The organism is Mangrovimonas sp. ST2L15 (genome assembly GCF_001280515.1).
GTDB classification, from domain to species: domain Bacteria; phylum Bacteroidota; class Bacteroidia; order Flavobacteriales; family Flavobacteriaceae; genus Mangrovimonas; species Mangrovimonas futianensis.
Window position 1 is genome coordinate 1,094,595 of sequence record NZ_LBIQ01000030.1, and the last position, 115,343, is coordinate 1,209,937.

Annotated in this window: 98 protein-coding genes and 1 tRNA gene (1 of these 99 only partly in view); 70 read left to right on the forward strand and 29 right to left on the reverse strand. The window is 34.9% G+C overall.

Annotation, left to right across the window (positions count from 1 at the left end; all coding sequences use genetic code 11):
* The 3 genes from lptC to ZA07_RS08650 form a co-directional block, all read left to right on the forward strand.
* Positions 1-419: the 3' portion of an LPS export ABC transporter periplasmic protein LptC gene (lptC, locus tag ZA07_RS08635; protein ID WP_053971297.1), read on the forward strand. 136 nt of this gene lie to the left of the window's left edge; only the last 419 of its 555 coding nucleotides appear in the window; its start codon lies off the left edge, out of view; the stop codon is at positions 417-419.
* A gap of 241 nt (positions 420-660) precedes the next feature.
* Complete coding sequence (locus ZA07_RS08645; RefSeq protein WP_053971299.1) at positions 661-1,947, forward strand: hemolysin family protein; 1,287 nt, start codon at positions 661-663, stop codon at positions 1,945-1,947.
* 101 nt (positions 1,948-2,048) lie between these two features.
* Positions 2,049-4,175, forward strand: coding sequence for a peptidylprolyl isomerase (locus tag ZA07_RS08650; RefSeq protein ID WP_053971300.1), 2,127 nt, complete (start codon positions 2,049-2,051; stop codon positions 4,173-4,175).
* A 53-nt stretch (positions 4,176-4,228) separates the two neighbouring features.
* Here ZA07_RS08650 and ZA07_RS08655 read toward each other — a convergent pair whose 3' ends face one another.
* Positions 4,229-5,122: a GYDIA family GHMP kinase gene (locus ZA07_RS08655; protein ID WP_053971301.1), complete on the reverse strand. Its 894-nt coding sequence runs from the start codon at positions 5,120-5,122 to the stop codon at positions 4,229-4,231.
* Positions 5,119-6,465, reverse strand: a complete 1,347-nt coding sequence (locus ZA07_RS08660; RefSeq protein WP_082316592.1) for a hydroxymethylglutaryl-CoA reductase, degradative — start codon at positions 6,463-6,465, stop codon at positions 5,119-5,121. Before ZA07_RS08660 ends, ZA07_RS08655 begins: the two co-directional genes overlap by 4 nt.
* A gap of 127 nt (positions 6,466-6,592) precedes the next feature.
* Here ZA07_RS08660 and ZA07_RS08665 point away from each other — a divergent pair, with 127 nt between their 5' ends.
* From ZA07_RS08665 to ZA07_RS08680, 4 genes are all read left to right on the forward strand, one after another.
* Positions 6,593-8,815: a S9 family peptidase gene (locus tag ZA07_RS08665; RefSeq protein WP_053971303.1), complete on the forward strand. Its 2,223-nt coding sequence runs from the start codon at positions 6,593-6,595 to the stop codon at positions 8,813-8,815.
* Between the two features lie 18 nt (positions 8,816-8,833).
* The gene (locus tag ZA07_RS08670; RefSeq protein WP_053971304.1) at positions 8,834-10,231 is read left to right on the forward strand and encodes a peptide MFS transporter; all 1,398 of its coding nucleotides are present in this window, start codon (positions 8,834-8,836) and stop codon (positions 10,229-10,231) included.
* A gap of 11 nt (positions 10,232-10,242) precedes the next feature.
* Positions 10,243-12,015: a peptide MFS transporter gene (locus ZA07_RS08675; protein WP_053971305.1), complete on the forward strand. Its 1,773-nt coding sequence runs from the start codon at positions 10,243-10,245 to the stop codon at positions 12,013-12,015.
* A gap of 84 nt (positions 12,016-12,099) precedes the next feature.
* Entirely contained in the window at positions 12,100-12,648 is a 549-nt protein-coding gene (locus ZA07_RS08680) for a thioredoxin fold domain-containing protein (protein WP_197276717.1), read from the forward strand.
* A gap of 3 nt (positions 12,649-12,651) precedes the next feature.
* Here the strand turns inward: ZA07_RS08680 and ZA07_RS08685 are convergent, their stop codons facing one another.
* The 5 genes from ZA07_RS08685 to surE all read right to left on the reverse strand — a co-directional run bounded on the left by ZA07_RS08685 (position 12,652) and on the right by surE (position 17,508).
* Positions 12,652-14,685, reverse strand: a complete 2,034-nt coding sequence (locus ZA07_RS08685) for a ComEC/Rec2 family competence protein (protein ID WP_082316552.1) — start codon at positions 14,683-14,685, stop codon at positions 12,652-12,654.
* A gap of 21 nt (positions 14,686-14,706) precedes the next feature.
* The gene (locus tag ZA07_RS08690) at positions 14,707-15,261 is read right to left on the reverse strand and encodes a C40 family peptidase (RefSeq protein ID WP_053971307.1); all 555 of its coding nucleotides are present in this window, start codon (positions 15,259-15,261) and stop codon (positions 14,707-14,709) included.
* Between the two features lie 63 nt (positions 15,262-15,324).
* Positions 15,325-16,440: a lipid-A-disaccharide synthase gene (lpxB, locus tag ZA07_RS08695; protein WP_053971308.1), complete on the reverse strand. Its 1,116-nt coding sequence runs from the start codon at positions 16,438-16,440 to the stop codon at positions 15,325-15,327.
* An 11-nt stretch (positions 16,441-16,451) separates the two neighbouring features.
* A complete protein-coding gene (locus tag ZA07_RS08700) occupies positions 16,452-16,733 on the reverse strand; it encodes a hypothetical protein (protein ID WP_053971309.1) in 282 nt (93 codons plus the stop codon).
* Positions 16,726-17,508: a 5'/3'-nucleotidase SurE gene (surE, locus tag ZA07_RS08705; RefSeq protein ID WP_053971310.1), complete on the reverse strand. Its 783-nt coding sequence runs from the start codon at positions 17,506-17,508 to the stop codon at positions 16,726-16,728. The genes ZA07_RS08700 and surE overlap by 8 nt, the downstream gene beginning before the upstream one ends.
* Positions 17,509-17,737: 229 nt before the next feature.
* Here surE and ZA07_RS08710 point away from each other — a divergent pair, with 229 nt between their 5' ends.
* Both ZA07_RS08710 and ZA07_RS08715 read left to right on the forward strand, forming a co-directional pair.
* The gene (locus ZA07_RS08710; RefSeq protein WP_053971311.1) at positions 17,738-19,864 is read left to right on the forward strand and encodes a carboxy terminal-processing peptidase; all 2,127 of its coding nucleotides are present in this window, start codon (positions 17,738-17,740) and stop codon (positions 19,862-19,864) included.
* A 7-nt stretch (positions 19,865-19,871) separates the two neighbouring features.
* Positions 19,872-20,960: an ABC transporter permease gene (locus ZA07_RS08715; protein ID WP_053971312.1), complete on the forward strand. Its 1,089-nt coding sequence runs from the start codon at positions 19,872-19,874 to the stop codon at positions 20,958-20,960.
* 28 nt (positions 20,961-20,988) lie between these two features.
* Here ZA07_RS08715 and ZA07_RS08720 read toward each other — a convergent pair whose 3' ends face one another.
* Genes ZA07_RS08720 through ZA07_RS08730 form a run of 3 tightly spaced genes read right to left on the reverse strand, consistent with a single transcriptional unit; the run spans position 20,989 to position 23,021 of the window.
* A complete protein-coding gene (locus ZA07_RS08720) occupies positions 20,989-21,648 on the reverse strand; it encodes a hypothetical protein (RefSeq protein WP_053971313.1) in 660 nt (219 codons plus the stop codon).
* Positions 21,645-22,247, reverse strand: coding sequence for a ribosome biogenesis GTP-binding protein YihA/YsxC (yihA, locus tag ZA07_RS08725; RefSeq protein WP_053971314.1), 603 nt, complete (start codon positions 22,245-22,247; stop codon positions 21,645-21,647). Before yihA ends, ZA07_RS08720 begins: the two co-directional genes overlap by 4 nt.
* Before the next feature lie 6 nt (positions 22,248-22,253).
* On the reverse strand, positions 22,254-23,021 hold the full coding sequence (locus tag ZA07_RS08730; protein ID WP_053971315.1) for an alpha/beta fold hydrolase: 768 nt from the start codon (positions 23,019-23,021) through the stop codon (positions 22,254-22,256).
* 285 nt (positions 23,022-23,306) lie between these two features.
* Between ZA07_RS08730 and mraZ the strand changes: the two genes are divergently transcribed.
* The 15 genes from mraZ to ZA07_RS08805 all read left to right on the forward strand — a co-directional run bounded on the left by mraZ (position 23,307) and on the right by ZA07_RS08805 (position 39,359).
* Positions 23,307-23,774 carry a division/cell wall cluster transcriptional repressor MraZ gene (gene mraZ / locus ZA07_RS08735; RefSeq protein WP_053972102.1) on the forward strand — a complete coding sequence of 156 codons (468 nt, stop codon included), beginning with the start codon at positions 23,307-23,309 and terminating at the stop codon, positions 23,772-23,774.
* On the forward strand, positions 23,761-24,657 hold the full coding sequence (gene rsmH, locus ZA07_RS08740) for a 16S rRNA (cytosine(1402)-N(4))-methyltransferase RsmH (protein ID WP_053972103.1): 897 nt from the start codon (positions 23,761-23,763) through the stop codon (positions 24,655-24,657). Before mraZ ends, rsmH begins: the two co-directional genes overlap by 14 nt.
* Before the next feature lie 4 nt (positions 24,658-24,661).
* Positions 24,662-24,979 (forward strand): FtsL-like putative cell division protein, encoded by a 318-nt coding sequence (locus ZA07_RS08745; protein WP_053971316.1) that lies wholly within the window; start codon positions 24,662-24,664, stop codon positions 24,977-24,979.
* A 61-nt stretch (positions 24,980-25,040) separates the two neighbouring features.
* A complete protein-coding gene (locus ZA07_RS08750; RefSeq protein WP_053971317.1) occupies positions 25,041-26,999 on the forward strand; it encodes a penicillin-binding protein in 1,959 nt (652 codons plus the stop codon).
* On the forward strand, positions 26,996-28,459 hold the full coding sequence (locus ZA07_RS08755) for a UDP-N-acetylmuramoyl-L-alanyl-D-glutamate--2,6-diaminopimelate ligase (protein ID WP_053971318.1): 1,464 nt from the start codon (positions 26,996-26,998) through the stop codon (positions 28,457-28,459). Before ZA07_RS08750 ends, ZA07_RS08755 begins: the two co-directional genes overlap by 4 nt.
* Complete coding sequence (gene mraY, locus ZA07_RS08760; protein WP_053971319.1) at positions 28,460-29,701, forward strand: phospho-N-acetylmuramoyl-pentapeptide-transferase; 1,242 nt, start codon at positions 28,460-28,462, stop codon at positions 29,699-29,701.
* A gap of 6 nt (positions 29,702-29,707) precedes the next feature.
* On the forward strand, positions 29,708-31,042 hold the full coding sequence (gene murD / locus ZA07_RS08765) for a UDP-N-acetylmuramoyl-L-alanine--D-glutamate ligase (RefSeq protein WP_053971320.1): 1,335 nt from the start codon (positions 29,708-29,710) through the stop codon (positions 31,040-31,042).
* 8 nt (positions 31,043-31,050) lie between these two features.
* The gene (locus tag ZA07_RS08770; protein WP_053971321.1) at positions 31,051-32,244 is read left to right on the forward strand and encodes an FtsW/RodA/SpoVE family cell cycle protein; all 1,194 of its coding nucleotides are present in this window, start codon (positions 31,051-31,053) and stop codon (positions 32,242-32,244) included.
* Positions 32,245-33,339 carry an undecaprenyldiphospho-muramoylpentapeptide beta-N-acetylglucosaminyltransferase gene (murG, locus tag ZA07_RS08775; RefSeq protein WP_053971322.1) on the forward strand — a complete coding sequence of 365 codons (1,095 nt, stop codon included), beginning with the start codon at positions 32,245-32,247 and terminating at the stop codon, positions 33,337-33,339. It abuts the gene before it with no gap.
* Position 33,340: 1 nt separating this feature from the next.
* Positions 33,341-34,693 (forward strand): UDP-N-acetylmuramate--L-alanine ligase, encoded by a 1,353-nt coding sequence (murC, locus tag ZA07_RS08780; RefSeq protein WP_053971323.1) that lies wholly within the window; start codon positions 33,341-33,343, stop codon positions 34,691-34,693.
* Positions 34,680-35,402 (forward strand): cell division protein FtsQ/DivIB, encoded by a 723-nt coding sequence (locus ZA07_RS08785; protein WP_231628661.1) that lies wholly within the window; start codon positions 34,680-34,682, stop codon positions 35,400-35,402. Before murC ends, ZA07_RS08785 begins: the two co-directional genes overlap by 14 nt.
* A 3-nt stretch (positions 35,403-35,405) precedes the next feature.
* On the forward strand, positions 35,406-36,737 hold the full coding sequence (gene ftsA, locus ZA07_RS08790) for a cell division protein FtsA (protein ID WP_053971325.1): 1,332 nt from the start codon (positions 35,406-35,408) through the stop codon (positions 36,735-36,737).
* 15 nt (positions 36,738-36,752) lie between these two features.
* Entirely contained in the window at positions 36,753-38,720 is a 1,968-nt protein-coding gene (ftsZ, locus tag ZA07_RS08795) for a cell division protein FtsZ (protein WP_053971326.1), read from the forward strand.
* Between the two features lie 102 nt (positions 38,721-38,822).
* The gene (locus ZA07_RS08800; RefSeq protein WP_053971327.1) at positions 38,823-39,272 is read left to right on the forward strand and encodes a GatB/YqeY domain-containing protein; all 450 of its coding nucleotides are present in this window, start codon (positions 38,823-38,825) and stop codon (positions 39,270-39,272) included.
* A gap of 13 nt (positions 39,273-39,285) precedes the next feature.
* Positions 39,286-39,359: transfer RNA gene (locus ZA07_RS08805), tRNA-Arg, on the forward strand.
* A gap of 219 nt (positions 39,360-39,578) precedes the next feature.
* Here ZA07_RS08805 and ZA07_RS08810 read toward each other — a convergent pair.
* The 5 genes from ZA07_RS08810 to ZA07_RS08830 all read right to left on the reverse strand — a co-directional run bounded on the left by ZA07_RS08810 (position 39,579) and on the right by ZA07_RS08830 (position 45,935).
* Positions 39,579-40,151 (reverse strand): hypothetical protein, encoded by a 573-nt coding sequence (locus ZA07_RS08810; protein WP_053971328.1) that lies wholly within the window; start codon positions 40,149-40,151, stop codon positions 39,579-39,581.
* A gap of 72 nt (positions 40,152-40,223) precedes the next feature.
* A complete protein-coding gene (locus ZA07_RS08815) occupies positions 40,224-41,252 on the reverse strand; it encodes a nucleotidyltransferase family protein (protein WP_053971329.1) in 1,029 nt (342 codons plus the stop codon).
* 15 nt (positions 41,253-41,267) lie between these two features.
* Positions 41,268-41,912, reverse strand: a complete 645-nt coding sequence (locus ZA07_RS16020; RefSeq protein WP_197276719.1) for a hypothetical protein — start codon at positions 41,910-41,912, stop codon at positions 41,268-41,270.
* A 513-nt stretch (positions 41,913-42,425) separates the two neighbouring features.
* Complete coding sequence (locus ZA07_RS08825; protein WP_053971331.1) at positions 42,426-42,623, reverse strand: hypothetical protein; 198 nt, start codon at positions 42,621-42,623, stop codon at positions 42,426-42,428.
* A 156-nt stretch (positions 42,624-42,779) separates the two neighbouring features.
* A complete protein-coding gene (locus tag ZA07_RS08830) occupies positions 42,780-45,935 on the reverse strand; it encodes a T9SS type A sorting domain-containing protein (protein ID WP_053971332.1) in 3,156 nt (1,051 codons plus the stop codon).
* 514 nt (positions 45,936-46,449) lie between these two features.
* On the opposite strand from ZA07_RS08830, the gene ZA07_RS08835 reads away from it, so the two are divergent.
* From ZA07_RS08835 to ZA07_RS09025, 39 genes are all read left to right on the forward strand, one after another.
* Positions 46,450-47,841 (forward strand): UDP-glucose 6-dehydrogenase, encoded by a 1,392-nt coding sequence (locus tag ZA07_RS08835; protein ID WP_053971333.1) that lies wholly within the window; start codon positions 46,450-46,452, stop codon positions 47,839-47,841.
* A 20-nt stretch (positions 47,842-47,861) separates the two neighbouring features.
* The gene (locus ZA07_RS08840) at positions 47,862-48,704 is read left to right on the forward strand and encodes an ABC transporter permease (RefSeq protein WP_231628662.1); all 843 of its coding nucleotides are present in this window, start codon (positions 47,862-47,864) and stop codon (positions 48,702-48,704) included.
* 14 nt (positions 48,705-48,718) lie between these two features.
* On the forward strand, positions 48,719-49,939 hold the full coding sequence (locus ZA07_RS08845) for an ABC transporter ATP-binding protein (RefSeq protein WP_053972105.1): 1,221 nt from the start codon (positions 48,719-48,721) through the stop codon (positions 49,937-49,939).
* An 8-nt stretch (positions 49,940-49,947) separates the two neighbouring features.
* Positions 49,948-52,035 carry a PQQ-binding-like beta-propeller repeat protein gene (locus tag ZA07_RS08850; RefSeq protein WP_053971334.1) on the forward strand — a complete coding sequence of 696 codons (2,088 nt, stop codon included), beginning with the start codon at positions 49,948-49,950 and terminating at the stop codon, positions 52,033-52,035.
* A 66-nt stretch (positions 52,036-52,101) separates the two neighbouring features.
* The gene (locus ZA07_RS08855; protein ID WP_082316554.1) at positions 52,102-53,016 is read left to right on the forward strand and encodes a sulfotransferase; all 915 of its coding nucleotides are present in this window, start codon (positions 52,102-52,104) and stop codon (positions 53,014-53,016) included.
* Positions 53,016-54,176 (forward strand): glycosyltransferase family 4 protein, encoded by a 1,161-nt coding sequence (locus tag ZA07_RS08860; RefSeq protein WP_053971336.1) that lies wholly within the window; start codon positions 53,016-53,018, stop codon positions 54,174-54,176. Before ZA07_RS08855 ends, ZA07_RS08860 begins: the two co-directional genes overlap by 1 nt.
* Positions 54,173-55,459 carry a glycosyltransferase family 4 protein gene (locus tag ZA07_RS08865; RefSeq protein WP_053971337.1) on the forward strand — a complete coding sequence of 429 codons (1,287 nt, stop codon included), beginning with the start codon at positions 54,173-54,175 and terminating at the stop codon, positions 55,457-55,459. Before ZA07_RS08860 ends, ZA07_RS08865 begins: the two co-directional genes overlap by 4 nt.
* Positions 55,449-56,594 (forward strand): glycosyltransferase, encoded by a 1,146-nt coding sequence (locus ZA07_RS08870; protein WP_053971338.1) that lies wholly within the window; start codon positions 55,449-55,451, stop codon positions 56,592-56,594. The genes ZA07_RS08865 and ZA07_RS08870 overlap by 11 nt, the downstream gene beginning before the upstream one ends.
* 5 nt (positions 56,595-56,599) lie before the next feature.
* Complete coding sequence (locus ZA07_RS08875; RefSeq protein WP_053971339.1) at positions 56,600-57,490, forward strand: sulfotransferase; 891 nt, start codon at positions 56,600-56,602, stop codon at positions 57,488-57,490.
* A 5-nt stretch (positions 57,491-57,495) separates the two neighbouring features.
* Positions 57,496-58,491 carry a glycosyltransferase family 2 protein gene (locus ZA07_RS08880; protein WP_053971340.1) on the forward strand — a complete coding sequence of 332 codons (996 nt, stop codon included), beginning with the start codon at positions 57,496-57,498 and terminating at the stop codon, positions 58,489-58,491.
* A 34-nt stretch (positions 58,492-58,525) separates the two neighbouring features.
* Positions 58,526-59,581 carry an NAD-dependent epimerase/dehydratase family protein gene (locus ZA07_RS08885; protein ID WP_053971341.1) on the forward strand — a complete coding sequence of 352 codons (1,056 nt, stop codon included), beginning with the start codon at positions 58,526-58,528 and terminating at the stop codon, positions 59,579-59,581.
* A gap of 10 nt (positions 59,582-59,591) precedes the next feature.
* Positions 59,592-60,662, forward strand: coding sequence for a glycosyltransferase (locus ZA07_RS08890; RefSeq protein ID WP_053971342.1), 1,071 nt, complete (start codon positions 59,592-59,594; stop codon positions 60,660-60,662).
* A 42-nt stretch (positions 60,663-60,704) separates the two neighbouring features.
* Entirely contained in the window at positions 60,705-61,622 is a 918-nt protein-coding gene (locus tag ZA07_RS08895; protein ID WP_053971343.1) for a sulfotransferase domain-containing protein, read from the forward strand.
* 152 nt (positions 61,623-61,774) lie between these two features.
* Positions 61,775-62,551, forward strand: coding sequence for a sulfotransferase family 2 domain-containing protein (locus ZA07_RS08900; protein WP_082316555.1), 777 nt, complete (start codon positions 61,775-61,777; stop codon positions 62,549-62,551).
* A 33-nt stretch (positions 62,552-62,584) separates the two neighbouring features.
* Positions 62,585-63,526, forward strand: coding sequence for a glycosyltransferase (locus tag ZA07_RS08905; protein ID WP_053971345.1), 942 nt, complete (start codon positions 62,585-62,587; stop codon positions 63,524-63,526).
* A complete protein-coding gene (locus ZA07_RS08910; RefSeq protein WP_053971346.1) occupies positions 63,523-64,773 on the forward strand; it encodes a glycosyltransferase in 1,251 nt (416 codons plus the stop codon). Before ZA07_RS08905 ends, ZA07_RS08910 begins: the two co-directional genes overlap by 4 nt.
* Positions 64,774-64,775: 2 nt before the next feature.
* A complete protein-coding gene (locus tag ZA07_RS08915; protein WP_053971347.1) occupies positions 64,776-65,570 on the forward strand; it encodes a hypothetical protein in 795 nt (264 codons plus the stop codon).
* A gap of 13 nt (positions 65,571-65,583) precedes the next feature.
* Positions 65,584-66,243 (forward strand): sulfotransferase family 2 domain-containing protein, encoded by a 660-nt coding sequence (locus tag ZA07_RS08920; RefSeq protein ID WP_053971348.1) that lies wholly within the window; start codon positions 65,584-65,586, stop codon positions 66,241-66,243.
* 6 nt (positions 66,244-66,249) lie between these two features.
* Positions 66,250-67,206, forward strand: coding sequence for a glycosyltransferase (locus ZA07_RS08925; protein ID WP_053971349.1), 957 nt, complete (start codon positions 66,250-66,252; stop codon positions 67,204-67,206).
* Between the two features lie 113 nt (positions 67,207-67,319).
* The gene (locus ZA07_RS08930) at positions 67,320-68,768 is read left to right on the forward strand and encodes an MBOAT family protein (RefSeq protein ID WP_053971350.1); all 1,449 of its coding nucleotides are present in this window, start codon (positions 67,320-67,322) and stop codon (positions 68,766-68,768) included.
* 89 nt (positions 68,769-68,857) lie between these two features.
* The gene (locus ZA07_RS08935; protein WP_157492102.1) at positions 68,858-69,670 is read left to right on the forward strand and encodes a hypothetical protein; all 813 of its coding nucleotides are present in this window, start codon (positions 68,858-68,860) and stop codon (positions 69,668-69,670) included.
* A gap of 3 nt (positions 69,671-69,673) precedes the next feature.
* Complete coding sequence (locus ZA07_RS08940) at positions 69,674-70,570, forward strand: hypothetical protein (RefSeq protein WP_157492103.1); 897 nt, start codon at positions 69,674-69,676, stop codon at positions 70,568-70,570.
* Between the two features lie 132 nt (positions 70,571-70,702).
* Complete coding sequence (gene rfbF, locus ZA07_RS08945) at positions 70,703-71,479, forward strand: glucose-1-phosphate cytidylyltransferase (protein ID WP_053971353.1); 777 nt, start codon at positions 70,703-70,705, stop codon at positions 71,477-71,479.
* Complete coding sequence (gene rfbG / locus ZA07_RS08950) at positions 71,476-72,555, forward strand: CDP-glucose 4,6-dehydratase (RefSeq protein ID WP_053972106.1); 1,080 nt, start codon at positions 71,476-71,478, stop codon at positions 72,553-72,555. Before rfbF ends, rfbG begins: the two co-directional genes overlap by 4 nt.
* Positions 72,543-73,457, forward strand: a complete 915-nt coding sequence (locus tag ZA07_RS08955; protein WP_053971354.1) for an NAD(P)-dependent oxidoreductase — start codon at positions 72,543-72,545, stop codon at positions 73,455-73,457. Before rfbG ends, ZA07_RS08955 begins: the two co-directional genes overlap by 13 nt.
* Positions 73,458-73,491: 34 nt before the next feature.
* Positions 73,492-74,361, forward strand: a complete 870-nt coding sequence (locus ZA07_RS08960) for a glycosyltransferase family A protein (RefSeq protein WP_053971355.1) — start codon at positions 73,492-73,494, stop codon at positions 74,359-74,361.
* Positions 74,362-74,394: 33 nt separating this feature from the next.
* Positions 74,395-75,414 carry a glycosyltransferase family 2 protein gene (locus ZA07_RS08965; RefSeq protein ID WP_053971356.1) on the forward strand — a complete coding sequence of 340 codons (1,020 nt, stop codon included), beginning with the start codon at positions 74,395-74,397 and terminating at the stop codon, positions 75,412-75,414.
* 5 nt (positions 75,415-75,419) lie between these two features.
* On the forward strand, positions 75,420-76,445 hold the full coding sequence (locus ZA07_RS08970) for a glycosyltransferase (RefSeq protein WP_053971357.1): 1,026 nt from the start codon (positions 75,420-75,422) through the stop codon (positions 76,443-76,445).
* On the forward strand, positions 76,435-77,619 hold the full coding sequence (locus ZA07_RS08975; RefSeq protein ID WP_053971358.1) for a glycosyltransferase: 1,185 nt from the start codon (positions 76,435-76,437) through the stop codon (positions 77,617-77,619). The genes ZA07_RS08970 and ZA07_RS08975 overlap by 11 nt, the downstream gene beginning before the upstream one ends.
* Before the next feature lie 9 nt (positions 77,620-77,628).
* The gene (locus tag ZA07_RS08980; protein ID WP_053971359.1) at positions 77,629-78,792 is read left to right on the forward strand and encodes a glycosyltransferase family 4 protein; all 1,164 of its coding nucleotides are present in this window, start codon (positions 77,629-77,631) and stop codon (positions 78,790-78,792) included.
* Positions 78,793-78,794: 2 nt separating this feature from the next.
* Entirely contained in the window at positions 78,795-80,054 is a 1,260-nt protein-coding gene (locus ZA07_RS08985) for an O-antigen polysaccharide polymerase Wzy (RefSeq protein ID WP_053971360.1), read from the forward strand.
* The gene (locus ZA07_RS08990; protein WP_053971361.1) at positions 80,030-81,037 is read left to right on the forward strand and encodes a glycosyltransferase family 1 protein; all 1,008 of its coding nucleotides are present in this window, start codon (positions 80,030-80,032) and stop codon (positions 81,035-81,037) included. The genes ZA07_RS08985 and ZA07_RS08990 overlap by 25 nt, the downstream gene beginning before the upstream one ends.
* The gene (locus tag ZA07_RS08995; protein ID WP_082316556.1) at positions 81,015-82,169 is read left to right on the forward strand and encodes a glycosyltransferase; all 1,155 of its coding nucleotides are present in this window, start codon (positions 81,015-81,017) and stop codon (positions 82,167-82,169) included. The genes ZA07_RS08990 and ZA07_RS08995 overlap by 23 nt, the downstream gene beginning before the upstream one ends.
* Before the next feature lies 1 nt (position 82,170).
* On the forward strand, positions 82,171-83,118 hold the full coding sequence (locus ZA07_RS09000) for a UDP-glucuronic acid decarboxylase family protein (RefSeq protein ID WP_053971363.1): 948 nt from the start codon (positions 82,171-82,173) through the stop codon (positions 83,116-83,118).
* Positions 83,119-83,122: 4 nt separating this feature from the next.
* Positions 83,123-83,680 (forward strand): WcaF family extracellular polysaccharide biosynthesis acetyltransferase, encoded by a 558-nt coding sequence (locus ZA07_RS09005; protein ID WP_053971364.1) that lies wholly within the window; start codon positions 83,123-83,125, stop codon positions 83,678-83,680.
* The gene (locus ZA07_RS09010) at positions 83,677-84,435 is read left to right on the forward strand and encodes a glycosyltransferase family 2 protein (RefSeq protein WP_053971365.1); all 759 of its coding nucleotides are present in this window, start codon (positions 83,677-83,679) and stop codon (positions 84,433-84,435) included. The genes ZA07_RS09005 and ZA07_RS09010 overlap by 4 nt, the downstream gene beginning before the upstream one ends.
* Before the next feature lie 202 nt (positions 84,436-84,637).
* Positions 84,638-85,789 carry an MraY family glycosyltransferase gene (locus ZA07_RS09015; RefSeq protein WP_053971366.1) on the forward strand — a complete coding sequence of 384 codons (1,152 nt, stop codon included), beginning with the start codon at positions 84,638-84,640 and terminating at the stop codon, positions 85,787-85,789.
* 67 nt (positions 85,790-85,856) lie between these two features.
* Positions 85,857-86,642 (forward strand): polysaccharide biosynthesis/export family protein, encoded by a 786-nt coding sequence (locus ZA07_RS09020; RefSeq protein WP_053971367.1) that lies wholly within the window; start codon positions 85,857-85,859, stop codon positions 86,640-86,642.
* Complete coding sequence (locus tag ZA07_RS09025) at positions 86,639-88,984, forward strand: tyrosine-protein kinase domain-containing protein (protein WP_082316557.1); 2,346 nt, start codon at positions 86,639-86,641, stop codon at positions 88,982-88,984. Before ZA07_RS09020 ends, ZA07_RS09025 begins: the two co-directional genes overlap by 4 nt.
* A gap of 15 nt (positions 88,985-88,999) precedes the next feature.
* Here the strand turns inward: ZA07_RS09025 and rpe are convergent, their stop codons facing one another.
* Entirely contained in the window at positions 89,000-89,662 is a 663-nt protein-coding gene (rpe, locus tag ZA07_RS09030; protein ID WP_053971369.1) for a ribulose-phosphate 3-epimerase, read from the reverse strand.
* Positions 89,663-89,801: 139 nt separating this feature from the next.
* Positions 89,802-90,665, reverse strand: a complete 864-nt coding sequence (locus tag ZA07_RS09035; RefSeq protein ID WP_053971370.1) for an RNA polymerase sigma factor RpoD/SigA — start codon at positions 90,663-90,665, stop codon at positions 89,802-89,804.
* A gap of 274 nt (positions 90,666-90,939) precedes the next feature.
* Here ZA07_RS09035 and ZA07_RS09040 point away from each other — a divergent pair, with 274 nt between their 5' ends.
* From ZA07_RS09040 to ZA07_RS09050, 3 genes are all read left to right on the forward strand, one after another.
* Positions 90,940-92,067 (forward strand): helix-turn-helix transcriptional regulator, encoded by a 1,128-nt coding sequence (locus ZA07_RS09040; protein WP_053971371.1) that lies wholly within the window; start codon positions 90,940-90,942, stop codon positions 92,065-92,067.
* Positions 92,068-92,519: 452 nt separating this feature from the next.
* Positions 92,520-94,205 (forward strand): hypothetical protein, encoded by a 1,686-nt coding sequence (locus tag ZA07_RS09045; protein WP_157492104.1) that lies wholly within the window; start codon positions 92,520-92,522, stop codon positions 94,203-94,205.
* On the forward strand, positions 94,198-95,415 hold the full coding sequence (locus ZA07_RS09050; protein WP_053971373.1) for a radical SAM protein: 1,218 nt from the start codon (positions 94,198-94,200) through the stop codon (positions 95,413-95,415). The genes ZA07_RS09045 and ZA07_RS09050 overlap by 8 nt, the downstream gene beginning before the upstream one ends.
* 87 nt (positions 95,416-95,502) lie before the next feature.
* On the opposite strand, the gene ZA07_RS09055 is transcribed toward ZA07_RS09050, so the two are convergent.
* The 5 genes from ZA07_RS09055 to rpsO all read right to left on the reverse strand — a co-directional run bounded on the left by ZA07_RS09055 (position 95,503) and on the right by rpsO (position 101,270).
* Positions 95,503-96,702, reverse strand: a complete 1,200-nt coding sequence (locus ZA07_RS09055) for a glutamate-5-semialdehyde dehydrogenase (protein ID WP_053971374.1) — start codon at positions 96,700-96,702, stop codon at positions 95,503-95,505.
* A 4-nt stretch (positions 96,703-96,706) separates the two neighbouring features.
* Positions 96,707-97,483, reverse strand: a complete 777-nt coding sequence (gene proB / locus ZA07_RS09060; RefSeq protein ID WP_053971375.1) for a glutamate 5-kinase — start codon at positions 97,481-97,483, stop codon at positions 96,707-96,709.
* Between the two features lie 2 nt (positions 97,484-97,485).
* Positions 97,486-98,292: a pyrroline-5-carboxylate reductase gene (gene proC, locus ZA07_RS09065; RefSeq protein ID WP_053971376.1), complete on the reverse strand. Its 807-nt coding sequence runs from the start codon at positions 98,290-98,292 to the stop codon at positions 97,486-97,488.
* Positions 98,293-98,555: 263 nt separating this feature from the next.
* Positions 98,556-100,823: a polyribonucleotide nucleotidyltransferase gene (locus ZA07_RS09070; RefSeq protein ID WP_053971377.1), complete on the reverse strand. Its 2,268-nt coding sequence runs from the start codon at positions 100,821-100,823 to the stop codon at positions 98,556-98,558.
* 177 nt (positions 100,824-101,000) lie between these two features.
* Complete coding sequence (gene rpsO, locus ZA07_RS09075; RefSeq protein ID WP_053971378.1) at positions 101,001-101,270, reverse strand: 30S ribosomal protein S15; 270 nt, start codon at positions 101,268-101,270, stop codon at positions 101,001-101,003.
* A 187-nt stretch (positions 101,271-101,457) separates the two neighbouring features.
* Between rpsO and ZA07_RS09080 the strand changes: the two genes are divergently transcribed.
* A complete protein-coding gene (locus tag ZA07_RS09080; RefSeq protein ID WP_157492105.1) occupies positions 101,458-102,279 on the forward strand; it encodes a hypothetical protein in 822 nt (273 codons plus the stop codon).
* A 39-nt stretch (positions 102,280-102,318) separates the two neighbouring features.
* Here ZA07_RS09080 and ZA07_RS09085 read toward each other — a convergent pair whose 3' ends face one another.
* The 4 genes from ZA07_RS09085 to ZA07_RS09100 all read right to left on the reverse strand — a co-directional run bounded on the left by ZA07_RS09085 (position 102,319) and on the right by ZA07_RS09100 (position 109,610).
* The gene (locus ZA07_RS09085; RefSeq protein WP_053971380.1) at positions 102,319-104,835 is read right to left on the reverse strand and encodes a LamG-like jellyroll fold domain-containing protein; all 2,517 of its coding nucleotides are present in this window, start codon (positions 104,833-104,835) and stop codon (positions 102,319-102,321) included.
* Between the two features lie 181 nt (positions 104,836-105,016).
* The gene (gene accD / locus ZA07_RS09090) at positions 105,017-105,874 is read right to left on the reverse strand and encodes an acetyl-CoA carboxylase, carboxyltransferase subunit beta (protein WP_053971381.1); all 858 of its coding nucleotides are present in this window, start codon (positions 105,872-105,874) and stop codon (positions 105,017-105,019) included.
* Between the two features lie 96 nt (positions 105,875-105,970).
* Entirely contained in the window at positions 105,971-107,038 is a 1,068-nt protein-coding gene (fbaA, locus tag ZA07_RS09095; RefSeq protein ID WP_053971382.1) for a class II fructose-bisphosphate aldolase, read from the reverse strand.
* A gap of 49 nt (positions 107,039-107,087) precedes the next feature.
* Positions 107,088-109,610, reverse strand: a complete 2,523-nt coding sequence (locus ZA07_RS09100) for a BamA/TamA family outer membrane protein (protein WP_053971383.1) — start codon at positions 109,608-109,610, stop codon at positions 107,088-107,090.
* Between the two features lie 104 nt (positions 109,611-109,714).
* Between ZA07_RS09100 and ZA07_RS09105 the strand changes: the two genes are divergently transcribed.
* Positions 109,715-110,437 (forward strand): RNA methyltransferase, encoded by a 723-nt coding sequence (locus ZA07_RS09105; RefSeq protein ID WP_053971384.1) that lies wholly within the window; start codon positions 109,715-109,717, stop codon positions 110,435-110,437.
* 3 nt (positions 110,438-110,440) lie between these two features.
* On the opposite strand, the gene ZA07_RS09110 is transcribed toward ZA07_RS09105, so the two are convergent.
* Genes ZA07_RS09110 through ubiE form a run of 3 tightly spaced genes read right to left on the reverse strand, consistent with a single transcriptional unit; the run spans position 110,441 to position 112,307 of the window.
* Entirely contained in the window at positions 110,441-110,827 is a 387-nt protein-coding gene (locus ZA07_RS09110) for an RDD family protein (protein WP_053971385.1), read from the reverse strand.
* A gap of 26 nt (positions 110,828-110,853) precedes the next feature.
* Positions 110,854-111,570 (reverse strand): porin family protein, encoded by a 717-nt coding sequence (locus ZA07_RS09115; protein ID WP_053971386.1) that lies wholly within the window; start codon positions 111,568-111,570, stop codon positions 110,854-110,856.
* A gap of 5 nt (positions 111,571-111,575) precedes the next feature.
* A complete protein-coding gene (gene ubiE / locus ZA07_RS09120; protein WP_157492137.1) occupies positions 111,576-112,307 on the reverse strand; it encodes a bifunctional demethylmenaquinone methyltransferase/2-methoxy-6-polyprenyl-1,4-benzoquinol methylase UbiE in 732 nt (243 codons plus the stop codon).
* A 132-nt stretch (positions 112,308-112,439) separates the two neighbouring features.
* On the opposite strand from ubiE, the gene trkA reads away from it, so the two are divergent.
* Both trkA and ZA07_RS09130 read left to right on the forward strand, forming a co-directional pair.
* Complete coding sequence (gene trkA, locus ZA07_RS09125) at positions 112,440-113,789, forward strand: Trk system potassium transporter TrkA (protein ID WP_053971387.1); 1,350 nt, start codon at positions 112,440-112,442, stop codon at positions 113,787-113,789.
* 9 nt (positions 113,790-113,798) lie between these two features.
* The gene (locus tag ZA07_RS09130) at positions 113,799-115,292 is read left to right on the forward strand and encodes a TrkH family potassium uptake protein (protein ID WP_053971388.1); all 1,494 of its coding nucleotides are present in this window, start codon (positions 113,799-113,801) and stop codon (positions 115,290-115,292) included.
* The last annotated feature ends 51 nt before the right edge of the window (positions 115,293-115,343 follow it).

A 115,343-nucleotide genomic window follows, 5' to 3' on the forward strand; every position in this document is an offset into this window, starting at 1 on the left:
AAAATATCAATTTAAAATACACCGATTCGGGTAGAGTGACGGCCAACTTAAAGAGTCCTAAAATGCTGGATTATTCCAATAGATCGTTTTCTTACATGGAATTCCCAGAAACCGTTGATTTGGATCTTTTTGATGAAAAGAATCAAAAGAGCAACATCAAAGCAGATTATGGTATTTATTACCAAAGTACAGGCCTGATTGATCTTCGCGGGCATGTAGTTATTTCAACCGCTAGTAATGACACATTATTTGCAGAACAACTCTATTATGACGATGAGAGGGAGTGGTTATTTACTAATAAACCTGTGACCTTTAGACAAGGACAAAGTATCATTAATGGGAAGGGTTTTGATTCTGACTCTAAGTTTAAAAAGGCTTTAGTGTTAGAGATTGATGGAATTTTACCTGTAGAAGATTAATCACCTCCATTACTTTTTTTAATTATCTTTACTTTATAGAATTATTGACCATGAAATTTTTCAAGTTTTTCCAATACGCCTATTTATTATTCGCTATTATTTTTATTTATGATGTGATTAAAACGTATATGGAATCTAATACTATTAATTATATTTCCTTGTTTTTAGCTGTGCTCGCTTTGTTTATGTTCTTTTTTAGACGCAGGTATTTTAAGAAATTTGATAATAAAGACAATCCTAAATGAGTTCTGAGATAATTATTATTGTTATCTCTTTATTGCTTTCAGCTTTTTTCTCAGGCATGGAAATTGCTTACGTTTCCGCAAATAAAATTCACATTGAAATAGAGAAAAAACAGGAAGGTCTATTGGCCAAACTGCTAACCAAATTAACAGCAAAGCCTTCCAAATTTATTGCAACCATGTTGATAGGTAATAATATTGCCTTGGTTGTCTATGGGTTTTTTATGGGTGATTTATTGGTACGGTGGTTTCAAAGTATGTTGCCGGCTTCTGATGTGGTTACTTATTTATTAACGGATTTAAGTTTGTTGACTCAAACCATCATTTCTACCTTAGTTATTTTAATAACAGCAGAGTTTCTTCCAAAAGTATTTTTTCAAGTTTATGCCAATACCCTGTTGAAAGTTTTTGCTTTTCCAGCCTATGTTTTTTATTGGTTGTTTACCTTCATTTCAACCTTTGTTATTTGGATCTCTGATGTCATTTTAAAGAAATTTTTTAAAACGGAAGGGGATCAGGTTCAATTGGCTTTTACTAAGGTAGAACTAGGGAATTATATTAGTGAACAAATGGAGAATGTTGAGGAGCATGATGAGGTAGATTCTGAAATTCAAATTTTTCAAAATGCTCTGGAGTTTTCAGAAGTAAAAGCTAGAGAGGTCATGGTTCCCAGAACTGAAATTACAGCTGTTGAACTGCATGAATCTCCTAAAAATTTGACCCAACTTTTTGTAGACACGGGGTATTCCAAAATCTTGGTTTTTAAAAATTCAATCGATGATATTTTGGGATATGTCCATTCCTTTGAATTGTTCAAAAAACCTAAAACTATTCAGTCTATATTAATGCCTGTTGAGTTTGTACCAGAAACGATGTTAATCAAAGACATCTTGAATGTCTTAATCAAGAAGCGTAAAAGTATGGCCGTAGTATTAGACGAGTATGGTGGAACATCGGGAATAATGACAGTTGAAGATATTGTTGAGGAATTATTTGGGGAAATCGAAGATGAGCATGACACAGTGGAGCTAATTGAGGAAATTGTAGAGGAAGATATATATCGATTTTCAGCCAGGTTGGAGGTCGATTACTTAAATGAATCCTATAAGCTTAACTTGCCTGAGGAAGAAAATTATGAAACGCTCGGGGGGCTTATCGTGGCGCATACTGAGGAAATCCCACAAAAGGATGAAATTGTTCAAATAAATCACTTTCTATTCACTATCCTAGAAGTTTCAAACACTAAGATTGACTTGGTGGAACTCAAAATTGTAGAGACCGACTAGTTAAAAAAAACTTTCTTTATTATTGACACTTAGTCCTTTTATTATTTAATATAAAATGGTATTTTCGCGCACAATAATTTTAAATCAACTTAGAAAAGAAGATGGCAGTTTTAAATAAAATTAGAAAACAAGGACTTTTCTTGATCATCATCATCGCATTAGCATTATTCTCTTTTGTGATTGGTGATTTGTTTAGAAGTGGTAGCTCCCTATGGAATAGAAATCAGGATGTTGTTGCTACAATCAATGGAAAAGAAATCAACCGTGTAGATTTCATGCAAAAAGTGGAAGCTGCCCAAAGACAGCTAGGACCAAACGGTACTACCACACAAGCTATGAACCGCGTTTTTGATCAAGAGGTAAGACAGGCAGTTCTTGAAACCCAGTTTGAAGAGCTAGGATTTACTGTGGAGAAAGATCAAATGCGTGACATTTTAAAGTCCAACTTGGCTAATAATCCAAACTTTCAAAATGAAGCTGGTTTATTTGATGAAAATAAGTTGAACGAGTATATAGCTAACTTAAAAGAGACTTCTGCTGCTGCTTACCAACAATGGGTAGACTATGAAAATAGTATGGCAACAAGTGCTCTTCAACAAGATTACTTCAATATGGTAAAAGCTGGAATGAGCGGAACCCTTGCTGAAGGAAAATTGGAGCATTTAATGGAAGGTGAAAAAGTAGATTTGAAATTTGTTCAAATTCCATACACTTCTATAGCAGATAGTACAATTACCGTTTCTAATTCTGAAATTTCAGATTATATCAAAAAGCATAAAAAGCAATACGAAGTAGATGCCACTCGTGATATTCGTTATGTAGAGTTTAGAGAAACTCCAACCGCTGCTGATGAAGAAGCTATCAAAGGTGACTTAAAAGCTATGTTGAATGACAAAGTGGAGTACAGTGAGGTAACTAAAACGACAGATACGATAAGAGGTTTCTTACATGCTGCCAATATTGAAGCATTTGTAAACTCAAATTCAGATTTGAAATACAATGATCAATTCGTATTTAGAAATAGTATGTTAGAAAGTACAGCTGACAGTTTATTTAAATTAAATGTTGGTGAAGTTTACGGTCCTTACAAGGATGGAAACTATTACAAGCTTTCTAAAATTGTAGCTGAGAAGAACCTTCCAGATTCTGCTCAAGCAAGACACATTTTGATTCCATTTGTAGGTGCAGCAAGCACGCAACCAGATGTTACGCAAACAGAAGAAGAAGCTAAGGCTACTGCAGATAGTTTGTTAACAGTATTAAAAGGAGATCGTTCTAAGTTTGAAACCTTTGTAACTGAATTTTCTTCAGATCAAGGAAGTGTTGCTAATGGAGGTCGTTATGAGTACTTCCCTTACAACAGAATGGTTCCTGAATTCCGTGATTTTGTTTTTGAAAACGAAACTGGATCTATGGGAGTTGTTAAGTCAGCTTATGGTTTCCACTTAATTGAAGTAGAAGGCCATAAAAATGTTCAAAGAGTTGTTAAAGTGGCTACTATAGCTAGAGAGATTGAAGCATCAGAAGAAACTATTGATCAAGTTTTTAGAAACGCTTCCAATTTTGAAATAGCTCTTGAAAAAGGTGAGTTTACTCAAGTGGCTAAGGAAAGCGATTATGCTGTTAAGCCAGTTAATGGTATCAAGATTTTAGATGAAAACATTCCTGGTTTAGGAAGCCAAAGAGCTATTGTTCGTTGGGCATTTGAAGAAACTACTGAAGTTGGAAAGTCTAAGAGATTTAGTATCCCTAACGGATTTGCCATTGTGCAGTTAACTGCAAAGCATGCTGAAGGGTTAATGAATGTAGAGCAAGCATCTGTTACTGCATTACCGGCAATTAGAAAAGAGAAGAAAGCAAAACAAATCAAGGAAAGAATTTCTGCTTCTACACTTCAAGATGTAGCTTCTGCAGAGAACACTTCTGTTCGTTCAGCTATGGCAGTGAGTATGAGTAATCCTACTATCACTGGTGCTGGTAGAGAGCCTTTGGTTGTTGGTACAGCTTTTGGATTGAACGAAGGTGAAACTTCTGGTTTAATTGAAGGAGAAAAGGGTGTTTTCATGGTGGAAGTAACCAAGAAAACTCCAGCAGTCGAATTAGAGAACTACCAAAGCTATGCTAATAGAGTTGGAGCTTCTAAAGTAAATACTGTAAACTCTAAATTGTATGAAGCATTAAAGGAAGTTTCAACGATTGAGGATAACAGAGCTGAAACTGTACAATAGTTTTAGTCCAAACATAAAATCAAAAACCTCGCTAAGTGCGAGGTTTTTTTATGCTATAAAATCATGTCCTTAAATGGGATGATAATTTCAAATCCCTTTTGCTTAAAGTAAGTTGTTGGATTTTTTGGACTTGCTACCAGAATAAAATCGCCCCCCCAAGCACCTAAGCTTTTAATTGAGCCTTCAAAATCTGGAAAGGATTTCATCTTTATGGTAGGCATTTGAATGACTTTAGAAATGAGATTCTCATGAGCGTTCATCAGATGGCTAAAGGATTCTAAATCTTGAGATGAAACCATTTGTTGTGTGATTTCATTGATTTCTGAAATGGTCTGTTGGGTGTTCTCCTTGCTTTGATGGTATTTTTTGATGCCCTCTCTGCTATTTTGTTTTTGGTTTAAAAAAACAAAATAAAGATGCTCTTTAAACGAAGGGTTAAATGACACCGGTTCAAAAGAGGGTTGTTCATCCTTTATTTGATATAGTATAGGTGAATTGATTTGCGCACATGCAATATCATAACCGCTACCTCCAAATGTAGAATTCAATAGCTTAAATGGGTTTATTTCTGCCCATTGAGCTATGTTATTGATTAAAGTCGAAGATGTTCCTAAACCCCAATTACGAGGAAAGTCTAGCTTGGTTTCTATCAAGGCTCCTTGACTAAGAAAATCCGGATTCAAGGTTCTTGTAGCTTTTAAAATTTGAATCAACCGTTCTTCTAGGGGTGAGCTTTCATCTGCTTTTAAATGAAGAGGCAGTTGAACTTCCAGCCAGCATAAATTGTTTTCATCAAAACTTCGCCAAGTAATAAAATTTCTGTCTAAAGGACTTACGGTAAGGGATTGACCATATTTTGTGGGAATGGCTAAAGATAAAGCACCATCCAATACTACATATTCTCCCGACAGGAGTAATTTCCCGTTACTATAGAATTCTTGCTTCAAGACCTCAGTTTTTCAATAGCTTCTACTACGGCACTATGTGTTACTACCTGATCTTTAAATTGCTCCAAAAGTTTTGTTTTTTCTTCTTCAGTAGCTTGAAACTGATTTAAGATATTCTTGAGGTGCATCTTCATGTGGCCCTTCTGTATCCCAGTAGTTGTCAAGGACCTTAAAGCTGCAAAATTTTGAGCCAAACCGGCAACTGCTACAATTTTCATTAAATCTTGGGCTGTAGGTTTGTGGAGCAATTCCAAGGACAACTTAACCAATGGATGTAAACTTGTGAGTCCGCCAACTGTTCCAAGAGCCAAAGGAATTTCAATCCAAAATTTGAATTGATCGTTTTCTACAGAAGCATGCGTTAAACTGGAATAGGAGCCATTTCTTGAAGCATAGGCATGCACACATGCTTCAATAGCTCTAAAATCATTCCCAGTCGCTAAAACAACGGCATCAATACCATTCATGACGCCTTTGTTATGGGTTACGGCGCGATAAGGTTCTACTTCTGCGATTTGCACTGCTTGAACAAATTTATCTGCAAATTCATAAGGGTCAATATCCGTGCCTTCTGCTAATTCTGAAATTGGGCAACTTACTTCAGCTTTTACCAAACATTCAGGAACATAGTTAGAAAGGATGCTCATGATAACATCAATATCTTTTTCTTCTTCATCAAATGCGACATAGTTTTGCGCTTTTTCCTTCAACGTTTTTGAGAACTGTTCCAGACAGGAATTGATGAAATTGGCGCCCATAGCATCTAGCGTTTCAAAAGTGGCGTGCAATTGAAAGTAGCCTTCAATTTTGTGAGTTTTGTCTTTAAGCTCAATGTCCTTGATACCTCCGCCACGTTTCACCATGTTTTGGGTGATGTTTTCGGTCTCTTTAAAAAGGGCTGGTTTTAACTCATTGAAAAAGGAGATTAGTTTTTCCTTGTTTCCGAAATATTTGAAGTGAACTTGACCTATTTTGGTGGTTGAAATGACGTCTGCCTTAAATCCGCCACGATCCAGCCAAAACTTAGCCGCCTTACTAGCTGCAGCAACTACCGAACTTTCTTCTATGGCCATGGGAATGGTATGTAAAGTTCCATTAATAAGAAAGTTTGGGGCTACTCCCAATGGCAGGTAATAATTGGTAATGGTATTCTCTATAAACTCATCATGAAGCGATTGCAGCTGCTCATCGGTATTCCAATACTGCTTGATTATTTTTTTGGCATTTTTATTGTTGGTAAAGTAGGTGTCTACAATCCAATCAATCTTTTTGGATTTGGATAGTCTTGAAAAACCAGAGATGGATTTTGTCATGGAATGATAGTTGAAATTACAAAGATACATTCTTCCTGTAAATTGCATTTAACTTAGCATTTAAAAGCCTATTAAACTGTTAATAAATACGGTTTTTTGTATAATTTTTAGTAAACTTGACAACATTTTGAAAAAACCATTTTTTTATTCAAATTCAATGAGAAAATTCTTCCTTTTTTATTTTTTAGCAACCTTTTTAATATCAGCCCAAAATAAAGAAATAACCTTAGAAGACATATGGACCGGAACTTTCAGAACTGAAAGAATGGACGCTCTGCATTCTATGGCCAATGGGCAACAATATTCAGTTTTAAACTTCAATAGAAATACGGCCTCAACTTCCATAGAGGTCTATGACTATCAAACCTTGGAGAAGGTCAAAACTTTGGTGGATTCAAAAGATTTGGATCAGGTGAGGTATTTTACAGATTACACTTTTAGTGAAGATGAAAGTCAAATTCTTTTGGCTACAGAAATGAAGGCCATTTACAGGCATTCGGCACTGGGGAAATACTATGTTTATAATGTAGAGACCGGTGCTTTAACTTTGGTTTCTGAAGATAAGATTCAAGAACCTACCTTTTCTCCTTCAGGTGACAAAATAGCCTACGGAAAAGGGAATAATCTCTTTGTTAAAGACTTGAAAACAGAGGAGACCACCCAATTCACTTTTGATGGTGAAAAGAATAAAATTATCAACGGTATTACCGATTGGGTATATGAAGAGGAATTTGCATTTGTGAGAGCCTTTGATTGGAATGCCGATGGTGATAAAATTGCGTTTATCAAGTTTGATGAAACTGAGGTTCCAGAATTCACTATGGATGTTTATGGAATGGATTTATATCCTCATGAAGATACATTCAAGTACCCAAAAGCGGGAGAAGCTAACTCTCAAGTTTCACTACATCTATATGATTTGAACGCTGATAAAGTATCAGAAATTGAAGTGAATAAATCGTACACAGATTTTTATATTCCAAGAATCAAATGGAGCCAAGATGTAGATGTTTTAAGCGCTCAATATCTAAATCGTCACCAAAATGAATTGGATCTTTGGATGATTGACACCAAAAAAGGAAATCCTGAATTGGTATTGGAGGAAAGAGATGGGGCTTATGTAGATGTTACTGATAACTTAACCTTTTTAAAGGACAATAGTTTTATTTGGACTAGTGAAAAAGATGGGTTCAATCACATTTACCACTATGACAAACATGGTAAGCTCGTGAATCAAGTAACTAAAGGAGATTGGGAGGTAACCAACTATTACGGTTATGATGAAAAGGAAAAGAAAATATTCTATCAATCTGTTGAAAATGGATCCATTAATAGAGATGTTTACTCGGTTAAATTAAATGGAAGGGATAAAGAACGTTTAACAAAGAGTGAAGGAACAAATAATGCGTCCTTTAGCGCAGATTTTTCATTTTTCATTAATACCTTCTCTAGTGCTACAACACCTCCAGAATATACTTTAAATGACGCTAAAAATGGAAATGTCATCAAGAGTATCAAAGACAATGATAAATTGGCGGAGAAAATACAAGATTATACTACTTCACAAAAGGAATTCAGCACCATTCAAGTGAATGGAGAGGAACTAAATATGTGGATGATCAAGCCTGCAAACTTTGATGAAAATAAGCAATATCCTTTATTCATGTATCAATATTCCGGTCCAGGTTCACAAACGGTAAGCAATAGCTGGAATAGTAGTAATGATTATTGGTTTCAATACTTGGCCCAAAAGGGGTATATCATTGCCTGTGTAGATGGGAGAGGGACCGGATTCAAAGGAGCTGAATTTAAGAAAGTCACCCAAAAGCAATTAGGGAAGTATGAAGTCGAAGATCAAATTGCCGCTGCCAAAAAATTGGGAGAACGTTCTTATATTGATCAATCACGAATTGGAATTTGGGGATGGAGCTATGGAGGCTTTATGAGTAGTAATGCCCTTTTTAAAGGGAATGATGTGTTTAAAATGGCTATAGCAGTCGCGCCGGTAACGAGCTGGAGGTTTTATGATTCGGTATATACCGAACGTTATATGACTACACCTTCGGAAAATCCTACGGGTTATGATGAGAATTCGCCATTAAGTCATGTAGATAAATTAAAGGGGGACTTCTTGTTAATTCACGGTTCTGCAGATGATAATGTGCATTTACAAAATACCATGAGAATGGTGGAAGCCTTAATTCAGGCAGATAAACAGTTTGAGTGGATGATTTACCCTGATAAAAATCATGGTATTTATGGCGGAAATACGAGACTTCATCTTTATAAAAAAATGTCCCATTTTATTGATGAAACCTTAGGGGACAAAATCCAAAAAGAAGATTTGGAACAAGAAGAAAAATCAGAAATCAAAGGATAAACTAACTAACTTTATATTATGACTCATTCAACAACTGTTAAACAAAAAGAACTTTTTGGGCATCCTATTGGGCTTTATGTCTTATTTTTTACTGAAATGTGGGAGCGTTTTTCTTACTATGGAATGCGTGCCATTTTGGTACTTTATTTAGTAGCACAATCTACTGGAGATAATCCTGGTTTAGGATGGACTAATGACAATGCACTAGCACTTTATGGATGGTATACCATGTTGGTTTATGTGGCGTCCATTCCTGGAGGATGGATTGCAGATAAGCTTCTTGGACAGAAAAAGTCAGTTCTTTATGGTGGTATTTTGTTGGTTGCTGGACATAGTATATTGGCTATTGAGCAAATGTGGGCCTTTTATACAGGTTTGGGATTGATTATTGCAGGAGTTGGTATGTTGAAGCCTAATATTTCAACTATGGTTGGAGGTCTTTATAAACAAGGAGATATCCGAAGAGATAAAGGTTTTACCATTTTTTATATCGGAATTAATGTTGGTGCTTTTTTAGCAAGTTTGATTGTTGGGTATGTTGGTGAAGTTCATGGATGGCACTATGGATTCGGATTAGCAGGTATTGGAATGGCCCTTGGTTTAATTCAATATTTAGCAGGACAAAAATATTTGAAACACGTAGGGAATTTCCTTGGAGATTCAGGAAACGATTTAGATAAAGAGGCGATGAATAAGCCTTTGACCAAAATTGAAAAGGATAGAATAGTTGTTTTGTTTATTTCCTTTTTGCTAGTGATAGTTTTTTGGGGTGCCTTTGAACAAGCAGGAGGTCTCATGAATATCTATGCAATGGATAACACCAATAGAAACTTAATGGGTTGGGAGGTTCCTGCTTCATGGTTTCAGTCTCTTAATGCTATGTTTATCATTTTTCTTGGTACAACTGTGGCTGGTTTTTGGGCACACAGAAAACTCAAAGGGAAAGTATCAACATCTTTATTCAAAATGATAGTAGGGTTGATTATCATGGGTACAGGATTCTTCTTTATGTCTGCTGCTGCATCGCAATTTGAGAGTACAGGGTCTTCTGCAATGTATTGGTTAGTTTTGGCATATTTGTTCCATACAGTTGGGGAGTTATGTATTTCTCCAGTAGCGCTTTCATATATTACGAAGTTAGCACCTTTAAAATACGCCTCTCTAATGATGGGTGTGTATTTTGCCATGACAGGGTTTGGAAATAAACTGGCTGGTTTATTAGGGGAATCCGCTTCAAAATTTGGAGAGTTCACCATTTTTACCGGTATTGCTATTTTTTGTGTGATATTTGGAGCCATCGTTATGATGTTTAGAAAGAAACTAGAAGTTTTGACTCATGGGGTTGAAGACAATGAAAGAGAAATGAACGATGAATTAACAGAGGGCTTTGAACTTGCAGAAGAGAAAATTAACTAACTAATTATACTATGAATACTGACATCGAAAATCTGTTTAAGGATAAAGTTCTAGGGCATCCTGCAGGACTTTTTGTTTTGTTTTTTACTGAAATGTGGGAGCGTTTTTCATATTATGGAATGCGAGCACTTTTAATCCTATTTTTCACAGCTTCTATTATGGATGAAGGATGGGGTTGGCCACCAGAATGGGCATACGCCATATTTGGAACTTATACATCTTTAGTGTATCTCTCCACTATGTTGGGAGGATATTTTGCAGATAACGTAATAGGTATTAGAAAGGCCGTAGTAATTGGAGCTTTATTAATGACACTTGGCCACGCTTGTATGGCTTTGGAAACAACATTCTTTATTTACTTGGGATTAACATTCTTGGTATTTGGAAGTGGATTTTTCAAACCAAACATGACTTCTATTATTTCTGAAATGTACAAAGAGAAACCCGAAAAGAAAGATGGAGCTTATACCATTTTCTATATGGGAGTAAATGCTGGAGCCTTTTTAGGAATCTTACTTTGTGGATATCTTGGAGAAAAGGTAGGTTGGTCTTGGGGCTTTGGAGTAGCCGGTATTTTTATGTTGTTTGGCTTGTTGCAATTTTGGTTTGCTCAAGGAATATTTGGTAATATCGCCTTAAAACCAAAAAATAAGAATGAAGATGTTATAGATATAGTGGCGGGAACTTCTCCCATTGACTCTGAATCTGAAGATAAACTTAATCCTTTTACACCATTACAGAGAGTTATGATTTTGGTTTCTGCTGTATTAGGTTTAGCATGGATTCTAAATGACCCAATTTCAAAGATATCAGAAGGCCGTATCAATTTGTTTAGTTTTGAGGCTTTCGGTTTGACAGGGCCAACGATAATCATTTTGATGGCTTTGTTAATTTTTATTCTACTATTATTTATTAGGATTCCTAAGTATGTGAAAACAACAAGGGAAAAAATGATTGCCATCATTTTCTTTGCTTTCGTGACCATGTTCTTTTGGGCCATTTTTGAGCAGTCTCCAAGTTCCCTTACCGTTTTTGCTAGGGATTATACCCAAAGAACTTTAGAGGGTGGTGCTGGATTGACTTTTAAAATTGTCAACTCATTAATAACGATTGTCCCGCTTGGATTAATTACTTGGGTTTTAGGAATGCTATTTAGAAAGACTTTTTCTAAGTATTCTTTATCCAATATTTTTCTTGGTTTAAGTTTCTTGATAGTATGGGCAATTGCTATTTGGATGTTGATATCTGAATTCCAAAAAGACCAAGCGGAAGTCCCAGCTTCTTGGTTCTCTGTATTAAACTCTTTATTTATCATTACGCTGGCTCCTTTATTTTCAAAATGGTGGGAAAGCAAATACAATCCCAATGCTAACATGAAATGGGCAATTGGGATGATGTTATTGGGTGTGGGAATGGCGTGTGTGGCCTTTGGAGCAAATGGAATTGCACCTGGACAGGAAACGGCTTCTGTGAGCATGATTTGGTTGATCCTTGTTTATCTATTCCATACCATGGGAGAACTTTGTATTTCGCCAGTAGGTTTATCCTATGTAAGTAAATTGGTTCCTGCTAGAATGATTGCGACCATGTTTGGTATATGGTATTTAGCCATAGCTATTGGTATGAAATTGGCAGGGATGTTTGCTGAATCTTCTGAGGGTATAGCAGATGAACATGGAATTAGCTATTTCTTCTGGATTTTAACGGGTGTATCATTTGCCTTAGCAGTATTGTCCATGGTTCTTTATCCTTGGATTAAGAAACTTATGCATGGTGTTCGCTAGTGGAAAACGTTAAATTGGGTCGGAAATTGGTTTAGTTTCTAGCTCTTTTGTAAGTTATTGTCCACTTTTACTACTTTAAATATTATGAGAAAAATATATGTTGTTTTAATAGCTGTCTTAGGGATGACCTTGAGCAGTGTTGCACAAGAAATTAATTGGTTGACACTTGAAGAGGCAGTAGCACTTCAGAAAAAGAACCCAAAAAAAATAATTATGGATGCCTATACCAATTGGTGTGGTCCCTGTAAAATGTTGGATAAAAATACCTTTCACAACAAAGATGTAGTAGCATATGTGAATGAGCATTACTATGCAGTAAAGTTCAATGCTGAAGGTGATGAAACCATCAATTTCAAAGGGAAAACATTTTCCAATCCTAATTATGATCCGGCTAAGGCAAATCGAAGAAATTCTCAACACCAGTTGTCTCAGTATTTTTCGATTCGTTCTTATCCCACGTTAGTATTTATGGATGAAAATGCTGAATATCTTTCACCTATAATTGGTTATAAAACGCCACAACAATTGGAATTGTATTTGAAGTTATTTAAGGATAACGCTCATGAAAATATGAAAACTCAAGAAGATTTTAATGCTTATTTTCAAGCATTCAAACCAGAGTTTTCAAACTAAGGACTATTTCAAATTAATGATGAAGGCTCCCTTTTCATTTGTAGAATGAAAGGGGAGTTTTTCTATTTTACAGGTTTCCTTCCAACGCTCTATATAGCTTTTATAATTGCTGCCATCTGCAATGATTTGTTTTGGTTTAAGAGAGTCGATCATTCTTTTTAAATTAATTTTAGGTGATTGTCGTAATAGGATAATATCTGCCTTTTTAGCCTTTAAACCGTAAATCCCCAAGCTATCGACCACTATAATTCGTGTATTATTAAGACTATAATATGGATGAATGCTATCGTATGCAATTTGATTAATAAATCTTTCTGTTTTAAAGTCTTTTAAAAAGTAGAGCTTTTCACTAGAATCTTTTGATTGAATGTGAAGTTTCCTACCATGTTTTATGCCTAGAATGGTCTGTCTGCTTTTATGAAATATGATTAATTGATTGCTCTGTTGGTTTTGGAATTTGACACATAGGAAACTTAGTTGTAAAAGGATAATTACAACCGTAATCCAAATAAGGTTTTTAAATCTGGGATTGTTTTTAAGCCTATATATGTAAACGATTATGATGTAGGATAGCAGAACCATCGTTATATTGAAATAGATGTTTTTTAAAAGAAAAGGTTCCTGCTTTGAAACCCATCCAAAGAAGCGATTCATAGTTTCAATGGATGTGCCAAACAAATCAAAAATGGGATTCTGAGGTATGTTGAGTAATGCCATTAAAATGGAAACAATCCCCAAGCCTAGAATGAATCCTAGTAAAGGAATGACAACGAGGTTTGAAAGGAGAAATAATCCTGGAATTTGATGAAAATAATAGAGCGTTAATGGAAAAATGCCAAATTGAGCAGACAAGGATACTGTGGCCGCTTGCCAGAATTTTTTAAGAATGATGTTTTTCGGGTTCCACATTCTGTCAAAAAAGGGTTGAAACAATACAATGCCCAATACGGCCAAATAGCTTAACTGAAAACCAACTTCAAATAGGAAGGAGGGTTTTAGAACGAGAAGAACAAAAGCAGAAATAGCCAAACTATTAATGGTGTTTGTAGGTCTGTTTAAATTTAAGCCAATGGCAATCGCTGTAAACATAGTTGCTGCTCTAGTAACTGAAGCTGAAAGGCCTGCAATGACTGCAAAACTCCAAATGAGAAAAATGATCAAAACCATTTTATAGCGTTTACCATATCTAAAATGTTCCAAGGGTTTTAAAAGCCATTGAAGTATGAGCAAAATAATACCCACATGCAATCCAGAAATTGCCAAAAGGTGTATGGCCCCAGCATTAGTATAGTCATTGTAAAGTTCACTGTTTATATCATTTCTTTGACCAAGTAAAAGTGCTTGGATTACCGCCAATTCATCTTTTGAAAAATTATACTTAGACAGTTTTTTATAAATAGTATTTCTTACTTGATCAGCTAAACCTAGTAGGCTTCTCTGTTCTCCAATTTTTAGGATTTGGGTGTTAGTAGCATATATTTGACTATAGATTTGCTTGTTGCTTAAATAGGCTGAATAATCAAATTGTCCCGGATTAAATGGGGTTTTAAGAGCTTCCAATTTGGTTTTGCCAAAAACTAAATCATCTATTTTGAGTTTTCTTGAGGTGGAATCTTTTTTAACTAGTAAAAGTGCGTCTCCCATGGATTTTTTGTAATCTAATTCTAAAATGGAGACAACATAGCGATCGCTAAATGAATTGGACTTTAATGTTTCCTTGATTTTGAAGGTGAGTATAGTAGGGGATTGATTCTGAAAAGCTTCGGAATGTAAGTAATGATTCTGGTCATTCAAATCTTTATGAATGTTTTCAATCAAGCATCCAATCAAAATCATTGTTGCTAGACCTAGAAAACCGAACCAAATAAAGTTTTTTGTTGAATTTCTCTGATAGAAATAAGCAATTGTCAATGCTAGTATAAAAATGCTACATAGAAGAGCCGAAATGGATAAAGAAATTTGCCATGTTCTGCTTAGCCAAATGCCCAAAACAAGACACGATGTAAGTTTAATGAGGATGAAATTCAAGGCTTTCATCCTATTAAGATAGTAAAAAACTTACATAACTCGACGCGCCTGAACGAAGGCGAAATACCAGTAACGTTCTGAAAGTTGGGAAGTTATGACTCCTGCGCTTGTTGTGGAGTGAATAAATTGCACAAAACCTGGTCTGGCATCTACAACCAATCCCACGTGGTTCACCTTGCGGCTATTTTTTGATGTGGCAAAAAACAGGAGGTCACCTTCTTTTACTTCTTTCAAATCAATCCAATCTCCGTATGAAGACATTTCACCTGTAGATCGCGGAAGAGCAATATTTTCACTCTTAAAAGCCGTGGTAACCAATCCAGAGCAATCCATGCCCTTTTTTGTCGTTCCGCCATATTTGTATCTTGTTCCTCTGTAGGATTCTGCTTCTTTAATAATTTTTTTAATGGTGGAATAGTCTGCAGTGGAGGTACTCTCTGCATTAGTAGACCAATTATCACTTTTGGCAGAAGAGGTTGACGAGCTGGTTTGCTTATCTCTTTTAGTAACTACTTTTGCTTTCTTGGAAGAACCACAAGAAGCAAGTAACATAAAGGCAAAAAGGAAGGTTAAGATTCGTTGCATTCTGCCAAAATAAAAAATATCCTATAGAAATTCTTGGTTTGGATTCAAAAAAGATGTGTAACGCTATTGTATGTTATGATAAATGAGTTGTGCTGTCTTCTCACTAGCGCCTTTGCCTCCTAATTTTTTCTCCAAATCATAATAGTTAATGAAGAATTTGGTTCGCTCGTAATCATCCAAAATGATATCCAATTCCTTTTTTAATCGGGTCTTATTAAAATCGGACTGTATCAATTCAGTAACAACTTCTTTGTCCATAATGAGGTTTACCAAAGAAATGTATTTGATGTTTTTTACCAAACGTTTTCCTATCTGATATGAAACCCAACTACCCTTATAGCATACTACTTCAGGCACCTTAAAAAGGGCTGTTTCCAAAGTTGCAGTTCCCGAGGTTACCAAGGCAGCTGTGGAAACGCTTAAAAGGTCGTAAGTTTTATTTGAAATAAAATGCACATTGCTATTCTTGATAAAGGGCTCATAAAAGCTATACTCTTGACTTGGTGCGCCGGCTATAACAAATTCATAATCGGGATAATCTTCAACCAAGGACAACATTACAGAAAGCATTTTGGTAATTTCTTGTTTTCTGCTCCCTGGTAATAAGGCTATAATGGGTTTGTCGCCCAACTGATGCGTTTCCCTAAATTCAAACTCGTCTACTTGGGTTCGGCTTGAAATGGCATCAATAAGTGGATGGCCAACAAATTCTACAGGGTAGCCGTGTTTCTTTTCGTAAAAGTCTTTCTCAAATGGCAGAATCACATACATGTGGTCAATATCCCGTTTGATATCTTTAATGCGACCTTCTTTCCAAGCCCAAATTTGTGGGGAAATATAATAATGAGTTTTTATATTTTTTTCCTTAGCCCATTTAGCAATTCTAAGATTGAAGCCTGGGTAGTCAATGAAGACAAGTACATCGGGATTGAATTTGGAAATATCTTCCTTACAAAATGCTAGATTTTTGGTAATGGTTCTAAGGTTCATAACAACTTCGGCAAAACCCATAAAAGCCAAATCCCTATAGTGTTTTACCAATTCGCCTCCAACCGAAGCCATTAAGTCGCCACCCCAAAATCTGAAATCTGCCTGAGGGTCTTCCTTAAGCAATGCTTTCATGAGGTTGGAGCCATGTAAGTCTCCTGAGGCTTCTCCAGCTATGATGTAATATTTCATCGGATTGAAAATTATATAAATTTAAAAACTATCATGATAAGAGCTATCAAAATAGTGGCAAAAATCACTCCCTTAGCACGATTATCTTTTCTTTTTCGTATGAAATAAAAAAACGGACCGATATTAATGATGCTTGCAAAACTGATAAGTTTTCCTAAATAACCTTCCTTGATGGCTGCTTCAATAACTTCTGTGACGCTTACTTGGGAACTGAACACTAATAGAATTAAAATAAAGCCTAAAAGGGTGAATGCAAACCCATTGAGCATTCCTAAAATAACTTGTTTATTCATGATTAAAGTCCCAAGTATTTAAATTTTGTATAGCATGGTGAGCCGTTAAATCAAATTGTATGGGGACCACAGAGACATAATTGTTTTCTAGAGCCCACTCGTCGGTATCTTCACCTTGATCAAGATTTACAAATTTACCAGTCAGCCAATAGTAATCTTTGCCTTGTGGTGTTTTTCGTTTGTCAAATTCTTCTTCCCAATTGGCTCTGGCTTGCCTGCATATTTTAATGCCTTTAATTTCATTTTTTGTTGCCTTAGGAATGTTCACATTCAAAACTACATCAGTAGGAATGCCGTGTTTTAAGGCTGATTGGGTTATTGTTTTAGCTATTTCTTTTGCGGCAGAAAAATCGGCATTGTAATCATAATCTAATAATGAGAAACCTATGGCAGGTATGCCTTCAACTCCTGCCTCAACTGCGGCACTCATGGTTCCAGAGTATATAACATTAATGGATGAGTTCGAACCATGGTTAATACCCGAGACACAGATGTCTGGTTTTCTTTTTAAAATCTCCTTTATAGCCATTTTCACACAATCGGCTGGAGTACCAGAACAGCTATATTCTTCTTGGTTTCCTTGGTCTATGACCACTTTCTCTAAGTAAAGCGTGGAGTTTAATGTAACCGCATGTCCCATGCCGCTTTGAGGGCTATCTGGAGCCACTACTACAACATCGCCTATTTGATTCATAACTTCAATTAAAGATCTAATACCTGGGGCTGAAATCCCATCATCATTGGTTACCAAAATCAAGGGCTTTTTAGTTGTCATAAGCAAATTTTATTGAGTTTCGCTAAAATACATAAATTCCAACGGAAAGCCCACGCTATTCTGTTTAACAAAAAATTATCAGCGGCAGATTTTATTGGCATAGTTTTTTCTTTATTTTAGTAGAATTAAGATTTAAACCCTAAGAGAATTAGCCGATTTCTTACAGGTGCTATGATATTTCCAAAAAACACCTATATTGGGCTAATTTTATATTAATATGATAAGATTTATGAAAAGGAATTATAAAGTGTTGATGTTGGTGTTGTTGTTGGCATTTGCATCTTGTAGTTTTACCACCAAAACTTTTGATGATCCAGATAAAGACAAACTTTTAGTTCAAGTTATTACCTATGTCCTTCAAAGGGGGCATTTCTCTCCAAGGGATTTTAATGATGACTTTTCAGAGGAGGTGTATAACAACTATTTAGATCAAATAGATCCGTTAAAGAGGTACTTCTACAAGTCGGATATCGATGAGTTTGAAAAGTATAAATATGAACTGGATGACCAGTTGAAAGCTTATGATATTTCATTTTTCAGCTTAACTCATGAAAGATTGATTAAAAGAATCGAGGAAGCTAAGGCTATTTATAAGGATGTTTTAGATAAGCCTTTCGATTATACAGTGAATGAGACTTATAGCTCAGACTATGAGAATGAGGCCTATGTGTCGTCTAAAAAAGAAATGCGTGACCGTTGGAGAAAGCAGTTGAAATTTACCAATCTTGCCAATTATGATGATTTAATTGTTTTACAGGAAAATGATTCTACTTCAACAGCTAAGAAGTCTATGTCTGAGTTGGAATCAAAGTCTAGAGAAGAGACTTTGAAGTCGATCAATATGTATTACACAGATTATGTGGACGATTTAGCGAGAAAGGATTGGTTTGCCATGTATGTGAACGCCATTGTCAGTGAATTTGATCCCCATACTTTTTATTTTGCTCCAGAGGACAAAGAGCGATTTGACCAACAAATGTCTGGGAAATTAGAAGGTATCGGAGCTAGACTTCAGAAAAGAATGGATAACACCAAAATCGTAGAGTTGATTTCAGGTGGGCCAGCATGGAAAGGTAAAGAATTGGAAGTGGGAGATATCATAATGAAGGTTCGTCAGGAAGATGAAGTCCAAGCAGTAAATATTGTTGGGATGCGCTTAGATGATGCGATTAAGTTAATTAAGGGACCTAAAGGAACCAAAGTGACATTGACCATCAAGAAAGTGGACGGAACAATCAAGGATATAAACATAACCAGAGACATTGTGGAGTTGGAAGAAACTTATGCCAAGTCTGCAATGGTAGGAAAAGACGATAAGAAATTCGGAGTTATTAATTTGCCAAAATTCTATGTTGACTTCGAAGATTACAAAAACAGAAATGCCGCTTCAGACTTAAAGAAGGAAATTGAAAGATTAAAGGCAGAAGGTATGGAAGGTCTCGTCTTGGATTTGAGAAATAATGGAGGAGGGTCGCTTCAAACCGTAGTGGATATTGCTGGTTTGTTTATCAAAGACGGTCCTGTAGTTCAAGTTAGATCTAACGAGGAAAAAGAAGTGTTGAAAGATGATGATCGCAGCATTGTTTGGGATGGTCCGTTAGTGATTTTGGTAAATGAATTATCGGCATCAGCTTCAGAGATTTTAGCAGCAGCAATGCAAGATTATAAAAGAGCAATCATAATAGGTAGCAAGCAGACCTTTGGAAAGGGGACCGTGCAAAATCTTTATGATCTAAACCGAATGGTGAGAAACAATCAAGAAGGTGATTTGGGAGCTCTTAAGATAACCACTCAAAAGTTCTACAGAATTAATGGTGGCTCTACACAATTGGAAGGTGTTAAGAGTGATGTAGTTGTTCCTGATAGATATAGTTTTATAAATATTGGTGAGAAAGATCAGCAAAATCCGCTTCCTTGGGATAAGATTGATGCCGTTGATTATGATTTATGGGATAGCTATTTTGATTATGATACTACTATAAGCAATAGTAAGAAGAGAATGGCAGATAATGAGCAGTTGAAATTAATTGAGGAGAATGCTAAATGGGTGAAAGCTAGAATGGATGAAACCCAACACTCTTTAAATTATGAGGCTTATAAAGCAATGTTGGAGAAGAATGAGGAGGAAGCCAAAAAGTTTGATAAGATTTCCAAATATGAAACCAATCTTGTTTTTGAATCTTTACCTTATGAACAAAAGTTATTTGCTAATGATACGGTTCTCAAAGACAGAAGAGATAGTTGGCATAAATCTTTAAGTCAAGATGTTTACATTGAGGAAGCCTTAAATGTTTTGGAAGATCTAAAAATGACTTATTCTATCAAAAAAGTGGCAGCTTCTTCAGTAAAGGAATAAATAAAGAATGGGTGAAGCTAATAACAACTCATTGTGGCAATTAGCGCTCCAAAAATTCAAACAGAATTTTTGGGGCGTTTTTAGTTTTATTTTTATTGTTTTGGTAGGATTGGTTGCTGTTTTCGCTTATCCATTGGCGCCTGATAATTCTCAAAATGCCAATCAGATGCATTTGGCAATCCATTCTAAAAAACCAGGATTTCAGGTTCAAATGATTTCCATTCCTTCTGAGTTGAATTCGAATCAAGGTTTTTTTAGTAAACTTTTTTTTGGTGATAGGAACACGGGAACCGAAGTTCCAATTTCCAGTTTTACAGTTAAAAAGGACACTCTTTTTTATTCAGAGTATGCTGCAGATGGGCTAGAAGGGCAGGAGAAATACTTGGCTCTTAATGGTATTTCAGAAAAGGAATTATTGGAAGAAAAGACTTTCTATTTTGGAACGGATAAATACGGTCGCGATTTGTTGAGCCGAGTGTTGGTAGGAGCTAGAATTTCATTTTTTATAGGTTTTGTGGCTGTTTTTATCTCCTTAATTATTGGGATTTTCATGGGGAGTTTAGCCGGTTATTTTGGAGGGAAAATTGATGCTGTTATCATGTGGGTCATCAATGTGACTTGGTCTATCCCTACATTACTTCTTGTAATTGCAATAACATTGGCATTGGGCAAAGGGTTTTGGCAAGTTTTTATTGCTGTTGGTTTGACTATGTGGGTGGAAGTGGCTAGAGTGGTAAGAGGTCAAATTATGAGTGTGAAGGAAATGCAGTATGTAACGGCAGCTCGGGCTTTGGGTTACAATGATTTTAGGATTATTACAAAACATATCCTGCCTAATATTATGGCTCCCGTTATTGTTATTTCGGCAGCTAATTTTGCATCAGCTATTTTGATTGAGAGTGGTTTGAGTTTTCTAGGAATTGGAGCTCAACCGCCCATGGCTAGTTGGGGCGCCATGATTAAAGATCACTATAACTACATCATTTTAGGAAAACCCTATTTAGCAATTATTCCTGGATTGTGCATTATGAGTTTGGTAATGGCCTTTATGCTCATGGGGAATGCCTTAAGAGATGCTTTGGATGTTAAGGCTTAATGTTCTCTAAGGATTTAGCTTTCCTTTTTTAATCATGAAAAAATTGACTCCAATTGACAGGGAGAAGATGATCGGCCATTTGGTCGGCCCGATATTCGCCATTTCTTATTAAGGTTTCCCCTTCGGGGTTTATGGCAATAAAGGTTCCGCAAAGTGTAGGAGTTAATTGTAGTTTGTTCTTAAAGAAATTGTCCGGGTCATTAAAAAAGTATTCTGATTTAAATGATTTTCTATTTTTTAATTTGATTCCCTCTTCAAATAAGACGATAAAATAAATTTCATTTTCGTTTAGTAATTCCTGGATGTCATTTAGAAACATTTTTCGGTCGGTTATTTCTGTGCTATCCCAAATGTTATCTCTGTTATTTGTACAAAGGTCATCTTTGTATCTGTATTCTATAACTATTGACCAGTTAGGGGGGATTTTATGTGGCGTAATAATTTCTAATTGATTCCGTATTTGGTTGTAATCAAACAAACCTTTTAAATATAAATTTTTGGAAAGTTGGAAGTACTGGGTATCATTTTTAAAATAACTCCATGTTGAATTAAGGGAATCCGCTCCCCATTTTGCTCTATATTTTTCCCAATTAATTTCTTGTCCTGTGGTATCAAGGTAAATTTTATCTTGAGAAAATGTGGGAAAACTTAATATCGAAATGATTATAACGACTAGGATTTGTTTCATTTAAACAAATTCTGATTAAGATCTTGAATATAATTCAACAGCTCATCCTTTCCTACGTTTTTGGATGAGGAGGTTATAAAATAATTGGGCATATCCTCCCAAAATTGAAGCATATCACTTTTATAGTCTTCAATATGCTTATCAATAGCACCCGGTTTTAGTTTGTCGGCTTTGGTGAAAATGATGGAAAAAGGGATCATGTTCTCGCCTAACCACTGCATGAATTCTAAATCTATAGGTTGGGGTTTGTGTCTAATATCTACAAGAACAAAGGCACACACCAGTTGTTTTCTTTTGCTGAAATATTCAGTAATAAATTTCTGAAATGTTTTTTTGGCGCTTTTAGAAACTCTCGCGTAACCATACCCAGGAAGATCCACCAAATACCAATTGCCATTTATTATAAAATGGTTGATTAACTGTGTTTTACCTGGTCTTCCAGAGGTTTTTGCTAAACTCTTTCTGTTGGTCAGCATGTTAATTAAGGAAGATTTACCAACATTGCTTCGTCCTATAAATGCGTATTCTGGTAAGTTGTTTTTAGGACATTTTGCAACGTCAGAATTGCTCATCACAAATTCCGCTGACTTTATTTCCATGTTATCTTATTTGTAGCCTTTTTTGGTAAGCCAATTATCCAATATCTCATTGAATTCATCAGGATGTTCCATCATAGCCGCATGACCACATTTATCAATCCAGAAGAGGTCAGAATCGGGTAGAAGTTCGTGAAATTCTTCAGCAACCTCAGGAGGTGTTACCGTGTCATTTTTTCCCCAAATAATACAAATTGGGATCTCCATATTGGGGAGGTCTTTTGCCATATTATGTCTAATGGCGCTTTTAGCAATTGCAAGTGTTTTTATTAGTTTATTTCGGTCATTGACCGTTGCAAAAACCTCGTCAACAATTTCTTTAGTAGCTACTTTAGGGTCATAAAAAACTTCTTCAGCCTTTTTCTTGATCACGTCATAGTCACTTCTTTTTGTATATCCACTTCCCATTGCACTTTCATAAAGACCAGAGCTGCCTGTTATGATTAAAGCCTTAACCTTATCAGGATAAAGTTTAGTGTGATAAAGTCCGATATGTCCTCCTAACGAATTTCCAAGCAGGATAACTTCTTTAAAGCCTTTATATTCAATGAAATCGTAAAGGTATTTAGCAAAACTTTTTACGTTCGTTTTTAAAAGGGACATGGTGTAAATGGGGAGTTCCGGAATTACAATCTTAAAACCTTTTTTACTGAAATAATCAGTAACGGAATCAAAGTTACTCAACCCACCCATCAAACCGTGTAAAACAATGATTGGGGTTCCTTCTCCTACTTCAATATAGCTGTAACTCTTCTCTTTTTTAAGTCTATGAGCCATTAATAATTTGGTCTATTCATCAAAAACAAATATAGGTAAATCATAATTAATATGTTCTAAATCTTTAACCTGAATTTAAATGTGGGCTGACAGATATTAACAATTTAGGGCGTGTATTTCTCCCACTTTTTTCCAAACTATGAACCTCTTTGAATTAGGGCATTGGCAAGTGTTCATGTCGAATTAAAGATTTGTTTGGTCGAAAAATTATCAACAAAGTGGGAGATTGTGGTAAAAAGTGGTATATTTTTCAATATATTTGGTTTTTATAGATCTATACGGCTTTTGAACTCATTAATAGGAACATACGAATGCAAAGTTGACTCGAAAGGGAGGCTGATGTTGCCTGCTCCGCTTAAAAAGCAGCTAATGCCTGTTTTGGAGAAGGGGTTTGTTTTAAAGAGAGCTGTTTTTCAACCTTGCCTTGAATTATATCCTATGGATGAATGGGAGGCCTTGATGCAAAAGGTGAATAAGCTTAATAGATTCAAGAAAAAGAATAACGATTTTATCAGGAGGTTTACAGCGGGAGTGAAAATTATTGAAGTGGATAATTCAGGTAGGTTGTTAATTCCCAAGGATTTGGTGGTCTTTGCAAATATCTCGAAAGAGATTGTGTTGTCATCGGCAATCAATATTGTTGAGGTGTGGGATAAAGATCGCTATGAAAAGGCGATTGATGATGCTGCGCTTGATTTTGCAGATTTAGCTGAAGAGGTAATGGGACAAGATGATGAAGATGGAATATCATAATCCAGTTTTGCTAAAGGAGACCGTTGATGGTCTAAACATTAAAGAGAATGGTGTTTATGTAGATGTCACTTTTGGAGGTGGTGGACATAGCAGGGAAATTCTTAATAGACTTGGAGAGAATGGCAGATTGTATGCCTTTGACCAGGATCCAGATGCTCTTAAAAATACAATTGACGATCCGAGATTTCAACTTATCCATGAGAATTTCAGATATCTGAAAAGATTTTTACGGTTTCATGGTGTGAAGGAGGTGGATGGTGTGCTAGGTGATTTTGGAGTGTCTTCACATCAATTTGATGTCGCTGAAAGAGGATTTTCTACTCGCTTTGACGCCGATTTGGATATGCGGATGAATCAACAAAGTAGATTGTCTGCTTATCATGTGGTGAATGAATATGATGAGAGTGACCTAAGAAGGGTACTTAAAGATTATGGCGAGTTGCGACAAGCTCCGATTATGGCCAGAGAAATAGTACATCAAAGAAATCAAAAAGAAATTAAGACTTCTAGTGATTTAAAAGACGTGTTGAAACGTTTTTTGAATCATAAGAAGGAGAATAAGGTATTGGCTCAGATTTATCAAGCTATCCGTATAGAAGTAAATCAGGAAATAGAAGTGCTGAAAGAGTTTTTGGAGCAGGTTCCTGAAGTTTTAAAAAAAGGAGGTCGGCTGAGCGTCATATCGTATCACTCGTTGGAGGATAGATTAGTAAAACGCTTTATAAGGAACGGTATGTTTGAAGGAGAGCCTGAGAGGGATATGTTTGGGAATTTTGAGGTGCCGATGAAAAAAATAGGAGGGTTGATTGTGCCTTCTCGAGAAGAGATAGAAATGAACAGTAGGGCTAGGAGTGCAAAATTGAGAATAGCTGAAAAATTATAAAGTAGTGAGCGGTAAAATTTCAGGCATATTAAAAGGAACGTTTTTGGTCAGTGATGATTCGTTTAAGAATTGGAGAATGATCTTGTTCTTGTCTGTTTTGGCGATGGTTATGATTGCTAGTTCTCATAGCGCAGATGCCAAAGTTCATGAAATAGCTCGTTTGGGTAATGAGGTGAAAGAACTTCATTCGGCTTTTGTGGAGGGGAGGAGTAAATTGATGAGGTTGAAAAATGAGACTACTGTGGAGGTCTTGATGAAAGAGAAGGGTATCATGATTTCAGAAATACCGCCGACAAAAATAAAAGTAAATTCTAAAAATTAGGTTCAACTTGGCAATAAGCGAGAAGAACATATTAAACCGATTGTATTTTTTAGCAGGATGTATGTTCATCTTCGCTCTTCTAGTTGTGTTTAAGCTTTTCAGTATTCAATTTATCAATGGTGAAAAGTATCGAGCGTTAGCTGAGAGTCGATTGGTGAAACAAGTTGTTATTCCGGCAAATCGTGGTAATGTGTATTCAGTAGGGGGGAATTTGTTAGCAACGAGTATTCCAAAATATGATATTCGGATCGACGCTGTGACCCCTTCTGCCAAAACCTTTGAGAAATACTTGAAGCCATTATGTGATTCCCTTTCAAAATATTCAGGGAAGCCATCTTCATACTATCAGAAAAACATTAGAAATGCTAGGGCTAATAAAAACCGCTATTATCTATTAGCCAGAAATATTGGCTATTCAGATTATTTGCGTTTAAGAAATTTTCCTATGCTGAATCTTGGAGCATACAAAGGGGGATTGATTGTTGAGCAGACAACTAAAAGGGAATATCCTATGGGTGGAATTGCTCATAGATCAATTGGGTATGAGCGTTTTGATGAAAAAGGTAATGTTACAAGAGCTGGAATAGATGGGGCTTTTGGGGCTAAATATTTAAGAGGCACAGACGGTAAGCGGCTAAAGCAGAAAATAGGAAAAGGAGAATGGAAGCCAATGACTGACTATAATCAAGTGGAACCTAAAGATGGATATGATATTTATACCACAATAAGTACCAATATTCAGGATATAGCACATCATTCCTTATTGCAGCAGTTGGAGTATTATGAAGCAGATCACGGATGTGTGATTGTCATGGAAGTAAAAACTGGTGAGATAAGAGCTATTTCCAATTTAGCAAAAACAAGTGAGGGGACTTACTATGAAAAACGCAATTATGCTGTTTGGGAGGCATTGGAGCCCGGGTCTACGTTTAAGACCATGGCTTTAATGGCGGCTTTGGAAGATAAGTTGATAGATACTTCGACTGTTGTGGATACTAAAAAGGGTAAGAAATTTTTCTATGGGCGCCCAATCAATGATTCCCATCACGGTGGTTTTGGTAAAATTTCAGCAGCTCGAGCTTTGGAGGTGTCCTCAAATATTGGTTTGGCAACCATTTTGGATGAAGGCTATAAAGACAATCCGGAAAAGTTTATTAATCGATTAAAAGACTGGAAGCTCAATGAACCATTAGGTTTGCCAATAAATGGAGAGGGAACGCCAGATATCCCAGAGCCTGGAAGTAAAAAATGGAGTAGAAATGCGTTGCCTTCTATGGCTTATGGTTACAATTTGGAATTAACGCCACTTCACACGCTAACTTTCTATAATGCCATAGCTAATGATGGGATTATGGTGAAGCCCAGATTTATTAGGGAAGTTAAAGAGCTGAATAAATCTATGGAGTCCTTTGAAAGGGAAATAATCAACGATAAGATTTGTTCCGATAAGACCTTAAAAGAGGTTCAAGATATATTAAAGCATGTAGTTGAGAGAGGTACGGGGAGTTCATTGTATTCGCCCTATTTCTCTATGGCCGGAAAAACGGGTACAGCGCAGTCTGAGTATTGGATGGAAGGCTGGAAGGAAAATAAGCGATACGTGTCTTCTTTTGCAGGATATTTCCCAGCTGAAAATCCTAAGTATTCATGCATTGTTGTGATTCATAAACCAAGTATAAAAAAAGGGTATTATGGGGCAGATGTTTCCGGGCCTGTGTTTAAAAGAATTGCCCAAAAAATATTTACCGATACACCTATTATTGATCGCATGGGAACCCTTGAAGTCAATGACCCTAAAGTAGGGAGTGAATATGAGTCCTTTTTCAAATTGGCTCAAAACCATAAAACAATTATGCCAGATGTGACTGGACTACCTCTTATGGATGCCATTTCCTTGTTGGAAAATATGGATATAGGCGTTAAGGTTCAAGTTGAAGGAAATGGAGTAGTAAAATCCCAGTCCATAGGTAAGGGTGAAAAATTAAAACAGAATCAAACAATAATTATAAAAGCATCTTGAAGCAATTAAAGGACATACTATATAAGGTTTCTCTCAATTCTGTTGTGGGCAATACTTCTTTGTCTGTAAACAAAATTGAGTTTGATTCAAGGGCTATTTCTGAGAACGACATATTTGTAGCAATTCGAGGTACTGTTGCAGACGGCCATGATTACATTAATAAGGCTATTGGTCAAGGCGCTTCAGCTATTATTTGTGAAAAATTACCCATTGAGTTAGTCAATGGGGTGGTTTACATAGTAGTTGAAAATGCATCAAGCGCCTTGGCTATCATGGCATCTAATTATTATTCCATGCCATCCGAAAATTTGAAATTAGTAGGAGTGACAGGTACCAATGGTAAAACTACCATAGCTTCTTTACTGTATCAGTTGTTTAAGAACGCAGGCTATAAAGTTGGTTTGCTTTCTACAGTGAAAATTATGGTCGATTCAAAGAAGTATAAAGCAACTCACACAACACCAGATTCCTTGACGATTAATAAATATCTCAAGATGATGAATGATGAAGGGGTGGAGTATTGCTTTATGGAAGTGAGTTCCCATGGTATTCATCAGAATAGAACTTTGGGTCTTCATTTTGCAGGAGGGATTTTTACAAATTTGACTCACGACCATTTAGATTACCATAAAACCTTTGCCGAATACAGAGATGTCAAAAAGCGCTTATTTGATGAACTACCGGAATCGGCTTTTGCTTTGGTTAATGTAGATGATAAGAATGGGTCATTTATGTTGCAAAATACCAAGGCAAAAAAATTCACCTATGCCTTAAAAAGTTATGCCGATTACAAAGCGCTGATTCTAGAAAATCAATTTAGTGGCTTGTTGCTCAAGATAAATGACAATGAAGTATGGACGAAATTGATTGGCAATTTCAATGCATATAACATCTTAGCTATTTATGCAGTTGCGGATTTGCTGGGACTTGAGAAGGTTGAAATCCTAAGATTGATAAGTGATTTGGAAAGTGTTTCAGGTAGGTTTCAGTATCTCATGTCGTCAAGTAAGATTACGGCTATTGTAGACTATGCACACACGCCAGATGCTTTAAAAAATGTATTGGAAACCATAAACAGTATCCGGACTAAAAATGAAGAATTGATAACGGTTGTAGGGTGTGGTGGCGATAGAGATAAAACCAAGAGACCAAAAATGGGACATATTGCTTCTCAGTTAAGCACCAAAGTCATTTTTACAAGTGATAATCCCAGAAGTGAAAATCCTGAGACCATTATTTCTGAGGTTGAAGCTGGAGTAGAACCTCAAAATTTCAAAAAAACCATGTCCATAACTGATAGGAAACAAGCCATTAAAACGGCTTGTCAACTGGCTAATGAAAGAGACATCATTCTAATCGCTGGTAAAGGGCATGAGACTTATCAAGAAATCAAAGGAGAACGATTTGATTTTGATGATTTTAAAATAGTAAAGGAATTTTTAAAGCAATTACAAAAATAGATGTTGTACTACTTATTTGACTATTTAGAAAAGCATTATCAACTACCTGGGGCTGCCTTGTTTGGTTACATCACTTTTAGGGCGGCGGTTGCGATGATTTTGTCTTTGCTTATTTCCATGATTTTTGGAAAGCGAATCATCAAATTCCTTCAAAAAAAGCAAGTCGGGGAAACGATTCGCGATTTAGGTTTGGAAGGACAGGTTGAGAAAGCAGGAACGCCTACCATGGGTGGTATCATCATCATTATGGCTACCGTGATTCCTGTTCTTTTAATATCCAAATTGGAGAACATCTACATCATTTTATTACTGGTTACCACCTTATGGATGGGAACTATTGGATTTATTGACGACTATATCAAAAAATTCAAAAATGATAAAGAAGGTTTGAAAGGGAAATTTAAGGTTTTGGGCCAAGTTGGCTTGGGTATTATTGTGGGAACCACTTTATACTTCAATGACTATGTAACTATCAAGGAAAAGTTGCCAGTTGAGCAACAAAAGGAGATTTTGGCCGAAAACCCTAATGCAGAACCTTCCAAATTGTTTAAAGCGGAAGAAAAATCGACCAAAACAACCATTCCTTTTGTTAAGAAAAACGAATTTGATTATGCCAGCTTGATTACTTGGATAAGTCCGCAGTTTAAGAAGTATGCTTGGGTGATTTTTATTTTGGTGTCTATTTTTATTATCACGGCAGTATCAAATGGTGCTAATCTTACTGATGGTATTGACGGTCTGGCGGCAGGTTCTTCTGCCATCATAGCTCTGACCTTGGGGATTTTTGCCTGGGTGTCTGGTAATATCATCTTTTCAGAATACTTAAATATCATGTACATACCTCGAGTTGAGGAAATCACCATTTACATAACGGCCTTTGTGGGAGCCTTAATAGGTTTTCTATGGTACAATACCTATCCAGCTCAGGTGTTCATGGGCGATACGGGTAGTTTGACTATAGGTGGAATTATTGCAGTTATTGCTATTGCTGTTAGAAAAGAATGGCTAATACCTGTTTTATGCGGCATCTTTTTGGCTGAAAATTTATCTGTGGTTATGCAGGTGAGCTATTTCAAATACACTAAGAAAAAATATGGAGAAGGAAGACGAATTTTTAAAATGTCGCCCTTGCATCACCATTATCAAAAATCAGGTTACCACGAAAGCAAGATAGTGACTCGGTTTTGGATCATCGGAATCATGCTCGCGATTGTATCCATTGTGACCTTGAAAATTAGATAGAGAAGAATGACTCAAAGACTAGTGATACTAGGTGGAGGTGAAAGTGGTGTAGGAACAGCACTTTTAGGAAGGCAAAAGGGGTTTGAAGTTTTTGTTTCAGATAAGGGGAGCATAAAAGATAAGTATAAAGAAGTTCTTATAAATAATGAGATTGAATGGGAGGATGAAAAACATACTGAGTCAGAGATTTTCAATGCTGATTTGGTAATGAAGAGTCCCGGTATTCCAGAAAAGGCACCTTTGGTGAAAATGATAAGGGAGAAGGGAATCCAAATTGTTTCAGAAATCGAGTTTGCATCTCGATATACCTCGGCAACGATTGTAGGTATTACTGGTAGTAATGGTAAAACAACTACTGCAAGCTTGACGCATCATATTTTGAAACAAGAACTGCAAGTAGGTTTGGCAGGGAATATTGGAGACAGTTTTGCTAAGCAAATATTGGAGCATGATTATGAAAATTATGTCCTTGAAATAAGCAGTTTTCAATTGGATGATATTTTGGACTTCAAGCCTCATATCGCTGTTTTGACCAATGTTACTCCAGATCATTTGGATCGATATAATTATCAATTTGAAAATTATATCGCTTCAAAGTTTAGGATAATTATGAATCAGACTCCAGAAGATTATTTCATTTATGATGCCGATGATGAGGTAATTCAGGAATGGTTGGAAAACAACCCAGTTCAATCAAGATTATTGCCATTTTCACTGAAGAAAACTTTTGAAAATGGTGCATTTATAGAAAACGAAAACATAAAAGTAATTATAGATAACAACCAGTTTATTATGCCAACAAAAGATTTAGCATTAGAAGGAAAACACAATATTAAAAATGCCATGGCTGCTTCAACCGTAGCGCATTTATTGAAAATCAGAAAGCAAACCATAAGAGAAAGTCTTGAAAATTTTCATGGTGTAGAACACCGATTGGAGCAAGTTTTAAAAATTAATAAAGTAAACTACATCAATGATTCCAAGGCAACGAATGTTAATGCGACCTATTATGCATTAGAAAGCATGGATGCCCCTACAGTGTGGATTGTTGGAGGTGAAGATAAAGGGAATAATTATCAAGAGCTTTTTCCTTTTGTAAATGAAAAGGTAAAGGCGGTTATCTGTTTGGGGATAGATAATGAAAAGTTGATTGAGAATTTTGCTCCTATGGTAGACGTTATTGTAGAGACACAATTTATGAGTGAGGCCGTAAAGATTGCTTACAAGATTGCTGAACCTGGTGACAATGTTTTATTGTCTCCAGCTTGTGCCAGCTTTGACTTGTTTCAAAATTATGAGGATAGAGGACGTCAATTTAAAGAGGCGGTTAGGAATTTATAAAAGATAGAATGAAGAGTTTATTAAAGAATCTAAAAGGAGATAGGTTGATTTGGTCCATTGCGGCCTTACTGGCTATATTTTCATTTTTGCCCGTTTATAGTGCTGCAAGTAATTTGGCTTATGTGAGTGGCAATGGAAATACTTTTGGGTTTTTTATAAAGCATTTGGTACATCTTTTTTTAGGGTTCTCTATCATGTATGGGATTCATAAAATTCCGTATCGTTATTTTCGAGGTTTGTCTATGGTTATGTTGCCTGTTGTTGTTGTATTGTTGGTTGTTACTATGCTTCAAGGGACTACTATTGATGGAGCCAATGCGAGCAGATGGATACAAATCCCCATTGTAAACATGTCGTTTCAAACCTCGACTCTGGCTATGGTGGTACTCATGGTTTATGTGGCTAGGTACATGTCAAAAATTAACGATAAAAAAATAACATTTAAGGAGTCAATTTTACCACTTTGGATGCCTGTTTTCTTAATACTTATTTTAATTTTGCCGGCCAACTTTTCTACAGCAGCCATCATGTTTGTGATGGTTATGATGTTGGTGTTCTTAGGTGGGTATCCTCTTAGGTATTTAGCGGTGATTATTGGGGCTGGTATGCTATCCTTGACCATATTTATTTTGGTTGCAAAGGCATTTCCAGATGCAATGCCAAATAGGGTAGACACATGGATGAGTAGGATAGAGAGTTTTGCAAATGAGGAGGTGACCGAAGAGGATTATCAAATTGAAAAGGCAAAAATAGCTATCGCATCTGGAGGAATTAGAGGTGTTGGGCCAGGTAAAAGTTTACAGAAGAATTTTCTGCCGCAATCTTCTTCAGATTTTATCTATGCCATTATTGTGGAAGAATATGGATTGATAGGGGGGCTTGTTTTGATGGTATCTTATTTGTGGCTATTGTTTAGAATCGTGATTGTGGCACAAAAGTCTGAAACCATCTTTGGGAAATTATTGGTGTTAGGAGTTGGTTTACCTATAGTGTTTCAAGCCTTGATTAATATGGCGGTAGCGGTACAGCTGTTCCCGGTAACGGGTCAAACATTACCATTGATAAGTAGTGGTGGAACCTCTATTTGGATGACATGTTTATCTGTAGGGATTATACTGAGTGTCAGTGTAAAAAGAGAAGAAATAAAAGAAAAAGAAAATACTGAGGAGAATCCTTTGGAGATTCTTTCAGAAACGATATAAATGAGCGCAATTAAAGTCATATTATCTGGTGGAGGAACGGGAGGTCATATCTATCCGGCCATTGCCATTGCCAATGAAATAAAATTGAGGTATCCAGATGCTCAAATTTTGTTTGTTGGTGCCAAGGATAAAATGGAGATGGATAAAGTGCCTCAAGCCGGTTATGACATCAAAGGATTGTGGATTTCTGGAATTCAGAGAGAATTGACTTTGAAAAATCTAAGCTTCCCATTTAAGCTAATAAGCAGTTTATTGAAGGCAAGGAAAATTGTGAATCAATTCAAGCCAGATATTGCCATTGGTACAGGCGGATTTGCCAGTGGACCCTTGTTGCAAATGGCAGTTTCTAAAGGGGTTCCAAGTCTTATCCAAGAACAGAATTCATTTCCTGGAATTACCAATAAGTTATTAGGCAAAAAGGCGGATAAAATATGTGTGGCTTATGATGGATTGGAACGTTTCTTTCCAGCTAAAAAAATGGTTAAAACAGGAAATCCCGTAAGGCAGGATTTATTGAAAATTGACAATAAAAAAGAGGCTGCAGATGAGCTATTTTCTCTTAAGCCCGATAAGAAAACATTATTGGTTTTAGGAGGGAGTTTGGGGGCTAGACGAATCAATCAACTTATTGAAAAGGAATTGGATTTTTTACAAATCCATAACATACAAGTCATTTGGCAATGTGGAAAATTATACTACGAAAAGTATAAAATTTATAACCATACCAAGGATGTGCAAGTTCATGCATTTATCAACGACATGGCTATGGCATATGCCGCGGCAGATATTATTATTTCAAGGGCTGGAGCAAGCTCGGTGTCAGAATTATGTATTGTGGGAAAGCCGGTCATTTTCATTCCTTCTCCCAATGTAGCTGAGGACCATCAAACCAAAAATGCAATGGCTGTTGTGAATAGGCAGGCTGCTCTTTTAATTAAAGAGGAAGATTTGGATGTTGATTTTGAAAATAAATTCTCCCAACTTATGGCTTCGCCTGAAAAGCAGGAGGAGTTGGGTAAGAATATTAAGGATCTGGCATTAGTAAATGCTACCAAGGATATAGTAAATGAAGTAGAAAAATTACTTAAAAACTAAATTGGATTTAAAAAACATACATAGCGTTTATTTCATCGGAATAGGAGGTATTGGTATGAGTGCATTAGCTAGGTACTTTCATGCCAAAGGGCTAACTGTGGGAGGTTATGACAAAACCCAAACCACATTGACTGATGAGTTAATAAACCTAGGTATGGATATTCATTTTGCTGATGATATAAGTTTGGTGAATCCTGTTTTTCTCAAAAGTAAGCAGGTGCTTGTAATTTATACACCAGCTATTCCTTCTGATCATAAGGAATTAAATTATTTCAAAACAGAGGGGTTTTGTGTGATGAAGCGATCTCAAGTTTTGGGGCTTATCACTGAAAACACTTTTTGTTTAGCGGTTGCTGGAACACATGGAAAAACAACAACGACCAGCATTTTGGGGCACTTGTTGAATGTTTGTGATGTCCCTGTGACAGCATTTTTAGGAGGAATAAGCGAAAATTATCAATCCAACTTGATACTAAACGGTACCGAGGTATCTGTTGTGGAGGCCGATGAGTTTGATAGATCCTTTTTAACGCTTTCCCCAGATTTGGCCTGTATAACCTCTATGGATGCGGACCATTTGGATATTTATGGAGATAAATTTGAATTGATAAAATCTTTTGAGGCCTTTGCCAAAAAAGTAAAAGATACAGGGAAGTTATTTGTTAAAAATGGCTTACCTCTTAAAGGGATAACATATGGGATTGAAGATGATTCAGACTATGCAATTATCCATTTAAGAATAGAAAATGGGAGTTATTTGTTTGATGTGCGAACGCCAAATGGAATAATAAACAATTTTAAATTTAACCTACCCGGTAGACATAATTTGTCGAATGCATTAATTGCCTTGGCGATGGCTGTGGAATTTGGTTGCCCTCACCAACAGCTCGCCAAGGCTTTAATTTCCTATCAAGGTGTGAAAAGAAGATTTTCTTATCACATTAAAACAGAGGAGCTTGTTTATATTGATGATTATGCCCACCATCCTGAGGAAATTAAGGCGGTTCATCAAGCGGTGAGTGAAATGTATCCTGATAAAAAAGTATTGGTTGTGTTTCAACCGCATTTGTTTAGTCGTACCAAAGATTTTGCTGAAGAGTTTGCATCCAGTTTAGGACTCTTTGATGAAGTGCGATTGCTGGACATATATCCAGCTAGGGAGCTACCTGTGGCCGGTGTGACATCTGAATGGCTTTTGTCAAAAATTCAGAATTCTAATAAGAGGCTCATCCAAAAGCATGAGATAATATCGGAAATTAAAAAGAGTGATGCTCCCGTAGTTTTAACCCTAGGAGCAGGAGATATTGGAGAGGAAGTTCAACGTATTAAAGAAAGCTTGAGTGTTGCGAGTTGATTGGAACATAGTAAAATTGGTGGTTTTAGGTTGCCTGGTGGTTTTTTTGTTCGCTTTTTCAGCAGATAGACAAATGAATCGGGAAATATCTCGTGTGGATATAAGTTTCATAGGCGATAACAACATGTATATCACACAGGAAACTGTTAGTAAATTGTTAATACAAAATCCGCAAAGGTCTCAAAAGGAGTTTAAAGAAATTATAGATTTGAATGGATTGGAACATGCCCTGAATTCCAATCCGATGATTAAAACTGCAGATGTCTATGTGACTGTAGATGGCGTGTTAAAGGCAGATGTAGTCCAAAAGAAACCTATAGCAAGAGTGCGTACAAATGCATCGTATTACATCGATGATCAGGGTAGTTATATGCCTTTGTCGTCCAATTATTCTGCCAGAGTACCACTTGTAACCGGAAGTATCGACAAAAATAATTTGTCAAATGTATTTGAAGTTGCCAGAAAAATTCAAAATGATGAGTTTTTAAAAAAACACGTTTTTGAAATAAGGCAAGACAAAAAGAATCATATATATCTCAGGTTGAGACAATATGATTTTATAGTAGAAATAGGAAAACCAACTAGCTTAGATAAAAAAATAAACAATCTCAAGGCATTTTATAAAAAGGCTTATAAAGAAAATAGGCTAAACAGTTACAGCAATATAAATCTGAGATTTGAAAGTCAAGTAGTCTGTACAAAAGTGTAAACAATGGAAAACAACATTGCAATAGGATTAGACATAGGAACCACGAAAATCGTGGCCATGATTGGTCGTAAAAATGAATACGGTAAAGTGGAGATTTTGGGAATTGGAAAATCCAAAAGCTTAGGTGTTCACCGTGGTGTGGTCAATAATATTACACAAACAATACAATCCATTCAAGCTGCAATTCAAGAAGCTGAAGCGGCTGCAGATATTAAAATTGAGGATGTAACGGTGGGTATTGCTGGCCAACATATCCGTAGTTTACAACATAGTGATTACATCACTAGACCCAATTCTGAGTTAGTAATCGACGAAGAAGATATTGAACAATTAATTAATCAAGTTCATAAGTTGGTCATGCTTCCCGGAGAGGAAATAATACATGTTTTGCCACAGGAATATAAGGTTGATGGACAGGCTGAGATTAAGGAGCCCATAGGGATGTATGGAGGACGTTTAGAGGCAAATTTCCATGTTGTGGTTGGGCAAGTATCTTCTATTAGAAACATTGGAAGGTGTGTAAAAAGTGCTGGTTTAAATCTGGAGGGAATTACATTAGAGCCATTAGCTTCTGCAAATGCTGTATTAAGCCAAGAGGAGAAAGAAGCTGGTGTAGCTTTAATTGATATAGGCGGTGGAACCACTGACTTAGCGGTATTTAAGGATGGCATTATTCGTCATACAGCTGTTATTCCGTTTGGAGGTAATGTCATTACTGAAGATATCAAAGAGGGTTGTTCCATAATTGAGAAACAAGCCGAGTTATTAAAGATCAAATTCGGTTCTGCCTGGCCAGGGGAAAACAAGGATAATGAAATTGTTTCCATTCCTGGTTTAAGAGGTAGGGAGCCAAAGGAGATTACGCTTAAAAATTTATCGAAAATTATTCATGCCCGAGTTGTTGAGATTATTGAACAGGTGTACTTGGAGATCAAAAATTACGGTCATGAAGAACAAAAGAAAAAACTTATTGCAGGTATCGTTTTGACAGGAGGCGGAAGTCAATTGAAACATTTAAAGCAATTAGTGGAATACATTACCGGGATGGATACAAGAATAGGTTATCCCAACGAACATTTGGCTGGAGATAGTGATGATGAAGTGACTAGTCCGTTATACGCTACGGCCGTAGGTTTGGTCATGGACGGATTGAAACGACATGAGAGAAAGAAAGCAGAGGCCAAAGCGCAAGAAAAGTATGAAGAACAAAAAGAACAGGCTCAAGAAACTAATGAAGAGCCTGAAGAACCAATAAAAGAACCAAAACCAGAACGTCGCTCTTTCTTGGATAAACTAACCGAAAGAGTGAAGGATTTTTTAGATAACGCAGAATAATAAAACCAAAGATTCATGAGCAGCAACACAGGAATTGAAAACAGTATCTCATTTGATTTACCTAAAAATCAGTCAAATGTTATCAAGGTTATTGGAGTTGGAGGTGGAGGTAGCAATGCTATTAACCACATGTTCCAACAAGGAATTAAGGGAGTCGATTTTGTAATTTGTAATACAGATGCCCAAGCACTTCAAAATAGCGGTGTTCCTAATAAAATTCAATTAGGGGTTAACCTAACTGAAGGGTTAGGTGCTGGTGCCAATCCAGAAATTGGAGAGAAGGCGGCCGTTGAAAGTTTTGAGGAAATAAGCAGCATGTTGGATTCCAATACCAAAATGGTTTTTATTACTGCAGGAATGGGAGGTGGAACTGGAACAGGTGCTGCCCCAATTATAGCCAAAATGGCAAAGGAAATGGATATTCTTACTGTAGGAATCGTAACAATGCCATTTCAATTTGAAGGAAAATTAAGAAACCAACAAGCCCAAAAGGGAATTGACAACCTAAGGTCTATGGTTGATTCTCTGGTAGTCATTAATAATAATAAACTACGAGAGGTATACGGGAATCTAGGCTTTAAAGCTGGGTTCTCCAAGGCAGATGAAGTCTTGTCTACAGCTGCTCGTGGTATAGCTGAAGTTATAACTCATCACTATACTCAAAACATCGATTTACGTGATGCTAAAACTGTATTAAGCAATAGTGGTACAGCTATTATGGGATCTGCAATAGCATCTGGTCAAAATAGAGCTCATGAAGCTATTAGAAAGGCATTGGATTCGCCATTGCTAAATGATAATAAGATTACGGGTGCTAAGAATGTATTGTTGCTTATCGTTTCTGGTGTTCAGGAAATCACTATCGATGAAATTGGGGAAATTAATGACCATATTCAAGACGAAGCGGGTCATGGAGCCAATATTATTATGGGGGTTGGTGAGGATGAGTCACTTGATGAATCTATAGCCGTAACAATTATTGCCACTGGTTTTGATTTGGATCAACAGAATGAAATCTCTAATACAGAGATTAAAAAAGTAATCCACGCCTTAGAAGATGATAAGCCCTTTGAAAAGGATTTAACAAAGAAAGAAAAGCAACCCGCTATTATTACTCCCAACATAGAATTAAAAGAGGAGAAAAAAGAAGAGGTTGTCAAGCATACATTAGATATTGAGGAATTGGATGATTTTCAAATTAATTCAGATCCATCACCTAAATTAAATCATTCTGAAGAGCCTTCGGGATTGATTAAGACAAATGAGGAAATTAAAAATATTAAGGTTACTTACGAAGAGGTAACTGCTGAAATTGAGGAAGAAGAGGATGATTATATCATCACTGAAATAAAACCTGAGGCAGTGGAAGAAAGTTATGAGGATGAGTATGGTGAGGAGGAGCAACAAATTACATTAACCTTTGATTTACCTATAAGTGAGTCTCCAATTACTAGCAAGGATAATGATTTTGTAGTGCATGAGTTGGATGAGAATGTTAAAAAAATGCCTGTAAGGGATTTTGTTGAGGTAATTCCTGTCACCGAGTCTAATGAAAAGGGAGAAGTAAGGTATGCCTTAGATGACTACATTGAAGTAGAGTCTGAAATGAACCCTAAAAAGAATGAGGTGGTCATTGAGGAACAGGATGTAGTATTTGAAAAGAAAACTTTAAAAGAGGATGTTGACCAGGGAACAGAGTCTGGTGGGGATATAGATCCTATGAACAGTCCAATATCTGATATGTTAAAAGAGCGTGCGGAGGAAAGAAGGAGAAAGATGAAGGATTTTAATTATAAATTCAACACGAATAAGATTGATGATATTGAAAAAATACCTGCATACAAAAGACAAGGTGTAGATTTAAATGATACCCCACATTCGTCAGATTCAAGTAGTATGTCCAGTACCAGTATTAGTTTGGATGACAATAATGATATACAGATGAGAAATAACAATTCATTTCTTCATGACAATGTAGATTAATAGCAATTAAGTTTAGTGTTTAAGCTTCTTGGAAACCCGAAGAATCAGTAATGGTTTTTCGGGTTTTCTTTAGTATCTTCGCAAACGCAAAATTAACGGATTATGAGTTTACAGAATAAAGTGATGGATGGTATGAAAGAGGCCATGAAAGCAAAGAATCAAACAGCTTTAACTGCTTTGAGAGCCATAAAATCATCTATACTTTTAGCACAAACGGAGACGGGTGCTGGTGATGGTTTAACCGAAGACGAGGAGCTTAAATTACTTCAGAAACTGGTTAAACAACGTCAAGATAGTGCAGCTATTTATTTAGAACAAGGAAGAGAAGATTTGGCGCAACCTGAAATAGATGAAGCCAAAGTTATTAGTCAATTTTTACCAGAGCAACTTTCTGAAACTGAAATTGAAAAGGTAGTTGTTGCTACAATCGAGGAGGTTGGTGCAGATGGTATGAAAGATATGGGAAAAGTAATGGGACTTGTTAGTAAGGAACTAGCTGGAAAAGCCGATGGAAAAACTATTTCAACCATTGTAAAGGCTAAATTGAGTTAGATCATACTTTTTTGGCCGCGTAGTTCAACTGGATAGAATATCAGATTTCGGCTCTGAGGGTTGGGGGTTCGAATCCCTCCGCGGTCACAGATAGATAAAAAAGTCGCACGATATATCAAGTTTACTTGAATTTGAAAGTGGGGCTTTTTTATTTTCAACACGCAGTGTTGAGCGAAATATAATCCTCCGCGGTCACTTTTTATTAGATGACAAAGCTTTAGCGGTTTATTTGATCTGAAAATTGATAAAAAAATTAAGGGACATAAAATGATATGTCCCTTAATTTTTTTATTGTTATGATACCTTTTAAAGCTTAAAGACGCCCATTAAATAATATTGATAATGGTTGTTGTCATATTGTCTGTCCAATCTATGAAAGGCCCATTTCCCTGCAGCTTGAAGTCGTATTCCAATGTTGTCAGAAACCCACACAGTTCCTCCTAAAGCCAGATTCCAGGAGAAATTGGATTCTTCAATGGAAAAATACCCAGGTCCCGTACTCACATAAAGGTCTAGCCAATCTGGTTCCCTTTTAAAAATTAAATCGGAATAATAGAATTTTAAATAGGTATTTGTTGTGAAAAATGTCTTGTCTTCATCTAAAACACCATTATCAATAAATTCTCCTTTTTTATACCCATTCATTGAAAAATCTTGTTCAAAGTATAGGTAGCTATTTATACCAAATTCAACCGAAAATGCAATAGGTATATGAAATGCAATTTCATCAAAATCTTTCCAAGGTTTTCTGGTGCCTTCGGTCACTAAGCCATTGACACCTAAACTAACCAAAACAGATGGTTCATTTTCCAAGCGCATTTGGCTATAACCACTAGTGAAAGTAGAAATGAGAAATGCTAAAATTAAGAGTCTCTTCATAAAAAAAGGTTTGTTCAAAAATAGAGTTTTAGTTGATAATAAAAAAAAATTACTGCTAGAAATTACATTTGCTTATTCCTTTAAGTTCAGTATTTTATTTCTTAAAACATGTTTTCTGTAGCTTGGATTGCTTACAAATAGTTGTAATCTTTCAGTTACAGTATAATATCTGGACAAACTTCTGATAAAACTTCGTTTTATGCCTTTCCTTTTTGACAAATGTTTAAAAATGATATATTTAAAGGATCTGTTTTTTGGCTTGTCTGAATTTTTTAATGTTTGAAAATAAATTGATGATAGTTCGATAAATAATTTCCCAAAAGCGTTCGATTTAATAGTTTTATAAACTTCTTGATTTGGATCTAATCCTAGAATTAAGGTATCATAAGTAGATTTAAATTTTACATTTGGAATTTTCTGATATTTATCATTGATTTGAGTTGTATAGGCTGCTATTTTTATAGAATCCTGTTTGTTTGGAATTGGAATTCCTTGTAAATATATTTTGTTTTTAAGGATATAAGCTGGGTTTAAAAGATAGTTTGTTTTAAGGTTTAATAGAAACTCATGTAGTTCTATGGCTCCATATTTATTCTTTGAAATCTGTCTTGGATAATGACGGTAATCTTTTACTTCGTAGTTGAATGGTCTAAGGTCATTGTACCCTTGAGTTTTTAAAAGCTTAAATGCACGATCGATCTGATTCCGATCAATTAATATATCTATATCGCCAATCATACGAAAACCGATATCTTCAATTAGATTCGAAGCAATTATTGCTATACCTTTTATAAACACATGATTAATATTATTCTCTGAAAGTAAGTTTGTTATTTCTTGTGTTTCCGAAAGCAAAATGGCATTCCTGTTTCTGTTTATTTTGGTAATCTCTTCAAGATATTCATTTAAATCTTCCGGAAGATATCTCAATAAATCTTTTCTTTTGAGTGATAAAAATGAAGCAGGAAGCATTAATTCGCTACTAGCAACTTTTACAAATTCATCCCAATTAACCTGTTCTGAGGTAAAAATATTTTTTAATTTTTCCTCATTATTAGTATTTGAAAGAATATGTCCTAAAAGATGGTATTCCGTCTTCAAATCTCGATAATTCTCCTAGGATAGGGTTGTTTTAAACAAAGCTTTTACTTGATCAATGGCAAATTGATTCTCGTTATAAGTTAATTCATAAAACTGACATTGACTAATCCAATTCAAAAAGGATTCAGCATTCTCTTTTTTTGGAGAAATCCAAGAGTCTGGAATCAGGGTATCAAGGATAGAATTACAATTTATTTTTTTTAGTGATTCTTTTGATTTTTTACTGTAATTAACTTTGATTATTTGATGGCATGGTAATGGAGTGTTTCTATCGCTGAATTTTTTTAACGGTAGGTATTTAACTTTGATATTTTTTTTCAAATTCAAAACCGTACCTGAGTTTCTGAAATTTGGGTGAGTAGATTCTATAGTATTGAAAGCCCCCTCCTTTATGGAAAGAGCAGAGGGATTTGAGAGTATTAAATTACCCTCTACCATGGGGGTTAAATCGTCCGATAAAATATCGAATCCTTGCGATGCTAGTAAAGCTGATAGGGTGCTTTTTCCGCTCCCCGAAATTCCTGTTAGTAAAATCCCTTTTTTGCCATTGCCGATTGCTGCCGAATGGAAAGTTGCAATAAATTTTGACTCTTCAATTTGGTTAGTCAATTTTAGGATTTCCATAGTTACCTTTCCTTGGATATAGTGGATTCTATTCAAGGGTTCAATAGAAATTAAATTGTTATTTTTAAGGAAATATATATGGTTTTTATCACAGATTAGCTGGAAATGGATTTTCGACTCTGGAGATGTTCTAGTTCGGTTTTGAAGATGTTCAATAGGATTTTTTATAATGTTTAAAATATTACTTTTAGAAAACTTTATGTTAAAACAAACATTCTGGTATTTATAAAACTTTATTTCTTCTACTGAGGTGGTATTTTTTGGGTAGTCGGTCTTTGTAGAAAGGTTTGATGTTTGTTCCTTTTTGCTAGCTTGGGTAAGAAAGGTACTAATTTCCTGATATAAACTGTTTAATTCTGATATTTCTAATTGTAATGTGGAGCAAGACTCAACCCATTTTTGATATGATGATTTATCTAAATAAAGTAAAACAAGTTTGTATATAAATGAGGAGACAACTACATATTGATTTGAATTTTCAAACCATAAAATATAGTTGTCTCCTATTTTTTTATATGATGTTGGTTTCAGGTAATTTTTCAAGATTGTTTAACCTTCAAACATATCTTCAAAATCTCCTTGTCCATTTCTTTCAAAACCTCCACCTGGGTCAGGAGGGGAGCCTACTTGTGCTTTTGCCGGATTTAATATAAGAAATGTTCCAGCTGCTGTAAGCGCCGCATATTTCCCCATTCTTTTAATGGCTTCTTTTCTGGTGATTTGGTTTTCTTGGTTCTTTTTTGTCATAATGCAAAATATAAACATTTCAAAAATAATAAATAAATTATGGATTGAAGAGAATCTTAATCGAATTTAATTATTTTGAAATTTTATTAATGATCATTGGGAAATTATTAAATTATCTTAGTGATTTTTAATAGGTTGCCATTGATTTAAATGAGTTTATTTTTTTGATAGAATTATTTTTTTTGTGAAAATTTGATCATTTTCATTAATTCTTAGTACATAAACTCCTTCAGATAAATCTGTATGCAAGATGTTCAAATTTTCCTCGCTATCCAAATTTTGATATATTACTTTTTTACCTTGAATATCAAACAAACTAATTTTGGTGCCATCTGAAAGTTTTCCTTTGATATAAATATCGTTTGATTTTGTATAAACAACCAAATCTTTAACAGAGTTTTCTTCAATCGTTAATCCGGGGTTTTCAAAGCGGAGATAAAATCTTCCAATTCCATTTAAATTTGAAGATGGAGTGAATATATAATCCGAATTATTCAATAAAATACTGTTGCCAGTTAGAATATCATCAAGGTACACTAATATATTACTTGGTAAAGTTGATTCCGAGATGCTTATGTTAATTTGTTGGCCAGAAAATCCATTAATTCCTAATGGCAAAATTAGGTTGTTATTTAGATCTTCATAATTTAATGTCTGAATTGCCATGTCTTCACCAATATTGTCTTCAAGCATGTGTGTGTAAATATCAAAATCACCCGCTTCATTATCTCCAAATACTCTGGCATCATAACCTAAGTCAAGACCTAGAGAAGCTGAATTATTAAAATAGACTTCAGTGTACTTGATGTTAGATGAACTTTGTAAGTTCAGTCTAATAAATGATATATTGGTATTTATTTGAGAAGGATTTGCCATTCTACCAAAAATAAAATCGTCAGAGTTGCCCAATCTCCTCATGGATGGATCAAAGTTAACATTGGCAGCATCATCAGCGGTTACAAGAAAACCTTGACCGGGTGCAATAGCTGCATCGGGATTTGCTTCTAAATAAGCTAAATTCCAAATTGTCCAAGGATAAGTGCTGCTACCATTGGTATGAGCATTGTATCCATAAATAGCCGCCGCAGTAGGATCGAAACTTGCGATGTTAGTGGTTAAGAAGTCTTCTAAACTTAAATAGGTAGAATATGGATTTCCAATAACGTTCCAAGCCATATAACTTGGACCCTCCTTCGAAATGGTTCTGTTAATTGGTGCTACACTAGGTAATCCTCTAAAACGCAATACATTATTAGTGTTACTGCCGTCGTCATTAGTCGCGGCGCGATATCCTGTTGCAGGTACTAAAGATACACTAAAATCATCAATGACATTGTAAGTTAAGTATGTTCCAGACGTTTTATTAAATGGTCCAAATAATTTTTGGTCTGTGTTTGAAGGGTTTTGGTACAAACTAGTAGCGTTGGCTCCATTACTATAAAACGAACCAAATGTTTGGCCAGCTCTGAAAACAGGAGGCGATATTAAATCATTGTCACCAGCACTAGTTGCTGTAGTCGCATTGGTATTGACATATCTGTCATAATTAACCTGTCCAGTTCCATTGGAAGCGGTCAGAGAGGCCGCATTAGCTAACATTAAACTGGAATAGGAGTTGGAAGTGGAGCTTAATATTACATTGGATCCATTTGCTAATGTTAAAGTTCCGTTAATGGTTAAATTGATACCCGTTTCAATATAAAAAGAGCTGTTTACTTGTAAGGTGACATCATTAATTATTAAATCTGAGGTAATTTGATCAATGTCTGCATCATTCGCTCCAAAGATAACTTGGATGTCATCTTGCGGATTGGCAGGGTTAGATGGGTCATTAGGGTGATTGGGGACCCAACCAATGCCTCCTGCATAAGTGAAGACTTCAGGAGCAAGTTGATCACCGATCAACATGAAATTATCCATTTCAATAATGTCATTATTTCCTTCCAATGTCCCTGAGACTACCAAACTAATCATAGTTGCAGTCGGATCTACGTCAAATAAAACAGTTCCTGATATTCCAGAATTTGGATTATTATAGAATTCTATTGGTCCTTGCCCAACACCATCATAAAAAACCTCATAGGTTCCAGAATCATTGTTAGCATTGACATAATAATCAAATTTCAATTGGACATTTTCATATCCCTGAATGTTTACCTCTTGAAAGGTGAAGACAAAAGGATCTAATGACGGTTCTCCAGCTTCACCTTGTAAATCATGTCCAAAAACGGAGGCTCCAGAAAATTCTGAATTATTCATAGATGAGGCTTGGATGAATAATCCATGATTTGCATTATTAGGGTCTTGAAACACCTGGCTAGCTATATCGTTATACCAATAAGGAGAAGATCCATCAAAATCTTCAATTGCAATTATATCATAGTCAAAATCATTATCTACAACTGTTAGTGCGAAAGTGTCATTTGTACCAACAGAAGCACTATCACCACCTACAATCAAATCAATGGTAAATCCAAAAATTTCATCCCCTTCTATTTCTGAGTCATCGGTAATATTGATGGTTAAATATTCAGGAGTGCTACTTCCAGCTGGAAATGTAATGGTTTGTGTAATATAATTTCCTAAATCTGTAGGATCACCAGAAAACAAACCAACTTGAACTAAAGTTGGTGATGTAGAACTAGGGTTAGTAATGCTTAGTTCAACGTCTATTGTTCCTGCTCCCTCACTCACGCTAGCCGAAGTGTCCGTAAATTCAACAGTAGTGGTTGCCGCTATTTCCTCAACAGTTATATCGGTAACCTCAAATCTAGAATTTCCATTGGAATTAAAATAGAATCTAATTCTTAATTCGCTCCCATCAAGACCTGTGATTGAATTCCATTCAGCTGGTGTATTAAGAGTGGTAACAGAACTGCCAGAATAGAGGTCTCCATAAACCCAAGGTTCTCCGTCAATTTGGTAGGACCATTGGAAATATTCTGTCGGAGTATTATTAAAAGGATTTCCACTTGTAACCTCGCCGAGGCCTGAAATACTAATACTTGAAATACCGTTGATATCAATAGGGAAGCTTTCAAAATAAGCTTCAGCTCCAAAATCGGATTGCTCAATAAGAGTCCCGTCACATCTGAAATAGCCGCCACCGCCATCAGTATCGACTGGCGCTCCTGAATCATAAGCCAAGTAAAAATTGTTGCCTGTTACAAAATCGTCCGCAGGCCACCCACTTGGGGGCGAAGCATTATTATGCTCAAATCCAACTGGAGTTGAAAAGTCGGTTTGATAAATAGTTTGACCGTAACTCAAGAAGGTCGTTAGAATAGCGAAAAATAGTAAGATTTGTTTCATGGGTATAAGATGATTTAATACAAATCAACTAATTAATTGTAATTGCTTAAAAATTAATACGTTGTTTGAACTGATTTTATCGATTAGATGTAAGTATTTGGTGGCATTGATTAATGGAATTTGCTAATGTCTTTTTCTATCACCTAGTGATTGCTTTGAACTTTAGTGATTAAGGGAGTTGTGCTATTTTTTAATGGTATAAACATTTATTGAAAGATTATTAATTTTCATAGAAATAATTATTGATTTTTCAAAAATTCAGTCTTAAAGTAAAGGATGTTTGAAAGTTAGTGGGTGCTAGTTAATCTTCCCTTTTAGTTTGGTTGTGTTGATGATTCATTTTATGGCTTATATGCGTCATTTAGTTTTAATTTTTCTTTAAAACATGGGTTTTGGTTGCAATCAATTTAAAGAAATCGTAAAAATCAAAATCTAATGATTTCTTAAATTGTTTTAATTAAAAACTACCTATATTTGACCTTCGTAAAAAAGTTATTTTCAAAATAATATCTTAATGAAAATCAAAAATATCTGTTGTATAGGAGCCGGATATGTCGGTGGTCCTACCATGGCAGTCATTGCCCAAAAAAATCCAGAAATTAATGTTACTGTTGTTGATTTAAATAAACAAAGAATTGCAGCTTGGAATGATGAAGACCTTTCCAAACTTCCTGTTTATGAACCCGGACTAGATGAAGTAGTGAAAGAGGCTAGAGGAAGAAACCTCTTCTTTTCTACGGAGGTTGACAGGGCAATTGATGAAGCTGAAATGGTATTTATTTCAGTCAATACACCCACAAAAACTTATGGAGAAGGAAAAGGGATGGCGGCTGATTTGAAGTATGTGGAATTATGTGCCAGACAAATCGCAAGAGTTTCCAAAGGAGATAAAATCGTAGTTGAAAAATCTACCTTGCCTGTAAGAACTGCACAAGCTGTTAAAAGTATTTTGGATAATACTGGAAATGGGTTTAAGTTTTCTATTTTATCAAATCCTGAATTCTTGGCGGAAGGAACTGCGGTGGAAGATTTGCAAAGCCCAGATAGGGTATTGATTGGAGGGGAAGATACGCCAGAAGGAAAAGAAGCAATGCAAGCTTTGGTAGATATTTATGCTAGCTGGGTTCCTAAAGAGCAAATATTAACAACGAATGTATGGTCCTCTGAGTTGTCAAAATTGGTGGCTAATGCCTTTTTGGCTCAAAGAGTGTCCTCAATTAATGCCATTTCAGAATTATGTGAGGCTACCGAAGCTGATGTGGATGAGGTTTCTAGAGCTATAGGAAAAGATTCTAGAATTGGACCTAAGTTTTTAAAGGCTTCTGTCGGTTTTGGGGGCTCGTGTTTTCAAAAGGATATTTTGAACTTGGTGTATATTTCCAAATCGCTTGGTTTGAATGAAGTGGCGGATTATTGGGAACAAGTTATTATTATGAACGATTACCAAAAGTACCGTTTTGCTAAAAAAATTATTACTACACTTTATAATACCATTGCTGATAAAAAAATTGCGTTCCTTGGGTGGGCCTTTAAAAAGGATACTAACGATACAAGGGAGAGTGCAGCTATATACGTGGCTGAGCATTTACTTCAAGAGCAAGCCAAAATTGTTGTTTATGATCCTAAGGTTACCGAAGAGCAAATTTATTCTGATTTAGAATATCTCGGGACATTGTCATCAGAAGATATTATGAATAGAGTAACTGTAGTTAATGACCCATATAAGGCTATGGATAAAGCCCATGCAGTGGCTGTTCTTACCGAGTGGGACGAGTTTAAATCTTATGACTGGGATAGGGTTTATGAAAATATGATGAAACCTGCTTTTGTGTTTGATGGACGTAGGTTGTTGGACGAGGCAGAAATAACAGAAAAGGGATTTAAAGTTTATACCATAGGCAAGTAAGCAAAAGTTTAAATTATTTTATGCAAATAAGAGTTTATAAGTCCGATAACTCTGGAGTTAGGTTGAAAGACCTTCTATCAGAAATGTTTTCTGACTTAAAACAATCAAGGGATCTAGCTTGGAGGCTAACGGTAAGGGATTTTAAAGGACAATATAGGCAATCGTTATTGGGTGCATTTTGGGCGTTTATTACGCCATTGATGAGTGCCTTAGTGTGGATTTTCTTAAACGCTTCGGGGGCTGTAAAGATTTCCGATTCAGGGATTCCCTATCCCGCTTATGTATTAACTGGAACATTATTGTGGTCAATTCTAAGTGAAAGCGTAATGATTCCCCTTAAGCAAACAATGGGGTCTAAGGGAATTATAGGTAAGATTAATTTTCCTAAGGAGGCTTTATTGTTGTCAGGACTATATAAAATTGGCGGTAATTCATTAATAAAATTATGCTTGATGTTTGCTGTTATTATAATATTTGGAATCACTCCAGATTTTCGAATTATTTTTATACCATTGGTAATTTTAGGACTTATTTTTTTTGGTTTTTGTGCTGGTTTGATACTTACACCGTTAGGAATGTTATACAATGATGTTGGTAGGCTTATACCTATGGGAATGCAATTCTTAATGTATCTAAGCCCAGTAGTATATAGTGCATCCAAAAATCAAGGGTTTCTCGCAAAAATTGTTGAATGGAATCCTACCTCATGCCTAATAGTTACAGCCAGGGAATATATGACCGGCTTGGAATCTTCCTATAATTTGTATTTTACAGTTTTGATGATATTTACATTTATTTTTCTAGTTTTTGCTTGGGTATTTTATCGATTTTCGATACCGATTATTGTTGAAAGAAATGGATGATAAGAAATAGGGAAATGAATAAAGAAGTTTTAATAAAGGTTGAAGGTGTATCCAAAAAATACTGTAAAGATTTAAAGAAAAGCTTACAGTATGGATTATATGATTTGTTTAAGCCCGTTTTCTTTGGGTCAAAGAAAAAAGGATTAAGAAATCATGAGTTTTGGGCAGTTAAAGAAGTTAGTTTTGAGCTCAAACGGGGAGAATGTTTAGGTTTGATTGGTCACAATGGGGCCGGCAAAAGTACTTTATTGAAGATGCTGAATGGTTTGATAAAACCAGATGAAGGCTCTATAGAAATGAGAGGTAGAGTAGGTGCTTTAATTGAACTTGGTGCTGGTTTTAACCCGATTCTTACCGGTAGAGAAAATATCTATAATAATGGGGCGATTTTAGGCTTGTCTAAAAAGGAAATTGACAACAAGATTGATAAGATAATAGAATTTTCCGAAATAGGAGATTTTATTGATTCACCTGTTCAAAATTACAGTTCAGGAATGAAAGTCAGGTTGGGATTTGCTGTTGCTTCTCAGATGGAGCCAGATATCTTAATAATAGATGAGGTTTTGGCTGTTGGTGATGTAGGTTTTAAAATTAAATGTCTCAATAGGATTTCTGAACTTTTGGATAGATGTGCAGTAATTTTTGTGTCCCATTCCATGACACAAGTAGCAAAGGTTTGTACACACGGTATGCTATTAGATCATGGAAAAACTAAATATGAAAGTGAACAAGTCCAAAATGTAATTACAGAGTACTTTAAGTTATTCCAAAATTCTGAGTCCAGTACGCAAGGAACTGGACAAGCATCATTTTCAAATTTGATTGTTGAGAATTATTCAGAAAAAACAGATAATCGTTTTGTTTTTCAGCAATCCAATGATGTGAAACTTAATTTTGAACTAACAATTTCTAGCGAAATCAAAAAATTCTATGTTGGGTTATCTTTTTTGGATATTGAGCAAAAGTTGGTAGCAGTGGCAAACAATGTTCAGGATGGAATAGTTTTAATCAATGATAAAGAAAAACACCATATTTCAATAAGTGTACCGAATCTTTTTTCTTCGTTAAGTTATTCAGTTACCCTCGGTGTTTTTGAGGTTAAGGATTACAATGATCCGGTTTCGCTTGGTAAGCTATTATTGAGGAAAAGTGATTTTATATCATTTATTAATCAAGGTGTGAAACTTCCAAGTTATACACCAATACAGCTCTCTGCCAATTGGGAGTTTAAATAATTATTTATATGAGAATATGCGTTTTAACTATTGTTGATAACCTTGGTAATCGAGGATCATTAGTTCAAGCTACAGCAATGCTAAAGGTTTTCAATGCGGAGGCCGTAGTTTGGAAACGAGATGAGGTTTGGCAAAAGTTTAGTGAGAATTGTGATAAAGAAACTAAAGAATACTATGAGAGTTTAAATATAGGAGAATCCTTCAATGATTATAAATTAGCTGCGAATTATATCAATACAAATTTCGATTTAATGATTGTCGGTAGTGATGAATTATGGAAAGCTGGTGATCCTGAAGATTCTTTTTCGATACCCTACCCAAATCCATTTTGGGGTTCAGAAATTACGATTAAAAAAGTCGCCCTTGCTGTTTCTACGGGGTCAATTGATATTTTGTCCTATCCAGAATCGGTTAGGAAAGGGATGCATGAAGATTTATCCTCTTTTGATTTAATCTATGTGAGAGACCGAAAAAGTGTTGATGATTTAACAAAAATAGGGGTTGAGGCTGATGGAATATTGCCCGATCCTAGTTTTGCAATTGATTATCCTATAACAGATAAACTGCCAACTGATAATGTAACGCCTTTAGAATGGTTTTCTTCTTTCTCAAATTTATTGTATATAAAACATGAGAGGATGCATAAGCTTTTGGCTTGCATTAGAAGTGGTACCCCATGTTTATCTTATGACCATAGGGAAAAGTCCAAAGAGATCAAAAGAGATTTCATGTTGCCTGAAGGTGACTTAATAGAAATTGTAGATAAATGGCCTTATGAGTCTGTTGTAGAAAAATGTAAAGATAACCGACAACAATGGGTTAATATCGTTAAAAGACTTAAAAGTATGTACGGTCTTGAAATAGACGACCTTTCAAATGAAATATTATTTCCACCCCATGGGGTAAAGCCTGCTTCAAGTACTTATATGTTTGATAGCCTTCGCACTGGAAGGACAAATTACGATAAGGGACTTTTGGAAACGCCAGAAGTTTTATGGAAAAGGAAATTGCCAAATGATAAACCCTATTCACCTGAATCTACAGCAATTTTTGATAGAAAGGGTAATATTTATTTTGGTTGTCATGATGGACTATTTTATTCTTTAAATGGTGACGGTGAAATTCGTTGGTCTTTCAAAACACATGGCAAAATTTATTCAAGTCCCTTAATGATACCAGATAAAGGGTATATATGTTTTGCAAGTGGTGATGGGTTTCTTTATAGTTTGAATCTAGAAGGAAAGTTATTATGGAAGGAGCAAATAGGTAGACCTTTGTCAACTGAGAAGGCTTTAAAAAGGCAAAAACGGTATCGTAAGAAGCACCATCCGTTGCATGAAATAAACCGTATCGCATCTGCAAATGCCTGGGCTTCTCCAAACATGCTTTCAGATGGAACTATATGTATATGTGGCTATGAGTTTGGCTTGACCGTGTTAAACCCAGACACAGGAAAAATAAAATGGCGATTTGATTTAGGTGAACCAGCTGCTCATTTAGCTGGGGTAGCAATAAAGGAGGATAATATTATTGCGGTATCCCAACAAAGAAGGGTTTTTAAAATCTCTCCTGAAGGTCAAGTAATTTGGTCAAAGAAATTACGTCGAGGATACAATGCATGGGGGAACCCAAGTGTTAATCCAGAGAATGGTCATATATATGTTCCAGTGAGTAAGCGCGAAGATTCGGCGTTGATATATGCTTTCAACCAAGAAGGAAAAAGAATTTGGAAAACTAAAATTCCTGAAGGTACACGTGGTACCATTTCTATTTCACGTGAAAATTATTTGATTTGTTGTGGATTTAAGGGCAACATGTATTTTATTGATAAAAATTCGGGTAAAGTTATCAAAGTCATAGAAGTAACTGATGGGAAAATGTGGACCTCTGCAAGTATAGATAGCAATGGCTATATTTTTGTGCCAGTTATTGATTCTAGTGAAAAGGATACTGGTCGATTATGTTGTTTCGATAAACAAGGAGAGTTGATTTGGGAGTTCGAAATGGGCAAAGGACATAGTGTCCCTGTAATAGATAGCCTTCAACGACTGTATTTAGGTTCATGGACAGGAGAATACATTTGCTTGCAAACATAATATTAGTTTTGTTTTAAATTTTAAAGAGCGAAGTCATTAAGAAAGAATCAAAGATTAAACTATTGTATGCTCAAAAATGGATATTTGATAGGGATTAAAAGGAAGTTAAGAATTAGGACGAGAGTTAAAAAATCGTTAGTAACTATGACCAATGGTGCTGATAAGTTGTCAAAACCTATCACAGTATCTTTAAGAAATTCCTATGTCAAATATTTTGGTAAATTCTATCAAAAGAAAATATTGTTCATTTTTGGTGTTCAGAGGTCTGGAACAACTGCTTTATTCCATTTTTTGAGGAAGGATAAAAGAATTCAAACGTATAATGAATTTAGTGAACTCTCCGTCGATGGAGATGAAAAATTAAGATTACATCCATACCCAAGATTAAAAAAACAATTTGATAGGAATTTAAGGCCAATTTTACTCTTAAAACCATTAGTAGAAAGTCAAAATGCTAATAGACTTTTAGAGGAGTTTCCAAATTCTAGGGGTATTTGGATTTATAGAAATTATAAGGATGTCGCTAACTCCAACTTAAATAAATTTGGAATCAATAATGGAATAAAAAATTTAACTCCATTAATGAATGGAGATTCCTCTAATTGGAGGTCAGAGAATGTTTCCGATGATATAAAGGAGATAGTTGCTAAGTATTTTTCTTCTGACATGAAGCCACATGATGCGGCTGCCTTATTCTGGTATGTTAGAAGTAGTTTTTACTACTCTCAAGGGTTAAATAATTCAAATCGAATTTTATTAATGCGTTATGAAAGCTTTGTTAAGGAGCCATATAAAAAGTTATCTAGAGTATACCAATTTTTAGGGGAGAAGATACCCGAAACATTGAAGGAAAATGATATTCATGGAAGGTCCATTAAGAAGGGTGAAGATATAAATTTAAGTCCGGAAATTGAAACTTTATGTGATGGGCTTTACCAAAAATTTGAAAAGGAATACTCGTCAAAGAACAATTCATTTTAATGAATCTTGAAAAATTTAAAAATACTAAATTTATATTTATAGTTAACAACTATAAGGCTTTTGGAGGAGCTGAAAGACAGGCGCTTATTTTTGCAACTTATCTTTTGGAACATGTTACAGATAATGTTGCTTTTTTAGCTTTGGGGGATGGAGAGAATTTTAAAAGTAGATTAGAAGATTTTGATATAACTACGTATTGTTTCCCTTTCAATCATAATGCTTCAAAACCTAAAAAAATAATTCAATATCTAAACTTAATTCGCTTTCTCAAAAAATTGAATCCTGATGTTTTAATTCCTTATGTTGCCGAATCTAATAAAGTAGTCGCTCAAATTTGGAAACACACCGGTGCCAAGTTTGCATTTTGGAACCAAAGAGAAGAAGGTAGAAAACTATATGGGTCAAAACGTGAAAATAAATTAATTAGGCAATTACCGGCTATAGTTTCCAATTCATTTGAAGGTAAGCAGGCGTTGATGAGAGTTTATGGATTGGAAGCCAAAGATATTATTGTGATTAATAATGGTGTTGTTCCATATGGTAAAGACGTTACTATTATTAATTGGCATGAAAAATTGGATATTGAACCCAGCCGTCCTATAGTAGCAATGATTGCCAATATTACTGATAGGAAGGACCATGAAACTTTATTAAAGGCATGGAAAAAGGTTGTTGATTGGTGCAAAAATAACGAAAGGAATATCCCATTTTTAATTTTAGCTGGAAGAAAAGCAAATGCCTATAACAAATTGAGGTTACTAGCATTTGATTTAAAATTGAGTGATCATATCGCTTTTATAGGTGAAATTAATCCTGTCCAACCTTTAATTAAAAGTACGCTATTTTGTGTATTTAGTTCAAATTTGGAAGGGTGCCCAAATGGAGTGCTGGAATGTATGGAACAAGGAAAGGCGGTTATAGGAACAGATATAAGTGGAGTGAGGCAGGCCTTGGGAGATAGATATGATAATAGTTGTATATCTCAACCGAATAATCCCGATAGTCTTTTTGAAAAAATAATTGAATTATACAAATCTCCTGATTTGATTGAGGAAATAGGACACAATAATTCACAAAAAATTGCTTCAGATTTTTCTGTAGAAAAAATGGCAAAGGCCCATTTAAAGTTAATAGAAGAAAAAATCTTTGAGAAAGAATGAAGATTTTATTTTGCGCTACAGATCGTCCCGGTCACATTGCTTCAGGTCCTAATGCCTGGATTCAGCGATTAATTCCTGATTTGAGACTGAAGTATAATTTAGAAGTTGAAGTCCTATTTGTTTATTCGGGAGATATTTCACTATGTCCCACGATTAATTTTTTTATGGAAAATGAATTGCCTTTCCATACAATTAATCGCAAGAAAATTAACTTTATCTCGGATCAAGTAAAAGAAATCTTAAGAATCATCAAGAAGGGAGATTTTACTGTTTTAGTTGCTAATCTAGTGGTTCCCGCATTTTATTGTGCAAAGTTTTTGAAGAAATCGAATGTTCCGGTGGTGGGTGTTTTGCACTCCAATGATTTATTTTATAAAAGTGTTATCGAAAATTTTATAGAGAGCTCTAATGAAAATTTTATTACACATGCTGTCGCAGTTTCAAATTTTTTAGGTGCACTGGCTTCGGAGAAAAATACCAACAGAATTCATATTGAAACTATTCCGTGTGGCACGCCAACTGCAAATACCTGTGCAGAAAAACCTAATGATACTTTAAGTGTTCTATACGCCGGTAGATTGGAAGTAGAACAAAAGCAAATTATGAAACTTGCCGAGTCTTTTCTAAATGCTTCGAGAAAGAACCCGAAATTAAAGTTTACGATTGTTGGTTCTGGAACGCAAGAGAACAATTTGAAGAAACTTTTAGATGAAAATAAAGACCACTCTGTATGCTATAAAGGAGCAGTTAGTCCTTCAAATATAGGTGAAGAAATGGCGAAACATCATGTTTTTACATTATTGAGTGATTTTGAGGGTATGCCAGTGGCGCTGATGGAGGGGATGTCCAGTGGGCTTGTTCCTGTATGTCTTCAAGAAGAGAGTGGCATCAATGAAATTATAAAACATGGGGTTAATGGTTTTGTTGTAAAAAATCGGGGGCAAGATTATTTGGAAAAATTAAGCATATTAAGCAGTGATTTTTCCTTGTGGGAAAGCATGTCGCAAGAGTCTATTAAGGCAATCAATTCAGAATATAGTTCGGATATTGTTCATGCAAAATGGGCAGTTTTATTGAAAAGTTTTGAGACTATTCAAGTAAGGCCAATTCAAATTCCATCTTATATTAGGCTTAAAGGTGATTTGCTTCACTATGGAGATAATAGAAAACCAGAATGGAAAGACATTTTGATTCAAGATGTTAAAAAGGAATGGTCAAATTTTAAAAAGCGTGCTAGACCTAGAACGAGATTAAGATCTTTATTTAAGCGGAATGAGAAATAAAAATATATTGATTGTATCACCTACTAAAGTGGGGTTGACAGAAACCTTTATTAAAGCGCATCTGGAAAACTTACATGGGAAAGTATTTTATTTGTATGGTTATGATTTAAATTATAAAACAAAAGAAGATATTCCCTTAAATGAGTTGTTGAGATGCAAGAAAACTTTTAAAGATAAATTTTTAAATCTCTTACCTCATTATTTTTGGTTCAAAATCCATAAGAACATACAAAAAGCTTTAAGCAACGAAAATTTAATCAAAAGATATATTCTTGAAAATCATATAGATGTTGTTTTGGCAGAATATGGTACAGCCGGAAGTTTTATTACTCCTATTTGTAAATCTTTAAATATACCCTTGATAGTACATTTTCATGGTTTTGATGCATCCAAATACAAGACACTTGAAACTTTTAGAGAGGGTTATAGGCTAATGTTTGACTATGCTCATAAGATTATTGTTGTTTCTGAAGCGATGAAATTAGCATTAAAGAACGAGGGATGTCCCCAGGAAAAATTAGTTTTAAACACTTATGGGCCAAATCCTGAATATTTAAAGGTGGCGCCAAATTATAGCTCCAATACAATTGTTGCAGTTGGAAGGCAAACCTACAAAAAGGCACCGTATATCTCCATTTTAGCTTTCAAGAAAGTTCTAGAATCGCATCCAAATTTGAACTTGGTAATGATTGGAGATGGTGAGCTCTATGAGGTGTCAAAACATCTAGTGGAAAGTTTAGGCTTAGAGAATAAAGTTAATCTACCAGGAGGTTTAGAGCGTCAAAAAATAATAGGGTATTTAAAGGATTCTTTTTTATTTATTCAGCATTCCTTGGTTGCTAGAGATGGTGATAGTGAAGGCACGCCCGTTGGAATTATAGAGGCCATGGTGGCTGGATTACCAATTGTTTCTACCCTTCATGCAGGGATTCCTGATGTCGTTTTGGATGGGGAGACTGGTTTCCTTGTAAAGGAAGGAGAAATAGAAGAAATGGCTAAAAAAATGGAATTAGTAATCAATGATAGAGAGTTAGCTGAAAGGATGGGCCGGAAAGGTAAAGAAAGAATAAAAAGCAACTTTACTTTGGAAAAGCATATTCAAGTGATAGATGAAATTATAGCTGCGATAAAATAGAATTTATGTTACATTTTTTAAGACAAAAATGGAGGGCTTTACATTTAAATACTGATGTAATTAAACTGAGTGATAACCTTCGGTTTTACAAGAAAAAATTCAAATTTGAAGATATTTCTAAGGCGGTTCCTAATTTGATAATTATTGGTTCTCAGAAATGTGGTACTTCTTCTTTACACTATTATTTGATGGAGCATCCAGAAATTTATATGTCTTCTAGGTTTAAAGAGCCAGGGTACTTCATATTTGATGAATGGGCAAAAGACTATTGGAAGCTTAAAGGTTTTGATATCAAATCAAAAAAAAGATTGAAATTAGATTATATGTTATCTGATTCTTTTTGTAATCAAAAATATTTTGGAGAAAGTTCTACCCACTATACAATCAATGATAGAACGCAAAAATTTAATGTGCCATACCTGATAAAATCTGAATCTCCAAATTCAAAAATTATTTACTTAGTAAGAAATCCATTCGAAAGGCTAAGGTCATCTTATTATCATATGGTTAAATATTGGGGGTATAAAGGGACACTCGACAGTTTTATCAATGATGATCCAGGTGCAGTAGAAACAACAATGTATTATAACCAAATACAACCATATTTGGAAGAATTTAAGAGTGATGTATTAATTTTGGAGTTTGATGATTTTATTAAAAATACTCAGGCAAATATGGACGAAGTTTATGATTTTTTAGGTTTACAAAGAATTAATCATACTCAATTTTCTGTCTTTAATAAAACCAGTCCTAATATCAAATCAAAGTTTTCTGTAGATTCCTACCAGTTTTTATTGCCATTATTTGAGGAGCAAAAAAAACTTTTAGAATCTAGTATTAATAAACCTTTAGATTGGAATTTTTCCAATGAAAAATGGGTTGAAACCTTTGATTAAAATATATGAATTTTAAAGTCTCAGTAATTATACCTGTATATAATGCCGAAAATTTTTTAGAAAAGTCGGTAATGTCTGCTGTGAATTTAAAGCAAGTCGGTGAAATTATTTTAATAGAAGATTGCTCTCCAGATCATGCGCTGGATGTTGCATTACGATTAGAAAAAGAGTTTGATAAAGTAAAGGTATATCAACATCCCGATAAAGGTAATTATGGAGCTGGGGCTTCAAGGAATCTAGGAATCAAAATGGCGTCATATCCATTTATTTCCTTTTTGGATGCAGATGATTATTATCTTCCAAATAGGTTTTCAACGGATGAAGAAATTTTTATGACCATTAAAAATTGTGATGGTGTCTATAATGCAGTTGGAACTTTTTTTAAAACGGAAAAGGCTAAGCAAACTTTTTTTGATGGCGGATGGGGTTATCAGGAAATATTAACCTTGAATAATCCTGTTGAACCTGAAGATCTTTTTTCGGTTCTATTTCATCAAGATTCAAATGTCAAAGGGGAGTTTCATACCAACGGCATTACCTTAAAGAAGACAGTGTTTGAAAAGGTGGGCTTTTTTAACACGAAACTTCGTTTAAGACAGGATATCCATTTATGGCGTCGCTTAGCAGGTTTTTGTAATCTATATTCTGGGGAAATAGGAGACCCCGTGGCAATGCGAGTCATTCATGATGAAAATAGAATGACCAAAAGAAAGGACCATTTGCAATATATTGATATTTGGTGGCAAAGCTTAAAAGATGAATTTAAAATCAAGGGGTTAGACAAGAATAAATACGCTATTTTTGAACAAGCCTATTTTAATCATTACGCGGGTGATAAAAATAAATTCAAGGCCTTTAAAGCATTATTGATGAATGTTATTAATAAGCCAAAACTATTTGCTGAAAGTTATGGGAATTTTGATTTTAACTTTTGGAAAGTTTTTGGTAAGAATAAATGGACGATTAAATTCATCTCATTTAAAAATAAGTTATTTACTTAGTTGAAAGATTAAATTAAAGAGATATAAAAGAACAATGAAAACACATTTAATATCTGGCGGCTGCGGTTTTGTAGGTCGTAATATGGTAAAACGATTATATAAGAAAACCCAGGATAGAGTGATATTTATCGATGATTTGTCAGTAGGGACACATCCCTCAACTTGGTTAAATATTGATATTATTAAAAAAGAAGAAGAGCTAGAAATTTACGGTGAGGACAAACGATTGATTTTTATTGAATCTGATTTCAGGAAAATTCTTCATGAACTTGAAAAAGACCCTGATTTTTTCAATACTAAATATGGCCTTATGATAGATAAATTTGCGGATGTTTTTCATTTTGCAGCCATAGTAGGGGGTAGAGCTAAGATTGATGGAGACCCTATTCAAGTTGCCTTGGATTTGGCCATAGATTCGGAGTTCTTTTATTGGGTGAGCAGACACAAGCCCGAGCGAGTGTTGTATCCTAGTTCTAGTGCCGCTTATCCTATAAGTCTTCAAACTGAATCGAATACTCTTCAATTGAAAGAGTCTGATATCGATTTTGATAACATGGGGCAACCCGATATGACCTATGGATGGACTAAATTAACAGGAGAATTTTTAGCCCAAATAACAGCAAAACACTACGGAGTAAAAATTACCTGTATTAGACCATTTTCAGGTTATGGAGAGGACCAAGATTATTCCTATCCAACACCTGCCATTGCTAGGAGAGCTGTTTTTAAAGAAGCTCCTTTTGAAGTATGGGGGTCTGGACATCAGGGACGTGATTTTGTACACATAGATGATGTTTTGGATTGTGTAGAGGTGGCCATGGATAAAATTCATGATGGAACGGCTATCAATATTGGTCAAGGAATTTTAACTTCTTTTAGGGATTTGATTGGCATTTTCTGTGAATTTGCAGGATACAGCCCAGAAATTAAGCCATTGTTGGATAAGCCAGTAGGTGTTCATAGTAGATATTGTGATATGACCTGGGTGAAAGAAAACTTAGGTTGGGAACCAAAAATATCCATTAAAGAGGGGATGAAACGGGTATATGATGCGGTAATGGAAAGAGAAAAAGCATTGGGAAACTTATAAATAATTTTAAATGAAAATTCTTTTTGCTTGCATTCCTACCCCATTGAATCGATTTATGGTCGATTTAAAAGAAGGTCTTGAGCAACATGCCGAAGTAGTTTGGGACTGTGATGAGTTTTGGGCTATGAAAAATGATTATGATGTTATTCATATTCATTGGCCCGAATATTTGTCTTTTGAAATGGAAAGTTACTTAAGAACCCCAGAGTCCATTCCAAGCGAATTATGGGAAAGACTTAAAACTTGTTTGGATTTCTGGAGTGCTCATTCAAAAATTATTTATACTAGGCATGTACAGTATCCTCATGCCAGACATGATGAAGAATTTTTGAACCTATATAGATTTGTAACTTCTTATTGTGATACGGTAGTACATTTTGCAAATTATAGTATTGAGCAGTTTAAAGAATTCTATCCTGAACATGAACATGTAAATCACGTGGTTATTCCTCATCATAATTATGCTTCTTTGCCAAATCCATCAGATAAGAGGTCTGCAAGAAAAGAATTGGGAATTGCTGAAGAAGATCATGTTATGTTGGTTTTCGGAGCTATAAAAGATAATGAAAAGGAATTAATTTCTAAGGCATTTTCTTATCTGCCAGGGAATAATAAAGTTTTATTAGCCCCTGGGTGGAAGGTGCTAAGAAGGGAAATAGGCTATATAAGGTTAAGAGAGTGGATTTGGAAATGGGACAAGTGGATAGCTTCAAAACAAAAGAGAAAAAGAATAAATCTTGGTTTTATAGCTGAGGAAGATGCTCATTTATATTTAAATTCTGCAGATTTTTTATTTATTCCTAGAACCAATGAATTAAATAGTGGAAATATAACTTTAGGTTGTACGTTTGGTTTGGTGGTCGTAGGAAAAGATGGGGCGGATATAGGTGAAATTTTAGAGGAAACAGGGAATCCTACTTTTAAAGTTGATAATGATGATAGTTTGAGAAAGGCTGTCTTAAAAGCATTGGAATTAAAAAATGTGGGCCATGGAGCTAAAAATAGAAAATTAGCTTTGGATGATTGGGGTATAAATTTGATATCAAATGAATATCTAAGTGTAATGAAAGGTATCAAGTAAAAGGGTTTTCGTGAATTCTATCGGTTTGTCAATGAATTAAATATGGAAAAAAATGAAAAGTTAGATTTTGCTGTAATTGGAGGGCAAAAATGTGGTTCCACTTACTTGCAAAGTGTTATTAATAATCACCCAGATATTCAAATGGTGAAAGGGGAAGTGCCTTTTTTTGAAAATCCAGATTATTCAAATGATGGAATGTTGAAATTAAATAAGTTATTAGCAGAACTTGATAAATCAAAAACCATCGGGATCAAGCGGCCTAATTTGTTAGCTCAACCATATGCGCCGGATCGAATTATAAATTTCAATTCTGAAATCAAAGCTATCGCAATTTTAAGAAATCCTCTCGAGCGGCTTAAAAGTGCATATTTTCATTATATAAATGATGGCTTTGCTCCTGTTAAGGGGTTAAATTCGGGCATATCAAATTTGTTAGACGGTAAATTAGCGAATACTTATAAAAGAACAGAAGAATTATTAGAATTTGGCTTGTATGCAGATCATATCATTAATTATAAAACAGTCTTAAAAGATAACTTACTGGTTTTATTTTACGATGATTTAAAAAATGATAAGTTAGAGGTTATTAAGAGATGTTATTCATTTTTATCAGTTGATAATACTTACATCCCAGAAGAAAAGTACCTAACATCTAGGCCACAAAAAGTGAATTATTCTTTGGCTCGTGGCTGGTTGTTGACCAAAAAAAATAACTATCAATATGACTATAATGATGATAAAACCCGACTTTTCTATAAGGAGCAAACGGATAGAGATAAATTAGTTTGTAGACGTATTGATCAAATAGATAGACTTATAGTTTCGAGATTGTTCAAGTCTAATAAAAAGCCCGAGTATAGTGAGGTTTTAAAAAAACGATTAATAAATTTCTATCAAAAGGATATTGAAAAATTAGAGATTGCACTAGGAGTGGATTTATCTCATTGGTTAGATAAATGATTCCCTGATTAAAATGGTTAAATACATTAATAATATCAGAGGAATTTGATTTAAATCGGATAGGTAATTAAAGTTTTTCAATCAAAGAAGTTAATGTTTATCACAACATTAAGAAGTGAAGAGTTTTGTTTTAGAAATAAATAAGTAGAGAAATGCTGTATAATAAAATAAGAAATCGGTATTTGCATGAAAAGCGCAAAATGTACAGGCGTATAGAAGATATACAAGCGAAAAAAATTATTCTAGGAAAGCAGAATCCTATTTATCATGTTCACATTAGAAAAACAGGTGGAACCTCAATTAACTATTCATTTTTAGAACAAATTGATGGGGACGCTAAGACAATTTATGATGAGTTAATTAAAAAGGAAAATCATAGACTGATTAAAGATGATAAAGTTTTAGTGGGTTGGAACAAGCAGTTTATTAATCAAGGTTATTTTACTTATGCATTCTCGCATATACCATTACATGAACTGTCTTTAAATCAGGATACTTTTATTTTTACTTGTATGAGGGATCCTGCGAGAAGAGTTATATCTCTATATAACATGTTAAGATTCTATGAGATCAATGAAATTAATCATCCATGTATGCAAACACAAGGAAAATGGTTGGGGGATTCATTTGATTACTTTTTAAATACCATTCCCAAAGAACATTTTCTTAACCAAATTTTCATGTTTTCTAAAAATATAGAGATTAATGAGGCTTTTGATAAACTTTGTTCATTAAATCATATTGTTTTTACTGAAACTCTTAGTCAAGATATGACTGATTTGGGTCAAAAATTAAATTTAGATTTGTCTGTTTCTAACCAAAAAAGTTATGGTCACAAAGAAAATATTTCTGAAAGCCAAAAATCTAAACTTATAGAATTACTTGAGCCGGAATATAAACTAATTGAGATGTTGAAAAGAGAAAAGTAAGATCTTTAATTTTTTAAGGGTTATTTAAATTAAATGGATTTAGCACCTATAGTACTTTTTGTTTATAACAGGCCGGAGCATACTCTTGAGACCTTGAAGTCTTTAAGTGAAAATACCTTATCTGTAAAATCAAACTTAATTATATTTTGTGATGGACCTAAAAAGGGAGCAACAGAAGAAAGCTTAGGCCAAATTAAAAAAGTTAAGGAGATATGTAGACAGGAAAAATGGTGCGGTCAAGTTGAGGTATTGGAGTCTGAGTTAAACAAGGGTTTAGCCAAATCTATAAAGGAAGGGGTAACTCAAGTAGTTAATGAATATGGCAAGGTGATTGTTTTGGAAGATGATATTGTGACTTCACCTTATTTTTTGGAATACATGAATCAGGCTTTATCTCTTTATGAAAGGGATGAGAAAGTTATGCATATTAGCTCATATTGGCCCAATACAACAAAGTACTTACCACCCTTGGACTCCACCTTTTTTCTGAGTTTTATGAGTTGTTGGGGATGGGCTACTTGGAAAAATAGGTGGGATAAAGCAATATGGGATTTTCAGTTTCATTTAGATCAACTTAAGGACTCCAAAATAAAAAGAAGATTTAACTTAGATAACTCCCTGCTCCAAAGTGAGCAACTAGAAAACAATATTAACGGAACGATAAATACGTGGGCAATTAATTGGTATGCAACCATCTTTCATGAAAATGCGTTATGTTTATATCCTTCAGTTTCATTAAGTTCAAATATTGGATTGGATGGAAGTGGGACTAATTGTGATGCTTTAGAGGTTACTTTGAATGTGTCCCAAAAATCAGTTCCAGTCAAGAGAATTAAAATCAAAGAGTCAAAGATTGCTAGAAATTATTTGATTAGGTATTATAGATTTGGAGAAAATTCTGATCTATTAAAGATATTCAAATTTCATTATGTTAAACTTAGATTTAGATTAATAAAAATTATAAAAGGGAATTGAAAGTACTCCATATAAATACTTCGGATACAGGAGGAGCTGCTAATGCTGCTATTAGATTGCACTTAGCCCTTTTAGAAAATGGAGTGGATTCCCATATGCTTTTTGCAAATAAGACCAGAGATGATGTTCCTAATAGCCATAAGTTCGAAAAAGGAAAACTTGGAATCTTAGAGAATATTTGGTACAGAATCAATCGAAAGTTAGGGCGGGTAAAGACCTATTGGGAAAAACACAAAAAAATTACAGCTGGTCAATCACAAGAGGTAGAGCTATTTTCTTTGCCTTACAGTGATTATGATATAACCGAAATGGATATTTATAACAAGGTTGATGTCATAAATTTACATTGGATTTCAGGCTTTTTGGACTATAATTTTTTTTCCAAAAATAGAAAACCAATTGTTTGGACATTGCATGATATGAATCCCTTTACAGGAGGCTGCCACTATAGTTATGGCTGTGATAGGTTTGTTGATAGCTGTAATTCTTGTCCCCAATTAATAGGAACCAATAGGATAACTATTTCAAAAACATTTTTAAAGTATAAGAAAAAATATTTGTCAAATATTAACGTGTCTTGGGTGGTTTTATGTGAATGGATGTCAGTAAACTTAGAGAAAAGTTCAATGGTTCAAGGAGGCTCTATAAGCAAAATTTATAATTCTGTAAACCAACAAGTTTTTAAAGACTATGGGGAAGTAGAAAAGACAAGAGCGAAGTATAATCTGCCTCTCAATAAAAAAATATTTTTATTTGTAAGTGAGAATGTTGATAATAAACGTAAGGGAATCGATATTATATTGGATTGTGCAAGAAAGTTAAACCAAGATTCTTTCGTGTTTTGTGCCATAGGAAAGAGTAATGAAATATTAAATGAGCATCAAAATATCATTAGCTTAGGGAGTATTAATGAAGAAGAAGCACTGGCAAAGCTATATGGAGCTGTAGATGCAGTTATAATTCCATCTAGAGAAGATAACTTGCCAAATGTCATGGTAGAGGCCTTATCTTGTGGCACACCTGTCATTGCTCAAAGCAGAGGAGGCCTTACTGAAATAATTGATACAGGTGTTAATGGCTTGTTGTTTGATAATGAGACAGAGTATCATTTAGTGGATGCCTGTCAAGATTTTTTGATGAATAAGTTTAGTTTTAATAATTCTCAAATAGCTGAGATGGCAGGTGAAAAATTTTCACCCAAATTGCAATCAAAAGCCTATTTAGATATCTATAAATCATTGGTGTAATTTTGATTAATCTCTATACTACTTTTTACAACGAAAAAAATGAATCCCGTAAGCAAGAGTTGATTTCTTGCATAAAAAAAAATGTAGAAAATTCTCATTTCTCGACAATAGTTATATTTAACGAAGGTGATTCTTTAAAGGAATTATGTCCAGAGAAGATTGTTGAAGTTCAAGTGGCAAAAAGGCCAACATATGATGATTTTATAGGATATATAAATAATCATACATTTAAGGATACAATTCATATTATAGCTAATACTGATATTTTTTTTGAAAAGGAAATTGCAGTTCTAGAATATTTGAATTTGGAATATACGTGTTTTGCATTGGCTAGGTGGGATACAACAGAATCTAGGAAGCCTTTACTTTTCAATCACAATGACAGTCAAGATGCATGGGTGTTTAAAGGTGAAATACAGAAGGGATTGAAGGCGTCATATCCATTAGGGGTTGCTAGATGTGATAATCGATTTTTGTATGATTTAGAGCTTTCAGGATATAAGGTTTTAAATCCTGCTTTCAGCATCAAAGCGTTCCATATGCATAAAGGACAACGAAATGTAGTATATACTGAAGCTGACAATACCTATAATATAAAACCTCCCTATAGATATAAGTATCCCCATAACATCTATGGTTTTTTTAAAACAATTTTGCATAATATGAGCAAAAAACCAAAATTAGGTAAATATAGGTATGATATTAAGAAAATTAATACTTGGATTCCAGTTAAAGGAATAAGGTATATTTTTGAAATAATAACTGGAAAAAAGATGCCTCTGATAGGATATATTTAGAATCTTTACAATTATGGCAGTTTTTATAAATTATAGTAAGAAATTTTTTGTTTTTACTTCATACAAAGTGGCTTATTCTACCCTTCAAAATCAAAGTGGGGGAGAATTAAAATACCTAAGCTATAAGTTAAATTACCCAGTTTTTAGACATATTTTAAAACACTATTCTTATAATAAATACTTATTAGTAAGGAATCCTTACGATCGATTTTTATCTCTATTTTCAGATAAGTTTAGGAAGCAACCAGAAAGAATTTTAGGAGGTTTACATACTTGGGAAAATGTTCACACATGTATGTTTCCCTACTTAGGGCTTTCCAATACGGACAGTGATGAAATGATTGCTGATAAATTTTTGACTATGCAATTGAGCGAGTTAATTTCATTCCTTCCAAAAGGGATTCTACTTGATGAGCATTTTATGTCACAGAAAAGCACCATACAAATTAGTGCATTTAATAAAATTCCAATTGCTGTTCCTATGAAAAAAATATTAAGGCTTGAAGATCAAAAGGAAGATTTTTCAAAACTGACAGGAATTAATTTAGGCATAAAAAGAAATACTAGCAATTCTAAAGAATATAAAGGGGAGTTGTCTAAAGAAGATTTAGTAGTTCTAAATAGAATATATAAAGAGGACTTTGAACAAGGAAATTATCAAATGCTATATTAGCGATCTATGAAAAAAAGTGAAAACTCTGCAAACTACTTAATTCTTCCAAAATTAGATGATGATGAAAATAGACCTGTATGGTCAGTAGTTATTCCCACTTATAACTGTGCACATTTTTTAAGGGAAACTTTACAGTCAGTTCTAAGTCAGGATCTGGGGCCAAAACTTATGCAGATAATTGTTGTAGATGATTTTTCTACAAAAGACGATCCTGAGGCTGTTGTAAAAGAAATTGGAAAGGGAAGGGTTGAATTTTTTAGACAGGAAAGTAACGTTGGTAAAGTAAAGAACTATGAAACAGGTTTGCTGAAGTCAAAAGGTAAACTAATTCACTTGCTCCATGGAGATGATAAACTTCTCTATGGTTTTTATTCTGAAATGACTGAACTATTTGAAAAATATGAAATGGCGAAGGCAGCTTTTTGTCGATCCATTTATATAGATGCAAATAGTAATTGGAAAGGGTTAACAGGAATGGTCCAGGAAAAGGAAGGAATAGTAAATGACTTAGACGAAAAACTGTATTTACAACAGTTGATACAAACGCCTTCAATGGTTGTTAAGAGAGAGGTTTATGAAACCATTGGAGCCTTTGATAGGAGCTTAGACTGTATGGAAGATTGGGAAATGTGGTTTAGAATATCTAATAATTATCCTATTGCTATCTCCAATAAAGTTCTGGCGGAATATAGGATACATTCTAATAATGCAACAAACGAAACCTTTTTAAATGGTAGCGCTTTGAGGACCCATGATGAGGTATTGAAAATGATGGATTCTTATGTGCCATTAAATAAAAAAAATAAATCATTCAAATCAAGAAATAAAAAACAGGCAGATTTTCTTTTATTGTCTTATAGAAATATTAAACATAGTTTGACTTGGCGAGAGAGAAAGGAGTTTATTGCTAGAATTTTAAAGTTGAATAGCTCCTTAAGAATGATATTGGGTATTTTAAGATAAATCTATAAGTCAAAATTTTTAGAATTTTTTGAAATTATACCAGATAGTAAAAATGAGTTCAAGTATTTTTTATTTATTCGCAGCCTTTCTATTAACCTTACAAAAATTATACCTTGTTATTTAATACAATTGATTTCGCCATATTTCTACCCATTGTTTTCGGAATTTATTGGCTGGTAGACCGTTTAGGTATCAAGGTTCAGAATCTGGTCATTGTCATAGCAAGCTATTATTTTTATGGTTGCTGGGACTGGCGTTTTCTGTCCTTGATTGCTTTTAGCACTTTGGTGGACTATACTGTTGGACTGGCTCTGAATAAAGAGCTCCGTCCCTCTCGACGTAAGCTTCTATTGTGGGTTAGCATGCTCACCAACCTTGGATTTCTTGGTTTTTTCAAGTACTATAATTTTTTTGCTGAGAGTTTTTCCCAGGCGTTCACGTTTCTTGGTGTTTCAATGGACGCGGCCCGGTTGGACATTATTTTGCCTGTGGGAATCAGTTTCTATACCTTCCAGACCATGAGCTATACGATAGATGTCTACAAGCGTGAGCTGGAGCCGACCAGAGATCTGGTAGCCTTTACCGCATTTGTTAGCTTTTTTCCTCAGTTGGTCGCCGGTCCCATAGAGCGGGCAAGCAACTTGCTTCCACAGTTTTACAAAAGACGAGAGTTTGACTATGCCAATGCGGTCAACGGTATGCGTCAGATCCTTTGGGGGCTTTTTAAGAAAGTCGTTATTGCCGATAACTGTGCTCAGTTTGCTAATGAGATCTTCAACAATTCCGGTGATTATTCTGGAAGTACCTTGTTCATGGGGGCCTTGTTTTTCACCTTTCAGATCTATGGTGATTTTTCAGGCTATTCAGACATTGCAATTGGGACCTCCCGGTTGTTTGGCTTTAACTTGATGCAGAACTTTGCGTTCCCGTATTTTTCTAGAGACATAGCAGAGTTTTGGCGTCGTTGGCATATTTCTTTGTCTACCTGGTTCAGGGATTATTTGTACATACCTTTAGGAGGTAGTCGTGGTGGTACTTGGATGAAGGTAAGGAATACCTTTATTATTTTTGTGGTAAGTGGGTTTTGGCACGGTGCTAACTGGACGTTTCTAATATGGGGTTTTTTGAACGCGGTTTACTTTTTGCCGTTGCTGTTGACCAAAAGGAACCGTCACAACTTAGGGGTGGTTGCCGAAGGGCGAATACTACCGAGCCTCAGGGAGGTTTTGCAGATGGGGTTGACATTTTTCCTTACCGTGGTAGCTTGGGTCTTCTTTAGGGCAGAGAGCCTTGGTCACGCCATTGATTACCTGCAGGGGATGTTCAGGCATCCTGGGTCATATCTATTGTTAAGTAATTATTTTGATTATCAAAATATTCTGAATCTTATTGTGCTCTTTATGATGGTAGAATGGTTGGGCAGAAAGGGGCAATATGCTATTGAAGGGTTAGATTATTTCTTGAAAAATAGAGTCCTTAGGTGGGGAATATATTTGATAATAGCGATTACTGTATTTTTGTATAGTGGCGAAAAACAAGAGTTTATTTACTTTCAGTTTTAGTATTGGGCAGATTTATTAGAAATACAATTTTTTTTGCGATACTAACCATAGTAGTGGTCCTTTTTTTTGAAGAAACCACATCTAGGATTTTGATTTCCAATACCAAATTTGAGGTTGGTTCTAAACCAAGTAACTTACTTTTTGGACATTCTCATGCTGCATTGACATATGATGATGAAATAATTAAGGATTTTGTCAATTTTGCTGAGTCAGGGGAAGCTTATTTTTATACTTACAATAAAGTAAGCCTATTGCTTAAAAATAATAAAAGTGTAAAGAAGGTATTTATAGAATTTTCAAATAACTCTATTGATGAAAAAATGAATTCCTGGATTTGGGGTAATGAAACCATGTCTTTTAGACTTGAGAAATATGCTCCTGTAATTTCACTTAAAGAAAAAATGTTCCTTTTGTCTAAAAATCCTTTTTGTTTTATCCAGACTTATTCAGTCATTTTAAAATCTAGAATCACCAAAATCTCAAATGGGGTAATGACTTATGATAGAAACCTGGGGGGATATAACCCAAAAGTTGAAAGAGATAAAAATAATGAGTTCGCTGAACAGGAAATAAATTTTAAAGACTATGAAATATCTGAAGCGAATTTACTCTATTTAGATAAAATCATTAATATATGCAGACAGTACGATGTTGAAATTATTTTGATTAGAAGTCCTCAAAGAAAAGACTATGAATATTGGCAAAATGAAAATGAATTTAAAAAGGTTTTAAATGAAAGATTTGGGGATGTGAAATTTTTGGATTTTGGAAACTTTAAACTTGATGAGAAGGATTACTTAGATGCATCACACTTAAACATTGAAGGAGCTCGAAAATTTTCTAAATGGTTTGATAGTAATGTAGTAAATTCTCCTAGAACTATTAATTCAAGTGACTTTTAGTGTATGAGGCATTTTTTAGTCAATTTTTTAATTATATCAGCATTGCTCCTTTTGGTCTTGACGAGCCTTTTTTCAATGGCTGATGGATATACCGATGCATATTATCTTAGATTTACTACCTCAAAAAAAAGTAATTTGATATTGGGAACTTCAAGAGCGGCCCAAGGTTTAATTCCCCAAGTGTTCGATAGCATCTTACAAAAAGATTTTTATAATTTTTCCTTTACAGTAGCCCATAGCCCTTACGGTCCAGTGTACTTAAAAGCTATTCAAAAAAAACTAAAAACTACCGAGCATGAAGGAGTTTTTATTTTAGCCGTAGATCCTTGGAGTATTTCTTCAAAATCACAACTTCCTGATGATGTGTCAAATTTTAGAGAAAATAAATTATGCTTGGGTAATACTTCTTTGGTCAACTGTAAACCCAATCCTGAATATCTTTTAAAAAATTTAAACGGAAAGTTTATAACCTTATTAACCAGCAAAAAAGACAGTTCTCGTTTTTTGAATGATGATGGTTGGTTGGAAATAGATGTTAAAATGGATTCGGCTATAGTTAACAAAAGAATTCTAAGGGCCAAGAATGACTACATGGAAAACTTAAAGACTTACAAGTTCTCAACAGCCAGATTAGAGGCTCTTAAACAAACGATAAGTTTTCTAAAGAAAAACGGTAAGGTTTATTTGGTAAGGCTGCCCGTGCATAACGAATTGATGGATATTGAAAGTAGTTATATGCCAAATTTTGATAAGGTAGTTCAAGAAGCAAGAAGCTTATCTGACGGATATTTTGACTTAACCTATTTAAACTCAAAATTAAAATATACTGACGGGAATCATTTACATCAAGAATCTGGCCGGTTGGTTTCAAAAACTTTAGCTCTGTTGATTAAAAGTTGATTGTGTGAACCTTTTTCTAAATTAATTTTAAATAGGGAGTTAGTATTTGTTTTTCTTAGAGTTATCTTAATGCTTAAAATTTCCCTATGATGGTCTTTTTTGTTTTCTTTGTTTAGAATCTAAAATTCATTTATGAAAGTATTAATTCTGGCGGGTGGTTTTGGAACTCGACTTAGTGAGGAAACCCAAAATATACCCAAACCTATGGTTCCAATAGGAAATAAACCCATTTTATGGCATATTATGAAAAGTTATTCCCATTATGGGTTTAATGATTTTGTTATTTTATTGGGCTATAAAGGATATGTCATCAAAGAATATTTTGCTAACTATTACTTGCATCAAAGTGATGTGACCATAGATATTAAGCAAAATCAAATGGAGATTTTAAATAACACAGCAGAACCTTGGAAAGTAAGTCTAGTGGATACAGGATTAAATACCATGACGGGGGGGAGAATTAAACGAGTTGAAGATTTGATTAATGGAGAAAGGTTTATGTTAACTTATGGCGATGGCGTTTCTGATGTTGATATTCATAAACTTGTAAAATCCCATGAAGAACATGGTAAAGCTATTACAATGACTGCTGTTCAGCCAGAGGGCCGATTTGGTTCTTTGAAATTTTCAGGAAATTCTAAAATTGAAGCATTTCAAGAAAAGCCAAAAGGAGATGGTACTTGGATTAATGGCGGTTTTTTTGTTTGTGAACCCAAAGTGTTAGATTATATTACTGAGGGTGATGCTACAGTATTTGAGAAGCAACCTTTAGAGAAACTGGCTTTGGATGGTGAGTTGTATTCTTATAAACATGAGGGATTCTGGAAGCCCATGGATACTTTAAGAGACAATAAGGTACTTAACGAACTTTGGGATTCAAATAACGCGCATTGGAAATCATGGAAATGACAAAACTTTTTGGAGGGATCTATAAGGACAAAACAGTTTTAGTAACTGGAGATACTGGGTTTAAAGGAAGTTGGTTGGTGCATTGGTTGCTAAAAATGGAAGCCAAAGTAATCGGGTTTTCTTTAGGAAACATTACAGAAACCAATCATCATGAGTTATTAAATGATTCGTATGATGCTATCAAAGGAGATATAAATAGTCTCAGTGATTTAGAAAAAGTCTTTCAAACGTATCAGCCTGAGATTGTATTTCATTTGGCGGCCCAATCGTTGGTAAGGTTTAGTTATGAAAATCCGTTAGAAACCCTGCACACCAATATTCTGGGTACGGCCAATGTTTTTGAAATGAGCCGTAAAACACCATCCGTTAGGGTTGTGGTGAATGTAACCAGCGATAAATGCTACGAAAACAAAGAATGGATTTGGGGCTATCGTGAGAATGATCCTATGGGAGGACATGATCCTTATAGTGCTTCCAAAGGTTGTGCCGAGTTGGTAACCGAGTCTTATAAAAAGTCTTTTTTCAATAGTGAAAACAAGTTATTGGCAAGTGTTAGGGCAGGGAATGTTATTGGAGGTGGAGATTGGGCTCAAGATCGATTGGTTCCAGATATGGTGAGAGCAGCATCTTTAGACGAAACTGTAGTCATAAGAAACCCTTTGGCAACTAGGCCTTGGCAGCACGTTCTCGATCCTTTAAGTGGTTATCTTACATTGGGCGCTTATTTATTGAAAGGTAAAAAAGAATATACTGAGGGATGGAATTTTGGGCCTAATTTAAGCAACAACGTTACTGTAGAGACTTTAATCGGTCAAGCAAAAAGCTTTTGGGACAAAATTGAATATCAATTAGCAGCAGATTCGTCTCAATATCATGAAGCTAATCTTTTAATGTTAGACTGCTCCAAGGCTCACAAGCTTTTAAAATGGGAACCCGTTTGGAATTTCGAGAAAACATTAGATAAAACAATTACTTGGTATAAAGATTTCTACCAAGAAAATAAATTGAATACAAGTAGCGATCTGGAAGACTTTGTTCAATCAGCTATCTCTAAGTCCTTGCCATGGGCGATATAAATTTAAAGAATAAAAAGGTATTGGTTACAGGCGGAAATGGGTTTTTAGCCAGTCATTTAATACCCGCCTTGTTAGAATTAGGAGCCCAAGTGGTTTCTTTTGATATGTCAACTGATGAATCCCGAAGTAATATCCAATCATTCGCTATAGATCTAAACGACCAAGAATCTTTATCAGATTTTATCTCGGAAATTCAACCAGACATTGTTTACCATCTAGCAGCTTCTTTAAACAGAACCAGAGATTTTACGGTTGTTAATGAGGTTTTAAAAACCAATTTAAATGGAACCAATAATTTATTAAATGCTTTGAGTGCGACAGCATATCAAAAGTTCATTTTTGTAAGTACTAGTGAAGTATATGGAGGAGACATGGTAAAGGCGCCATTTAAAGAAAATAGTGATTTTGTTCCGGCTTCACCATACTCATTGTCAAAGTATTGCGCAGAAAAAGCTGTTCAAACCTTTTCTGAAATTTATGGTAAGTCATTTACGGTCTTAAGACTGTTCAATTTCTTTGGGAAAGGTATGGGGCAACAGTTTTTTATTCCTCAATTGATTGAAACTCTAAAAAACAATAAAGAATTTAATATGACCAAAGGTGAGCAAATTAGAGATTTTCTGTACATCAAAGATGTGGTTCAGGCTATGTTGATGGCTAATTCTGAAAAAGCAAATAAGAAAGTCTTTAACGTGTGCTCTGGTCAAGGTAAATCCATAAAAGAAATAGCTTTGGACATTAAAAATGAAGTTCATAGCGAGTCGAAAATTAATTTTGGAGCCCTAGAATACCGTGATAATGAAGTTTGGAATATGGTTGGCGACAATACCCTGTTAAGGACAACCTTGGGTTGGGAACCTAAATTTACGTTCAAAGAAGGTCTAAAAGAGTACCTTTCCTAATGTGAATGTATTTTAGGACTTTTAAAAAAATGTTATGCAAAAACCAATAGTCTCTATATTAACCACCGTTTACAATCGGGAGAAATATCTAGCAGCCTGCATTGAAAGTGTTTTGGCTTCAGATTATTCCAATTGGGAACTTATTATTGTTGATGACCAATCCAAGGACGCTTCGGTTTCCATAGCTCAAGAGTATGCAGCCAAGGATGACCGAATTCAGGTGCACGTCAACCAAGAAAACTTAGGGGATTACCCCAACCGTAATCGTGCCGCATCCTATGCCAAAGGCACTTATTTAAAATACTTGGATGCCGATGATTTGTTATACCCACATGGTTTAGGTATCATGGTTAATACCATGGAGGCACATCCTGAATGTGCTTTGGGGATTTCCCAAGAAGTAGCTGAAGATATTAAGGCGTATCCTTTTGTTATGCAGCCAAAAGAGTCCTTTTATCGGGAGTTTTTAAAGCGGGGAGTTTTAAAATTAGGTCCAACCGGAACTATTATAAGACGAGATGTTTTTGAAAAAGTAGGTGGTTTTACTGGCACCAGATATATAGGAGATACAGAGCTGTGGTACAAGCTCGCTTTGAGTTATCCCGTAGTTAAAATGGTTCCTGGTCTTGCCTATTGGAGACAGCATGATGATCAGGAAATTACAAAGGGTCATGAGAGTTTTTTCTATTTGGAAAATGCCTTTAAACATCAATTGCAAACGCTGCAGGATGAAAATATGCCCTTAGAGGAAGATCAAAGAAAGCAAGCCATAGAATTGGTTTACAGACGCTTTTCAAGACAGATATTACGATTGGCTAAACATGGAAGATGGGCGAAGGCGAATAACATTAGAAAGTCTTGTAAGGTATCTTGGTCAAAAATTTTAAAATCAGCAGCGAACTAGTGTTTTGCAGCGAAAAAAACTAAACAGGAAATAATGGAGAAAGTATCCGTGATCATTCCGGTACACAATGCTGAAGCGTATATTACTGATACCCTCGAATCACTACAAAATCAGACATATAAGAATATAGAAATTTTAGTGGTGAATGGAGGATCAACAGATAACAGTATGGCTCTTGTTGAGGCTTTAGATCTTCCTAATTTAACCATTTATAACCGGGGTAATTTAGGACAGGCTTCCAACTCAAATTTCGGAATCGCCAAAGCTACAGGTGATCTAGTGAAGTTTTTGGATGCCGATGATATCCTAGCTGATGATTGTATTGAAATCATGGTAGAGAAATGGCGCGAAAATCCAAACAGATTGGTTTTTGGAGAGTGGCACTATTTTGTAGATGATATCAATCATGTAAGTTGGAATGAAAATCCAATCTATAAGGATTATAAAAGTGCCTTGGATTGGTACGTAGATGACCACCATTTAGCGGGATCGATGTTGGCAGTTTGGATGTGGTTAATACCCAAATCTATGTTGGAGCAAGCGGGCGGATGGGACGAACGACTAACCATTACCAATGACTTGGAGTTTTCCACCCGGTTAATATTGCAGTCTGACGGAATTGGTTTTGCAAAAGGTGCCAAACACTATTACAGAAAGGGTAGCTCTAACGCGATGACCTCTGTGATGACTATTAATTTGCCTGAAAATACAGCAACATCAGTGGTAATTGGATTAAATAGAGCTTGTGATGTGATGTTGGAAGCTGAGGATTCCCCTAGAATGCGCTTGGTATTTGCCAATTTATTTCAAAAATGGGTATATCTATTCTATCCTAAGCATAAATCTTATGTCACACAGTTTGAAAACAAAATAATCGCACTTGGAGGTAGTGAGCTTCCACCAAAAGGAGGCAAGCTTTATAATGCTTTGATAAAAGTTTTGCCATGGAAAGCTGCTACCCTAATACAATCTTTACTGTATCGAACCTTATGGAGGCCCATATTGGTTTGGAAGCAAAAGCGTAAATTTAAAAAACAGTTTGGTATAAATTGAAGATCATGAATCCCAAAAAAGTTCTTTTTGTTTATCCTAGTGCACCTTTACCAGAGCAACGATTAAAAACCTTTGCTGCTTGGAAAAAAATGGGCATGGAATTACAAGTGTTGTTTGCCCATGATGAGAACTACCAGATGGGCTTTTTGGATAAGGTCATGCATAAGGTTAAATTGCCAAGGGATGTAAACAATTTGAATAAGCGAATAAAACAAGCCTGCTTAAATTTTAAACCAGATTTGGTTTTTATAGTAAAAGGTGTTTTGGTAAAGCCAAAGACTTTAAAGTTTATTAAACAAATGGGGTGCAAATCAATTTCTTGGTCTAATGACGATATGTTTGCTTGGCACAATAGATCATTGTGGTACACTTGGTCATTAAAGCATTACAATTTGGTAGTTACCCAAAAATCTTACAACTGTAATCCTGATGAATTACCATCCCTGGGTGCTAAGGTCTTATTTCAAGACAAGGCCATCGATCCTCAAATCAATCATCCTGTGAATGATTGTAACGATTTTGATTGTGTACACGATGTCGTGTTTATTGGTACCAAAGAGCAAGATAGGTTAGAGCATTTAGTTTATCTTGCAGAAAATGGTGTTAAGGTTCATATTTATGGTTGGAGTGTGGATGATACGGGAAAGTATCATGAAAATTTGATTTTTCACCATAAACATCTGTATGGAGATGACTTTAATGCAGCCTTGGGATGTTCCAAAGTAGCACTTAATTTTTTAAGAAAAATGAATCGGGACGTACAAACCTCAAGAAGCATAGAAATTCCAGCAAGTGGAGGATTTATGCTAGCAGAACGGACAGAAGAGCACTTACGGCTTTTTGAGGAAGGTAGGGAAGCTGAATATTTTTCATCGAAAGAGGAATTGTTGGAAAAAGTGACCTATTATTTAAAAAATGAAGATGGGAGGGTACAAATAGCTCAAAATGGATTAGCCAAGTGCTTTGCTGCGAATTATACTTTTGAGAATAGAATAAATGAAATGATTCAAAAAGTATTCCATGAGCATTAAAAGATTTAAACATATTGTTATTGCGATTTACACACATCCAGAGCTATATCCTCCTACAGTGGCGGCAATAATGCAATTAGCTGAAATTTCTGATAAGGTTGATGTGGTTACTAGAAATATGTTAGTTTCTAAATGGGACTATCCAGAAAATGTCAACATTAATTATGTAAATAAAGAGCAATTCACTGGGTTCGAGATTGAAAAAATTGGGTTTAGGGCCAAAATTGCTCATTTCTACAATTTTGTCAAAACAATTAAAAGTCTTGTTCTAACGCGAAATAGCGATGTTCTTTTGGTAAATGATGCTATTCCTTTGTTTGCTTCGTATTTAATTAGAAATACACTTAGAAAAAAGAAAGTGATTTGGTGGTATCACAATCATGATGTGGTGGATATGAAGCGTACTGGAACATTATCCATAATGGGTATGGCGGCGAGATTCGAGAAAAGATCATTCCAATTTTTAGATGTATTTAGTTTACCAGCAAAAGAAAGGCTTCAGTACTTTCCAAAGCTGAAAAGTAATCAGGAGCCGGTTATATTGCCTAATTATCCCCTTGAAGATTTTTATTCAAAAGCTGAAAATCAAAAACAAAATGAAGATTCCACAATCAAGTTAGTGTTTCAAGGATCCATTGGGTCAGGTCATGGGCTTGAAGAAATTATAGGGGTCCTACATCATGCAATAAATGGTAAAAAAGTAGAGCTTCATTTGGTTGGCAAGGTTAGGGAGAGTTATTTAAAATCTATAGAGGCACTAGTAGAAAAACATTATGTGCATGACCACTTTACCTATCACGGTATGAAATCATTTGCTGAACTCCCTTTTTATTTATCACAATTTGACATTGGACTCGCCATTCACAAACCCTATAATGTCACCTATTCAACAGGTGGTACGGCATCTAATAAAATCTATGAATATGCGGCGAGCGGAATGCCTATTATTCTTTTTGATAATGCACATTATAGAGCGTATTTAGAAGACTTTGAATGGACTTTTTTTACCGATTTGACTAAAGATTCCTTGCTACATGTTATGGCTGTTATTGATAGGGAAATTTCAAAATTTTCGAAAGGCGCAAGTAAAGACTTTCATGAAAGGTTTAATTTTGAAACTGTATTCCAAGAGCAAATGCTACCTGTTTTGGTTCAATTGAAAAGAATAAAATAATAATCAAAAATGACCAAGAAACTAGCTATAGTAACGACACATCCTATTCAGTATTATGCACCGTGGTTTAGGCTTTTAGCTGAACAACCCAATATTGAGGTTAAGGTTTTTTATACTTGGTCGCAAACTAAAGAAGGATTTATTGATCGAACTTTTGGGGAGAAAATAGTTTGGGATATTCCTCTTTTGGATGGATATGAATACGAATTTGTTGATAATGTATCCAAAGAACCAGGGTCACATCATAAAAATGGTATTATTTGTCCTGACTTAATTGAAAAAATATCACTTTGGAATCCAGATACAATCCTAGTATTTGGATGGTACTTAAAGAGCCATTTTGAAGTTATGAGGTACTTCAAAAATAAAAGGGAAATTTGGTTTAGAGGTGATTCGAATTTATTAGATGATTTGAATTTTGTCAAGAAACTTCTTCGCAAGATTTGGTTGACTTATGTTTACAAATTTGTGGACAAAGTTCTTTATGTTGGAGAGAATAACAAAAACTATTATTTGGAGTATGGATTGAAAGAGAATCAATTGATTTTTGCTCCACATGCAATTGACAATAGGAGGTTTGAATCGTCTAAAAATCTTAATTATGATGAGGAGGCAATTGAATGGAGAAAAGAATTAGGATTATTTGAAGAAGATTTGGTTGTTTTATTTGTTGGTAAATTTGAACCAAAGAAAAATCCAGAATTATTAATTTCAGCGGTGCAGGAATTTAATTTAAAAGCGGAAAAAGAAATTAAGTTAGTGCTTATTGGTTCTGGTCCACTGGAAAGCCAGTTGAAACATCTGGCTTCGGAAGATGAAAATATACTTTTTTTGCCTTTCCAAAATCAATCAAAAATGCCAATTGTTTATCGATTGGGTGATATTTTGTGTTTACCTTCACAAGGTCCAGGTGAAACTTGGGGCTTGGTAGTTAATGAAGCTATGGCCTCTTCTAGGGGAGCGATAGTCAGTGATAAAGTTGGTTCAGCATGCGATTTGGTGGAAAATGGTTTAACTGGGTATGTATTTAAGTCTAATGAAGGTATTTCCTTGATTCAAGTTTTAAATCAACTTACAAAAACGAATTGTAAAGAAATGGGTTTAAGAGCACATGAAAAGATAGACACTTACAGTTTTAATTATATTGTGGAGGCAATTAAGAATAGTATATAATTATGTGGGAGATTGTAGGTGTTATACTTGTTATTTATATATTCTGGCAATTCATTGATGCCTTAGGGAAAACGATTCCCATCATGGAATTAATGATGCTTATAGCTGGATTACAATGGGTTATAGGGCCAATAATAAGTTATGGTCAAGAAACCTCACATTACAAATATTATATGTACGTTGATCAATCTACCTACATGTCTTATGTCGTGCCTGCATTCTTCTGTTTTTGCCTACCCCTGTTTTTAATGCTGAAAAAGCAAAGTAAGTCCTACTCCATTAATTTCCTAAAGTATTTGCCATATGCTAAACAATTATTATTTATAGGAGTAGGGGCAGATGTTTTAAGTGCTGTAACTCCTTCTGCATTATCTTTTTTTTTCTTTCTTATTGCACAGTTCAAGTTTATTGGTGCATTACTATTGTTGTTTTCTCCCCGAAAATCAGATCAATATTATTTTTATGGGGCAGTTTTTTATCTATTTTTAAATGCCTTGGCAAGAGCAATGTTTCATGATTTGTTATTGTGGGGTATTTTCATGTTTATGTATTGGTCTCTAAAAAAACGTCCTGCTATGGGAACAAAGCTGTTATTAATATCAGCAGGAATTGTCATGGCAATTGCCATTCAAGCTGTAAAAAGTTCCTTTAGGGCAAATGTTTGGGGAGGGTATAGTGGAAATAAACTTGAACTCTTTGTAAATATTTTGGATGACCGGCTCTCTGATGGGTATTTTGAGGAAGAGGAGAGTGATGAGGAGTTAAACGTTAGATTAAATCAAGGGTGGATTATTTCCGCAATTATGTATTATACACCTACTTTTCAGGCCTATGCAGGAGGAGAAACAGTTATTGAAGCCTTGTTTTCAAGCATCCTGCCAAGATTTTTAAACCCTTCAAAAAAAATGGCGGGTGGGCAGGAAAACTTTGAAAAATATACGGGTTTACCATTATCTGATGGAACATCTATGGGACTTAGTATAATTGGAGAAAGCTATGCTAATTTTGGGGTGGTAAATGGAGCCGTATTTATGCTGATTTGGGGTGGTTTTTTAGCTTGGTATTGGAAAAAATTAGTGAAGATTACTTTTAAATATCCCCTAGTGTTAATGTTTTTGCCAGTATTATTTCTTCAGGTAGTTAAGGCTGAAACGGAACTCGTAGTGGTTCTAAATCACTTGTTTAAAGCCTCGATTGTAGTAGCTTTATTCTTCTTTGCATCAATTAAATATTTAAAATGGGAACTGAAAGAAGCACTATAAAGGTTACTTATTTTTTTAGAAGCAAACTCCCTCAGTTTAATAGCATTGAAGAGTTGTTTGGCAATATTTCAAAAGAAGTCCAAAAGATTATTAATACTGAAGAAATTAGGTTAAAATCTTCTGGAGCCGATTTAAAAAGTGTATCCCGAAATTTAAAGTATGCCTATAAAAACAGAGGTGAAATCAATCATATAACTGGTCATGTTAATTATATAGCTTTAGTTTTAGGACGCAAAAGTTTATTGACCATTCATGATGTTAAATCAGCTTTTTACGGTTCTTTTATTCATAGGTTGTTTATTAAGTTGTTTTGGTTCTGGATTCCGTCACTTTTTGTCCATAAAATAACGGTGATATCTAATTTTTCGAAAAAGGAATTTATACAATTAGTTCCTTTTGCCAAATCTAAAGTTCATGTGATTTATAATCCGGTAAATAATAGGCTCATCTCTTTGTCAAAGGAGTTTCAAAAAGATAAACCTTCGATTCTTTTAGTCGGAACAAAATCCAATAAAAATTTGGAGAGAAGTATTGAAGCTTTGAAACAAATTAAATGTCAATTGCTAATTGTGGGAAAGTTATCAATGAAACAAAAGAAATTGTTGGAGATGTATAACTTGGATTATAAAAGTTTTCAAAATATACCTTATCAAAAAATTGTAGAATTATATCAAGAATGCGATTTGGTGTTATTTCCTTCAACATATGAGGGTTTTGGAATGCCAATAATTGAGGCGCAAACTATAGGAAGGCCAGTTATAACGTCTAATATTGGAGCTATGAAAGAGGTTGCTGGTGATGGTGCCTACTTAGTAAATCCCTTTGATGTAAATGAAATTAAATTTGGTATAGAAAAAGTAATATCAAATGAAGATTTCAGGACTGAAATCGTAAAAAAGGGATTTAAAAATGTAGAGAGGTTTCAATTAGAAGTAATTGCAAATGAATATTTGAAACTTTATGAAGAAATGGCCAATGGGTAAAAGAAAGAATATTTTACTTTTTATAGATTGGTTTTTACCCGGATATAAGGCAGGTGGTCCTATTCAATCGGTAAATAATATGATTTCTCATCTGAATGATGAGTTTTACTTTTACGTAGTGACCTCAAATAAAGATTTGGGCGAAAAGGAGCCTTATCAAAATATTCCTTTCAATTCTTGGATTGATAAACAGAGCTTTCATATCATTTATTTAGATGAAGCCCATCAAAATAAGGCGGAATACTTTAGGCTCATTAAGGAAGCAAGTTTTTATGCCATTTATTTTAATTCCTTCTTTTCCATTAAGTTCAGTCTTCTTCCTCAATGGATTTATAGGTCTGTTGAAATAAAAAAAGTTCTGGCGCCAAGGGGGATGTTAGGAGCGGGAGCTTTAGCTATTAAACCATTAAAAAAGCAAGTGTTTTTGAAATTGTTTAGATGGCTTGGTTTTCACAAAAAGGTTGTTTGGCATGCTACCTCCGAACTTGAAAAAGATGAAATTATAAAGCAATTAGGTGATAATCTAGAGATCAAAATAGCCCCCAATTTATCATCAAAAATGGCTCCTTTTGTTGAAAGTACAAAAGAGGTTCATCATTTAAAAGTCTTTTTCCTGTCCAGAATTGCTTTCAAAAAAGGATTGATCCATGCTCTTAATTTTCTTCAAGAAACCAAAAAGGAAATGAAAATTACCTTTAGTATCATTGGCCCAATTGATGAAAAAGATTACTGGGATAAATGTCAGAAAATAATAAATAATATGCCATCAAATGTAATGGTTGATTATTTAGGAGCCATACCCAATTTCCAATTGGCTACAGTATTGCAAAAACAGCATGTATTGCTTTTACCTACCATGCATGAAAATTTCGGACATGTAATTATGGAATCTTGGCAGAATGGATGTCCTGTAATCATTTCTAATCAAACCCCTTGGAGAAATCTAAAGGATAAACAAATAGGAAACGATATATCACTTTCCAAATCCTCAGAATTTGTAGAAATGTTAAATACATTTTCTTTAATGGATGAGAAAACCTTTAATTTGTGGTCACGATCATCATATAATTACGCAAAGGTATTTACAGAGAATCCAAAACTAATAGAAAGTACCAAAAACATATTTTTTTAGAATGAAAAGAATTTTAGTAACTGGAGGAGCAGGATTTGTTGGCTCTCATATTTGTGAAAGATTATTGAGTGAAGGCAACGAAGTCATTTGTCTGGATAATTATTTTACTGGAAGCAAAAGAAATGTTGAGCACCTCATGGATCACCATTATTTTGAATTGGTTAGACATGATGTAACTAATCCTTATATGGTTGAGGTTGACGAGATTTATAACTTGGCTTGTCCAGCGTCACCAGTTCATTACCAGTATAATCCTATTAAAACCATTAAGACTTCTGTGATGGGAGCTATTAATATGTTGGGACTAGCTAAACGAGTCAAAGCTAAAATTCTACAGGCTTCTACCTCTGAAGTTTATGGTGACCCTGCTATTCATCCACAACCGGAAAGTTATTGGGGGAACGTAAATCCGATAGGTTTAAGATCTTGTTACGATGAAGGGAAGCGTTGTGCTGAGACCTTATTTATGGATTATCATATTCAAAATGATGTGGATATTAAGATTGTTAGAATTTTCAATACCTACGGACCAAGAATGAATCCTGATGATGGTAGAGTAGTTTCAAATTTTATCGTTCAAGCTCTTAAAGGAGATGATATTACGGTTTTTGGTGACGGTACACAAACAAGAAGTTTTCAATATGTGGATGATTTGGTAGAAGGAATGATCAGAATGATGAATAGTAGAGATGGGTTTGTTGGACCAGTAAATGTTGGGAATCCTGGAGAGTTTACCATGCTGGAGTTGGCTCAACAAGTCATTGATCTTACCGGAACCAAATCAAAAATTATTCATATGCCTTTGCCTCAGGATGATCCTTTACAAAGACAACCGGTTATAGATCTGGCTAAAAAGGAACTGAACGGTTGGGAGCCTAAGATTCCATTAAAAGAAGGCTTGGTTAAAACCATCACCTATTTCGATGATTTGTTAAAGAAAGGAAACTAAAAACATGGCTAACAAAGTCGATTTATCTGCTTTTGATAATTCCTGGTACCAGCCAGGAGCGGGAATCATTAAAAGACTTTGTTGGTATTTTATAAATGAAATTTTCTTTCAAACTGGACTATTTCCATCATCTAGGTTAAAAGTTTTTTTCTTGAGAATGTTTGGAGCTGAAGTTGGTAAAAAAGTGGTCATTAAACCTCATGTGAACATCAAATATCCTTGGAAATTATCAATTGGAGATAACAGTTGGATAGGAGAACGCGTTTGGATTGATAATTTAGCTCAAGTAATAATAGGAAAGAATGTTTGTCTATCTCAAGGAGCCTTTTTGCTTTGTGGAAATCATGATTTTAAAAAGAGTACATTTGATCTTTTGGTTGGAGAAATCAATCTGGAAGATGGGTGTTGGATTGGTGCTAAATCAATAGTAGGACCCGGAGTAGTGGTTGGATCCTATAGTGTTTTAACTGTTGGTTCAATTGCGACAAAACGTTTAATTCCCAACATGATTTATAAAGGGAATCCTGCAGAGATCGTTAAGGAAAGAAAAATTTCTGAATGAAAACAGTTTCCATAATAACAGCAACCTACAATAGCGTAAAAACGGTCCAAACTTGTTTTGATTCAGTTTTAGACCAAACATTTCCTAATGTTGAGCATATTATAATTGATGGAGGGTCGCTGGATGGGACCGTAGACTTAATTAAAGAATATGCCAATACGAAAAGCAATGTTAAATGGGTTTGTGAAAAGGACAATGGTATTTACGATGCGCTGAATAAGGGGATTGCATTAGCAACAGGAGATATTATTGGATTTGTGCACTCAGATGACTATTTGGCTTCAAAGGATATTTTGAAAAATATAGTGGAACTTTTTGATTCCGAAAAAGTAGATGGAGTTTACGGCAACCTTCATTATGTTGATTTTAATGATAGTTCACATATCATTAGGAACTGGAAGAGTCAAAATTTCAAACCATCTTTGTTGAATCGTGGCTGGATGCCAGCTCACCCCACTTTATTTTTGAATAGTAGTATTTATAAAAAAGAAGGTGCTTTCAATACAAAGTTTAAAATTGCAGCAGATTATGATTTCATTCTCAGAATTTTTAAAAACCCTGAATTTAAGTTTGCTTTCTTAGAAAAAACTGTTGTCAAAATGCGAGTTGGTGGTGCTAGCAATAAAAGCATCAAAAATCTAATTCTAAAAACAAGGGAAGATCTAATTGCTGCAAAATCAAACGGATTGCCCTCACCCTTGATTACTATTGGCCTTAAAAATCTTTCCAAGATTCCACAATGGATTAAGAAGTAGTTTGGTAACAGCTTTAACATTAATTTTGGAAAAATCCCTTAAAATTGCAATAATTTAGTGTTTAATTTATGAATGAAATAATTAAACGAAGAATAGTTGCATATTCAGTAATTTTATCCCAAGGCATCTAATTTGTAGATTATTGTCGTAAATTTGTTAACGGTTAGGAGTCTTAAGATTCTTACTAAAGCTATTAATTAATATGATAAAGGAAATACTAGATTACTTCAATCCTGTAGATTACTTGGGAATTTGGCTGACTATTACTTTTGTGTTAGCCTTTATAGTTTCCTTTTTGTCTTTTCCAACTATTTTATTTGTCGCTCATGAAAAGCATTTAATGGATGAGCCAGGTGAAAGAAGTATGCATTCAACTAAAATTCCAACACTAGGAGGAATAGGTATTTTTCTTAGTATTGTTGTTGTTATTACAACAATAGGAGCACTATTGGATACTAAAATTTTATTGTTACTTCTTGGGGGGTTAACATTACTTTTTTTCTTGGGCTTGAAAGATGATCTTTTGATTTTATCTCCGAAAAAGAAATTTGTAGGTCAATTAATAGCAGCCGGATTGTTAATGATTTTTACCGATACAAGGATTTCAAGTCTTCATGGGTTGTTAGATATTTATATATTACCTTATTGGGTTTCAGTTATTTTCACACTATTCGTATACCTATTAATAATTAATGCCTTTAATTTAATTGATGGTATTGATGGTTTAGCTGGTTCTTTAGGGTTATTTGCAAGTGCCATGTTTGCTATAGTGTTTATTTCTGCTAAGGATGTTAGTATGGCAACTATTTCAATAGCTCTGATTGGAGCCTTGGTTCCATTCCTAAGATTGAATTTTTCAAGAAATCATAAGATTTTTATGGGTGATACCGGATCGATGCTTGTAGGGTTTTTAATTGCCTTTTTTGCGGTAAGATTTATAGGTAGTTCCCAAAGTATGGATTACAGTCAATATTATAAATCAGCCCCAATTCTTGCCTTATCCTTTGTTTTCTTTCCGCTATTGGATACACTAAGAATTTTTCTGTTTAGAATGTTTATTTTGAAAAAAAGTCCTTTTGAGGCTGACAATAATCATTTGCATCACAAATTTCTACAACTTGGTTTTTCACATATACAAACCACAGGTTGGGTAGTTGCAATCAATGGCGCTCTAGTTATGATTACCTATTGGTGCAGTGACTGGGATATTCATGTTCAATTATTTACGCTTATTTCCTCAGGAGTGTCGTTATATTCCATATTCTTTATTTACAATTGGATAAAACGTGTCAAGTTGAATACTAAAATCTCACAAATAGCCTTGCGTGTTTCTGAGCAATTGAACATTTTTTAGTTCTATTTTCTGTAAAACTTTGTTAGTTCTTATAATGGGTTATATTTGTAACTCTATAGTACATTCAATGAGAAACATACTTCGAATTTATCTTCCCATAATTTTTTTGGTGAACTCGTGTGCCACGAAAAAGGAAATTTGGTATCTACAGGATTCAGAACAGTATAATAATACCTCTTATCAATATGAGAGTCCTGAAATTCAGCCTAATGACATATTGAAAATTGATATTGGAGCACTAGTTGAAGAAACTGCTAAACCTTACAATAAACCAACATCGAGAGTTCAGGGCAATTCTGGTGGAGGAAATAGTGGAGGTAATGCCATGATGCTGATGCAAGGATACCTAGTTTCACAAGACAACACCGTAAATATGCCTGTTCTTGGTGAAATTTCAACAGAAGGGAAAACTGTTAAAGATCTTCAAGGAGATTTAGTTGAAATTTTAGAGAAAGATGGGCACTTAGTAAACCCAACTGTTATGATTCGTTTATTAAACGCTAAATTTACTATTCTAGGTGAAGTTGGTAGTCCAGGTACTTATAATTTTAGTGAAGACAATATTACTATTTTTCAAGCCATTGGAATGGCAGGAGACCTACAAATTAATGGTAAAAGAAATGATATCATGTTTATCAGAGAACGAGATGGCCAAAGACAAATAGCGACAATTGATATTCGGTCTGGAGAAGTTTTCAATAGTCCTTTCTACCAAATAAAACCAAATGACTTAATCATTGTAAACCCCAATAGTCCTAGAGTTAAGCAAGCTGGATATATAAAGGATATTGCTAGTACGGTTGGATTTTTAACGCTTATAATTTCAACGGTAATTTTAATTTCGAATTTATGATGCCCAATGCTCCTTCTGCAAATGGTTCCCAGAATAATCAAGGGGATTTTATCAAACAACAATTTTTTAAGTATGGTAAGTATTGGTATTGGTTTGTAATTACAGTTGTACTTTTTTTAATACTTGGTGTTTTATATTTGAGATACCAACCAAAGGTTTATTCTTCAACCGCAAAAATTAAAATATTAAATAAAGGGAAGGGTTTAGAACTTCCTACAGCAGCTTTCGTATTCAGTAGGTCTAATATTAATCTGGCTAATGAAATAGAGGTTCTTAAATCTTATCGTATTATGGAAAGGGTCGTAAGGGAATTAGACCTAACGATGGAGTATTATGATGTTGGAAGTATAAGGACTACTGAAATTAGTGGTTTTCCTTTTGAATTACTTAAAACTATAGATAATGATAGCATTAATTGGGGAAGCTATACAATTGATGTTAAGGAAAATGGATTCGATATTTATAAAGGGGATTCAGAATCTCCTATAGTAATTCCAGGATACAATACTTACAAGGTTAAACACAAACTGCCATTTGAGATTAAGGTAAATAATAATTTGAACATTAAATCCTATGTTGGCAAATCTTATCTCTTAAGACTAATCCCGATTAAAGATGCAACCAAAAAGCTCAAAGGACAAATAAACATAAGTGTTATTGGTAATAATAGTGATTTATTGCAAATCAATTATTCAGGGGAAAGTGTCCACAAACTTGAAATGGTAATCAATACCTTAATTCAAATTTTCAATAGAGATGGTATTAATGATCGTCAAGAGGTTTCTAGAAGAACAATCAACTTTATTGATGAGCGGTTTAATTATTTAGCAAGGGAGTTAGATTCTATTGAAGGAGAAATAAAGGACTTTAAGCAAGAGAATAATTTAATTTCCCTTGAAGCCAACGCGGCCCTTGAGGTTGGGCAGATGACTGAATCTGAACAAATGGTTTATGACGTTGAGAACCAAATTATGCTTTCTGAACTATTAGATGAGACTCTAAATGAAAATGATAGTATTTCTGATCTATTACCAGCAAATATTGGTTTGGCAAGCGGGGATGTCAATGCCCTTGTCAGTCAATACAATCAATTGATATTTGAACGAAATGAATTTGGGGTAAGTGCCATGGAAAATAATCCTACTGTCAAATTACTCAACTCTAAAATTGAGGATGTCAAGGTTAATATTAATGCTTCTTTAAAAGCTTATAAAAACCAATTGGAGGCTTCAAGACGTAGTTTTGAATCTAGGAATAAAAAATTCACATCCCAGGTTTCTACCCTTCCGGGAAAAGAAAAGGTCTTTAGAGCCATTCAAAGACAACAATCCATCAAGGAAAGTCTTTATTTATTTTTGCTTCAAAAACGGGAAGAAGCTGCTATTAATTTAGCTATAACAGAACCATCTGTAAAGGTTGTGGAATACGCTTTGTCAAATTCGATACCTATTTCTCCATCATCTAAGAATGTTTATCTAACTGCTATTATCGCAGGTTTAGCACTTCCCTTTGGAATTATTTATTTGTTATTTTTATTGAATACAAAGGTTAAAAGTAAGCGCGATGTTGAATTAGTGATACCCGAAGTTCCAATAATATCAGAACTTCCTATTGTTAAAGATCATCACCTTGTGTTTGTGGATCCTAATGATACTTCAACACAAGCTGAGGCATTTAGAATTTTAGGCTCTAATGTAAATTATCTTATTTCCTCAAGCAATTCAAAAAAGACTAGCAATGCAGGGAAGGTTGTTTATTGTACTTCAACTATTAAAGGAGAGGGTAAAACCTATGTGGCGCTTAATTTATCTTTAGCATTATCCAGCCTGAATAAAAAGGTGTTGTTGATAGGGGCTGACCTTAGAAATCCACAAATTCATACCTATTTAAATAAAGATATTAATAAGAATAATTTTGGACTTTCAAATTATCTTCATGATGCTTCCGTTGATTGGAAAAGTATCTTAATTAATGGATTTAATAAACATGCAAAGCATGATATTTTGATATCTGGAAATATTCCGCCAAATCCAGCTCAGTTACTTACCAATGGTCGTTTTGAAGAATTATTAAATGAGGCAAGGGAACTTTACGACTATGTCATTGTAGATACGGCGCCAACCATTTTGGTTACAGATACGACCATGATTTCTCAATTTGCAGACGCAACAATTTATTTAATAAGAGCCAATTATACAGAGAAGAATCTGTTAGAGTTTTCCAAAGGATTACATGAATCCGGAAGACTTAAAAACATGGGATATGTTTTAAATGGTGTTTCTTCTGGTAAATCCTATGGTTACAACTATGGCTACAGTTATGGATATGGAAGTAATACCTGAAACTGAGACAAAGCTTTAGGAATTAGCAAGTTTCTTTAAGTCTTTAATGGTATTAAGTTGGTTGTCACTTTTAAATACATAACTTCCGGCCACTAATACATCAGCACCAACATCAACAAGCTCCTTAGCATTTTGATTGGTAACGCCTCCGTCAATCTCTATTAGAGTTTTAGCACCTTTACGGTCAATTAAATCTTTTAATTGAGAAACTTTATGGTATGTATTCTCAATGAAACTTTGGCCTCCGAAACCTGGATTAACGCTCATTAAGCAGACTAAATCAATGTCGTTAATGATGTCTTCTAAAAGATTAATGTTGGTATGCGGATTTAAAGCAACACCAGCTTTCATACCTTCTGCCTTAATGGCTTGCAAAGTCCTGTGTAGATGTGTGCAGGCTTCAAAATGCACTGTTAAATTGGTGCTTCCTAAATCAGCAAAAGTTTTGATATATCTGTCTGGATCAACTATCATTAAATGGACATCCAATGGTTTTTTGGCATGCGTGGAAATGGCTTGTAAAACTGGCATTCCAAATGAAATATTAGGAACAAAGACACCATCCATAATGTCAATGTGAAACCATTGGGCTTCACTTTGATTAACCATTTCAATATCTCTTTGAAGATTGGCAAAATCTGCGGCTAAAAGTGAGGGTGCTATAATTTTTGAGTCCATTTAATAAATTTTTTGCAAAAATAGGATAAAAAAATGAACCCTCGGTCATCACTCCGAGGGTTCTTTCATCAATCAAAAAACGAACAGTTATGTTTTGTAACTGTTGTGCTGGTAATATAGTCGTAATTTATTAAAATTACTAACCTAAATAGGTTTTTAATATTTTACTTCTTGAAGTATGTTTTAGTCTTCTAATAGCTTTTTCTTTAATCTGTCTCACACGTTCACGAGTTAAATCAAAGGTTTCTCCTATTTCTTCCAAGGTCATAGGATGTTGATTTCCCAAACCGAAATACAAACGAATCACATCAGCCTCACGCGGAGTCAATGTTTCCAATGCTCTCTCGATTTCAGTACGTAAGGACTCGTGTAATAATTCTTTATCTGGGTTAGGAGACTCACCACTATTTAAAACGTCATACAGGTTAGAATCTTCACCTTCTACTAAAGGAGCATCCATACTAACATGGCGACCAGAGTTTTTCATGGACTCCTTGACATCATTAATAGTCATGTCCAATTCTTTTGCAATTTCTTCAGCACTTGGTGGACGTTCATGAGCTTGCTCTAAAAAGGCAAAAGTCTTATTAATTTTGTTGATAGACCCAATCTTGTTTAATGGAAGACGAACAATTCTTGATTGTTCTGCTAATGCTTGAAGAATAGATTGTCTAATCCACCAAACAGCATAGGAAATAAATTTAAATCCACGAGTTTCATCAAATCTTTGGGCAGCTTTAATCAACCCTAAATTTCCTTCATTAATTAAATCTGGCAATGTAAGTCCTTGGTTTTGATACTGCTTTGCTACCGAAACCACAAAACGTAAATTAGCTTTAGTAAGTTTCTCTAAAGCAACTTGATCTCCGGCTTTAATACGCTGTGCTAATTCTACTTCTTCATCGGCAGTAATCAAATCAACTTTACCTATTTCTTGAAGATATTTATCCAGCGAAGCAGTTTCTCTATTAGTAACCTGCTTCGTAATTTTTAGTTGTCTCATCTAAATAATGGAATAATAATATTAAGGTTTATGCGCTATGCTTTTATTTATACGTAAAATCAAAAGAAAATGTTACAAAAAAATGAGATAAAGTAGAATTGCAGTATTCGAATTACAAACAGGTTATTTTAATTACCTGAAAATCAGAAGGGTAAATATTTTATCTTTTTAATGTAATTTTAATATGGATTTATTTAACATACTTTTTTGTAAATTAAGTTACTGAAAAAGGCTCCAATTCTTGGATTTTAATAACTAACTAGGCAATTTCCAAATGGATTTTAATTCAATAATTAACTTTTTTCTTATTGCTGGTGTTTTACAGGCCTTTGTATTTAATTTGATTACTTGGTTGTCAAAAAGCAATGTGCATAAAGTTGTTTTTTATTTGAACTTGACAGTTCTTTTCATTGCTTTAAATAATCTACAGGCATGGATTACCTATCATGGGGTTTTTAATAATGTTTTCTTTTTAAAACAGATGTTAGTTCCATGGCATGTGTTTATACTGCCTGCTTTCTTTTCTTTTTTAAGATATTTCCTGCAGGTTGAGGATAATGTGAAAACCTTTATGAGATTTACCGTAATTGTCTTTATGGTTCAAGTCCTTATTAGGGTTTGCCTTATTATTTATGTTAAAAATAATGATGGGTTGGTTGATGAAAATCTTATCGCAAAGTATACTGTTATAGAAGATGTTTTTACCTTATCATTTAGTTTGTTTGTTTTTTACAAAAGCAGTGTTTTAGTTTTCAAACGGCAAGATGAATATCGAAACATTTTGAGTTTTGATGATATAAGTTGGATCAAATTATTTTTAAAACTAGGTTCACTCATTATGCTCTTTTGGATGTTGGCTAAAGTGTTTGATATCTTTTTTGGTGATAAGTCGCTTTACAGCCTTTTGAAATTAAGTTCATCTGTACTATTATATTGGATTGGATATCACGGGCTTTATCGTTTTAATGTAGTGAAAGATCGCATGAAGCTTAGGCAAAACTTAGCTGAAAAAGGTAATTCAATAAGAATGAACTTGGTAACGGCCGATTTAAGTGAGAAACACGAGCAAGAGTTTCAAAAGGTCAACAACTTTATAGTTGATAATCAAAAATACTTAGATCCCAATTTAACTATGAATGGTTTAGCGCAGGATCTTGAGATAAGCTCCAGTCACTTGTCAAAATTAGTCAATACTTATGGTAACAATAATTTTTCAGATTATATCAATGCTCTTAGGGTTGAACAATCAAAAGAATTCTTGGGTGACCCCGCATTTAAAAATTATACTATTATATCAATTGGCTTGGAATGTGGCTTCAACTCAAAATCAACCTTTTATTCTGCATTTAAAAAATTCACTGCAATGACACCTTCCGAATATCAAAATAGTATTTCTGTATAGTCCAATATTATCGTTGGACTTCCAGATATTGTCCAAACAGATGATTTCGGAATTTTGAAAGAATAATTAAAGCGAGATTTGTTTATATATAATTATGAGAAGCCAAAGCAAACCTAAAGAATGAATTGTATATACTTATTTTAAGATTCTATCCTGAATAAATGTGGATACAAAAAATAAAGTACTTGCTTTAAAGTTGTATATTTAAGAAACCAATTATAATTTCTGAAACCTTTTTACTTGGGCAGTTGGCCCAATTAAGGACCCAAATAATTACTTCAAATCAATTGGAGTAATGTCTACAGCTACTTTATCTCATCTCTTGTTATAGAAATAGTTAGGAATTCTCATTATTAAATTGTACAGCCCTAGGTTAACCATAAAATTACTTCCTTAATTGTTACGGGTTGATGACTATAAAAGATCGATGTGGAATTTAAATAACTTAACGTATGAAAGCTACAGGCAGTTTAATTAAGATCCCCCAATACATTTTGAAATGGATGTCAATATGGACGTCATTAGCAGTGCTTAATCTATCCATGTCTTGCTCCTATTTTAAAGTTCAGGATGTTCCTATGGTTTCTAGCGAGGAGGTCTCAAATGAAATTAACCGACTAAATGCTACTGAAAAGTATGTGGTTATTCATTCTGGAGCAAAGTTCTGGAGTCTGAGAAATATGGTTGTTAATGAGGATAATCAAACCTTTTCAGGAGAGATTGGGTCAATTTCGAGTGAACATATGTATAAAAAGAGTAGAGATAAGAAAAAATCTATCCTTTACAGTAAAAAGAAACAGAAACCATTAATTGAGGTGCATTTTTATTTAAAGGATAATCGAACGTTTGAATATAACTCAAAAGTTGTTATCCCTTTTGACAACGTGGACAAAATATCCTTTAATGAATATGATAAAACTAAATCTACGGTCACATCCATTTTGACTGGAGTTTCCATTGTTGGAGGGGTTTTTCTTGTTGCAGGTCTTGTAGCCTTGGCAATGAAAAGTTCCTGTCCTTTTGTATATGTGAAAAATGATCAGGGATATGCATTTACAGGAGAACTATACCCTGGTACTATTACGCCCAATATGCAACATGATGATTATTTACCATTGGGAGCTTTTAAGCCTAATTCGGATGGGATTTTTGAAATCAAAATAGCTAATATGCTTAAAGAAATAGACTATACAGACTATGTTCATCTAATGGTTTTAGAGGCAGATGGAGCTGACCAAATTTTGATAGATCAAGAAGGAAAGGCTCATACCATTTCTCAATTACAAACGCCCCAGTTGGTTATGCAAAGTGGTGAACGAGTTTCTAGTGACCCAATAATGGAAAAAGGCGATTTGAAAGATTTTAAATTTGATGGGGTAGGTTCATCCGATTCACCTTCAAGAGAAATGATATTTCAATTTGAAAAACCGACAGATGTGACCAATGGCAAGTTAGTACTTACTGTCAAAAATTCACCTTGGTTAGATTATATCTATGGAAAATTCAATGAGAAATTTGGGAATTATTATAATGAGTTTCAAAAGAAACAACAGAATGAACCATATGATAAAATTGAAAGATGGCTTAACGATCAGCACATACCACTTGAAGTAAGTGTAAAAACACTAAATGGATGGGAATTGGTTGAAAATTTAGGAACCGTTGGTCCTCTTGCTACTAGGGATTTACTGGTTTCAATTCCATTGAAGGGTGTAAGCAATAATACCGTAGAATTGAAATTGGAAACGGGTTTTATGTTTTGGGAATTGGATTACTTGGCAATGGATTTTTCTGAAGACCTTCCGGTAAAAACAAAAACTATCCAGCCAAATAAAGCCATTACTAATTATGGTGAAAATGTGACGAAATTATTGGGTACTCAAGATGAAGTTTACTTAAAACAAGAAAACATCGGTGACGAGGTTCAAGTATTTTTCAATGTTGAAAATAAAAGTGGAAATCAGACATTTTATTTAAAAAGTAGGGGGTACTACAATTACATTCGAGATTATAAAGGTACTCCAGATTTTGGAGAATTGAAGAGATTTAGGGAGAAGGAAGCATTTACTAAGTTTTCAGAAGAATACTATTTCCAGTTTTTAAATTACAAATCTGATATTGTACAAGGCCATGAATAGTCAGGTATCATTAATAGGGAAGAGGAATGTTATTTTAACTAATGATAGGGAAGATGGCGTTGTTAAAAAGTTCGCATCTCCTATTATTTCGGGATGGAGAAAAAATTGGATTCATTTCAAGTTGAAAACAACCCTGTTTTTTATAGCCTTTTCTCTTTTCAAGAACCCGTTAGATTGGTTTAAAAGCCTAGGTTTTTTAATTCAATTGAGGAAATCTTTTTTGGGGCCATTTAGGTTGAAGAAAATGATCCGCGTAGATAAAAAGTATTATTTGAGCTTGTATACCCCGGGATGGAATGACAACATATTTAAAAGATTTATCGGTTCTGAACTTCTAAATTTTAAAAGCAATGATGTCAATCCCTACCGATATAATCATGTTCAATTGGCAATCACCAATAAGTGTCCGTTACAGTGCGAACATTGTTATGCATCAGAGTTTTTGAATAAAAGAGATAAATTAACAAAGTCTGATTTTAAGATAATTATTGAAAGGTTACAGGATTTGGGAGTATGTCAAATTCACTTTACAGGTGGGGAGCCTATGTTAAAGATTTCCCTTATGGAGTCTCTTATGAAAGAAGCCGATGAAGGAACAAACTTTTGGCTCAATACTTCGGGATTTGGTTTAACTAATGAGGCGGCAAAAAAATTAAAAAGCTCTGGTCTCACAGGGATTTTTATTAGCCTAGATCATTTTGAGGAAAATTCCCATAATGCGTTCCGAAATTATAAAGATGCTTACTATTGGGCTATTACAGGAGCTAGAAATGCCTTGAAGAATGACTTGGTAGTTGCTTTTTCCCTGTGTTTGAGAAATGATTTTGTTTCAAATAACAATTTGAAAAGATATATGAATTTGGCTAAAAATATAGGGGTCCATTATGTTCAATTTATTGAGTCTAAACCTGTAGGGAACTATAAGGACAAACAAACGGCCTTGTCGCCTGGTAATATTGAATTATTAGAGTCTTTATATGAGGCTTATAATTTTTCAAACAATTATTTAGATTATCCAGTGATTACCTATCACGAGTATTATCAACGAAGGGTAGGTTGTTTTTTAGGAGGTAAAAAAGGCATGTATATTGACCAATATGGAAATATTAATGCCTGTTCGTTTTGCCATAATGCTATTGGTAATATTTTAGACGAGGACTATAAAGAATCTTTACAAGCACTCAACCAAACAGGATGTCCAGTAAATTAAGAGTTGCACAATAAATTCCCTCACATGAATCTAGTCATTGAATCGGAATAAAAAAGCTATCTCCAAGAGATAGCTTTTTTATTTTAGTTATTTTCTGATGTGTCCATCACCAAAAACGTAGTATTTGTTGGTGACCAATTGTTTAAGGCCCAAAGGTCCTCGATGATGTAATTTGTCTGTGCTTATGGCTAACTCAGCACCCACACCCATTTGGCCCCCATCTGTAAACCGGGTAGAGGCATTATGATAAACGGCAGCGCTATCTACTTGCTCCATAAATTTAGCAGCCCTTTCTTTACTTTCAGTTAAAATAGCAGCTGAATGCCCGCCTGAGTATTTATTGATTTTTTGAATAACGTCATCCAAATTTTCAACTTCGGCTAAGACAATTTTTAAAGCTAAAAATTCTTCACTCCAGGTATCTTGATTTGGTATTTTAGGCGCCTTTGTCAAAATTTCACCAACTTGGTCATCTACCAAAATATCAACTTTGAGATTCGTTAATATTTGTTGTAACTCTTTAACCTTAGTCTCATAATTAGGGATGTTTTTACTTATTAACACCTTATCCAAAGCGTTACAAGCAGAAATTTTATCCGTTTTGGCATTGACTATCACTTGAACAGTTTTTTCCCAATTCGCATCTTCAGCAACATATAAAAAATTATTACCACGTCCACTCACAAGTACGGCACAACTAGCGTGGTCTTTCACAAATTTAATTAGTCGTTCCCCGCCACGTGGCACTATTAAATCTAATGGCTCTGATGGATTTCTAAGAAATTCTTGGGTTTCCTCTCGTTTTAGATGAAGTAATCTAATCCAATCTTTAGTGAGGCCATTTTCCTCTAAGGCTTTATGCCAACATTTTTCTAAAATTAAATTACTGTTTATGGCTTCTTTTCCGCCTTTCAATAGAATCTTATTATTGGCCTTAAATGCCAAAACTGCTGCTTCTATTGTGACATCTGGCCTGGATTCGTATATAATTAAAATGGTTCCAAATGGTGCCGTCTTATTTGTGACTTGTAAACCACTGTCTAAAGTGATATCAGAAATCGTTTGTCCAACGGGATCCTCCTGTTGCATCACTTCTTTTACGGCCTGGATCATACCATCTACTTTAGATGAGTTCACCACCAATCTATCGTAAAGCGCCTGGTCGTCTTTATCAAAAGCTTCTAAATCTTTTTTATTTTCTCCAATAATTTGTTCTCGTTCTTTATCTAAGATGTTAATCATCGATTGAAGAACTTTATTTTTTATCTCTGTGTTTATTAATTTCATGTTTCTAGTGTATAAATTTTGTTCCTACTTCTTTATCATTAATAATATCTACAATCACATTTTCGCGTTTTCCATTAGCGATATAGGTAGGTATGTTCTTTTTGGCAGTTCCTTTGGCTATTTTCAATTTGGAGGCCATACCGCCACGTCCTTCTCCTTCTTTCTTTCCAGATTCTTTAACGTATTTTTCAACATTTTGATCTACTTTGACTTCATCCAATTTTTTGGAATTTTCATCGTCTGGGTGGCCGGTGTAAAGCCCGTCCATATCAGATAAGATAATCAATCTATCGGCATCTAACAACTCTGCAACTAAACTGGCTAACTCATCATTATCTGAAAACATAGACATGGAAAGGGATACTGCATCATCTTCATTGGCAATTGGTATAACACCTTCCGATAATAAACCTTCATAACAATTAATCATATTTTGCCTGTGCTTTCCAGGATCAAAATCTCTTTTCGTGGCCAAAACTTGTGCGCATCGCATACCGTAATCATGAAAAATACTGTAATAATGTCTCATCATTCTTGGTTGACCAACAGAAGAGTAAACTTGTCTTCGAATTGCTTTATCGGTTATCTTGGTGTCTCCTAATATTTCCATTCCTGCGATTGCAGAACCAGATGAAACCAATACAACCATAATATCACGTTCATATAAAACGGCTATCTGCCTAACAAGTTCTCTAAGAACAGGGCCTAAAATTCTATTGTCTTTATTGGTGAGAACATTGGTCCCTACTTTAACTACGACTCTTTTAATACTATCTTCCATTCTTATTTTGTTTTACCGAGTTCGGTTGCTCTATTGAATGCAGCATATGCGGCTTCTTGAATCAACTCTTTAACATTGTTATCTTCCATAGAGTCTATCGCTGCTTGAGTGGTACCTCCTTTTGAGGCTACTTTATCTATCCAAGATTTAGGTGAAATGTCCGATTGATTGAAAAGCTCAATGGCTCCTTCAAAGGTGTTGCTCACCAGAACCCTAGAGTCATAATCTGAAAACCCCATTTTATGGGCTGCTTCTAGCATGGATTGCATGAAATAGAAAACATATGCTGGACCACTTCCTGAAATACCGGTAGAAGCATCTATAAAGGTTTCATTGTCAACATGAATGGAAGATCCTGTGGTATCTAACAAGTTTCTTACCGCAATTAATTCCACTTTACTTACATTTTCTGTTTCAGTGTAAGAAGTCACTCCTTTACCTACTTTTGCAGGTAAATTAGGCATTGCCCTTACTATTTTTGGAACGTTTAAATGATTTTGAATGGTTTGTAATGTAACACCTGCCATAAGTGATACAAAGATTTGCTGGGAATTTACTAAGGATTTCATGTCCTTAAATAAACTTTCACAATGGTAAGGTTTTACCGCTATAAATACGATATCTGAAGATGGAAGGCACTCCTCCAAGCTTTCATAAACATTAAAATTTCCTTCTTTTCTTAAACTTTCAATTTTCTTTGGATCAGTATCATAAATATTGAGACGATGTTTGCTCAATAACGTTGAGGTTGACATACCTTCGGCATAGGTCAAGCCCATATTTCCTGCTCCAATAACTAATACTTTCATTTTGTTTTTTATTGTTTAACACGGTATTAGCCACAAGAACTGTTCGAAAGTGCCAAATGATTTGAGTAATTTAAAGAATTATGAATCCTTAAACATTTAACGCTGAAACTTAACAGGTACACACAATTTCATGTCAATGCTTGCATATTTTGAAAAAAGAATTTTTCAAATTGTCGGTTTGTCGGGTGACATCTTGTCGGGTTGGTGAATAAAAAAAGCCTTGAGGATGTCTCAAGGCTTTTAAATTATAAAGGAAAAATAGATTAATCGTTGTCGTTATTTCTGTCTTCCCTTGGTTTTCTGTCATCACGACGGTTGTCGCGACGGTTGTTGTCTCTTCCGCGATTATTATCACGAGAACCTCTGTTATCTCTTCCTCGATTATTATCTCTAGGTGGTCTTTCCTTGTAACCTTCTGGTTTAGGTAAGATGGCTTTTCTAGAAACTTTTTCTTTCTTGGTTCTTGGATCAATTCCGAAATATTTCACATCGATGACGTCTCCTAATTTTAAAACGTCGCTAGGATTCTCAGTACGTTCCCAAGCTAACTCACTTACGTGAAGCAACACCTCATTTCCTGGAGCTTCCATATACTCAACTACAGCACCAAAATCTAACATTTTGATAACTTTTACCTCGTAAACGCTTCCAACTTCAGGCTTAAAGGTCATGGCGTCAATTCTAGCCAATACTTTGTCAATTCCTTCTTGGTTTGTTCCTAAAATCTCAACAATACCTTTTTCGGTTGCTTCATCTTCAGTAATAACAATCGTTGTCTCAGTTGTTTTCTGAAGTTCTTGAATGTTCTTACCACCTGGTCCAATAAAGGCTCCAATAAGGTCAGCAGGAATCGTAGTAGTGATAATCTTAGGTGCGTGAGCTTTAACATCAGCGTTTGGCTCTGCTATGGTATCAGTCAATTTACCTAATATATGCAAACGACCTTCACGTGCCTGTTTTAAAGCTTTTACTAATATTTCATAGCTTAAACCTTTAATTTTAATATCCATCTGACAAGCAGTAATACCATCGGCCGTTCCGGTAACTTTAAAGTCCATATCACCTAAGTGATCTTCATCACCTAATATGTCACTTAATACAGCATATCTTTCACCATCAGAAATCAATCCCATAGCAATACCAGAAACCGGTTTTTTCAATTGAATACCAGCATCCATTAAGGCCATCGTTCCGGCACAAACAGTTGCCATAGATGAAGAACCATTACTTTCCAATACTTCAGAAACAACTCTTACAGTATAAGGACAGTCGTCTGGAACCATTTTCTTAAGAGCACGTTGCGCCAAATTCCCGTGACCAACCTCTCTACGAGATGTTCCTCTGATTGGTCTTGCCTCACCTGTTGAAAAAGGAGGGAAGTTATAGTGAAGATAGAATGTTTCTTCACCTTGGAAAGTTGGCAAATCAATTACATTGGCTTCTCTAGAAGTTCCTAAAGTAACAGTTGCCAAAGCTTGAGTTTCACCTCTTGTAAAAATTGAAGAACCATGAGTAGAAGGTAAATAGTCAACTTCACACCAGATAGGTCTGATATCAGTTGTTTTTCTTCCGTCTAATCGTAAACCTTCTTCTAATGTTAGGTTTCTTACGGCTTCTTTTTGAGCTTTCCCAAAATACTTGGAAATTAGTCCGCCGAATTCATCCAACTCTTCTTCAGAGAAAAGCGCCTTAACTTCTTCTTTTACCTCACTAAAAGCCAATCCTCTTTCTTGTTTTGAAGATCCCGCTTTTGCGATAGCAAAACACTTGTCATAAGAAGCATCGTATACTTTTTTCTCTAACTCTTCGTTCTCAACTTCTGGTTCGTATTCTCTGGTTTCTTTTTTACCAAAAGCTTCTGCCAATTTTACCTGAGCTTCACATTGTTCTTTGATCGCTTCATGGGCAAATTTGATGGCTTCTGCCATTTCCTCTTCAGAGATTTCTTCCATTTCTCCTTCAACCATCATCACTGAATCAGCTGATGCTCCAACCATCATGTCAATATCTGCTTCAGACAGTTGAGCTCTACTTGGGTTGATTACCAATTCACCATTTACACGAGCAACGCGTACCTCAGAAATTGGCGTTTCAAAAGGGATGTCACTTAATTGAATAGCTGCTGAAGCCGCTAAACCTGCTAAAGCATCTGGCATAACCTCGTCGTCATGAGACATCAATTGAATCATAACTTGGGTTTCAGAATGGTAATCTTTTGGGAATAACGGACGCAAACAACGGTCTACTAAACGCATAGTTAGTACTTCATCATCACTTGGTCTTGCTTCACGCTTAAAAAATCCTCCAGGATAACGTCCTGCGGCCGCAAATTTTTCGCGGTAATCTACCGTTAACGGTAAAAAGTCTACATCTGCTGCATCATAATTAGATACAACGGTACAAAGTAACATGGCGTTACCCATTTGTACTACTACCGAACCATGAGCCTGTTTGGCTAATTTTCCGGTTTCGATGGAAATTTCTCTTCCATCTGCGAGAGTAATTACCTCTCTAAAAGTTTGTGGAATCATAAATTTAATTCATTGTTTTTCGCATATTCGTTTACTGCGAAATACTGTTAAACATTGGTTGTTGTGTTGTTGAAGTGTTGCGTGTTACCAATGAAAAACTGTTATATCAGCTTTTTGTTGGGCCTAAAATAGACCATTTAAAAAAAAAGAGGCTAATAAAAGCCTCTTTCTATAAGATTATTTTCTTAATCCTAATTCTTTTACAATCGCACGATATCTCATGATATCTTTCTTTGCTAAATAATCTAGTAAAGAACGACGCTTACCTACCAATTTTACCAAAGAACGCTCAGTATTGAAATCTTTACGATTCTTTTTTAAGTGTTCTGTTAAATGGTTAATTCTGTAAGTGAATAATGCAATTTGTCCTTCAGCCGTACCAGTATCGTTTTTCCCTTTACCGTGTTTAGCGAAGATTTCTTCTTTTGTCTCTTTGGTTAAATACATTCCAATATTATTTAAATGATTTTTATGTATTTGAAAGGCTTTCTTTCAAGCTGCAAAGATAGTTCTTTTTTAATATTTACAAGTTTTTTGTGTTGAAAATAATGCGTTTTTGAACTGTCGGTATACGCTATTGTCTTAATAATACGTTAAATAGAAACGAATCTATGTTGAATTAATTCAAATTTTTATGAAACGACTACTTTTTATTAGTGTTTGGGCCCTATTCATGTTAGCGTGCAATGAGGGCGACGAAATTCCAAATGATGTGGAACCAGATAATTCAAACTTGGCACTTTCCATGGAAGTTGACCATACCGAAAATTTAATCAATGATCTTGTTGTTGTCAGTGTTCAAAATTACGCAAGTATGCAGGAAGGAAGAATGTTTAATCCGCCAAGTTTGCCTGCATGTGCTACCGCTACGTTAGTGGTGGGGCAAAACAGTGCTGAATTGACTTTGGATTTTGGTTCTAATGGTTGTTCCTTTCAGGGTTATGTGCTACAAGGACAAATAGTAATGAATTGGAATGGTCTGCCAGATGCAGATCAAGTTTTGGTACAATGTGAGTTGATCGACTTTTATGTGGGGACGAAACAGGTTCAAGGAAATTCTTCCATTCTTTATGAAATAGCCAATGATAATGGAAATCCACAATCAACACATAGTTTAAACCTAACCGTTATTTGGCCAAATGGGCAACAAATTCATCGAGAAGGGGAGAAAATAAGGGAATGGATTGAAGGTTACGGGAACACGGATAATGCAGATAATGTTTATTTGATTTCAGGCTATTGGACCTCCACATTTGTTAATGGGAATGTTTATAGCTATGAAGTGTTAAACCCATTAAGAAGGGAGGCAACATGTAGTCATTTTGTGAGTGGCTCTATGGATGTCCAAAGACCTGTTTTATCTGGTGTATTTGATTTTGGGGAAGGAGATTGTGACAATTTAGCCACTTTTACCCTGACCGATGGAACAGTCATTGATGTGGTGCTTGATTATTAAAAAAAAGCGAGTCAATTGACTCGCTTTTTTTTTAAATAATTATTCTATGATAACTCTTTTAGTGGTCACAATGTTGGAACCATTTTTCAGATTAACAAGATAAATGCCCGAAGATCCTGACATGTCGAATTTCTTGATTTTTTCTCCAGTTATCACAGGAGTTTCAAGAATAGTACGCCCCATCATATCCATGATTTCTATTGAGTCTACCTGATTTTCATTTTGAAATTCCACGAAGAATATTCCGCCAGAAGGATTGGGGTAAAGAAGAATGTTATTGGATGCCATAACATTTTCATCAATGCTTAACGCGTTTTCAAGAGGTGAATCTCCAAAAGAAATCAAATAGGAATTAACAATAAGGTGTGGGTTAAACCCGTCATTACAATCAGCGCAAGTAACATTAGTGACACATTCTGGATTGTTTGGATGGCAATAATCTACATAAGATTCATCAAAAACATAATCCAAATCTACACTACTGTTTGTAGTAAACGGAGTCATATCATAGTCAAAATATTGTGCAATACTTCCTGGGCACCAACCTGCTCTATTATAGAACCACGTTCCACTTTGGGGACTACAATTATCTGGGTTGGGGTTGCAATCTACCCAATTGAATTGCGTAAATGTCTCGGCGTCATTAACCCAAATATGGTGCGTGTTAGGATTAAATTCGGCTGCATTATCCGTATTGTTTTCGCCCCAACCATGACCGGTTGAAAGTAGTTTAATTTTGGCGGTTTCAGTATTTTCAGGAAAAGGCTTATTTAAATCCTCTGTTGGTTGTAAATCTGCCAGGTCTCCAAATTGGTAGGTGTCATTCCAAAGTTTTTCTACATGACCGTATGGGTGCTCAGAAGTGCCTGCAGTGTAATCTAACTGAAGGGTGTATAGGAAACCGTTTCCTTGTGTGCCTAAATTCACTCTGAATTTTGTTCTACCGCTTAGTAGAGACATAAAATCTGTTAGATCAATTTCATGCTGGCAACTCACACCATAAGGCGTCAAATATCTGATGATCTCATACCATTCTCCATTTTTACCCATAACATCAATAGACGAAACGCGGTCCCAAGGATCACAACCTCCATCTGGACAATCAATAAATAGAGTAGCAGAAATTTCATCGAATGCACCAATATAACTTGGTAAATCAGATTCTACTGTTACCGTTGGGATGTCACCATTGACCCAAACATCTTCTGTTGCATTGACTGTTTGATCAACACCGTTTTCTACTAAATTGAAACTAATTGTTTCGTCCCCATTAGCACCAAAATTATTGGTAGAAGAAATGACGAGTTCGTGGTTTCCGAAGGATGTAGGCGTCCACCAACCGCTGTAATAACCATTTCCAAAGCTTGTTAATTCTACATTGTCGCCGTCAACAGCGGCAGAAACGGACTCGATTGAAAATAACTCTGGATATGATATTCCAGCTCTAAAAGCAATTTGAATAGGTATTAAACTTGAGGCATAAGCAGTTCCTGCTAATGGATGTAAACCTTCAGTCTCCACAAGAATAGCATTTGGATCTAAAACGGGAAAGGTTACAAAAACATCAGCTGCAGGATCGTAATTTTCGTCTCCTGATTGACTCGCCTTTACTGTTATATCACCGGTTTCACCAGTTAATGTCAATAAATCACCTTCAATAGTAGCTGGTCCAGAAATAATTTCGAAACTAATGGGTAAGTCCGAATTTACTGTTGCTTCCAATTGAAATGGTTCATCTGTAATTAGCTTAGGAGAAATTTGAGGAAAATTAATGGCTTGGAAATTACCTTCCAATGTTCCGTTAAAATTTGAAGTTTCACCTTCTAAAGCAAAATTGTTCAGCTCAGAATGCTTTGATGCATCACCACTAAAATCCAAAAGTTGGGTGATGCTTGTATTGTTTCCTCCGGGGGTTCCTTGATTAAATTTGTAGTAAACCTCTAGATTGGCCTCGTTGCCTTCCAGTTCGTTGGCCATCATATCCTGAATTTCTGCTTGAGTTAAGGCTTTACTCCATAGAGATACTTCATCAGCTCTTCCTTGAAATATGAAATTAAAACCTGAAAGGATACATTTTCCAATTGAAAATGGTCTGTCATTTGAACCAAAAATTCCGGAAGCAGTACTGCTGCCAATTGAAACTCCATCAACAAATAACTCAACTGTAGTTTCATTGAAAATCCAGGCAATATGTTGCCATTGTTGAGCTTGAATGGTTCCGGCTGGAGCCACAACTTCATGTAAACCTGTAGTTGTCACCAATCTACATTCCATAGTTCCGTCACCTAATTGAATGAGATACATTTCACCATTTCCAGTTCCTCCACCTCTAATACTCATCATTCCCTCTCCATAGGATGGGTTGTCTGAATAGAACCATCCAGCCATCGATATGGTGTTTGATCCGGAAACAAATTGTGAAGCGTTTGGCAAGGATGTAAAATCATCTTCTCCATCAAAATGGAGGTATTGATTGGACTGGGCATGCCCAATTAAAAATGTAAGAAAAAAGAATTGAAAAAATAGCCAAGTCTTTTTCGCGTAGTATTGTTTCATAAAAGTAAATTGTATTATTTCGGCGCAATTTAGTGAATAGTCACAGTTTTATGAAGTAATGAATGCAATCCTGTGTATTATTGTGAAATTAATGAAAACCATCTCTAAAATATGTTGGAAGCACAAAAGAATGAGGCGATTTTGGTAAAATAAAAAAGCGAGTCATTTGACTCGCTTTATCTTATTCCCTGATTGGGTTATTCTGAATTAAATCTAAGTAGAGATTTACCCTGTTTTTTAAATCTTTTCGATGGGTGATGAAATCAAGAAACCCATGTTCCATTAAAAACTCTGCCGTTTGAAATCCTTCAGGCAATTCCTTTCCGGTGGTATCTCTCACCACACGTGGACCAGCAAAACCAATCAGAGCTCCGGGCTCACTAATGTTAATGTCTCCTAACATGGCAAATGAAGCTGTGGTTCCTCCCGTGGTTGGATCTGTACATAAGGAGATATATGGTATTTTGGCTTCAGCCAAAAGAGCCAATTTTGCGGAAGTTTTAGCCAATTGCATTAATGATAAAGCGGCTTCCATCATTCTAGCACCTCCAGATTTTGAGATAATCATGAAAGGAGTCTTTTTCTTTAGGGCATAATCAGCTGCTCTGGCAATTTTTTCACCTACCACACTTCCCATAGATCCACCAATGAAACTGAAATCCATACAGGCTACAACCAAATCGTTTCCTTTAGATTTCCCAACGGCACATCTTACCGCATCTTTAAGTTTGGTTTTCTCCATGGCTGCTTTTAAGCGGTCAGGGTATTTTTTGGTATCCTCAAACTTCAAAGGATCTTTTGACTCTAAATTAGGATCCAATTCCTTGAATTTATTGTCGTCAAAAAGTATCTCAAAATATTCTTTACTTCCTATTCTTACGTGATAACCATCTTCAGGGCTTACATAAAAATTTTGTTCAAGTTCTTTGGTGTCAACAATTTTTCCGGTGGGAGATTTGTACCAAAGGCCCTTAGGGGTATCTTTTTTCTCTTCTGTAGAAGTCTGTATTCCTTTTTCTTTTCTTTTAAACCAAGACATGTTTGCTATAATTTTAAGTCAACGGGAAATAAATGTAGTTATAAAAAAAACAACTTCACAAGAGTTTGTCTTGTGAAGTTGTTTTTTGAACCTTAACTATAAGGTATTTACGTTATTAAGATCTTCAAAGGCCTTCTTCAAACGAGTAACGAAGGTTTCTTCTCCTTTGCGTAACCAAACTCTAGGGTCGTAGTACTTTTTATTTGGTGAATCATCACCATCAGGATTTCCAATTTGAGTTTTTAAGTATTCGGCATGTTCAGTCATATAATCTCTAATACCACTCATAAAAGCATATTGCATATCCGTGTCAATATTCATTTTAATAACTCCGTATCCAATGGCTTCTCTAATTTCTTCTACTGTAGAACCAGATCCTCCGTGGAATACAAAATCAATGTGATTTTGACCAACACCATACTTTTCAGTGATATATTCCTGTGAATTTCTTAAAATCTTTGGAGTCAATTTCACATTTCCAGGCTTATATACGCCGTGAACGTTTCCAAATGCCGCTGCAATAGTAAATTGATCACTTACCTTGCTTAGCTCTTCATAAGCGTAAGCCACTTCTTCTGGTTGTGTATATAATTTAGAATCATCAACATCAGAATTGTCAACACCATCTTCTTCACCACCAGTTATTCCAAGTTCAATTTCTAAAGTCATTCCCATTTTGCTCATTCTAGCCAAATAGGTTTTGCATATTTCTATGTTCTCTTCAATTGGTTCTTCACTTAAGTCGATCATATGAGAACTAAATAAAGGCTTTCCAGTTTTGGCGAAATGCTCTTCACTGGCATCTAGCATACCATCAATCCACGGCAATAATTTCTTGGCACAGTGGTCAGTATGCAATATAACAGGTACCCCATATGCCACTGATAAATCATGTACGTGCTTGGCACCAGCCACAGCACCAGCAATAGCTGCTCTTTGATATTCGTTATTTAACGATTTTCCGGCATTAAATACTGCACCGCCATTAGAGAATTGAATAATTACAGGTGCATTCAAAGCTTTTGCTGTTTCTAGCACCCCATTAATAGAATTTGAACCGATAACATTTACAGCAGGTAGGGCAAAGCCTTTTTCTTTTGCTAATTTGAAGATTTCTTGAACTTCTTTTCCTGTAGCAACTCCTGCTTTAATATGATGTGACATAGGTTGTTTTTTTGAATTTCGAGTTACAAAAATAAGAAATTTAAAGCGGTTAGAAAGGATAATTTATACCAATATTATAAACCGCATTTTGAAAGTTGTAATCTTTAAACCATCTGTTATTAGTTGATAAAGATGGATCATACGTTTTGAATCCAATATCAAATCTGGCAACAACAAACCCAAAATCATATCTGATTCCAAAACCAGAACCAACAGCTACGTCTTTTAGCGATTTTAATCCATCAAAAGTAGCTCGATCATCTTCTACATTGTCTAGAGCATTCCAAATATTACCCGCATCTACAAATAGGGCGGCATTGATTCCTTCATATACATTAAATCGATATTCTGCACTAAAAGCGAGTTTTAAATTGGCTTCATTAAATTCTTCATTGGAATCCAAACTTCCTGGGCCCAAGCTATAGGCAGTCCAAGCTCTGTTGTCATTGGTTCCTCCTGCATAAAAACTTTTGGAAAAAGGTATGCTATTAGAGTTTCCGTAGGGAACTGCAATTCCAGCAAATGTTCTAATTGCAAAAACCTTTCTTCTTCCAATTTCCCAGTGTTTTATAAAATCCAACTCTACTTTGGCATATTGTGAATAGGGGACATTGAATATTTCATAGCGCCCATTGGAATTTTTCTTTAAATCGGCCAATCTGGAAATTAATGAAAATGTATTTCCTGCCAGTTCCAATTTGTATCTAAAGATGGTGAACGTTTCATCATATAATGTTTCCTTGGTGTTTTTTACGTAATTAAAACTGGTGGAAAATATCAGGTTGTTTTCTGTTAGTCTTATTTTTCTTTCATTAATGGCAGAAACTGTTTGGTAATCATTATCATTAGGTGTAAGTGAAGTGTTTCCGCTTAAGACATCATTTATAAAGGCATCTGTTTGATTGGGATATTCAAGGTCTTCACCATTATTGTAATTTAGATTATTGGAAACGTCATTCAGGCTTTCATAGGAGTTGGTATAAACCCCAAAATAATTGTCTGGGTTTAAATTTCTAACGTATTGTACATTGTATAAGTCAAAAAGGTTGGTTACTATGTTCCTTGGAAACCATTTATAACTTAACGCACTGGTAAAAGTTTGTTTGTCTAATCCTATGTTTGTTTGGCTAGAACTAGCAATACTGAATCGGGTGCTGGGAAACATAGATTTTGGTATCAGCTTTTCAGTATTGATTGGAAAAAACAATCTAGGGATGGTTAAATTTAAATTGGCCCCAACTTCCGTAATATCAAAAAAGCGATCCTCATCATTTGCAGCATCCTTGGAAGATCCAATAGACCCAAATGCGCTAAATTCTAAGGTTTCTGCACCACCAAAGACATTTCTCATAACCAACCCGGGACTAAAGGAAAGTCCAATGGTTTGAATGTTACTTTGAGACACTTCGGCGCTTAAGTTAAGTCCGAATTTTTTCTTTGGAGTAAGGTAAATATTAGTAGTTATCGTTGTGTCTGGATTCTCAATGTATTCGATGTTTGGATACTTGAAAGTACGCAGCTCTGTTAAATGACGATAGGTATTAGAGCGGTCTTTATCACGATAAACCATACCTGGAGTAATAAAAATAGCATTGGTTAAGGCTCTTGGCCTAAACCTCATTTTTTCATAACTGTAGAGGTTTATTCCGTTGTAGGTTGCTGAATCTTTTGGTTGATTATTTTGATGTTCAAACTGAAAGTCGGTGTAAATATTTACTTCCTTAATTTTATATGATTGAAACGGAATTCTATAAACAGAGTCCTGTTTCCTTACCTGTCTGTTTGATATCTGTACTTCTACATTAACATTTTTATTAGTGTTAACGGTATCCATCTCAAAAAACACATAGTCTTCACCAAAATGATAAATACCAGAGTTTCTCATTTGTTCGGTTATTCGACGTTTCTCTTCTTCAAAATAAGCAGTTCTGTAACGTCTACCTTTTTTTATGTAAGATTTGTTCAATTGCATTTGAAACAGGGAATCTACTACAGGGGATTGAATTTTACTTGAAATGGAGTCGATGATATAGGGCTCTTTGGTATTTACATAATATTCTACCGAAGCTTTTTTGTCTTCTTGTTTTTTAGTTTCGCTGGAAACTTCAACATCAAACCAGCCATTATTAAAATAATAAGCCATTAATTGGTTTTCAGATTTAACTGTTTTATCATCATTCACCAAAATGGGAGCTTGCCCCGTAGTTTTCAACCATTCGTTGAAACCATGTCTAAATTGAAGGTAGTTTTGATGTTGCTTTTTAGAAAGAACACTTTCCCAAAATTCCCTTCGCCCTGGATTAGCGTACAAACGAGAATTTAAAATAGAATCAATATTTGGTCGGGCTAAATTGTAAATGTATAGCCTAATGGGTAGGCCTAAAGCGCTTCTGTTTTTTTTCTGATATAACAGGCTATTGATTCTTTCGGAAGTTTCCTTTTTTTCGTTAACAAAAATGGTGTTTTTGGTAAGTAGATGTTCACCTTCGGGAACTCTCTTTACAGAATTACAGGAAAATAATAGACCCGCAATTAAAAGAATTAATGCTATTTTTGAAGAATTAAGTTTCAAATACAAATAAATTAGTCTGTAAAGAATAGAGTTGAGGTATTAAATTCCCGTTCAAACTCAAAAATACATTATTTCCTAAGATTACATATTTAATTATTGGTTGAATGTTATCCAAAAATCAAATAAAGTTAGTAGCCAGTTTAAAACAAAAAAAATATAGGAATCAGCATGGGTTATTTGTGGCTGAAGGAATCAAAACAATTGAAGAGTTGCTGGCTTCCCAAATAAAGCTTTATCATTTATTTACAACAGAAAGTTTTCAATTGGACTCTCAAAAGGAGACATTGATTACAGACCACGAATTAAAGAAAATTAGTTATTTAACTACGCCCAACAAGGCGTTGGCTTTATTTGAAATCCCTAAAGTATTACCTCTGGATAAATCACAATTAATTGTGGCGGTAGATGAAGTTCGTGATCCCGGGAATTTGGGAACGATTATCAGGTTGTGTGATTGGTTTGGAATAGAGCATTTGGTTTGCTCAACCGGTACAGTGGACTGTTTTAATCCAAAGGTGATTCAAGCCACCATGGGTTCTATTATAAGGGTAAATATCCATTATTTGGATTTACCTCATTTACTATCTGATTTTGACTATCCAATATTTGGAGCTTTTATGGATGGTGAAAATGTTTATTCAAAAGCGTTACCCAGTCAGGGGCTTGTAATTATGGGTAATGAAGCTAATGGTATTTCCAAGGAGGTTGAAAAATTTGTAACCGATAGAATATCCATTCCTAGATTTGGTAAATTACAGGAAACCGAAAGCCTTAATGTGGCCACAGCTACAGCCATTCTTTTAAGTGAGTTTAAAAGGAAAAGCTAATTTTTATTCAACAACTACAACAGAATTCACTGCTAAATCATGAATGGTTTGTCTTTTATCATTTCCCATGGCAATAACGAAGGACAGCCATCCTAGTAGAACTTTTAAGGCAAATCTGATAAGGGCTTTTGGAAAGTTGATCTTTTTTTGAGTTTCAATATCCTGAACAATTAATTTTGTGAAGCCATGACCCATGGTGGCTCCATAAAAGCTTACAAATAAAGGTTCATATAGGATAACAAGCGCCAGAAAAGACATTCTTATATAATCAGGTACGTTCTCAAATAAATTTAATAGTTCTGAAATTGCATATATGTAAGCTACAATGATTATTGTATCTATAAACGCTGCTTTAGCTCTGTCAAAAAGATTTGCGTAACTGCTAGTCATTTGTCTTTCGGTGCAAATGCAATTAACTATTGAAACGTAAAATTGATAAAAACCCCTCTGGTTTTCATTGTTTCAATGTTTCCAGTCCACGGGCTGTTCGGGTCATTGTCTCTAACAACTTCATCATTGATGGCGAAAACGCCTCTTATGGATGGGGTGAATTTAAAGTAGTATAGGTAGAAATCGATTCCAAAACCTAATTCATAAAAATACATGCTTTTTTTGCTTCGGAACTTACCGTTGTAATTGTCGTCAGGGTTCTTCTCGTTACTAGAAAGGTTTAGTGCTGTGGATACCCCGCCCACCACAAACGGTTTGAAATTATTAAGTCTTTTGGTAGAGAACTTTATTAACAAAGGTACGTGAATGTAGGTGGATTTTATCTCCCGCTCTAAATCAGATGGTCTGAAATCTTCAAAACCTTGAAAATAACTTTCGTCATATTGAAGAGTTCTAGTCGTCATATAAAGTCCAGGCTCTAGTCGTAAATCCATGTAGTCGTTAATACGCATGTTACCAACCAATCCCACATTGAATCCTGTGCTTTTTTTAACTAAAATATCTTTTTTGTCTTCCCTGTAGTCAAAGTTAAAGTCATAACTATTAAAACCTATGAAGTAACCATAGCTTAAAAATTTCTTGTCAAAATTTTCATCATTCAGAACTTTTTCCTTGCTGAATAATTGTGCTGAAGCAAATTGATAGCAACCTATGAATACTAGTAGAAAAAAGAAGTTTCTCATAAAATTTATTTCGATGACGTATAAATGGTAGCCACTCCCATAGTCTGTGGCAAATCGTTCACATCTATAAACCCAATTTTACGTAAAATATTGTTTAAAACCTCGCCATAAGGAAAAACCGAAGCTGAATCACTCAAATAGCGATAGGCACTACGATCTTTGGAAAATACTTTTCCTATCAGTGGCATGATGTTATTGGTGTAAAGTTTATACCCTTGTTTAAATGGTGTTTTTGTGGGAACTGATGTTTCTAAAATAACAAAAATGCCTCCTGGTTTCAGTACACGATATATTTCGGCAAGTCCCTTTTCCAAATTCTCAAAATTTCTCACGCCAAAAGCTACAGTTATGGCATCAAAGGTGTCATCTTCAAAAGGTAAATTTTCAGAATCACCTAGAACCAATTTAATTTTATTGTCAAGTTGCTTTTGAGTCACCTTTTTTCTTCCTACTTCCAACATGCCCTCACTAATATCCAATCCGACAATGTCTTTGGCTTGAGTGGAGGAGGCCAATTGGATGGCTAAATCTCCGGTTCCTGTGGCAATATCCAAAATGGAGTGAGGTTGCGTTTTATCTACCAAGGCTACCACTTTTTTTCTCCATGATACATCTATACCAAATGAGATAACACGATTCAAGCCATCATACTCCTTTGAGATATTATCAAACATTTTTGTAACCTGCTCCTTTTTACCAAGTTCGCTGTCTTTATATGGGGTCACTTTACTCACAATGAAAAATTTTGCCAAATATAATCTTTTATGAGGGCATTTATAGTTTGTTGCCCAATAATTATATATAACCGTAATTTTATCAATCAATCTATTTTACAGTATATTTGCCTTAGTGTAACTAATGGCTACTACATGAAAATAATTATTGCTGGAGCTGGTGAAGTTGGATTTCATTTAGCAAAATTATTGTCTTACGAATCACAGGAAATCACTCTTATTGATACCAACAAAGAGAGTTTGATATATGCCGAGAACCACTTGGATATCAAAGTGATTAAAGGAGATGCAACCTCTATTTCTATATTAAAAGACGCCCGAGTTAATGATGCCGATTTGCTAATTGCTGTAACTTCCTCAGAGGCAACTAATTTGGCTTTGTGTGTATTGGCGAAACAATTGGGGGCGGGTAGAACTATTGCAAGAATTTCCAATACTGAATTTTTGAAGTATAAAGATGAAATTGGTTTTGATGCCTTGGGTATTGATGAATTGATTTCTCCAGAATCCCTTGCTGCGGCAGAGATTGAATTGTTGCTAAATCAAACGGCATTTAGCGATACATACTCTTTTGATGATGGTGCCCTAACCATGGTAGCACTCACATTGTCAAAAAACACCACCTTTATAGGTAAAACAGTTAAGCAAGCGGCAGAAGCATTTTCTGAAATACATTTTGTTCCAATTGCTATACAACGTACGGGTACACAATTTACAATTATTCCAAGAGGGGATACCGAATTCAAAGAGAATGATAATGTGGTTTTTATCACTGCTGAAACGGGAGCTGATGAATTGTGTAGGTTGACGGGAAAAACCAATACCGAAATCAGGAATATTATGATTTTAGGTGGAAGTAAAATTGGTTTTAAAACAGCCAGAGATCTTGGTTTGTCATATCCCAATGTCAAATTAATTGAAAAGGACAAGGATAAAGCTTTTGACCTGGCAGATCAATTACCAAAAGTATTGGTCATTAATGGTGATGGTAGAAATTTTGATTTGTTGGAAGAAGAAAGTTTGACAGATATGGATGCTTTTATTGCAGTTACTGGAAATTCTGAAACTAACATTATGTCTTGTTTAGTAGCCAAGTCCAAGGGAGTATCAAAAACTATTGCCTTGGTGGAAAATATGGATTATTTTGAGCTATCCCATTCCATTGGAATTGATACCTTGATCAATAAAAAATTATTGGCGGCTAACACCATTTTTAGATATATTAGAAAAGGGGAGGTGGTTGCCATGACCAAGCTTAATAATATGAATGCGGAGCTCTTGGAATTCAATGTAAAACCAACCTCCAAAATATGCAACAAACTTATAAAGAATATAGATTTTCCTAGATCGGCAATTATTGGTGGGATTGTAAGAGATGGTGAAGGTATTATTGCATTGGGAGATTTTCAAATAAGGGAAGCAGATAAGGTCGTGGTTTGTTGCATGCCAAAAGCTATCAAACAGGTTGAGAAATTATTCTTATAATTCCATTAAGTGAAATTAAACTATAAAATCATTTTACATCTTTTGGGCTTACTGTTAGTTTTTAACGGTGGGTTTATGTTGTTGTCTGCACTTATTAGTTTGATTTGTCAAGATGGCGTTACTTTCGATTTATTGATTTCAGGAGCTGTCGCTGTATTACTGGGTCTACTGGCCATGTATAATACAAAGGACCATTCTAAGGAAATGAATAAAAGAGAGGGGTATGTGGTGGTGACTTTTGGATGGATTATCATGACATTGTCTGGAACACTTCCTTATATGATTTCTGGAGCTATTCCAAGTTTTACTGATGCGTTTTTTGAAACCATGTCTGGTTATACGACAACGGGAGCCTCGATACTCAATGATATAGAGATTGTTCCTGAAGGGGTTTTGTTCTGGAGAAGTTTAACCCATTGGATTGGGGGAATGGGAATTATTGTATTGGCAGTAGCAATTCTACCGCTTCTAGGAATAGGAGGAATGCAAATGTTTGCAGCTGAAGCTCCAGGACCAAGTGCGGACAAGTTGCATCCCAGAATAACGGATACAGCCAAAAGACTATGGCTTATATATTTTGGATACACAGCAGCCGAAACAATTCTATTGAAAGTTGCTGGGATGTCTTTTTTTGATGCCATCAACCATTCCTTATGCACGCTTTCTACGGGCGGTTTCTCAACTAAAAATGCAAGTGTGGCTTATTGGAATGATCAGCCTATTATACAGTATATTATCATGTTCTTCATGTTTTTGGCTGGTACTAACTTTGTGTTGAGCTATTTTGCTTTTAAGGGCAAGGTTCAAAAGGTTATTCAGGATGAAGAGTTTAAACTATATTTCAAGTTCATAGCCATTTTCACCTTAATTTCTGCAGTAATCATTTACTTCAAGGCAGATATCAGTCAATCTACTATTTATCATCCCATGGTTTGGGGACGGGCTGAAAGTTCGGTTAGACATGCTTTATTTCAGGTGCTTTCGGTAATTACAACCACAGGGTTTGTTACTGCGGATTATACGGCTTGGACACCCTTTTTGGTGGTATTTTTCTTTGGGTTGATGTTTTTAGGTGGATCTGCAGGAAGTACATCTGGGGGAGTCAAAGTTGTTAGACATCTTATTCTTATCAAAAATGGCTTTTTAGAATTTAAACGAACCTTACACCCTAGTGCTGTAGTTCCCGTTCGTTATAATATCAGGGCGGTTACAGGAGGTATTGTTTTTAATATTCAAGGTTTTTTTATTCTCTATATGCTTTCATTTATAGTGGGGGCCTTGGTGTTCTCCATGTTTAATATTGACTTTAAATCAGCCATTGGTTTGGCTGCATCCAGTTTGGGTAATGTGGGTCCGGCCTTGGGAGATTTTGGTCCAGTTAACAATTATGGCGGATTACCACCCTTAGGTAAATGGTGGGCTTCATTTTTAATGCTCATTGGTCGTTTGGAATTGTTTACGGTTTTGATTCTCTTAACACCATTCTTTTGGACCAAGAAATAAAGTTTGTAACATTTTTCTTATAGTTGCTACTTATATATTAAAGTTACTTTT

What these genes read in the sequence shown, in the direction of transcription:
- ZA07_RS08645 (WP_053971299.1), top strand. Translation starts at nt 661, where the DNA reads ATGAGTTCTGAGATAATTATTATTGTTATCTCTTTATTGCTTTCAGCT.
- ZA07_RS08650 (WP_053971300.1), top strand. Translation starts at nt 2,049, where the DNA reads ATGGCAGTTTTAAATAAAATTAGAAAACAAGGACTTTTCTTGATCATC.
- ZA07_RS08660 (WP_082316592.1), bottom strand. Translation starts at nt 6,465, where the DNA reads ATGTATCTTTGTAATTTCAACTATCATTCCATGACAAAATCCATCTCT.
- ZA07_RS08665 (WP_053971303.1), top strand. Translation starts at nt 6,593, where the DNA reads ATGAGAAAATTCTTCCTTTTTTATTTTTTAGCAACCTTTTTAATATCA.
- ZA07_RS08670 (WP_053971304.1), top strand. Translation starts at nt 8,834, where the DNA reads ATGACTCATTCAACAACTGTTAAACAAAAAGAACTTTTTGGGCATCCT.
- ZA07_RS08675 (WP_053971305.1), top strand. Translation starts at nt 10,243, where the DNA reads ATGAATACTGACATCGAAAATCTGTTTAAGGATAAAGTTCTAGGGCAT.
- ZA07_RS08680 (WP_197276717.1), top strand. Translation starts at nt 12,100, where the DNA reads ATGAGAAAAATATATGTTGTTTTAATAGCTGTCTTAGGGATGACCTTG.
- ZA07_RS08685 (WP_082316552.1), bottom strand. Translation starts at nt 14,685, where the DNA reads ATGAAAGCCTTGAATTTCATCCTCATTAAACTTACATCGTGTCTTGTT.
- ZA07_RS08690 (WP_053971307.1), bottom strand. Translation starts at nt 15,261, where the DNA reads ATGCAACGAATCTTAACCTTCCTTTTTGCCTTTATGTTACTTGCTTCT.
- lpxB (WP_053971308.1), bottom strand. Translation starts at nt 16,440, where the DNA reads ATGAAATATTACATCATAGCTGGAGAAGCCTCAGGAGACTTACATGGC.
- ZA07_RS08700 (WP_053971309.1), bottom strand. Translation starts at nt 16,733, where the DNA reads ATGAATAAACAAGTTATTTTAGGAATGCTCAATGGGTTTGCATTCACC.
- surE (WP_053971310.1), bottom strand. Translation starts at nt 17,508, where the DNA reads ATGACAACTAAAAAGCCCTTGATTTTGGTAACCAATGATGATGGGATT.
- ZA07_RS08710 (WP_053971311.1), top strand. Translation starts at nt 17,738, where the DNA reads ATGAAAAGGAATTATAAAGTGTTGATGTTGGTGTTGTTGTTGGCATTT.
- ZA07_RS08715 (WP_053971312.1), top strand. Translation starts at nt 19,872, where the DNA reads ATGGGTGAAGCTAATAACAACTCATTGTGGCAATTAGCGCTCCAAAAA.
- ZA07_RS08720 (WP_053971313.1), bottom strand. Translation starts at nt 21,648, where the DNA reads ATGAAACAAATCCTAGTCGTTATAATCATTTCGATATTAAGTTTTCCC.
- yihA (WP_053971314.1), bottom strand. Translation starts at nt 22,247, where the DNA reads ATGGAAATAAAGTCAGCGGAATTTGTGATGAGCAATTCTGACGTTGCA.
- ZA07_RS08730 (WP_053971315.1), bottom strand. Translation starts at nt 23,021, where the DNA reads ATGGCTCATAGACTTAAAAAAGAGAAGAGTTACAGCTATATTGAAGTA.
- rsmH (WP_053972103.1), top strand. Translation starts at nt 23,761, where the DNA reads ATGGAATATCATAATCCAGTTTTGCTAAAGGAGACCGTTGATGGTCTA.
- ZA07_RS08750 (WP_053971317.1), top strand. Translation starts at nt 25,041, where the DNA reads ATGTTCATCTTCGCTCTTCTAGTTGTGTTTAAGCTTTTCAGTATTCAA.
- mraY (WP_053971319.1), top strand. Translation starts at nt 28,460, where the DNA reads ATGTTGTACTACTTATTTGACTATTTAGAAAAGCATTATCAACTACCT.
- murD (WP_053971320.1), top strand. Translation starts at nt 29,708, where the DNA reads ATGACTCAAAGACTAGTGATACTAGGTGGAGGTGAAAGTGGTGTAGGA.
- ZA07_RS08770 (WP_053971321.1), top strand. Translation starts at nt 31,051, where the DNA reads ATGAAGAGTTTATTAAAGAATCTAAAAGGAGATAGGTTGATTTGGTCC.
- murG (WP_053971322.1), top strand. Translation starts at nt 32,245, where the DNA reads ATGAGCGCAATTAAAGTCATATTATCTGGTGGAGGAACGGGAGGTCAT.
- ftsA (WP_053971325.1), top strand. Translation starts at nt 35,406, where the DNA reads ATGGAAAACAACATTGCAATAGGATTAGACATAGGAACCACGAAAATC.
- ftsZ (WP_053971326.1), top strand. Translation starts at nt 36,753, where the DNA reads ATGAGCAGCAACACAGGAATTGAAAACAGTATCTCATTTGATTTACCT.
- ZA07_RS08800 (WP_053971327.1), top strand. Translation starts at nt 38,823, where the DNA reads ATGAGTTTACAGAATAAAGTGATGGATGGTATGAAAGAGGCCATGAAA.
- ZA07_RS08810 (WP_053971328.1), bottom strand. Translation starts at nt 40,151, where the DNA reads ATGAAGAGACTCTTAATTTTAGCATTTCTCATTTCTACTTTCACTAGT.
- ZA07_RS08825 (WP_053971331.1), bottom strand. Translation starts at nt 42,623, where the DNA reads ATGACAAAAAAGAACCAAGAAAACCAAATCACCAGAAAAGAAGCCATT.
- ZA07_RS08830 (WP_053971332.1), bottom strand. Translation starts at nt 45,935, where the DNA reads ATGAAACAAATCTTACTATTTTTCGCTATTCTAACGACCTTCTTGAGT.
- ZA07_RS08835 (WP_053971333.1), top strand. Translation starts at nt 46,450, where the DNA reads ATGAAAATCAAAAATATCTGTTGTATAGGAGCCGGATATGTCGGTGGT.
- ZA07_RS08840 (WP_231628662.1), top strand. Translation starts at nt 47,862, where the DNA reads ATGCAAATAAGAGTTTATAAGTCCGATAACTCTGGAGTTAGGTTGAAA.
- ZA07_RS08845 (WP_053972105.1), top strand. Translation starts at nt 48,719, where the DNA reads ATGAATAAAGAAGTTTTAATAAAGGTTGAAGGTGTATCCAAAAAATAC.
- ZA07_RS08850 (WP_053971334.1), top strand. Translation starts at nt 49,948, where the DNA reads ATGAGAATATGCGTTTTAACTATTGTTGATAACCTTGGTAATCGAGGA.
- ZA07_RS08855 (WP_082316554.1), top strand. Translation starts at nt 52,102, where the DNA reads ATGCTCAAAAATGGATATTTGATAGGGATTAAAAGGAAGTTAAGAATT.
- ZA07_RS08860 (WP_053971336.1), top strand. Translation starts at nt 53,016, where the DNA reads ATGAATCTTGAAAAATTTAAAAATACTAAATTTATATTTATAGTTAAC.
- ZA07_RS08865 (WP_053971337.1), top strand. Translation starts at nt 54,173, where the DNA reads ATGAAGATTTTATTTTGCGCTACAGATCGTCCCGGTCACATTGCTTCA.
- ZA07_RS08870 (WP_053971338.1), top strand. Translation starts at nt 55,449, where the DNA reads ATGAGAAATAAAAATATATTGATTGTATCACCTACTAAAGTGGGGTTG.
- ZA07_RS08875 (WP_053971339.1), top strand. Translation starts at nt 56,600, where the DNA reads ATGTTACATTTTTTAAGACAAAAATGGAGGGCTTTACATTTAAATACT.
- ZA07_RS08880 (WP_053971340.1), top strand. Translation starts at nt 57,496, where the DNA reads ATGAATTTTAAAGTCTCAGTAATTATACCTGTATATAATGCCGAAAAT.
- ZA07_RS08885 (WP_053971341.1), top strand. Translation starts at nt 58,526, where the DNA reads ATGAAAACACATTTAATATCTGGCGGCTGCGGTTTTGTAGGTCGTAAT.
- ZA07_RS08890 (WP_053971342.1), top strand. Translation starts at nt 59,592, where the DNA reads ATGAAAATTCTTTTTGCTTGCATTCCTACCCCATTGAATCGATTTATG.
- ZA07_RS08895 (WP_053971343.1), top strand. Translation starts at nt 60,705, where the DNA reads ATGGAAAAAAATGAAAAGTTAGATTTTGCTGTAATTGGAGGGCAAAAA.
- ZA07_RS08900 (WP_082316555.1), top strand. Translation starts at nt 61,775, where the DNA reads ATGCTGTATAATAAAATAAGAAATCGGTATTTGCATGAAAAGCGCAAA.
- ZA07_RS08905 (WP_053971345.1), top strand. Translation starts at nt 62,585, where the DNA reads ATGGATTTAGCACCTATAGTACTTTTTGTTTATAACAGGCCGGAGCAT.
- ZA07_RS08920 (WP_053971348.1), top strand. Translation starts at nt 65,584, where the DNA reads ATGGCAGTTTTTATAAATTATAGTAAGAAATTTTTTGTTTTTACTTCA.
- ZA07_RS08925 (WP_053971349.1), top strand. Translation starts at nt 66,250, where the DNA reads ATGAAAAAAAGTGAAAACTCTGCAAACTACTTAATTCTTCCAAAATTA.
- ZA07_RS08940 (WP_157492103.1), top strand. Translation starts at nt 69,674, where the DNA reads ATGAGGCATTTTTTAGTCAATTTTTTAATTATATCAGCATTGCTCCTT.
- rfbF (WP_053971353.1), top strand. Translation starts at nt 70,703, where the DNA reads ATGAAAGTATTAATTCTGGCGGGTGGTTTTGGAACTCGACTTAGTGAG.
- rfbG (WP_053972106.1), top strand. Translation starts at nt 71,476, where the DNA reads ATGACAAAACTTTTTGGAGGGATCTATAAGGACAAAACAGTTTTAGTA.
- ZA07_RS08955 (WP_053971354.1), top strand. Translation starts at nt 72,543, where the DNA reads ATGGGCGATATAAATTTAAAGAATAAAAAGGTATTGGTTACAGGCGGA.
- ZA07_RS08960 (WP_053971355.1), top strand. Translation starts at nt 73,492, where the DNA reads ATGCAAAAACCAATAGTCTCTATATTAACCACCGTTTACAATCGGGAG.
- ZA07_RS08965 (WP_053971356.1), top strand. Translation starts at nt 74,395, where the DNA reads ATGGAGAAAGTATCCGTGATCATTCCGGTACACAATGCTGAAGCGTAT.
- ZA07_RS08970 (WP_053971357.1), top strand. Translation starts at nt 75,420, where the DNA reads ATGAATCCCAAAAAAGTTCTTTTTGTTTATCCTAGTGCACCTTTACCA.
- ZA07_RS08975 (WP_053971358.1), top strand. Translation starts at nt 76,435, where the DNA reads ATGAGCATTAAAAGATTTAAACATATTGTTATTGCGATTTACACACAT.
- ZA07_RS08980 (WP_053971359.1), top strand. Translation starts at nt 77,629, where the DNA reads ATGACCAAGAAACTAGCTATAGTAACGACACATCCTATTCAGTATTAT.
- ZA07_RS08985 (WP_053971360.1), top strand. Translation starts at nt 78,795, where the DNA reads ATGTGGGAGATTGTAGGTGTTATACTTGTTATTTATATATTCTGGCAA.
- ZA07_RS08990 (WP_053971361.1), top strand. Translation starts at nt 80,030, where the DNA reads ATGGGAACTGAAAGAAGCACTATAAAGGTTACTTATTTTTTTAGAAGC.
- ZA07_RS08995 (WP_082316556.1), top strand. Translation starts at nt 81,015, where the DNA reads ATGAAGAAATGGCCAATGGGTAAAAGAAAGAATATTTTACTTTTTATA.
- ZA07_RS09000 (WP_053971363.1), top strand. Translation starts at nt 82,171, where the DNA reads ATGAAAAGAATTTTAGTAACTGGAGGAGCAGGATTTGTTGGCTCTCAT.
- ZA07_RS09005 (WP_053971364.1), top strand. Translation starts at nt 83,123, where the DNA reads ATGGCTAACAAAGTCGATTTATCTGCTTTTGATAATTCCTGGTACCAG.
- ZA07_RS09010 (WP_053971365.1), top strand. Translation starts at nt 83,677, where the DNA reads ATGAAAACAGTTTCCATAATAACAGCAACCTACAATAGCGTAAAAACG.
- ZA07_RS09015 (WP_053971366.1), top strand. Translation starts at nt 84,638, where the DNA reads ATGATAAAGGAAATACTAGATTACTTCAATCCTGTAGATTACTTGGGA.
- ZA07_RS09020 (WP_053971367.1), top strand. Translation starts at nt 85,857, where the DNA reads ATGAGAAACATACTTCGAATTTATCTTCCCATAATTTTTTTGGTGAAC.
- ZA07_RS09025 (WP_082316557.1), top strand. Translation starts at nt 86,639, where the DNA reads ATGATGCCCAATGCTCCTTCTGCAAATGGTTCCCAGAATAATCAAGGG.
- rpe (WP_053971369.1), bottom strand. Translation starts at nt 89,662, where the DNA reads ATGGACTCAAAAATTATAGCACCCTCACTTTTAGCCGCAGATTTTGCC.
- ZA07_RS09035 (WP_053971370.1), bottom strand. Translation starts at nt 90,665, where the DNA reads ATGAGACAACTAAAAATTACGAAGCAGGTTACTAATAGAGAAACTGCT.
- ZA07_RS09040 (WP_053971371.1), top strand. Translation starts at nt 90,940, where the DNA reads ATGGATTTTAATTCAATAATTAACTTTTTTCTTATTGCTGGTGTTTTA.
- ZA07_RS09045 (WP_157492104.1), top strand. Translation starts at nt 92,520, where the DNA reads ATGAAAGCTACAGGCAGTTTAATTAAGATCCCCCAATACATTTTGAAA.
- ZA07_RS09050 (WP_053971373.1), top strand. Translation starts at nt 94,198, where the DNA reads ATGAATAGTCAGGTATCATTAATAGGGAAGAGGAATGTTATTTTAACT.
- ZA07_RS09055 (WP_053971374.1), bottom strand. Translation starts at nt 96,702, where the DNA reads ATGAAATTAATAAACACAGAGATAAAAAATAAAGTTCTTCAATCGATG.
- proB (WP_053971375.1), bottom strand. Translation starts at nt 97,483, where the DNA reads ATGGAAGATAGTATTAAAAGAGTCGTAGTTAAAGTAGGGACCAATGTT.
- proC (WP_053971376.1), bottom strand. Translation starts at nt 98,292, where the DNA reads ATGAAAGTATTAGTTATTGGAGCAGGAAATATGGGCTTGACCTATGCC.
- ZA07_RS09070 (WP_053971377.1), bottom strand. Translation starts at nt 100,823, where the DNA reads ATGATTCCACAAACTTTTAGAGAGGTAATTACTCTCGCAGATGGAAGA.
- rpsO (WP_053971378.1), bottom strand. Translation starts at nt 101,270, where the DNA reads ATGTATTTAACCAAAGAGACAAAAGAAGAAATCTTCGCTAAACACGGT.
- ZA07_RS09080 (WP_157492105.1), top strand. Translation starts at nt 101,458, where the DNA reads ATGAAACGACTACTTTTTATTAGTGTTTGGGCCCTATTCATGTTAGCG.
- ZA07_RS09085 (WP_053971380.1), bottom strand. Translation starts at nt 104,835, where the DNA reads ATGAAACAATACTACGCGAAAAAGACTTGGCTATTTTTTCAATTCTTT.
- accD (WP_053971381.1), bottom strand. Translation starts at nt 105,874, where the DNA reads ATGTCTTGGTTTAAAAGAAAAGAAAAAGGAATACAGACTTCTACAGAA.
- fbaA (WP_053971382.1), bottom strand. Translation starts at nt 107,038, where the DNA reads ATGTCACATCATATTAAAGCAGGAGTTGCTACAGGAAAAGAAGTTCAA.
- ZA07_RS09105 (WP_053971384.1), top strand. Translation starts at nt 109,715, where the DNA reads ATGTTATCCAAAAATCAAATAAAGTTAGTAGCCAGTTTAAAACAAAAA.
- ZA07_RS09110 (WP_053971385.1), bottom strand. Translation starts at nt 110,827, where the DNA reads ATGACTAGCAGTTACGCAAATCTTTTTGACAGAGCTAAAGCAGCGTTT.
- ZA07_RS09115 (WP_053971386.1), bottom strand. Translation starts at nt 111,570, where the DNA reads ATGAGAAACTTCTTTTTTCTACTAGTATTCATAGGTTGCTATCAATTT.
- trkA (WP_053971387.1), top strand. Translation starts at nt 112,440, where the DNA reads ATGAAAATAATTATTGCTGGAGCTGGTGAAGTTGGATTTCATTTAGCA.